This is a genomic window from Moraxella oblonga NBRC 102422, from assembly GCF_001598275.1.
GTDB lineage: Bacteria > Pseudomonadota > Gammaproteobacteria > Pseudomonadales > Moraxellaceae > Moraxella > Moraxella oblonga.
Map to the genome: position 1 here is coordinate 1 of NZ_BCYQ01000008.1, position 96,265 is coordinate 96,265.

Annotated in this window: 100 protein-coding genes and 1 tRNA gene; 59 read left to right on the top strand and 42 right to left on the bottom strand. The window is 41.1% G+C overall.

Features of this window, described 5'->3' with window-relative positions; all coding sequences use genetic code 11:
• Positions 1 to 13: 13 nt before the first annotated feature.
• On the top strand, positions 14 to 1,246 hold the full coding sequence (locus tag MOB01S_RS02450) for a multidrug effflux MFS transporter (protein WP_066801070.1): 1,233 nt from the start codon (positions 14 to 16) through the stop codon (positions 1,244 to 1,246).
• Between the two features lie 228 nt (positions 1,247 to 1,474).
• Here MOB01S_RS02450 and MOB01S_RS02455 read toward each other — a convergent pair whose 3' ends face one another.
• From MOB01S_RS02455 to msrA, 4 genes are all read right to left on the bottom strand, one after another.
• Positions 1,475 to 2,881: a lytic murein transglycosylase gene (locus MOB01S_RS02455; protein WP_084349583.1), complete on the bottom strand. Its 1,407-nt coding sequence runs from the start codon at positions 2,879 to 2,881 to the stop codon at positions 1,475 to 1,477.
• A gap of 188 nt (positions 2,882 to 3,069) precedes the next feature.
• Complete coding sequence (locus MOB01S_RS02460) at positions 3,070 to 4,902, bottom strand: hypothetical protein (protein ID WP_066801073.1); 1,833 nt, start codon at positions 4,900 to 4,902, stop codon at positions 3,070 to 3,072.
• 24 nt (positions 4,903 to 4,926) lie between these two features.
• Positions 4,927 to 6,147 carry a porin family protein gene (locus MOB01S_RS02465; protein ID WP_066801076.1) on the bottom strand — a complete coding sequence of 407 codons (1,221 nt, stop codon included), beginning with the start codon at positions 6,145 to 6,147 and terminating at the stop codon, positions 4,927 to 4,929.
• Between the two features lie 125 nt (positions 6,148 to 6,272).
• A complete protein-coding gene (msrA, locus tag MOB01S_RS02470) occupies positions 6,273 to 6,782 on the bottom strand; it encodes a peptide-methionine (S)-S-oxide reductase MsrA (RefSeq protein ID WP_066801079.1) in 510 nt (169 codons plus the stop codon).
• A 74-nt stretch (positions 6,783 to 6,856) separates the two neighbouring features.
• Here msrA and cmoA point away from each other — a divergent pair, with 74 nt between their 5' ends.
• Positions 6,857 to 7,621: a carboxy-S-adenosyl-L-methionine synthase CmoA gene (cmoA, locus tag MOB01S_RS02475; RefSeq protein WP_066801081.1), complete on the top strand. Its 765-nt coding sequence runs from the start codon at positions 6,857 to 6,859 to the stop codon at positions 7,619 to 7,621.
• Between the two features lie 88 nt (positions 7,622 to 7,709).
• On the opposite strand, the gene MOB01S_RS02480 is transcribed toward cmoA, so the two are convergent.
• From MOB01S_RS02480 to MOB01S_RS02505, 6 genes are all read right to left on the bottom strand, one after another.
• Positions 7,710 to 8,411, bottom strand: coding sequence for an ABC transporter permease (locus tag MOB01S_RS02480; RefSeq protein ID WP_066801084.1), 702 nt, complete (start codon positions 8,409 to 8,411; stop codon positions 7,710 to 7,712).
• Positions 8,408 to 9,121, bottom strand: coding sequence for an ABC transporter permease (locus MOB01S_RS02485; RefSeq protein ID WP_066801087.1), 714 nt, complete (start codon positions 9,119 to 9,121; stop codon positions 8,408 to 8,410). Before MOB01S_RS02485 ends, MOB01S_RS02480 begins: the two co-directional genes overlap by 4 nt.
• 161 nt (positions 9,122 to 9,282) lie before the next feature.
• A complete protein-coding gene (locus tag MOB01S_RS02490; protein ID WP_066801090.1) occupies positions 9,283 to 10,089 on the bottom strand; it encodes a transporter substrate-binding domain-containing protein in 807 nt (268 codons plus the stop codon).
• 80 nt (positions 10,090 to 10,169) lie between these two features.
• Positions 10,170 to 10,982, bottom strand: a complete 813-nt coding sequence (locus tag MOB01S_RS02495; protein WP_066801092.1) for a transporter substrate-binding domain-containing protein — start codon at positions 10,980 to 10,982, stop codon at positions 10,170 to 10,172.
• A gap of 11 nt (positions 10,983 to 10,993) precedes the next feature.
• The gene (locus tag MOB01S_RS02500) at positions 10,994 to 11,791 is read right to left on the bottom strand and encodes a transporter substrate-binding domain-containing protein (RefSeq protein WP_066801094.1); all 798 of its coding nucleotides are present in this window, start codon (positions 11,789 to 11,791) and stop codon (positions 10,994 to 10,996) included.
• Between the two features lie 25 nt (positions 11,792 to 11,816).
• The gene (locus tag MOB01S_RS02505) at positions 11,817 to 12,596 is read right to left on the bottom strand and encodes an ABC transporter ATP-binding protein (protein ID WP_066801096.1); all 780 of its coding nucleotides are present in this window, start codon (positions 12,594 to 12,596) and stop codon (positions 11,817 to 11,819) included.
• A 172-nt stretch (positions 12,597 to 12,768) separates the two neighbouring features.
• Between MOB01S_RS02505 and MOB01S_RS02510 the strand changes: the two genes are divergently transcribed.
• The 3 genes from MOB01S_RS02510 to ccmE are packed head-to-tail and all read left to right on the top strand — an operon-like array spanning position 12,769 to position 14,389.
• On the top strand, positions 12,769 to 13,581 hold the full coding sequence (locus MOB01S_RS02510) for a heme ABC transporter permease (protein WP_066801098.1): 813 nt from the start codon (positions 12,769 to 12,771) through the stop codon (positions 13,579 to 13,581).
• Positions 13,582 to 13,606: 25 nt separating this feature from the next.
• Positions 13,607 to 13,825 (top strand): heme exporter protein CcmD, encoded by a 219-nt coding sequence (gene ccmD, locus MOB01S_RS02515; RefSeq protein ID WP_066801110.1) that lies wholly within the window; start codon positions 13,607 to 13,609, stop codon positions 13,823 to 13,825.
• 15 nt (positions 13,826 to 13,840) lie between these two features.
• Entirely contained in the window at positions 13,841 to 14,389 is a 549-nt protein-coding gene (gene ccmE, locus MOB01S_RS02520) for a cytochrome c maturation protein CcmE (protein WP_066801113.1), read from the top strand.
• 56 nt (positions 14,390 to 14,445) lie between these two features.
• On the opposite strand, the gene MOB01S_RS02525 is transcribed toward ccmE, so the two are convergent.
• The 10 genes from MOB01S_RS02525 to MOB01S_RS02570 all read right to left on the bottom strand — a co-directional run bounded on the left by MOB01S_RS02525 (position 14,446) and on the right by MOB01S_RS02570 (position 24,686).
• Positions 14,446 to 14,730, bottom strand: coding sequence for a hypothetical protein (locus tag MOB01S_RS02525; RefSeq protein WP_066801116.1), 285 nt, complete (start codon positions 14,728 to 14,730; stop codon positions 14,446 to 14,448).
• A gap of 129 nt (positions 14,731 to 14,859) precedes the next feature.
• Positions 14,860 to 15,300 (bottom strand): CopD family protein, encoded by a 441-nt coding sequence (locus MOB01S_RS02530; RefSeq protein ID WP_066801118.1) that lies wholly within the window; start codon positions 15,298 to 15,300, stop codon positions 14,860 to 14,862.
• 8 nt (positions 15,301 to 15,308) lie between these two features.
• Positions 15,309 to 16,157 (bottom strand): DUF3025 domain-containing protein, encoded by an 849-nt coding sequence (locus MOB01S_RS02535; RefSeq protein ID WP_066801120.1) that lies wholly within the window; start codon positions 16,155 to 16,157, stop codon positions 15,309 to 15,311.
• 82 nt (positions 16,158 to 16,239) lie between these two features.
• A complete protein-coding gene (locus MOB01S_RS02540) occupies positions 16,240 to 18,720 on the bottom strand; it encodes a TonB-dependent receptor (protein WP_169798111.1) in 2,481 nt (826 codons plus the stop codon).
• A 106-nt stretch (positions 18,721 to 18,826) separates the two neighbouring features.
• Positions 18,827 to 19,915, bottom strand: coding sequence for a cytochrome-c peroxidase (locus MOB01S_RS02545; protein ID WP_066801124.1), 1,089 nt, complete (start codon positions 19,913 to 19,915; stop codon positions 18,827 to 18,829).
• A 326-nt stretch (positions 19,916 to 20,241) separates the two neighbouring features.
• Entirely contained in the window at positions 20,242 to 21,129 is an 888-nt protein-coding gene (locus MOB01S_RS02550) for a class II glutamine amidotransferase (protein ID WP_066801127.1), read from the bottom strand.
• Positions 21,130 to 21,259: 130 nt separating this feature from the next.
• Complete coding sequence (locus tag MOB01S_RS02555) at positions 21,260 to 22,225, bottom strand: Abi family protein (protein ID WP_066801132.1); 966 nt, start codon at positions 22,223 to 22,225, stop codon at positions 21,260 to 21,262.
• Positions 22,222 to 23,217 (bottom strand): homoserine kinase, encoded by a 996-nt coding sequence (locus MOB01S_RS02560; protein WP_066801135.1) that lies wholly within the window; start codon positions 23,215 to 23,217, stop codon positions 22,222 to 22,224. The genes MOB01S_RS02555 and MOB01S_RS02560 overlap by 4 nt, the downstream gene beginning before the upstream one ends.
• 124 nt (positions 23,218 to 23,341) lie before the next feature.
• A complete protein-coding gene (locus tag MOB01S_RS02565) occupies positions 23,342 to 23,764 on the bottom strand; it encodes a surface-adhesin E family protein (protein WP_066801137.1) in 423 nt (140 codons plus the stop codon).
• Between the two features lie 130 nt (positions 23,765 to 23,894).
• Positions 23,895 to 24,686: a substrate-binding periplasmic protein gene (locus tag MOB01S_RS02570; protein WP_066801140.1), complete on the bottom strand. Its 792-nt coding sequence runs from the start codon at positions 24,684 to 24,686 to the stop codon at positions 23,895 to 23,897.
• 244 nt (positions 24,687 to 24,930) lie between these two features.
• Between MOB01S_RS02570 and hisF the strand changes: the two genes are divergently transcribed.
• Positions 24,931 to 25,701 (top strand): imidazole glycerol phosphate synthase subunit HisF, encoded by a 771-nt coding sequence (hisF, locus tag MOB01S_RS02580; protein WP_066801144.1) that lies wholly within the window; start codon positions 24,931 to 24,933, stop codon positions 25,699 to 25,701.
• A gap of 41 nt (positions 25,702 to 25,742) precedes the next feature.
• Here hisF and MOB01S_RS02585 read toward each other — a convergent pair whose 3' ends face one another.
• Complete coding sequence (locus MOB01S_RS02585) at positions 25,743 to 26,051, bottom strand: PepSY domain-containing protein (protein WP_066801147.1); 309 nt, start codon at positions 26,049 to 26,051, stop codon at positions 25,743 to 25,745.
• A 197-nt stretch (positions 26,052 to 26,248) separates the two neighbouring features.
• Entirely contained in the window at positions 26,249 to 27,976 is a 1,728-nt protein-coding gene (locus tag MOB01S_RS02590; protein ID WP_066801151.1) for a proline--tRNA ligase, read from the bottom strand.
• Between the two features lie 155 nt (positions 27,977 to 28,131).
• Here MOB01S_RS02590 and MOB01S_RS02595 point away from each other — a divergent pair, with 155 nt between their 5' ends.
• From MOB01S_RS02595 to MOB01S_RS02610, 4 genes are all read left to right on the top strand, one after another.
• Positions 28,132 to 28,782 carry a DUF4230 domain-containing protein gene (locus tag MOB01S_RS02595; protein ID WP_066801161.1) on the top strand — a complete coding sequence of 217 codons (651 nt, stop codon included), beginning with the start codon at positions 28,132 to 28,134 and terminating at the stop codon, positions 28,780 to 28,782.
• Positions 28,783 to 29,104: 322 nt separating this feature from the next.
• Positions 29,105 to 30,241 carry a hypothetical protein gene (locus tag MOB01S_RS02600; RefSeq protein ID WP_157073873.1) on the top strand — a complete coding sequence of 379 codons (1,137 nt, stop codon included), beginning with the start codon at positions 29,105 to 29,107 and terminating at the stop codon, positions 30,239 to 30,241.
• A gap of 110 nt (positions 30,242 to 30,351) precedes the next feature.
• The gene (locus MOB01S_RS02605) at positions 30,352 to 30,876 is read left to right on the top strand and encodes a GTP-binding protein (RefSeq protein ID WP_066801167.1); all 525 of its coding nucleotides are present in this window, start codon (positions 30,352 to 30,354) and stop codon (positions 30,874 to 30,876) included.
• Positions 30,877 to 30,964: 88 nt separating this feature from the next.
• Positions 30,965 to 31,399 (top strand): roadblock/LC7 domain-containing protein, encoded by a 435-nt coding sequence (locus MOB01S_RS02610; RefSeq protein WP_066801170.1) that lies wholly within the window; start codon positions 30,965 to 30,967, stop codon positions 31,397 to 31,399.
• Between the two features lie 61 nt (positions 31,400 to 31,460).
• Here the strand turns inward: MOB01S_RS02610 and MOB01S_RS02615 are convergent, their stop codons facing one another.
• Positions 31,461 to 32,639 carry an acyl-CoA desaturase gene (locus tag MOB01S_RS02615; RefSeq protein ID WP_066801173.1) on the bottom strand — a complete coding sequence of 393 codons (1,179 nt, stop codon included), beginning with the start codon at positions 32,637 to 32,639 and terminating at the stop codon, positions 31,461 to 31,463.
• Positions 32,640 to 32,902: 263 nt separating this feature from the next.
• On the opposite strand from MOB01S_RS02615, the gene MOB01S_RS02620 reads away from it, so the two are divergent.
• Positions 32,903 to 33,529 (top strand): TetR/AcrR family transcriptional regulator, encoded by a 627-nt coding sequence (locus MOB01S_RS02620; protein WP_066801177.1) that lies wholly within the window; start codon positions 32,903 to 32,905, stop codon positions 33,527 to 33,529.
• A 111-nt stretch (positions 33,530 to 33,640) separates the two neighbouring features.
• On the opposite strand, the gene MOB01S_RS02625 is transcribed toward MOB01S_RS02620, so the two are convergent.
• Positions 33,641 to 35,308, bottom strand: a complete 1,668-nt coding sequence (locus MOB01S_RS02625; protein WP_066801195.1) for an electron transfer flavoprotein-ubiquinone oxidoreductase — start codon at positions 35,306 to 35,308, stop codon at positions 33,641 to 33,643.
• 252 nt (positions 35,309 to 35,560) lie between these two features.
• On the opposite strand from MOB01S_RS02625, the gene MOB01S_RS02630 reads away from it, so the two are divergent.
• From MOB01S_RS02630 to gloA, 5 genes are all read left to right on the top strand, one after another.
• On the top strand, positions 35,561 to 36,163 hold the full coding sequence (locus MOB01S_RS02630) for a DUF1285 domain-containing protein (RefSeq protein WP_157073874.1): 603 nt from the start codon (positions 35,561 to 35,563) through the stop codon (positions 36,161 to 36,163).
• A 216-nt stretch (positions 36,164 to 36,379) separates the two neighbouring features.
• A complete protein-coding gene (gene fdxA, locus MOB01S_RS02635; protein ID WP_066801197.1) occupies positions 36,380 to 36,703 on the top strand; it encodes a ferredoxin FdxA in 324 nt (107 codons plus the stop codon).
• A gap of 18 nt (positions 36,704 to 36,721) precedes the next feature.
• Positions 36,722 to 37,921, top strand: coding sequence for a lipid-A-disaccharide synthase (lpxB, locus tag MOB01S_RS02640; protein WP_439646414.1), 1,200 nt, complete (start codon positions 36,722 to 36,724; stop codon positions 37,919 to 37,921).
• Positions 37,922 to 38,029: 108 nt separating this feature from the next.
• The gene (locus MOB01S_RS02645) at positions 38,030 to 38,740 is read left to right on the top strand and encodes a TetR family transcriptional regulator (protein ID WP_066801201.1); all 711 of its coding nucleotides are present in this window, start codon (positions 38,030 to 38,032) and stop codon (positions 38,738 to 38,740) included.
• A gap of 69 nt (positions 38,741 to 38,809) precedes the next feature.
• Positions 38,810 to 39,340 (top strand): lactoylglutathione lyase, encoded by a 531-nt coding sequence (gene gloA, locus MOB01S_RS02650; protein ID WP_066801204.1) that lies wholly within the window; start codon positions 38,810 to 38,812, stop codon positions 39,338 to 39,340.
• A 52-nt stretch (positions 39,341 to 39,392) separates the two neighbouring features.
• On the opposite strand, the gene MOB01S_RS02655 is transcribed toward gloA, so the two are convergent.
• Positions 39,393 to 39,469: transfer RNA gene (locus MOB01S_RS02655), tRNA-Arg, on the bottom strand.
• A gap of 231 nt (positions 39,470 to 39,700) precedes the next feature.
• On the opposite strand from MOB01S_RS02655, the gene MOB01S_RS02660 reads away from it, so the two are divergent.
• From MOB01S_RS02660 to queF, 5 genes are all read left to right on the top strand, one after another.
• A complete protein-coding gene (locus MOB01S_RS02660; RefSeq protein WP_439646415.1) occupies positions 39,701 to 40,132 on the top strand; it encodes a c-type cytochrome in 432 nt (143 codons plus the stop codon).
• 93 nt (positions 40,133 to 40,225) lie between these two features.
• Positions 40,226 to 40,915: a metallophosphoesterase family protein gene (locus MOB01S_RS02665; protein WP_066801206.1), complete on the top strand. Its 690-nt coding sequence runs from the start codon at positions 40,226 to 40,228 to the stop codon at positions 40,913 to 40,915.
• Positions 40,916 to 41,004: 89 nt separating this feature from the next.
• Entirely contained in the window at positions 41,005 to 41,997 is a 993-nt protein-coding gene (locus tag MOB01S_RS02670) for an ABC transporter ATP-binding protein (RefSeq protein WP_066801414.1), read from the top strand.
• On the top strand, positions 41,990 to 42,760 hold the full coding sequence (locus tag MOB01S_RS02675) for an ABC transporter permease (RefSeq protein WP_066801209.1): 771 nt from the start codon (positions 41,990 to 41,992) through the stop codon (positions 42,758 to 42,760). The genes MOB01S_RS02670 and MOB01S_RS02675 overlap by 8 nt, the downstream gene beginning before the upstream one ends.
• A 20-nt stretch (positions 42,761 to 42,780) precedes the next feature.
• Positions 42,781 to 43,638: an NADPH-dependent 7-cyano-7-deazaguanine reductase QueF gene (queF, locus tag MOB01S_RS02680; RefSeq protein WP_066801211.1), complete on the top strand. Its 858-nt coding sequence runs from the start codon at positions 42,781 to 42,783 to the stop codon at positions 43,636 to 43,638.
• Positions 43,639 to 43,651: 13 nt separating this feature from the next.
• On the opposite strand, the gene MOB01S_RS02685 is transcribed toward queF, so the two are convergent.
• The 5 genes from MOB01S_RS02685 to rapA are packed head-to-tail and all read right to left on the bottom strand — an operon-like array spanning position 43,652 to position 49,727.
• Entirely contained in the window at positions 43,652 to 44,974 is a 1,323-nt protein-coding gene (locus MOB01S_RS02685; RefSeq protein ID WP_066801213.1) for a sensor histidine kinase, read from the bottom strand.
• Positions 44,967 to 45,626 carry a response regulator transcription factor gene (locus MOB01S_RS02690; RefSeq protein WP_066801215.1) on the bottom strand — a complete coding sequence of 220 codons (660 nt, stop codon included), beginning with the start codon at positions 45,624 to 45,626 and terminating at the stop codon, positions 44,967 to 44,969. Before MOB01S_RS02690 ends, MOB01S_RS02685 begins: the two co-directional genes overlap by 8 nt.
• 5 nt (positions 45,627 to 45,631) lie before the next feature.
• Entirely contained in the window at positions 45,632 to 46,474 is an 843-nt protein-coding gene (murI, locus tag MOB01S_RS02695; RefSeq protein WP_084349587.1) for a glutamate racemase, read from the bottom strand.
• 24 nt (positions 46,475 to 46,498) lie between these two features.
• Positions 46,499 to 46,855 carry a 5-carboxymethyl-2-hydroxymuconate Delta-isomerase gene (locus MOB01S_RS02700; RefSeq protein WP_066801217.1) on the bottom strand — a complete coding sequence of 119 codons (357 nt, stop codon included), beginning with the start codon at positions 46,853 to 46,855 and terminating at the stop codon, positions 46,499 to 46,501.
• 19 nt (positions 46,856 to 46,874) lie between these two features.
• Complete coding sequence (gene rapA, locus MOB01S_RS02705; protein WP_066801224.1) at positions 46,875 to 49,727, bottom strand: RNA polymerase-associated protein RapA; 2,853 nt, start codon at positions 49,725 to 49,727, stop codon at positions 46,875 to 46,877.
• A 120-nt stretch (positions 49,728 to 49,847) separates the two neighbouring features.
• Here rapA and cysM point away from each other — a divergent pair, with 120 nt between their 5' ends.
• Both cysM and MOB01S_RS02715 read left to right on the top strand, forming a co-directional pair.
• On the top strand, positions 49,848 to 50,735 hold the full coding sequence (gene cysM / locus MOB01S_RS02710) for a cysteine synthase CysM (protein ID WP_066801226.1): 888 nt from the start codon (positions 49,848 to 49,850) through the stop codon (positions 50,733 to 50,735).
• A 125-nt stretch (positions 50,736 to 50,860) separates the two neighbouring features.
• A complete protein-coding gene (locus tag MOB01S_RS02715) occupies positions 50,861 to 52,417 on the top strand; it encodes a DMP19 family protein (RefSeq protein WP_066801228.1) in 1,557 nt (518 codons plus the stop codon).
• 219 nt (positions 52,418 to 52,636) lie between these two features.
• Here MOB01S_RS02715 and MOB01S_RS02720 read toward each other — a convergent pair whose 3' ends face one another.
• From MOB01S_RS02720 to MOB01S_RS02730, 3 genes are all read right to left on the bottom strand, one after another.
• Entirely contained in the window at positions 52,637 to 53,566 is a 930-nt protein-coding gene (locus tag MOB01S_RS02720) for a glycosyltransferase (protein WP_066801230.1), read from the bottom strand.
• 188 nt (positions 53,567 to 53,754) lie between these two features.
• Positions 53,755 to 55,158: a C13 family peptidase gene (locus MOB01S_RS02725; RefSeq protein WP_066801233.1), complete on the bottom strand. Its 1,404-nt coding sequence runs from the start codon at positions 55,156 to 55,158 to the stop codon at positions 53,755 to 53,757.
• Between the two features lie 78 nt (positions 55,159 to 55,236).
• Positions 55,237 to 55,752, bottom strand: a complete 516-nt coding sequence (locus tag MOB01S_RS02730; protein WP_066801237.1) for a DUF2726 domain-containing protein — start codon at positions 55,750 to 55,752, stop codon at positions 55,237 to 55,239.
• A gap of 134 nt (positions 55,753 to 55,886) precedes the next feature.
• Between MOB01S_RS02730 and ccoS the strand changes: the two genes are divergently transcribed.
• On the top strand, positions 55,887 to 56,072 hold the full coding sequence (gene ccoS, locus MOB01S_RS02735) for a cbb3-type cytochrome oxidase assembly protein CcoS (RefSeq protein ID WP_066801241.1): 186 nt from the start codon (positions 55,887 to 55,889) through the stop codon (positions 56,070 to 56,072).
• A complete protein-coding gene (locus MOB01S_RS02740) occupies positions 56,069 to 56,887 on the top strand; it encodes a sulfite exporter TauE/SafE family protein (RefSeq protein ID WP_066801244.1) in 819 nt (272 codons plus the stop codon). The genes ccoS and MOB01S_RS02740 overlap by 4 nt, the downstream gene beginning before the upstream one ends.
• Before the next feature lie 45 nt (positions 56,888 to 56,932).
• Here the strand turns inward: MOB01S_RS02740 and MOB01S_RS02745 are convergent, their stop codons facing one another.
• Positions 56,933 to 57,706, bottom strand: coding sequence for a 3'-5' exonuclease (locus tag MOB01S_RS02745; protein WP_066801247.1), 774 nt, complete (start codon positions 57,704 to 57,706; stop codon positions 56,933 to 56,935).
• A 244-nt stretch (positions 57,707 to 57,950) separates the two neighbouring features.
• On the opposite strand from MOB01S_RS02745, the gene MOB01S_RS02750 reads away from it, so the two are divergent.
• From MOB01S_RS02750 to MOB01S_RS02760, 3 genes are all read left to right on the top strand, one after another.
• On the top strand, positions 57,951 to 59,303 hold the full coding sequence (locus tag MOB01S_RS02750; RefSeq protein WP_066801250.1) for a Slam-dependent surface lipoprotein: 1,353 nt from the start codon (positions 57,951 to 57,953) through the stop codon (positions 59,301 to 59,303).
• Positions 59,304 to 59,402: 99 nt separating this feature from the next.
• The gene (locus MOB01S_RS02755; RefSeq protein WP_066801253.1) at positions 59,403 to 61,187 is read left to right on the top strand and encodes a M61 family metallopeptidase; all 1,785 of its coding nucleotides are present in this window, start codon (positions 59,403 to 59,405) and stop codon (positions 61,185 to 61,187) included.
• Complete coding sequence (locus MOB01S_RS02760) at positions 61,184 to 62,635, top strand: NAD(P)H-hydrate dehydratase (protein WP_157073875.1); 1,452 nt, start codon at positions 61,184 to 61,186, stop codon at positions 62,633 to 62,635. Before MOB01S_RS02755 ends, MOB01S_RS02760 begins: the two co-directional genes overlap by 4 nt.
• Positions 62,636 to 62,638: 3 nt before the next feature.
• Here the strand turns inward: MOB01S_RS02760 and thiI are convergent, their stop codons facing one another.
• The 4 genes from thiI to mtgA all read right to left on the bottom strand — a co-directional run bounded on the left by thiI (position 62,639) and on the right by mtgA (position 67,915).
• Positions 62,639 to 64,081 (bottom strand): tRNA uracil 4-sulfurtransferase ThiI, encoded by a 1,443-nt coding sequence (thiI, locus tag MOB01S_RS02765; protein ID WP_066801262.1) that lies wholly within the window; start codon positions 64,079 to 64,081, stop codon positions 62,639 to 62,641.
• Between the two features lie 118 nt (positions 64,082 to 64,199).
• Positions 64,200 to 64,664, bottom strand: a complete 465-nt coding sequence (locus tag MOB01S_RS02770; protein ID WP_066801264.1) for a YchJ family protein — start codon at positions 64,662 to 64,664, stop codon at positions 64,200 to 64,202.
• Positions 64,661 to 66,841 carry a polyphosphate kinase 1 gene (gene ppk1 / locus MOB01S_RS02775; protein ID WP_084349589.1) on the bottom strand — a complete coding sequence of 727 codons (2,181 nt, stop codon included), beginning with the start codon at positions 66,839 to 66,841 and terminating at the stop codon, positions 64,661 to 64,663. Before ppk1 ends, MOB01S_RS02770 begins: the two co-directional genes overlap by 4 nt.
• A 93-nt stretch (positions 66,842 to 66,934) precedes the next feature.
• On the bottom strand, positions 66,935 to 67,915 hold the full coding sequence (gene mtgA / locus MOB01S_RS02780; RefSeq protein ID WP_084349593.1) for a monofunctional biosynthetic peptidoglycan transglycosylase: 981 nt from the start codon (positions 67,913 to 67,915) through the stop codon (positions 66,935 to 66,937).
• Positions 67,916 to 67,988: 73 nt separating this feature from the next.
• On the opposite strand from mtgA, the gene MOB01S_RS02785 reads away from it, so the two are divergent.
• From MOB01S_RS02785 to MOB01S_RS02795, 3 genes are all read left to right on the top strand, one after another.
• Positions 67,989 to 68,360: a thioredoxin domain-containing protein gene (locus MOB01S_RS02785; protein WP_066801266.1), complete on the top strand. Its 372-nt coding sequence runs from the start codon at positions 67,989 to 67,991 to the stop codon at positions 68,358 to 68,360.
• 389 nt (positions 68,361 to 68,749) lie between these two features.
• Entirely contained in the window at positions 68,750 to 70,504 is a 1,755-nt protein-coding gene (locus tag MOB01S_RS02790; RefSeq protein ID WP_066801269.1) for an L-lactate permease, read from the top strand.
• Between the two features lie 104 nt (positions 70,505 to 70,608).
• Positions 70,609 to 72,522 carry a leucine-rich repeat domain-containing protein gene (locus MOB01S_RS02795; RefSeq protein WP_066801272.1) on the top strand — a complete coding sequence of 638 codons (1,914 nt, stop codon included), beginning with the start codon at positions 70,609 to 70,611 and terminating at the stop codon, positions 72,520 to 72,522.
• A 24-nt stretch (positions 72,523 to 72,546) separates the two neighbouring features.
• Here MOB01S_RS02795 and MOB01S_RS12540 read toward each other — a convergent pair whose 3' ends face one another.
• The gene (locus MOB01S_RS12540) at positions 72,547 to 72,693 is read right to left on the bottom strand and encodes a hypothetical protein (RefSeq protein WP_169798112.1); all 147 of its coding nucleotides are present in this window, start codon (positions 72,691 to 72,693) and stop codon (positions 72,547 to 72,549) included.
• A gap of 4 nt (positions 72,694 to 72,697) precedes the next feature.
• Positions 72,698 to 73,861, bottom strand: coding sequence for an FMN-dependent L-lactate dehydrogenase LldD (gene lldD / locus MOB01S_RS02800; protein WP_066801275.1), 1,164 nt, complete (start codon positions 73,859 to 73,861; stop codon positions 72,698 to 72,700).
• A gap of 183 nt (positions 73,862 to 74,044) precedes the next feature.
• On the opposite strand from lldD, the gene MOB01S_RS02810 reads away from it, so the two are divergent.
• The 27 genes from MOB01S_RS02810 (at position 74,045) to MOB01S_RS02940 (ending at position 94,883) form a co-directional block, all read left to right on the top strand.
• Positions 74,045 to 74,317, top strand: a complete 273-nt coding sequence (locus MOB01S_RS02810) for a hypothetical protein (protein ID WP_066801282.1) — start codon at positions 74,045 to 74,047, stop codon at positions 74,315 to 74,317.
• Positions 74,318 to 74,685: 368 nt separating this feature from the next.
• Entirely contained in the window at positions 74,686 to 75,435 is a 750-nt protein-coding gene (gene rpsB, locus MOB01S_RS02815) for a 30S ribosomal protein S2 (protein WP_066801284.1), read from the top strand.
• 113 nt (positions 75,436 to 75,548) lie between these two features.
• Positions 75,549 to 76,427, top strand: coding sequence for a translation elongation factor Ts (gene tsf, locus MOB01S_RS02820; protein ID WP_066801294.1), 879 nt, complete (start codon positions 75,549 to 75,551; stop codon positions 76,425 to 76,427).
• Positions 76,428 to 76,674: 247 nt separating this feature from the next.
• Entirely contained in the window at positions 76,675 to 77,211 is a 537-nt protein-coding gene (locus MOB01S_RS02825) for a hypothetical protein (RefSeq protein ID WP_066801297.1), read from the top strand.
• A 9-nt stretch (positions 77,212 to 77,220) separates the two neighbouring features.
• Positions 77,221 to 77,493 (top strand): DUF7710 domain-containing protein, encoded by a 273-nt coding sequence (locus MOB01S_RS02830; protein WP_066801300.1) that lies wholly within the window; start codon positions 77,221 to 77,223, stop codon positions 77,491 to 77,493.
• Positions 77,494 to 77,536: 43 nt separating this feature from the next.
• Positions 77,537 to 78,184 carry an orotate phosphoribosyltransferase gene (pyrE, locus tag MOB01S_RS02835; RefSeq protein WP_066801303.1) on the top strand — a complete coding sequence of 216 codons (648 nt, stop codon included), beginning with the start codon at positions 77,537 to 77,539 and terminating at the stop codon, positions 78,182 to 78,184.
• A gap of 1 nt (position 78,185) precedes the next feature.
• Entirely contained in the window at positions 78,186 to 78,410 is a 225-nt protein-coding gene (locus MOB01S_RS02840; protein WP_066801306.1) for a hypothetical protein, read from the top strand.
• 90 nt (positions 78,411 to 78,500) lie between these two features.
• Positions 78,501 to 78,908: a hypothetical protein gene (locus MOB01S_RS02845; protein WP_066801309.1), complete on the top strand. Its 408-nt coding sequence runs from the start codon at positions 78,501 to 78,503 to the stop codon at positions 78,906 to 78,908.
• 48 nt (positions 78,909 to 78,956) lie between these two features.
• Entirely contained in the window at positions 78,957 to 79,907 is a 951-nt protein-coding gene (gshB, locus tag MOB01S_RS02850) for a glutathione synthase (protein ID WP_066801311.1), read from the top strand.
• A 2-nt stretch (positions 79,908 to 79,909) separates the two neighbouring features.
• On the top strand, positions 79,910 to 80,713 hold the full coding sequence (locus MOB01S_RS02855) for a glycosyltransferase family 2 protein (protein WP_066801420.1): 804 nt from the start codon (positions 79,910 to 79,912) through the stop codon (positions 80,711 to 80,713).
• Between the two features lie 134 nt (positions 80,714 to 80,847).
• Positions 80,848 to 81,930, top strand: a complete 1,083-nt coding sequence (gene murG, locus MOB01S_RS02860; RefSeq protein ID WP_066801423.1) for an undecaprenyldiphospho-muramoylpentapeptide beta-N-acetylglucosaminyltransferase — start codon at positions 80,848 to 80,850, stop codon at positions 81,928 to 81,930.
• 183 nt (positions 81,931 to 82,113) lie between these two features.
• Positions 82,114 to 82,641 (top strand): SMI1/KNR4 family protein, encoded by a 528-nt coding sequence (locus tag MOB01S_RS02865; protein ID WP_066801314.1) that lies wholly within the window; start codon positions 82,114 to 82,116, stop codon positions 82,639 to 82,641.
• Positions 82,642 to 82,753: 112 nt separating this feature from the next.
• A complete protein-coding gene (locus tag MOB01S_RS02870) occupies positions 82,754 to 83,404 on the top strand; it encodes a DUF2625 domain-containing protein (protein ID WP_066801317.1) in 651 nt (216 codons plus the stop codon).
• A 17-nt stretch (positions 83,405 to 83,421) separates the two neighbouring features.
• Positions 83,422 to 83,745, top strand: a complete 324-nt coding sequence (locus MOB01S_RS02875; RefSeq protein WP_066801320.1) for a hypothetical protein — start codon at positions 83,422 to 83,424, stop codon at positions 83,743 to 83,745.
• A 131-nt stretch (positions 83,746 to 83,876) separates the two neighbouring features.
• Positions 83,877 to 84,326, top strand: coding sequence for a hypothetical protein (locus MOB01S_RS02880; protein WP_066801323.1), 450 nt, complete (start codon positions 83,877 to 83,879; stop codon positions 84,324 to 84,326).
• A 13-nt stretch (positions 84,327 to 84,339) separates the two neighbouring features.
• On the top strand, positions 84,340 to 85,311 hold the full coding sequence (locus tag MOB01S_RS02885; protein ID WP_157073876.1) for a hypothetical protein: 972 nt from the start codon (positions 84,340 to 84,342) through the stop codon (positions 85,309 to 85,311).
• Between the two features lie 26 nt (positions 85,312 to 85,337).
• Complete coding sequence (locus MOB01S_RS02890) at positions 85,338 to 86,270, top strand: hypothetical protein (RefSeq protein ID WP_066801329.1); 933 nt, start codon at positions 85,338 to 85,340, stop codon at positions 86,268 to 86,270.
• 119 nt (positions 86,271 to 86,389) lie between these two features.
• A complete protein-coding gene (gene murC, locus MOB01S_RS02895; RefSeq protein ID WP_066801332.1) occupies positions 86,390 to 87,829 on the top strand; it encodes a UDP-N-acetylmuramate--L-alanine ligase in 1,440 nt (479 codons plus the stop codon).
• Positions 87,830 to 87,838: 9 nt separating this feature from the next.
• A complete protein-coding gene (locus tag MOB01S_RS02900) occupies positions 87,839 to 88,216 on the top strand; it encodes a hypothetical protein (protein WP_066801340.1) in 378 nt (125 codons plus the stop codon).
• Complete coding sequence (locus MOB01S_RS02905; protein WP_066801342.1) at positions 88,207 to 88,620, top strand: PIN domain-containing protein; 414 nt, start codon at positions 88,207 to 88,209, stop codon at positions 88,618 to 88,620. The genes MOB01S_RS02900 and MOB01S_RS02905 overlap by 10 nt, the downstream gene beginning before the upstream one ends.
• A gap of 9 nt (positions 88,621 to 88,629) precedes the next feature.
• Positions 88,630 to 89,007 carry a hypothetical protein gene (locus MOB01S_RS02910; protein ID WP_066801344.1) on the top strand — a complete coding sequence of 126 codons (378 nt, stop codon included), beginning with the start codon at positions 88,630 to 88,632 and terminating at the stop codon, positions 89,005 to 89,007.
• Between the two features lie 36 nt (positions 89,008 to 89,043).
• Entirely contained in the window at positions 89,044 to 89,268 is a 225-nt protein-coding gene (locus MOB01S_RS02915; protein ID WP_066801348.1) for a DUF2281 domain-containing protein, read from the top strand.
• Between the two features lie 58 nt (positions 89,269 to 89,326).
• Positions 89,327 to 90,235 (top strand): D-alanine--D-alanine ligase, encoded by a 909-nt coding sequence (locus MOB01S_RS02920; RefSeq protein ID WP_066801351.1) that lies wholly within the window; start codon positions 89,327 to 89,329, stop codon positions 90,233 to 90,235.
• A 20-nt stretch (positions 90,236 to 90,255) separates the two neighbouring features.
• Positions 90,256 to 90,981: a cell division protein FtsQ/DivIB gene (locus MOB01S_RS02925; RefSeq protein ID WP_169798113.1), complete on the top strand. Its 726-nt coding sequence runs from the start codon at positions 90,256 to 90,258 to the stop codon at positions 90,979 to 90,981.
• Positions 90,982 to 91,350: 369 nt separating this feature from the next.
• A complete protein-coding gene (ftsA, locus tag MOB01S_RS02930) occupies positions 91,351 to 92,667 on the top strand; it encodes a cell division protein FtsA (protein WP_066801371.1) in 1,317 nt (438 codons plus the stop codon).
• A 142-nt stretch (positions 92,668 to 92,809) separates the two neighbouring features.
• On the top strand, positions 92,810 to 93,937 hold the full coding sequence (gene ftsZ / locus MOB01S_RS02935; RefSeq protein WP_066801393.1) for a cell division protein FtsZ: 1,128 nt from the start codon (positions 92,810 to 92,812) through the stop codon (positions 93,935 to 93,937).
• 52 nt (positions 93,938 to 93,989) lie between these two features.
• Positions 93,990 to 94,883: a PHP domain-containing protein gene (locus tag MOB01S_RS02940; protein WP_066801396.1), complete on the top strand. Its 894-nt coding sequence runs from the start codon at positions 93,990 to 93,992 to the stop codon at positions 94,881 to 94,883.
• Positions 94,884 to 94,895: 12 nt separating this feature from the next.
• On the opposite strand, the gene MOB01S_RS02945 is transcribed toward MOB01S_RS02940, so the two are convergent.
• Complete coding sequence (locus MOB01S_RS02945) at positions 94,896 to 95,132, bottom strand: DUF333 domain-containing protein (RefSeq protein ID WP_066801399.1); 237 nt, start codon at positions 95,130 to 95,132, stop codon at positions 94,896 to 94,898.
• 88 nt (positions 95,133 to 95,220) lie between these two features.
• Positions 95,221 to 95,910 (bottom strand): EcsC family protein, encoded by a 690-nt coding sequence (locus tag MOB01S_RS02950; protein WP_084349590.1) that lies wholly within the window; start codon positions 95,908 to 95,910, stop codon positions 95,221 to 95,223.
• A gap of 60 nt (positions 95,911 to 95,970) precedes the next feature.
• Between MOB01S_RS02950 and MOB01S_RS02955 the strand changes: the two genes are divergently transcribed.
• Positions 95,971 to 96,255 carry a helix-turn-helix domain-containing protein gene (locus MOB01S_RS02955; protein WP_066801402.1) on the top strand — a complete coding sequence of 95 codons (285 nt, stop codon included), beginning with the start codon at positions 95,971 to 95,973 and terminating at the stop codon, positions 96,253 to 96,255.
• Positions 96,256 to 96,265 lie beyond the last annotated feature (10 nt).

Sequence of the window (96,265 nt, forward strand, 5' to 3'; positions counted from 1 at the left end):
CACCGAGAAAATAATGACTAAGCCAATACAAAACACCACTCAACTTACCCCTTTTCCCACGCTTTGGGTCATGGTCATGGGACTGATGATTGCCATAGGGCCTCTTGCCATTGATATGTATTTGCCTGCCTTGCCAAGTATGGCGGACGATTTTGGAGTGGCGGTGGCGACTGTGTCAAAATCTGTGCCATTTTATTTTATTGGGTTGGTGTTTGGTCAGCTCATCTATGGACCTCTGTCTGACCGTGTGGGGCGAGTACTGCCGATGTATGTGGGCATGGCGATTTTTATCATGGCATCTATCGTCTGTGCGTTGGCACAAAATGAGCTGATGTTGTTTGTGGCTCGTACAGTGCAGGCATTGGGAGCGTGCGTAACAGCAGTAGTAACACGAGCATCTATTCGTGATACGCTAAGCCCTGTACAAGGAGCAAAGGCATTTAGCCTGATGGTGCTTGTCATGGGTCTGGCACCGATTTTGGCACCAAGTTTGGGGGCGTTGATACTTCAAGTGGCCAACTGGCGTGTGTTATTTTGGTTTTTGGCAGGATATGGCGTACTCAATCTGATTTTGACAAAAATCTTTTTAAAAGAAACGCTCAAACCTGAAAACCGCAATACCAGTCCTATAAGTCAAACTTTTTTAGGTTATTTGGATTTGTTAAAAGACAAAACATTTATCATACCTGCGGTGGCAGGTGGGTTGCTTCAAGGGGCATTTTTTATTTATTTGTCAGTATCAAGCGAACTGTTTATGGTGAATTATGGGTTAAATGAAAGGCAGTTTGCCATTGCTTTTGGAACAAATGCACTTGGTTTTATCGCCATGACACAGGTCAACCAGTACTTGACGGGCAAATTTCGCCTTGTTCAATTGCTCAGATTTGGGGCGTTTATGCAACTTATTTCAGGAGGTTGTTTGTTGTTATTAGGGCTTATTTTTGGGTCAAAGGCGTATTTCGCATTGGTGTTTATGACGGTATTTTGTTGTATTGCAGGGCTTGGGTTCACCCAGCCCAACGCCACCGCCATTGCACTGGCATTCCAAAAAAAGCGAGCTGGCATGGCATCAGCCATGCAAGGGGCATTGCAGTTTAGCGTGGGGATTTTTGGAGGATTGCTTCTAAGTTTGTTTGATGTGAGTGCGGTGCTAAAACTGGGGATTGTCATCACCACATTGGTGGCAGTGGGGGTGGTGCTGATTTATCGGATTGACCCAAAGCTAGATTTGTCCAAGATGGAATGAGTATGGCATGAATTGAGTATAAGTGATTGAGTATCTATACCAAAACAAATTTAAAAAATAATACAAAATGAGCCATTGTCCGTAGGGACGAATTGCAACTTGCCCCTACAAAACCGTATTGGATTTATAGTTTGGTGAGTATACTTAACTGTAATGTGAGTGCGGTTGCTTATAAACAACAATTGTTAAAAAACCCAACAAACAGTTAGGTTTTTTATGTTGATGTTGTTATTCTGGTATATAACTTATCGAGCCGTCCGCATTTTGTACACGGCGTAGCATAACAGGGCGATGATTGCCATTAGTATGAGTGTTATTGTGATGAAGTTGCCCCCTAGATATTTGAATGCTAGGGTTTTGGTAAACAGGTTGTGGTGCTTGGTAGTTTTGTTGCACAGGCTGATAATTGGGCTGATAGCTAGACTGTGCTTGATTGCTCATGATGAGGCGGTGGAATTTTTGTCCTGCACGCCCATCGGCAGGTACGCCCATTTTGCGTTGGTAATCCATAATTGCACGGCGTGTCCCATCACCAATAATGCCGTCTACCGCCCCAATGTCGTAGCCGTGATTGATGAGGGCTTGCTGTATTTGTTTGGCTTCGTATCTGCCAATACCAGCGTCATCGGTGGGCCATGGAGTGGCAAAGCTTGTGTTGGTGTTGCCTGTTTCTAACAAGGTAGATAAATGAGCAATGGCTAGGGCGTAGCTTTCGGACGCATTATAGCTATAAAAAGCATCAAAGTTTTTACCCACCAAAAACGCAGGTCCATGCCGTCCAGCAGGGAGTAGTAGTCCTGCACTTGCCATATCATAGGGTAGGGGACGACCATCAGGAAGTGTCAATCCCATATTTCGCCAGTAATCAATGGATTTTTTGTTGGTGCGTCCGCTTGTTCCAGAGTAGCCGTTTAGTCTGACTTCATAGCCCCATGGCTCACCTTGACGGTAGCCACTTTTTGCCAAAAAGTTGGCAGTACTGGCAAGTGCGTCCGCTTTACTGTTTACCAAATCTTTACGACCATCGCCGTCAAAATCCACCGCCAATCTTAAAAAGGTGCTGGGCATAAACTGTGTTTGTCCAAATGCTCCTGCCCATGAGCCTGTCATATCTTCACGGCGAATGTCGCCATTTTGGACGATTTTTAGGGCGTTGGCATATTCACCACGAAAGTATGACTGACGGCGGTCAAAGCACGATAGGGTAGCAAGACTTGTAAACAAATCTTTTTTGCCCAATGTCTGCCCAAAGTTACTCTCCACACCCCATACGCCAAGCACATGTTCTGCTTTTACGCCATATTGGGCTTCAATGCGTCTTAGGGTGTCTGCCATTTGGGCTTTGGCACGTAAACCATCTGTTACTCGCTCACTGTCCACCAGTGAGGCGTGATAATCCCATGGGTCTTTTTTAAATTCAGGTTGGTAGTTGAGTGAGCGAATCACCGTAGGGTCAGGCTCGGCAGGGCGATACTGTTCTAGGGTATGAGCCACAGAACGAAAAGCAGGCGTGCTTTTTAGGTTGGTCAAACAAGAATGAAAATGACTGCTTGATAGATTGGGTAAATCATTGGCGAAGGCATGAGTAGAAAACAGAGCAAGGGTAGAAATACTAAGTAATTTTAGGGGTTTCATGATATTTTCTCAAATTTTATCAAAAGCAAGCCATACTACAAAATTTTTGCCAAAATAAAAAGCATTATTGCCAAAAACAATGATTTGGCAATAATAGTGTAATATTTGGTTTACGAGTGCTTACTTTCGTAGTGATTGAGATATTTTCATCAAAATAATGGGGCGTAAGCCCCATTATTTTTTTGCCATTACTTAATGATGTTTCTATCGTTACTCATCGTATCTTTAGGGGTGAGTGTATTACGTCTGGTGTCAAGTTCAAAGCTGTGCCAGACTGTACCGACTTTATCCTTAGGTACAGGGATTGGTCGCCCTACTTGTTTGCCTAAGTTGTTGCCTTCTGGTAGATTGCGATTGCCTGCCGAATATAGAGTAACAGTCGCTCCTGATTGGGATAGAGCTTTGCTGTTTTGACTGCCTTTATTACTAAAATCATGTACATAAAAATTATATACACCAGGCTGGGTAACGTTAATGCGTGTCTGTTCTGGACGGTTGGTACTGCCTGCACCATGTGAAGTATCATCACGATATAGCATGGCATTTGGGTTGCCTGTCAGACTACCTTTGTTTTCAAAATGAATATGAAAACGTTCTGATGAGTTAGCACGAACTGGACCTGTCAGATGTGAGTCTAGGTCGGCAGGGTGATTACCCCAACGCAGAACAATATCAGCAGGAGCCTCTAACGTCATACTACCTTTGGCTAGGTAGGGGTTTTCTTGAATTGTTTGGCGTGCGTTTTGATTTTTATCAGCAGGTTTATTAAGCCACCATGTATTATTGGCAACACCAAAGTGGGAAGTACCATTTTGTGTGTATCGCCAAGTATTTGTCAGTATATTGTCGTTATTGATCTTACAAATCATTGGCCTAGGGTTGTCGTTGCAGGTTTGTGATTTAGGTATGCGATCGGGGTGTTTGTCAAGACTCCATCTTGCGTACTCAGCTTGAAAACCATCAGATACATATCCCCAACTCAATGGGTTGTACCACCTTACTTTATCATAATTATCATCATGTTGATTTCTTTGTGGAGTCCAACGCATATCTGGTTGATTGGATAAAGCGGTATTACTCCAATTGAAGTAGTAAAAATCATTGGTGAAATAGTCCCCCTCATAAGGTAAGCTAAAATATAATATTTTTGGTCCAGTAGCAGCTTGTTCCACTAATTCAATAAATTGATCTGCCGTTGTTAGGGCATCTGAAGTCAATTCTAATGGTTTTAGTACATCTGTTACTTTATCCACAAGTTCTGTTTGTAAAGTTGTATCATCCTTGATGTGTCTTTGTATTGCTGTTAGGACAATATTATGTCCATTTAATTTAAGCCAGTTTGTAACAGCCAGCCCAATATCTTTAGAGCGACCATTTTGTATTAAAAAAGAGATCTCATTAATTAAGCTTATATCTGTAACTGCTTCCGACAATATTTCTTGGGCAAGGAATGAGGCAAATGAACTATTATTGTTTGTTTTGATAACTGCACTTGCTAGAGTGGAGTACCCTTTTAAATGTGCGGATAATACAGTTGCCATAATCGTTTGAGGAGTTCCATTTGCAAAACTAATTCCTCCTCCTTTTGGAAAATCAGAGGCTTTTATTTCTGTGGATATTTTAAAATCTGGCGAATCATACCATTGAATTTCACTATATATAGTTTTTCCAGTTGCAAGGCTACCTAGATTGGGTATGGATTTTTTAACTATGGCATCATACATAGATTTGAATTTATCTTGATTTGCTGGAGGAATGATGATTTCTTTGATTACATTGCCCTTCTCGTCATGAATGTATGCCATGACTGCACCATATGTGCCATTTGAAAACGCAATGTTGCCATTTTTGTCAATATTGGCTTGTACACCCGAACCACCTCTAAGGGTGTCATTGCCTATGAATTCGGCAGAGCTTGCAGGATTATATGGTGTGTGGCGAAACCCTGTAATTTTTGCTGAGGCTATGCCTGATATAAGAAAAATAGATATGCACAAAGGCAGGCACTTAAATTTGTTCATGTTGAAAATCCTTATGACTGATAATTAAAACTGATAACCCAAACTACCAAACATATTCCACCCACGATATTCTTGTTTGTCCAAGTAGGGGGTGGGGTCGTCTTTCATATTAAAACGTTTTGCTGAAAGTGATAGTTGAGCTTGTGGGGTGATTTGGTATTGATAATTTGCACCGACACCAACTTTGGTGCGGGCTGGTATATATAGGGCGTTGATTTGGTCGTAGCTGTTGCTTTTGATTTTAAGATAATCCACCGACGTACCAACATTGTGTTTATCTTTAAAATACCAAGAATAACCAACATTCAACCAATGCGAACCGCCATTACTGTTAAACTGCTCCGCCTCTAAATCTCCTGTGAGGTTGTTGATGTATTTATCTTTTTGGCGGTAGGAGTAGCTATATCCACCATACAGTAATTGGTTGGGTGTGAGAGCGTATTGACCATTGGCATCTAGGGTGCGCAGATGCCCTTTTTGGTAGTAGGCTTTGCCTGCACGAGTTGTGATACCCGAGCTTTGGTGTGTAAAGCCAAGTGACATCTGCCCACGCTGACCTGTGCGAGTGTATTGTACAGTGGCAATGGTGTCATCACCAGGGTTGATTTCATCATTTTCAACGTCGGCATTGGGGTCAAACTCGCCACGAAAAATCTTGCTGATGCCAAAGCCAATTGTATCTTTGTCAGTAAATGAATGTGCGATATTGATGCCAGGCGTGATGTTACGACCTTCACCCAAACGAGTTTGCCAAACTAGGTTGCCATCCATGATGGCATTTTTCTCATCGCCTGACAGCGTAGCTTTGCCGTTAGGAAGGTTGGCGGATAGATTTAGGCGAATGGGTAGGTTGGATTCTTGATTGAGTGTATAGGCTAGACTGGCGGAGGTATCACTCCAACCAGACAACTCACCACGTTGGTTGGGTGATTTGTTGGCGGATTGAATGTAAGCACGCCGCAACCCTGCATTAAATGCTCCTTTTTGATAAGTGATATTAACAGGGGTAACATACTGAGAGCCTTTGAGGTTGTTCTCGCCTTTCCAGTCATACAGGTGATTTTCAATGCTTACGCCTAGTTGTCCCTCATTTGAGGTGGCAGCATGAGCAGTTGTATGTAAAAAGCACAATAATACAACTAAGTAGTGGAGTCTTGGCTTAGAAGTTCGGGGGGGGGGGGAGGTTGTATTGTATGAATGATTAATATAATAATCATTCATACAAACATCATTAATCTGTGTCATAAAAAATCCTTCTGAGACTGAGGTTGCAGATTATCTATCCAAGATTGTACATAAATCTAGATATTTTACAAGATTAATTTAAGAATTGTTACAAAAGTTATACAATATTAACTCTAAGTCGTGAGCTATTGGGTAAATTTCTCACGTAACTTTGCTAATTTTGGTGGAATGGCAAAGTTACAATAGCCTTGTGTGGGGTTTTTGGCAAAAAAGTTTTGATGATAACTTTCTGCTACATAAAAGGGTGGGGCTTTTTCTACACGAGTTACGACAGCCATATCGTCCGCTTTTAGTTGATTGATTTTTTGTTGGATAATGGGCAAATCGTCGTCATTGTGATAAAAAATCACAGAGGCGTATTGTGTGCCAATGTCATTGCCTTGACGGTTTAGGGTGGTGGGGTCATGTATGACAAAGAAAATATCTAAAATGGTGGATAAATCAATCACCTTATCATCAAAATCCACCTTGATAACCTCCACATGACCAGTATCACCACCACATACCGCCTCATAATCTGCCGTATGAGCTTGACCACCTGCATAACCAGAAGTTACCGCCTGTACGCCCTTTACTTTTAAAAATACTGCTTCTGTACACCAAAAACAGCCACCACCTAAGATAATTGTTTGCATAAAATAACCACTTTATTGGATTAAAATGTTAAAATAACAAAAATTGGCAAATTTGCAAGCAAAATTATTCAAACATGACTAAAAATTATCACGATACGCTATTTACCACCCCCCTTGATAAGTCAGCTCGCTTTTCCTTTGATGAAACGGTGGTTGCCTGTTTTCCTGACATGATAAGACGTAGCGTACCCGGTTATGGGCAGATGCTTGCCATGCTTCCTATTTTTGCTCGCCGTCATTGTGCCTATCGCCAGACGAACGATAAGGGGCAAAAGGTCAGTCGCATCTATGATTTGGGGTGTTCTTTGGGGGCGGTGAGTTTTGCATTGGCGGACAAATTCAATCCTGATGAATTACAAATCATTGCGGTAGATATTTCTGCCCCAATGATTGATAAAGCCAAAACAGTATTAACCGAGCATTATCCTGCCCATCAGATTGATTTTGTTTTAGCTGATATTTGTGAATTAGATTTACAAGAATGCGACATGATTATTTTAAATCTAACTTTGCAATTTTTATCACCAGAAAAACGCTTGGATTTATTAAAAAAATGTTATAACGCTTTATCAAAGGGGGGTATTTTAATTTTAACCGAAAAAACCCATTTAACCGATGAGCAAAATAATGCGTGGCTAATTGAACGCTATTATGATTTTAAACGAGCTAATGGGTATAGTGAACTTGAAATCAGTGGTAAAAGAAACGCCTTAGAAAATGTACTTATCACCGATGATGAAGCTACACATTTTTATCGGCTAAGTGAAGCAGGGTTTGAACGCAGTTTGACTTGGTTTAGATTTTTGAATTTTATGTCAATGGTAGCATTCAAGGTTTAAATAATGGATGTTATGTTGATGGTGTTTTAAAAGAATAAATTGCCAGTTGCCCTAAATACAAAACAAAAACCGCCCAAAGGCGGTCTTTTTATGTGGCTTTGTAAAATTTGTGTTTATTAAAATATTTCTCCACTTGATGAAATATCCCCAAAAACATCCACGACATGAGTAAATAAATAACCCCTGCGGTAAAATAGATTTCAAGTGTCATGTAGGTTTTGGCGATGATGAGTTTGGCGGTATACATCAAATCTACCACGGTGATGGTTGAAACCAGTGCCGAACCTTTTAGGATAAAAATCACTTCATTACTATATGCTGGGAGCATGACTCCAAAGGCACGAGGTAGGATAATGCGAGTGAGTTTGGTAAAAGGCGATAGCCCCAAAGCGTCAGAGGCTTCAAGCTCGCCATGTGGGATTGATTTGATTGCACCACGCACAATTTCAGCAACGTAGGCACAGGTATTTAGGGTGAGGGCAATGATGGCACACCAATAGGCTTGGCTTAGTACAGGTGTCCATAAAAAGCTGTTTTTGATGAAGTCAAATTGACCAAGCCCATAATAAATCAAAAAGATTTGTACAAGTAGGGGCGTGCCACGAAAAAAATAGATGTATAAAAATGATAAAAACCACATCGCAGGGTTTTTGGAAAGTCGCATGAGTGCCAACATCACGCCCAGTACCAACCCTAAGGCACTAGACAGTAGCACCAGCTCCAAAGTGGTTATGGAGGCTTTTAACAATTCGGGAAAATATGTAAAAATTGCTTGGGTGTTCCAGTTCATGATTTTGCCCCTTGTTGTTTTCTGGCGTAACGTGCAGATGGATTGATGTACCATTCTGCCGTGCCGATGACCGCCGTAACCACCGCTGTCAAAACTAAATACATGACCGCCGCCACCATAGCAAAGGTAAATGGCTCTTGGGTTGTTTGCCCTGCTCGGGACGTTACATAGGTTAGCTCATGCAGTCCGATGAGTGAGATGAGTGCGGTATCTTTGAGTAGAACTAGCATGAGATTACCAAGACCAGGTAGGGCAACCACCCACATCTGGGGAAAAATAATCCGCCAAAACGTCTGCATTCGTGTCATGCCCAGACTTTGACAGCTTTCCCATTGACCGATAGGAATGGCTCCTATTGCCATACGAAACACTTCGGTGGCATACGCCCCAAACATGAATGACAACGCCACCACACCCGGCCAAAAACTACCAATATCAATCCGCCCATGATAACCCATGCTTTTGGCGATGGCGGACACGACAATCCCTCCACCAAAATAAATGGCAAATACCACCAAAAGCTCGGGCAAGCCACGCACAACGGTGGTATATACTTGGGCAATTTTTTGTAAAATCCAAATCCTAGAAAGTTTGGCACTTGCCCCAATCAGCCCAAAGACCAAGCCAAATAGTAAACTTGCCACACCCAATTTTATGGTGAGCCATGTGCCTTGTAGAATGAGATTTTCGTAGCCGTGTAGGTTTATCACAAAAAAGCCTTAAAATAAAAATGGACTTGTGGGGTTGTCAAACCGACTATTTTACCAAAAATTAGGCAAATGCACAAAAGATTATCAGTGTACAGTAGTATAATATTTAAGCAAATTTGTGCATAATAAAAACCACCTTATGAGGTGGTTGTAAAGTTAAGCTATTTGGGCAAGTTGTCCAACATTGCTTCACCAAAATGTTGCACTACCAATTTATCATAAGTGCCATCTGCTTTGATGTCGGCTAGAGCTTGGTTAAATTCACCCAACAGCTTAGTGTCGTTTGGATTGATGGCAATGGCAAAACGGTCATTAATGTCAATGTCACCACTTTTTAGGGCAAAATCTTTACCCAAATCGCTTTTGAGCCACGACACGGCAGGCAGTTTATCACTAATGACGATGTCAGCACGACCACTGCCCAAATCCATGAATGCTCCGTCTAGCGTGGGGTAGAGCTGGATTTTGACATCAGGGTAATTGGCACTAAACCACTGGCTGGCAATGGTGGAGTTTTGGGCGGCGACTTTGAGGGATTTTAGGGTGTCGGTATTTTTGTCATCAAAGGGCTTGTCTTTGTGTCCGATAAAAACGAGCGTGTTGGCAAAATAAGGCTCACTAAATGCAACTTGTTCTGAACGTTCTGGAGTGATGGACATTGCCGAGACGATGGCATCGTATTTACCTGTTTTTAAAGCAGGTATGATGCCGTCCCAATCTTGGGCAACCACCTCACAAGTAACATTCATTTTGGCACACAGAGCATTGGTCAAATCCACATCAAAACCTGCCAATTTACCATCATTGGTGGTGTAGTTAAAGGGGGCGTATGCCCCTTCGGTGGCGATTTGTAGGGTGGTAATTTTGGGCTTGGTGTCGGTGGGGGCGGTGGTTTGTGCGTTGTCGCCACCACAGGCAGTTAATCCAATCATGGATAGAATGGCGATACATAATGTCATGTGTTGCATTTTATATCCTTTAAAATAAATGGGTTAAAACTGATAAAACAAATTGGACAAAAGATAAGTACCTTTTGTCCAATCACCGATTAGTTGGTGGTTTGCTGTGTTGGGGTGGTTTCGGTGCTGGCTGTTTGGCTAAAATATTTTGCCATTAGTTTGTCATATTCGCCATTGGACTTTATGGTAGCAAGTGCGGTATTGAATTTATCTTTTAGGGCATCATTTTTGCGAATGGCGATGGCAACCTTATCATCAATGTCAATAGGACTGCCCTTGATTTCAAAATTTGCACCTGCGTCTGTTTTTAGCCAGTCTGACACAGGGACAAAATCTGACATCATGTAGTCAATCCGTCCTGCACTTAAATCCAAATAGACATTGTCTTGTTTGTCATAAGGTTTGACTGTGGCTTTGGGTTGGTTTTTGGCAAGGTAATCGGCTGATAGAGTGGACTGTTGTACGCCGACAGTTTTGCCAGCCAAACTATCAAGTGTAACTGTTTCACCTTTTTTGCCAATGATAACCAATTTGTTGTCAAAATAACTGTCAGTAAAATCCACCACTGCTTGACGTTCGGGTGTAACTGACATGCCTGCCATGATGGCATCTGATTTTTCGGCGTGTAGGCTTGGGATTAGACTGTCCCATTCTTGGCTTGTGATGTCGCATTTGGCTTTCATTTCGGCACATAAAGCATTGGCAAGATCAATCTCAAAGCCTACTGTATTTCCTTGATTGTCAAGATAGCTAAAAGGTTTGAAACTTGATTCGGTAGCGATGTGAATCACTGTTTCGCCTTGCGTAGCGGTATTATTGGTGGGTGTGTCGGCAGGTTTTTCACCACCGCACGCCACCAAAAGGGCTGTTCCCAAAACCACGCTTAGGTATTTGATGTTCATGATGATGTTCCTTATTTAGGGGCAGATGAAGTACCAAATGAGGCTTCTTCAAGTTTGGCAAGTGTGCCGTTGGCTTTTAGGGTGGCAAGAGCTTTGTCAAATTCGGCTTTCAAAGGATCACCCTTACGCACGGCAATGCCTAAGTTGTCGTTGTTGTCAATCTCATCGCCAATCAGCCCAAATGTGGGGGTGTTGTCTTTGAGCCAGTCGCTTGCTGATACCTTTTCTGCCATGACTGCGTGGTTGCGTCCTGCTTTTAAATCTAGATAGGCATTGGTATAGGTATCATACACTTGTACACGGTTGCCGTCTTTGCCGTCATATTTTTGGCTGATATAATCCAATCCTGTGGTAGCACGTTGTCCGCCTAGGATTTTGTCTTTGACATTGTTTGGGTCAAATGAACCGTCATTTTTGGCAAGCCATACGATGGTGTTGGCAAAATATGGCTCACTAAAATCCACCTGTGCCTGACGCTCTGGGGTGATGGACATACCAGCGATGACGGCATCGTATTTTTGGGTTAAAAGACCAGGAAGTAAGCCGTCCCAATCTTGGGCGATGATTTCGCATTTGGCTTTGATTTCGGTGCATACTGCATTAATCACGTCCACATCAAAACCGACAATTTTACCGTCTGCGGTCATGTTGTTGAAGGGGGGATAGTTGGCTTCGGTGGCGATGATAAGTGTTCTGTCGCCAGCAGGTTTGGCGGTGTCTGTTGGGGCGTTGGTGGATTGTTCACCACCACAGGCAACAAGCATGGTGCTAAGAGCCATGACGCTTAGGGCGGATTTGAAGTGTGTCATAAATGTTCCTTATAAGAATAAAAAATTAACGGTGCGATGCCATAAACTCACGCACTCGCTCTGATTTTGGGTTGTCAAAAACTTCGCTGGGCGTACCCATTTCTTCAATACGTCCTTGATGTAAAAAGACGACTTTGGTTGAGACTTCTTTGGCAAATCTCATGTCGTGCGTTACGATGAGCATCGTGCGACCCTCGCTTGCCAGTTCTCTGATAACCGCCAGCACTTCATTGACAAGCTCTGGGTCTAGGGCGGAAGTTGGTTCGTCAAATAAAATGACTTGTGGGTTCATTGCCAATGCCCGAGCGATGGCGACACGCTGACGCTGACCGCCTGATAGGTTGTCAGGGTAAGCCTCTTTTTTGTCGGATAGACCCACCTTAGCCAGTAGGCGTTCGGCTTCTTGAATGGCTTCGTCTTTTGGGGTTTTTAGGACTTGGGTGGGGGCTTCAATGATGTTTTGTAGGATGGTTTTGTGAGGCCATAGGTTAAAGTTTTGGAAAACAAAGCCGATTTTGGCACGCATTTTTTCAAGTTGTTTGGGGTTTTTGGCGACCAGCTCCCCCTTTTTTTGAGTCAAAATCAACTCATCATTGCCAATAAAAATCCGCCCTTGACTGGGTTTTTCAAGCAGGTTAATACAGCGTAAAAAAGTAGATTTGCCAGAGCCACTTGACCCAAGAATGCTAATGACATCACCGTCATGAGCGGTCAAAGAGATGCCTTTTAAAACTTCAAGTGAGCCAAAATTTTTGTGAATGTCTTGTAAATCAAGGATAATAGGACGTTCGGTGGTGGTGTTCATAATTTTTTTTAAAATTTTTTGGTAATCTTATATTAAAACCCAAACACCCCCAAAAGGCAATAGATTTTTTTTAAAAATCATCAAAAATATTTTATCATTATGCGAATTTGTGAAAATTTAGCAAATCATGGTATAATCATACCAATTTATCAAAAAATAAAATTGGTGTGCCATGTCCGATTTTTCTGAACCTTCTGCCATTCAAAATGCCCCAAAAAACAACCAACTTGGTTTTTTTGGGCGTTTATGGCAGGGGTTTTTGACCACAGTGGGGACGGAGCGTTTTTTCAAGATTTTTTCGTCTTGGGTAAAGTGGCTTTTAGGTATCGCTTTTGTGTTACTGACGACTGGGACGGTGTGGGGTTTGTTGTTTGCACCGCCTGACTATTTGCAAGGCAACAGCTATCGCATTATTTTTATCCATGTGCCGATGGCAAGCCTTGCCATGAGTGTTTATTTGGCAATGGCGGTGCTTGGGGTGATTTTTTTGGTATGGAAAATCAAAACCGCCAACATTGTCGCTCAAGCAGTCGCTCCGATGGGCTTTATAGCGTGTGTACTGTCGCTCATTACAGGCTCTATTTGGGGTAAGCCGACATGGGGGACATACTGGGTGTGGGACGCACGTTTGACTTCTATGCTGATTTTGGCGTTTTTATACGCAGGCGTGATGGCGTTGTTTAGTGCTTTTGAGCATAGCCAAAATCGTGGTAGGGCAGCTGCCATACTCTCTATTGTGGGGGCGGTCAATTTGCCAATCATCAAATATTCAGTAGAATGGTGGAACACCCTACATCAAGGTGCGACTTTTACCGTAACCAACGCCCCAAAAATGCCTGCCAGTATGTGGGTGCCACTACTTATCATGATATTGGGTGTGTATTTTTTGGTGGCAGGTCTTACCATTTATCGCACCAATTCACTCATTTTGCAACGTGAACACAACAAAGCATGGGTAGCCAAATGGCTCAACGGTCAAAAATAGCCAGCAAAGAAAAAGGTAGCAAGCAATGACCCCTTATTTTAATAATTTTCAAGATTTTATCCACATGAACGGACATGGTTCGTTTGTGTGGGTAAGCTATGGCATTACGTTTTTGCTCATGTTTGGGTTGATTTGGTATGTTTTTGATGAACGTAAAAAAGTCATTAAAAATTTACGCCAAAATACCACAAGACTTACCAACAAACAACGCCAACAACTCAACAAATCTACAAAAACTTCCTAAATTTAGGCTACATTTATGAATTCAGCTCGCCAAAAAAAACTCATGTGGGTCGTTGCCATGCTCATTGGTGTGGCAGTTGCTGTGGGGCTTATGTTGTATGCCATTCGTCAGCAGACCGATTATTATTTTGACCCAACTGCCATAACCACTGGCAAAGCCCCAGAAGATAAACGCATTCGTGCAGGGGGTATGGTGGTGGCAGGGTCGGTCAGACGTGATCCTGCTGACCCTTTAAATATTCAATTTGAAGTAACCGATTTTAAGGCAGTTGTGCCTGTTACTTATCGTGGGGTGTTGCCTGATTTGTTTGCCGAAAATTCGGGCGTAGTGGCAACAGGTAAACTCCAAAATGGCACGTTTGTCGCCAGCGAAGTACTCGCCAAACATGACGAAAATTATATGCCTCCAGAGGTTGCCAAGTCATTAAAGACCGAACATGCTAAGCGTGGTACAGATGTCAATAACGGGCAGTTTGTGCCAGCCACCAGTATGGCACAGATTGATGCACGCAATGCCCAAGCCTTAACACAAAGTGAGGGTGTCAAAACAGATGTTAAAGATTAAGCGGTTTACAAGATAACAAAAAACGCCCATAAATACGGGCGTTTTTTATGAGTGGGTTATTGACCGTAGATAACACCATAATTATTGTAGTTGTAGTCGGTAGGTTGTTCGGCAAATTCTTGGGCTTCTTGGGCTTCTGGTTGAGCAGGAGCGATACTGTATTTGGCTTTGCCAAATTCGGCAGGCTCACTGTCTTTTTTACCGTCTACGGTTGGATAAATGGTGTTATCTCTTTGAGAGAATGTGCTTTTTTTGTTGGTGATGTTGTCAGCAATGCTGGTCATGGCGTTACAGCCTGTCAAAGCAGTGGCTAAAATAGCGACAATGGCGATGTGTTTCATGGTGTGTACCTGTGATGAATTGTTGGTGTTGATGTTAATGATTTTAAAAATTAAAATCCAACATACCTAAAATACTGCAAAAATTATACCATATTTTAAAGGCATGGGAAATTTCTATTTGATGAAAAGTCAACGAAACAATGCCCCTGTAATTACGAATGCCACACTCCAAAGGCAAATTAAGCCCACATGAATGTGCATGACGGTCAGAGTTTTGTTGGTGTATGTGCCATTTTCTAAATGTTTAACTACCCTAAACCGTGCATGTAGGGCGGTGATGACAGTCAGGGCAAGCCATGTCAGCTTGCCATGAATGAGTGCGGTCAAAAAACCCATGGGCTCACCCCATAGTCTAAATGGGGCGATGTCATTCATCATATAAAGTCCTGTAATGATTTGTATGGCAAGGGCGGTCATACCAAGCGGTTCATAGCTTTTTTCAAAGGCTAAAAAGCCCTTAATGTCATTTTGGCGGACAAAATTTGGCATAAGCCGAATAAGTAAGTACAAATGACCGCCCACCCAAATACTGGCTCCAAATAAATGTAAAATCAAGGCAACTTGATGCATGGCAATTCCTATTTTTTGCGTCCATTTCTAAAAACAAAAGGGTCATCGTAGAATATGGGGTTGTCATTTTCCCAAAAATAAGGTACGCCCAAAATGGGTAAAGGATTTAGTTGGCGTGGTGTTACATCATCGCTTAATAATTCATTCATGATTTTGGCTAATTCTGTATCCAAAATGACTAATTGTTCTTGTAATGATTGTTTAAAAAATGATGAATTAACTTTAATAATGACTGTATGACTGCATAGGGATTTGTAAGGTTTTATTAATTGCTCCAAGAGGGCATGACCGAATATAAATACTTTGGCTTTTTTATCTTTGTCGTTTTTATAATCCGACCAATACTGTCTGGGTTTTACCAAGCAATGTTGCCAATCAAAAACAGCCAGTGCCTGCCCAATCTGCGTACCAATCTCATCATCACTCACCACTAAAATCGCACCATTTTCATCAAAAACAGTAATGGTATCTCGCACTCGGTTTCTTTTATTGGCGGTGTTATTTTGATTTATATATGCCAAATGTTTGGCATTAAGTAGGGATTTGGTTTTGGGAAAAATTGACCATACACACGCGCCAAACCAGTCGTGTAGATTATCTCTGGTGGGGATTTTGTGAAATTGTCCAATGTGCGTTTCATAAGCTATGCCATGTTCCAAATCATTTTGGTGAGTAAATGACAAAGGAGAATTTTGGTGATTGGTCAGATGAATGTGATGCTTATCAAAATAAGTATTAAGCCATGTATAAAGCGGTATGTCGCCATTATCCATAAATGCCTGATGAATGGGTAAATAGGGAGACAGCCAAAGTTGGTTTGGGTCAATGGTGTAAAAATCATCAATGAAAGTTGTCATAAAGCAATCAATCTAAAAGAGCATGACATATTTTATCAAATTTTTTACCCAAATAAAAACTCCCAAGTTGGGAGTTTCTTGTTTAGAATTTAAAGGTTAGTTCTGCCAAATATTGTCGTCCAATTTCGGATTCTAGTGATGAGCCGTTTAGGTATTTGTTTTGGCGATTTAGGACGTTATTGACCGTTACGCCCAAGATGGTTTGGTAGCGGTTGCCGAACGCATATTGGGCTTTTGCGTCCCATTCTAACGCACCGCCAATGTGTGCGGGGCGATAGGCGGTGCGTACCAGTTCACCGTCATGATAAAACTGTTCGGCGGTAGGCAAACGACTACCAACGGTGGCCTCATAATCGGTGCGATAGCGTAGGGTGTTGGTGAGTGTGAGCGGGATTTTGTGAAATTGGCTATTCACTCCTAGCCGATAGGTTCTAGGTTGGTTGTAGTTGTCAGCAGGTCTGTCTACATTGGCGATGACTTGACCGTTATATAGGACATATTTTTCTTCGTTTAAGGTGCTGTCGTCATAGTCGTTAAAATTACGATAAACATCGCTGACATCTGCCCCAAAATATAACTGATGATTTGCCCCTGCTATGTCAAGCGGTTTTAGGGTGTTTAGGGTTAGGCTGTAATTTTTGGCATGGCTTTGCCCCAAATTGTCATAAGACCACACAAGGGGTGAGAGGCTGGCTCGGTAACGGCGGATTTGGTCTTTGTAGTCTCGCTCTACATATTTAAGTTGCCAAGCGGTGTTGTAGGCTTTACCAAATAACGCCAATACTTTTTCATCAGCATAGGGCGTAGCAAGGGTGTTGCGACTGGTGTTGGAGCTTAGGGCATTTGTGGTTGTTACCCAATCGCTGTTGATGTTGGTGCGAGTTTGTGTCCAGCTAAGTTTATTGATACCGTCTTGGAGGGCGGTGTTAAAGGCGTTGCGTCCATAATAGCGGTTGTAGCCGACATCAATCGCCAGTTTGTCATTGGCAAATGGATAATAAGTGGCACTTAGGCGTGGGGCAAGCGTATCATCACGGCTTAGGTTGTCTTTGTCAAAACGTACGCCAAGATTGACTTTTAGATAGTTACCAAAGCTTAGTTGGTTTTCAAGATAAGCTGACCAACTTGTTTGGTTGATGTCAATTTTACCTGCTTGGTTGTAGGTACGACGAACATGAAACTGCCCAACAGCTCTGCCATTTCGTTCGTACGTGGGGTCGCAATAAGGGTCGGTCGTGCCGTCTGTACGCACGCAGTTTGTGCCGTTGCCTCCTGTGGCATTGGGAGCAAAATATTGATAAAAATCATGGGGACGATGCCAGTCGGCGGTTTGTTTGCTTAGGTCTGCCCCTAGTGTGGCTTGATAACCAAACCAGCCTTTTTGGTAGGGATTGAAGACAGATTTGACATGATATTCTAGGGTTTTGCCACGATGTTCTAGGGGAGACCCTGCTGTTCCTTCCGTTACCACGCCTGCAACTCCCCAGTTTTTGGCAGGTGATGACCGCCAAGGAACAGATTGGTTGGCGTCAGTGGTGCGAGCTTGTTCTTTTTGGCTGTATGTCAGCCCATGTGTCAAAACGGCTTTTTTTAGAGTGTGTTCAAAGGATAAATCAAAAGCATTAACTTGGGTGGTGATGTCCATGCGACTGCCCAAAACGTTATTTTGGTAGTACTCTCCGCCTGTGGTGGCATGGCTTAGGTTTAATTTGACTTGGTTATCATCATTGATGTCGTAGTATAGCCCAAGCATGATATTATCAGCTTGGCGTGTTTGGTTGTAGGGGCGTGCGTCTGCTAGGCGAGATTTTAGGTAAATGTCCGACCAGCGATGAGATGCAGATAGTTGCACGCCAAGATTTTGGGTGGGGTTGCCGTGTAGGTTTAGAGATGTGCCTTGCTTTTTAAAATCCTTTTGGTAATTGACATTGGTGTTGTCTTCAAAATTATCAATTTCAGATTGTGATACAGGGTTGAATTTTGCCCAATCACTACTGGTGTAATCATAGCTTATGCTCCCATGAATTTTGCCAACATCGCTGGTGGGGCGACAAGTGTTTGCTTTAACCACCCCACCAACAAAATTACCATATTTGGCAGAGATGTTGCTGTCTAGGACTTCTAGGTTGCACAACAAGTCCGTGTTGATTGTGATGTCTTGGGAGCTGGCTGGCAAAGAATCGGTGGCAGATGGGTTGCCTCCATTGCCTGCGGGGTTGATGGTGTTGGCAACGTTGATGTTGTTTAGTAGGATTTTGTTATCATAAAACAACGCTCCATTGATACTAAAATCCCCTGCCGATAGCTCGCCTTGCTTACCTGCACGGCGATGAGCTTTGTCAAATTGGACGTTGGGGTGCTGTTTTAGGGTTTCGCTGATGGTTTTGTTGGTGGTGGGAGCGTTGGTGAGTTGTTGTTGGGTTTGGGTGGTTTTGCCTGTCATGTGTCTTAGGGTGATAGACATGGGGTCAAGCTCAACATGGGGCGACTGGTCGTTGGCATAGGCAGACGTACTGATGACTATCATCATAGATATGATAAGGAAAGTGGGTTTTGTCGTCATGGCATCTCTCATCATTAATAATAATCTTAATGATAATTATTATTTATTTATCCAAAAATGTCAATGGGTAACATTTATTTGCAAAAATTTACATTGTAACATAATGTTAAAGAGTCATCAAAAATGCCGTCAGAGCGTCCATTTCGTCAGCACTTAGCCCTAGCGGTTTGATGAGTGGGTCTAAGTGGTCTTCGTGGGCGATGGGTGGGGCATCTTTGGTGGGGGGTAGGGGCATGCCACGATTATAAATCGCCACCACGCCACGCAGATTGACAAATAATCCATGATGAAACCAAGGCTTTGAAACAGATAAGTTGCGTAGTGATGGGGTTTTAAATTTACCAAAATCGCTTGGGTTGTCGGTGTTGGCATATCTGCCAAAATCTTGCCATTTGCGACCTGCTAAGGTTTGGTTGAGATTGTGAAACTGGTTGTCAGTCAAGGCTTGCCCAAAATGACAATTCATACAGCGAGCTTTGGTACGAAACAAGTGCAAACCCAAAATCTCGGTGTCGGTCAAGGCGGTGGGGTCGCCATTTAAAAAATCATCAAAGCGTGTAGGGGTGGGCGTGAGCGTGTGTAGGTAGGTGGTTAGGGCGTGAGCAACTTGGCTGATGTCAATGTCGGCTAGATGTTCACCAAAAACCGCCTGAAATTTTGGCAAATACCCTGCACTCACCAAACGTGTCGGTACGCTATCAAGTGTGATGTCCATTTCGTTGGGGTCGGTCAGAGGTATGAGTACTTGCTCATCTAGTGTGTTTGCTCGTCCGTCCCAAAAAAATCCATGCGATGTGGGTGCGTCAAGCCCTAGATATGACAATGATTGGCTGTTGCGTTTGCCTTGCCTATCAAAAACACCAAGCGATACCGTGCGTGGGTCGGCAAAGGCATGGTCTGGGTCGTGGCAACTGACACAGGCGATTGTTTGGTTTGATGATAGGGCTTTTTCAAAAAATAAGGATTTGCCAAGCTCGGTAAGAGGGGTGGAAGGAGCAGGAGTATGAGTAATGGGGGCAAGCTCCGTCCAATTTACGCCTTCATCAATGGTGGGAGGTTGCCATTGGGCAGTTGGTTTGGCATAATGGGTGCGTAGGCAGGCGATGTCATACGCACGGTTATCCTGACAGATGGCAAATCCCCATTGGCTAACGAATAATAAAAAGCACAACAAATATTTGTGATGATAAAACATAACAAATCCCTGTAATAATAAAGAGTTGCTTAGTATAAAACAAAACCATCAAATAGTAAATGATAATCAATCAATATTTAAATCCATCATAACTCATAATGCCAATGGTGATGGGTATTGCCATGTTTTCTTGTGGTGATGACGTGGTTTTTGATGTTTTCTAACTTTATCGGCCCTTTCCAATTTGGTTTTTAAATTTTAGCCTATGCCAATGCTTTTTTGGATTTTTAAAAGAAGTTTATAAGTTTCTTTTAAAAGCTCTACCTTACCCCTTTTTTTCTCTGACACGTCAATAGCAAATGATGGGCTGTGTGTCATGGTTTTTATTAAACACTTGCTCCAACTGCTCTTGCAATTTTAAGACCCTCCTCAATGGAAAGATAGGTTTTTTTGCTGGGTGTTTCTTTAAAAATCACATCGCCATTTTTAAAGACCACGCATTCATCAACGGCTAATTGTTGCCATTTTTCGTTATCGGTCAAAGGAATGGTAACAATGATGGTGGCTTTGTCTTTGTTGGTGGTTAAATCATTAAAATTCACACTCATTTCGCCATCGGATAATACCGCTTCGCCAAAAGGGGCTTTGCGAGTGAGATAAAACAACAAACTGCCAGCGTAGGCTAATTGCCAATCGCCATTGGAAATTAGGCAATTAAATAGCCCATTGGCGGATAAATAACGGCATTGGGCGGTCAAAAAGGCAAATAAGGCTTCATCAGACGGACGGCTTTTGAAGGTGGCTTTTAGGCGGTTTAGAAGGTAGCAAAAGCTCAGTTCGCTGTCGGTTGCCCCCACAGGTGAATAATGTTCGGCATTGCCATTATTCATCAGTCGCCCTGTGCGAGCGATGAAACTTTGGCTCATTTGACCGTTGTGGGCAAACACCCATTGCTCGCCCCATACTTCTCGTACAAAGGGGTGAATGTTGGCAAGGTTGGATTTTTCGCCTGTGGTGGCTTTTCTGATATGGGCGATGACATTCATAGCTTTGATGGGGTAGTGATTGACCAAATCGGCAACGGGCGATAGATAGCTTGGTTTGTTGTCGTGAAATTGGCGAAGTCCGATGCGTCCTGACTCGCTTTTTTCAAAAAAGGCAATGCCAAAGCCGTCCTCGTGGTGGTCGGTCAAGCCCCCACGCTGGCGAAAGCCTGTAAAGCTAAATCCGATGTCGGTGGGGGTGTTGCAGTTCATTCCAAGTAGTTGGCACATTTTTTTACTCTTTTTGTGTAATATTGCTTGACAAATTATGCAAATTTGCATTAAAATAGCTCTTAATACGCCCCCAGACCCTGCCTCGTCCCTTTGTTTTGGACAACGGTAATCTGGGGCTTTCTTGTTTTCACCAATGGTGATTTTGAATGCTAATTAGATAGCCAAAATCTTGTAAGGTTACTACATTATTTTTGGGTGTCGGAAATTTTTTTAAAAGTTCAATCAATCTTATTTTCCAATCCGATTGTGGACTGATGATTTCAACCAAATGAGCCATTAAATAAAAATAAGCAAATGGTTTTTGGTTGTCTAATTGTTGTGCCAAAGCATTATTGGGAAAGCTGGCGGATAAATTGCTACGGTCAACTATATTAATATTCCACAATCTACCGTGATGAGCAACAACATTTCTAATAAAATTAAGACTTCTTAACCATTGCGATAATAATTCAGGCGTTGTTCTATATTTTTGAGCGATGCTTTGGCGGTCTTGATATTTTAATCCGCTGTATAATCTTGATAATGCTCCAAAATCCAAAATTTCACACGCTACCCAAATGGGCAAACAACCATAAGTTTCAAGGTTGTGTCTAACAAAATCTTGTTTTTTGGCACGATTAACCAAACTGTCATACTTTTCCAACCAAATATGATGATCGGATTTTTGGCTATATAAGTCTTTTTTCCCTTGTTTTTTGCCAAAACGATTACAAAAATTTGCGTCCAAATGTTCGCTTAATTCGTGGGCGTTGGGGTGTCTTTTGCCTAGTGTATAAGCAATATTGGTGCGGATTGACATTTCAATTTGTTCTATGGCTTCAAAAGCAAATAATCTTAATTGTTTATCAAACTGATAGAGATTGATAATGTCTTTTAGGTAACTGTCTTTGACGAAGGTATGACTGCGTTTTACTGGCGTATTGTTGGGAATGATTTGACGAAAGGAATAGGTATAGCCTGCCAGCCTATAATAGCCAATATTTTGTAGATGATGAATGGCGATTTTTTCATCATCAATAATTAAGCCACGACTTTTTAATAAAGCCAGTTGATTTTTAAAATCCAACCAAATTTTACTTGACTGAAAACTCACACTCTCCCCCAATGCAAACTTGCCAGCCGTTTCATCAAATCGGGGTTTTTGACCATAATGTCATCGCCTGTTCGTCCTTGTTCTCTATTATAATAAATCACATTTAATCGCAGTAACCAAAAAATAGTGGCACTATATGCCAGCATTATCGGTAAGGCATTTTTTTCATTATCGGTTAATGGGCGAATGCTGTCATAGCCTTTGATAAAGGCGTGCATTTTTTGAGGATTAAATTCAACACTTTCACCATTTTCGGCATTGCCCCAAGTGGTACAAAAATCATTGATGGTAATGGCAATGTCCATCAAATAATATTCAACCGACACTTCGGTAAAATCAAGCAAGCCTGTTAAAGTTGGTGTATTAGAAAAATCCCATAACGAATTATCAGCAAACATATCCAAATGACAAAGTCCCTTTGGTAAATCTTTGGGCAGATTATCATAGGCTTGCCAAATATCATTCATCAGTTTGGCTTCATCGGTTGGCATATAGGCGGTTTCACGCTGTTTGACTCTTGCCCAGTCATAGAGTGGCACACCATAATCTTCGGCAGGTTGTAGTGTTTGCAAGGTTTGATGTAAGGTGGCAAGGGCTTTGCCCATTTGCTGACACATCATCTCATCGGTGGTGGTTGGGTGCGTGCCCTGTAATTTTGGTACAAGCAAAATCGCCTTATTTTCGTATCGCATTACACAATCTTCACCAATATTTGCCCCTTTGGCGGTAAGTTTGATTTTTGGTACAGCGATGGGTAGTTTGTCTTTTAGGGCGTGCATAATGGTTGCCATTTTGATAATGTCATCAGGCACTCGCTCTTCATAGAGCGTAAAGACATAGGAGTGTTCGCCGTCTTTGTCGCTATCTGTGCTAATAAACCAATTGGAATTTTTAATCCCTTGGGTAATGGGTGTGGCTTTTTTGAATTTAACGCCAAACAAACCGCAAAACGCAAAAAATTCATCATCAGATAAGTGAGTGTAGACGGACATGATTTTTCCTTAAAATGGGTAAAGTAAAAGGGTTATTGTAAAACTTTTTGATGAAATTTACCATAAAAAACCGCCAATAATAAAACCACTGCTCATCAGTGGTTTGTTTTTGGATTGATGATGGTCATTTATTTAATGCCACCAACCGACACGTTATAGTGAACTTGGTTTCGCCTGCTGTATCTGGGGCAACATTTTGCCATGCCCGTGAGCTACGAAAGCTGATGGGATTGGTTTTATTTGTTGCCACATTACCTTGTTGGTCATAATGCATTAAATGACTAAAATCCCATTTTTGATTGGCACAGTCAAAATGAAAAAGAATTTTGTTTTGCCAATAGGTTTTGCCACTTGCTGACTTTTTGGCGGTTTTAAAATCTTCTCGTATCCACGCACTGACATATTGTTCACCATCTGCAAAGCGTTTGATGTGGATGCTATCTTTATCCAAATAATGTTTATAATCCTTGGTTTCGCCCAAATACACCCAGTCGCCAGCCCAAGCAGGGGTGGTGAGCAACAAAGCGATAAAAAGACATTTTTTCATAAAGACCACTTTTAAATGTTATCTATTTTATGGGTAAAAAATCAGGTGTTATTTTAAAACTTTTTGATGAAATTTACCATAAAAAACCGCCCAAATTTGGGCGGTTTGTCAAGATTAGGGAAGAGGCAACTTAGTGTGCTTTGCTCAGATAATTTTGGACAATATCATCAATTTTGCCAGAGGCTTTAAGCTGACGAATGCCTTGATTGAGTTTGTCTAGTAGTTCTTGGTTGTTTTTGCCAACATAAAACACCATGTTGGCAGATGAGCCATCACCAATCTGATATTCAAAACTGTGGAGTGGTTTATGGGGGTGGCGAGCCAGCATGTATTCTAAGATATATTTGTCTCCCAAGATGGCGTCAAAACGGTCTAAAAGTAGACCTTGGTAATTTTGAAAATTGGTGTTAGTTACATAATGCTTGGCAGGTTGTAAGTTTTCAGCGATGTCGGTGTACATTGTGCCTTTTGTGGTTGCCACACGTAGCGGTTTGATTTGGCTAAGTTCGTTTAGCTTTGAGGATTGGTTATGTAGAACGATGGCAGGATTGTGTAGGTAGGTTTCGGTAGGGTTGTATTTGTTGGCGCGCTCTGGGGTCAGTGATAGACTGCCTATGGCAACATGATGTCTGCCACTACTCAACCCTTTAAACATATTATCAAACAGCTCACGGCTGATTTCTACATCAAAACCCTGTTGCTCACCAATGGCACGAATGATGTCAATGTCAATGCCCTGTAAGTCGCCATGTTCATCTACAAAGCTCATGGGTGGAGATTCTCCATCAGTAACGACTCTGATGATGGGTAGTTTCTTGGCAGGCGTGCTTTGTACTGGCTCTTTGTTATTATCACAACCTATCATGCCTAAGGTTAGCGTCATAACACCCAGCCATGTGATGATTTTTAATATGGATTTCACGGATATTCCTCCAATATGTGGATAAAAGTCTGTGGTTAAATGGGCATGCATTATAGCACAAGTTTTATATGAGCGTTGATATTTTTAAGATGTACGGTATTTTTTATAAAAAAGTTTACAAAAGTACCAAATATCTTAAAAATATACCCATATAAATTATAGGTATGAGCATGGGATTTGGGTGGTGGGTTTAATTTTGGGTCAAGATTGTGTAAAATACACTCATTCATCAACGGAGAAAATCATGCTAGCCAAACGCCTAATCCCCTGCCTTGATGTTGAAAATGGACGAGTGGTCAAAGGGGTGAATTTTATAGACATCAAAGATGCAGGGGACCCTGTGGTTGTCGCCAAACGTTATAATGACGATGGGGCAGATGAGATTACTTTTTTGGACATCACCGCCACCTCCGATGGACGAGAAACGACCTATCATATGGTAGAACAAATCGCCAAAAATATTTTTATCCCGCTCACGGTGGGTGGTGGTGTACGCAAAATAGAGGATATCAGAAACCTGCTCAATGCAGGGGCGGATAAAGTGGGGATTAACTCTGCCACACTCACCAATCCTGATTTGGTCAATGAAGCTTCGGCACGTTTTGGTAGTCAGTGTATCGTGGTGTCTATTGATGCAAAACGAGTGCTGAAAGCTGATGGTAGTATTGGTTTTGAGATTTTTACGCATGGCGGACGGCGTGCAACAGGGGTGGATGCAGTGGATTGGGCGGTGCAGATGACAAAACGTGGGGCAGGCGAGCTTTTAGTAACCAGTATGGACGGTGATGGCACCAAACAAGGCTACGATTTGTTATTAACCAAAACCATCAGTGATTTGGTGAATATTCCTGTGATTGCCTCTGGGGGGGTGGGTAATTTGCAACACCTTGCTGATGGTGTATTAAAAGGTGGGGCAGATGCCGTGCTTGCGGCGAGTATTTTTCATTTTGGGGATTATACGGTTCGTCAAGCAAAAGAGTTTATGGCAAATCAAGGTATTCCTGTACGATTATAATGAAAAAACCGCAAAAGTGAATGCTTTTGCGGTTTGATAAATCAGTCATCAGCCCTTTCTTTTAGGATACGCAAATCAGGATAGCTTAGTCTAATGTCATATTCTACATAGCCTTTGCGTGCCTCAATATCTAAAACAGGCTTGCCAAAATGAGTATCCACCTCAACATCTACAACGGTATAGCCTTTTTGTTCTAGCATTTTGACAGCTTTGGCGACATTGGCATCAAAATTCACATCTTGGTAAATTTGTGCCTCAATACGGTCATCATAATCATAATCAGCATGGGCAACACTGACGGTGGTTGTGCCAAGGGCAAGGCTTAGGGTTAGGATTTTGATAAGTTTCATAAAATTCTCTCTATATGGGTTATGTGTCTTTAAACATAAGTGCAAGATTGCTTTTGTTGGGGTCTATTTTAATGAGTAAAAGACAGCAGATACTTAGTAAATGTTAAATATTTTAAATAAAGTAATTAAAAATATCTAAACATAAAAAAACAAACCCTAAGCTAAGGTTTGTTTTTTTTATCATGACAGTTGTTTTTTTAAAACTTTGCCAAAATCTCATCAAGACTTAGCATTTGTTTGTCATCATTGCCTCGTTTGGCGTATTCGTATTTGCCTTCTGCCAAATTGCGTTCAGAGACGACAATACGGTGCGGAATGCCAATTAATTCAAGGTCGGCAAATTTGACCCCTGCTCGTTCATCACGGTCATCAAGCAAAACATTAACGCCTTTGTTTTTTAGCAGTTGGTACAATTCTTCGGCTTTGCTTTCGGCTTGTCCGTCTTTGGATTTCATTGGTACAACAGCAACAAAAAACGGTGCGATGTTGTCATTGGGATTTGGGGTATCTGCCCACAAAATGCCCTTGTCATCGTGATTTTGTTCCAAAGCAGCAGCAATAATACGGCTTACACCAATCCCATAACAGCCCATCATCAGGGTAACAGGTTTGCCCTCTTTGCCAAGTACGGTGCAGTTCATTGCCTTAGAATATTTGTCGCCAAGCTGGAAAATATGCCCAACCTCAATGCCTCGCTTGATTTGCAAAACCCCTTGACCGTCTGGACTTGGGTCGCCGTCCACCACATTGCGAATATCGGCTACGACATCAAACTTGGCATCTTTATCCCAGTTCATACCTGTTGTATGTTTATGGGGGATATTTGCCCCACTGACAAAATCTGACATCACAGCAGCGGTGCGGTCGGCAACGACAAAAATACCATAGCTTGCCAAGTCCACGCTGATATAGCCTTTGATAAGCCCTGCTTCTTTGATTTCATCTTCTGTTGCCATTTCAAGCGGAGCTTTGATTTGGGGGAGTTTTTCGGCTTTGAGTTCGTTTAGGGTGTGGTCGCCACGAAGCACAAGTGCAACCAATTTTGGCATATCAGGATTGTCATCACTGTATGAGCCTTTGACAATCAAGGTTTTGACCGTTTGTTTTAGGTCAATGCCCAAATGAGTTGCCACTTCTTCACAAGTAGGCATATTGGGCGTATCTACATCGGTGCGTTCGGCAGTTGGAGCTTTGCGTACATCGGTGCAAATGGCTTCGGCAAGTTCCACATTGGCAGAATAATCCGACTGGCTACTAAAGGCAATATCATCTTCACCACTATCAGCAAGCACGTGAAATTCGTGGCTGGCAAAACCGCCAATAGAGCCTGTATCGGCTTGTACCGCCCGAAAGTTTAGCCCCAAACGGCTAAAAATACGGCTGTATGCCTCATAAAAGTCGGCATAGGTTTTTGCTAAACTTTCTTTATCAATATGAAAGGAATAAGCATCTTTCATTGTAAATTCACGAGCACGCATTACGCCAAAGCGAGGGCGGATTTCATCACGAAATTTGGTTTGAATTTGGTAATAGGTGGCTGGCAGTTGTTTGTAGCTTTTTAATTCGCCTCTGGCAATATCGGTGATAACTTCTTCGTGTGTTGGACCTAAGACAAAATCTCGCTGGTGGCGGTCTTTAAAACGAAGCAGTTCTGCCCCATAATCTTCCCAACGCCCTGATTCTTGCCAAACTTCGGCAGGCTGAGTAACAGGCATCAAAAGCTCTTGGGCATTGATGCGTTCCATTTCTTCACGCACGATTTTTTCAACTTGTCTTAGCACTCTAAGACCTGTTGGCATCCAGACATACAGTCCTGAAGCAAGTTTGCGAATAAGCCCTGCTTTGAGCATTAATTGGGCGGAAATGATGTCGGCGTCGCTTGGCGTTTGCCGTAGAGTGGCTAGGGTAAATTGACTGGCTTTCATAAAATTTCTCAAAAATTGGGTAATTTGTTCAAAATGTATTATATTAAAGTAAAATTTGGTAACTGTGCAAGCAGTTTTTGTGGAAATTTAAAATTTATACCCCATAAAAGCAAAAATCACCCCCATTGGTTCATTTTTTTGATAGGAAAATAATGATGACAAAAACACCCAAAAGAAAATACAGCAAATTAACACTCATTGCCATCACCATTTTTATGGCGATGACGGTGATTTTGACTGCCATTTTTACGGTCAAACTGACCAAAAAACAAGCTGTTTCTGCCATCAGTCGTGAGGGGGTAGTAACAGATGTTCAAAAAATGGCAAAGCTAACCACTGCAAGTTTTGGGGTGGATACAGTCATTACCGCCCAAAAAGAGGGAACTTGGTACAAACTTTGGCAGGACGAACAAAAGGGGCTTTTTATCGCCAAAGGACGTGTTTTGGCAGGTGTGGATTTATCCAAAGTAACGGCTAATGACGTTGATGTTCATTATCCCAAAGAGCCAAACACGCCTGTTGAAGTGTATATCAAATTGCCCAAGTCAGAGATTTTTGAAGTGTTTTTGGACGACATTCAGGTCTATGACTGGCAGACAGGGCTGTTTGGTGTGGTGGCGGGCGACCCGCAGATTTTGGCACAGGCTCAAATATCTGCCAAAAACGAAGTGCTAAAAAAGGCATGCCAAGGCGACATCATGACTCTTGCCAAAGACAGTGCAACCGAACAAATAAAACATCTATTTGGCTTAACCAAAGGAGTAAATGTAACGGTTGAAATGACAGCGGGAGAATGCCATTTGTAAAATGAATGCCAATATCCATAAAATTATTGTTGGATTTATTGGAGATGGTTTCATCATATTAAATTGCCATATTATTACAAATAATCATGATAAAAGGTATGGTTGTTTTTGTGAATATGGTTTACAATATGGGTTTGGACGTGTTGTTTAAAACAACTGGGCGTAATACTTAGTGGATGAGTGTAAACTCTATCAGTGAGGATAATACGTCATGTCTTTTGTGTTATCTAACCAAATATTGTTGGGTTGGGATTTTATTGATATGTTTGTGGTTTTATCCAGATGATTTTGGATAATGATTAACAAGGGTGGTTAAAAAATCATGAGTATGAATAATGGCAAAAAAATCATGCGAATTGCCATGATTGGGGTTAGTCCTGCCGACCAAGTTACGTTTAAGGGTTATTTGCGAGTATTACTTCGTTTGGATGTTGAGCTTGAATGGGCGAAGTCTGTGAGTGGTACGATTGATTTGTTTGTGATTAATGATGAGTTTCGTAATTCAAGCAGTGTCATCAATGCCATAGAACAGCACAAAGAATCTGCCTTATTATATGTGGCGAAAAATACGACAGGTTTGGAGGGTAAGCTGATTGGCAATCTTCTAACCTTGCCTCTAAAACAGATTCGCTTGCTTCATGATTGGCTTCTTGCCAATGTAGATGTGTTAAAAGAAGGGGTGTTGCCACATACTTCTACCAACGATACGCAACACAAAACCCCAATTAAACAAACCACACTGACACAGCCTCAACCTCGTCCTATATCAGACACTCGTGTTGACCAAACTAAGACGGTGGATAACAGTTTTAATGATGTGATTGATTTGATTACCATGCTTCACAAACGCCATGATTCGTTTTGTGAATTACTCCAAGATGGTGAAGTGATTGCTATTTTAAATCCAAGCACACAACAGCTTTGGCAAAAAAATACCAAACCCAAAGCATCTAATGGTTGGCGACTTCGTTTGGTGCAAGGCTCTATGAACCTTGACCCCAAACACGCAGTGGACATGAATCAATGGATTTGGAACGTAATTTGGGAACACGCAGGCAACCTTGTGCGATTGGTTAATAGCACCAACACCTATCAGCTTCGTGCATGGGTCAAACCCAATGATATGAACCGCCGTGAACTGCTTCGTATCATGACTATTATGGAAAAAGAAGCTGTAACTTTGACACAGATTTCTACCAAAGCCAACGTATCCATGTCCATTGCCCAAAAAGCAGTAGCGGGCTTTTTGGTGGCAGGATTTTTACAAGATACCAACTATCGCAATATCAAGGTGTATACGGTTAATACCACCCCTGATAAAGCACCAGTGGTTACAAACACACAAGAAACTGTCAAACCGCAACCTACCGAACCTGACAAACCCCAGCCTGCACCAAGTGCTGAACAAGAAGAAAAACTGGGATTTTTGGCAAGATTACGGCGTAAGTTGGGTATATGATTGATTGCCAAGAATGATGATTCTTGGCAATGTTACAACAACGAGATAATTTTGGTGGAGTTTGTCAAACACCAAATTTGTGGTATTAATACATAAGGTAACATAATTTTATGCAACGTTTAAAAATTGTATTTAGTGGTCCTATGGGGGCAGGAAAAACACAAGCGATTTCAAGTTTGTCAGACATTCCTGTCGTCTCAACCGAAGTGAAAAACACTGACCTTGACACCAACAGCAAACTGCTAACAACGGTAGGTATGGATTATGGTGAGTTAACTATTGAAGGGGGTGCAAGCATTGGTCTGTATGGCACTCCCGGTCAAGAGCGTTTTAATTTCATCTGGCCTATTTTGTCGCAAGGGGCGTTGGGTGTGGTGATTTTAATAGACCATTCGGCAGCTGACCCTGTTGCGGATTTGAAAAATTATCTACAAAAATTCAATGACATTTATGGTGGTCGTATCGTGGTGGGTGTCAGCCAAGTGGACAAAATGCCAGAACGCCCAATGTCGCTATATCGTGATTATTTGTCAAGCATTAACTCAAACATTCCGTTATTTCCAGTAGACATGCGTAAACGTGAAGACGTGCTACTGTTGGTTGAGAGCATCATCACTTCGCTTGAACAATCATGATAATCTACCCAACAAAACATAAATAACGTGAAAAATATGATGAGTTGGTTTACAATAAACTCATAAACATCAAAAAGTAGAGAGTAGTATGAATAGTCCCTTTAAATTGGATTCAAATCGCATCAAGCCTGCTGAGCAGTTTGTGGCGATTTCTAAGGATGTGTTACATGAATTGGTACATGCTACCGCAGGCGTGGATGGCGTGTTGTTGGCATCGTCAGATGGTTTTGAGGTCAGTTCTATTTTTCAAAAAAACTATGATGGCAACAAATTATCGGCGGTAGGCTCGTCCATTTTGGCACTCGTGCAAGCCTTGACGAGTGAAGCTCAACTAACTGGTTGTCGCTCAGTGATTTTGGACGCCGAAAACGGCAAAATCATGATTAGTGCTGTTCCTAACAAACATCAACCTATGATTATTATTGTTGTAACACGTCAGCAGGTACTTTTGGGTCAAATCATGCACGCCATGAACAAGGGTGTGATGCGACTTATAGAGATGGATGCCCAATATCACGGCTAACATCATCAAACTTCAAACCATAAAAAATCCCCTCATTTGGGGATTTTTTTGTTGGGTGTGATTAGGTGGTTTTGCCTTTGAATTGTAGTAGGGCTTTTTCAATACGCTCGCTGTGGGCTAGGATTTTTTGCTCTACTTGGGCAAATTGCTCTTTGAGTTTTTCGTCTGCTTCGTGCAAACGACTGGCAAACTCGGTGCGTTTTAATTCGATGGATTTGGCTTTTAGGGCGTGCCATTCCTCAACTGTTTTGGTAAACTCATCATATTCGGCACTGATACGTTCTTTAAAAGCAAGCATACGTTCGTCCAGACTCATCGCATTACCATTGGCTAATTTTTGGGCACGTTTAAATTGCATGGTAACTTCGGCATGCTTGATGGTCAAATCGTCTACTGTTTTTAGTTCTTTGGCAAGTCCGATTTTGGATAGCCCTGCGATGAACCATTTGGTAGGGTCATATTGCCACCATTTGACGCCATTGCGATAGTCGTATTGGAAATAGTGGTGGTAGTTGTGATAACCCTCACCCCATGTCAATAGTGCCAAAATGGGGTTATCACGGGCAGTATTATCATCAGTATATGGGCGTGTACCAAACATATGGCACAGTGAATTAATGAAAAATGTGAAATGGTGTGTCAAAACCAGACGTAACAGACCTGCCATTAAAAATGTGCCAAGCATATCACCTGTAATCAAGCCTGCCAAACCGACAAAAATCAGGTTGCTAAGCACCACCCAAAAACCATAATAATCGTGCTGGATTTGGAGGATTTTGTCTTTTTTAAGGTCAGGAATATTTTTGTAATCGTACTGACCGCTTGGATATTTGTGCAACATCCAGTCAATATGACTAAACCAAAAGCCACGTTTTGAAGAGTAGGGGTCATCGTATTCATCGTCTACATGGCGATGATGAACACGGTGTCCAGAACACCAGTCAAATGCCGAGCTTTGCACTGCTAGCGTCGCCCCAATGAGTAAAAAATATTTGACAATTGGGTGAGCTTCATAGGATTTGTGAGCAAACAGACGATGATAGCCTGCGGTGATAGACATGCCTGTCCAAGTCATAAAGAAGGCGAATGCAAGCCAAACCGAAAAACTTAGGTCGTGTGTCCACAGATACCAAGGTACTAAAATTAGAGCAAGTAAAGGCGTGGATAGCAACACAATGGCAGGTATCCAGTTGATGGGCGGGTTTTCAAAATCTTTGGGGTCATGTTTGGTGGCAGTCATGTGAAGGTCCTATGTTGCCAAAAGAAAATAAGTATATTTTAGTATTTTACCCCAAAATGATAAAAATGTGAACGCATATACACGATAAATTATATTAATTTTTTAAATCATAAAATAAAGTTTGGATAAATTATTCAATATATAAGTGCTTATTGTGTTATTTTTTTAATTTTGATAAAATGACTGGTAAGTCATTTGTGCGATTTTTCTTAAAAACAGCCTCTGATGTTCATGCACCCCTATTTTTATGATAAGGAAATGTCATGTCAAACAGCCGTAAAACACAATTTTATCTTAGAGAACAGCAGATTTTACGCACTGCCGAGCAGTTGTTGTTAGAATCTGGTGAGTATGATTTGACCTTAGATGAGTTGGCAAGGCATTTGGATGTGGCAAAAGGTACGCTTTATAAGCATTTTAAAAGCAAAGATGAGCTACTAGTTAGGATTTTGATAGAATACGAAAAACGTATGTACTTAACCAACCAAATAGATGATGGGGCTTCGGCAGGAGTGGTACGCATGGTATTGCAACAACTGCTTAGACCACAGCGTGCCATGATGTTTAATCATTTAGAAGAAAAACTAACTTCCACCAAATCTGGGCTAAATGCCTTGTTTTCCGAACTTTATCGCATTCGCCGTGAACGCATGAAATGCCTGTATGGGATTGCCAAGCGGTATTTGGTTGAACAAAACAGCACCATGCCCACACACGAATATTTGTCTAGCATTTGGGCGGTGGGGCAGGGTGGTTCTGGACTTTTAAATTCAAGTTTTTACCAAAGATATTTGGGTAGTCGAGAAGAGTTGATACGAGCGTGGGTGCATCAAATGCTTCTGTTACCGAAACTTTACTCATCAAAATATACCCATCAAACCCAAATTTAGTACAGATTTGAGTAAATTGCAATTACATTCATAAAAATCAAATACTTACATAAATTTGAGATTGGCATCACCTAAATAAAAACCAAGCCTGATGACTTGGTTTTTTTTGATTTACATATTGGGGTAGTTAGGACCGCCGCCACCTTCGGGCGTAATCCAAGTGATGTTTTGGGCAGGGTCTTTGATGTCGCAAGTTTTGCAATGTAGGCAGTTTTGGCTATTGATGACAAATCTTGCTTTGCCTTTGACTTCTTTGTCTTCAACCACCTCATACACGCCTGCTGGACAGTATAGGCGAGCAGGTTCGGCATATAGTGGTAAATTGGTATTGATTGGGACGTTGGGGTCGGTCAGCACCAGATGGCACGGCTGATCTTCGGCGTGGTTGGTATTAGAGATGAACACGCTAGATAATTTATCAAAGGTGAGTTTTCCATCTGGTTTGGGGTAGTCAGGTTTATAGGCGTGGTCAGCTTTATCAAGCTGTTTATAGTCAGGGACGTTATCGTGAACGGTAAAGGGAATTTTACCCAAAATGTTTTGTTCAACAAAAGTAAATGCACCTCCCATGAGCGTCCCCATACGGTGCATGGCAGGCGAGAAGTTACGAGCTTGATAAGCATCTTCAAAGAGCCATGAATTTTCAAAGGTGGTTTGGTATTCGGTGACTTCATCATGCTGACGACCTGCTTGAATGGCTTTAAAAATACTCTCACCAGCCAGCATACCTGACTTCATGGCGGTATGTGTGCCTTTGATTTTGGCAGGGTTTAAAAAGCCTGCATCATCACCCACCAGTACGCCTCCTGCAAAGGTAAGTTTGGGTAGGGCATTGAGACCACCTTTGACCAAAGCCCTTGCCCCATAAGATAGACGAGTGCCACCTTCTAAGATGGGGCGGATAAGGGGGTGGAGTTTGAGACGTTGAAGTTCATCAAAGGGCGATAGGTGGGGGTTTGAGTAAGACAAATCCACCACTAAGCCAAAGCTTACTTGGTTGTTTTCACCAAAGTAAAGCCACCAACCCCCTGTTGCCCCTGTGTCGTTCAAAGGGTAACCAGAGCCGTGCATGACCACGCCTTCTTCGTGTTGGTTGGCAGGAATTTCCCACAACTCTTTTAAGCCAATGCCATAATGTTGAGGGTCTTTGTCTTTATCAAGGTGAAAACGGCTAATCAGACGTTTGCCCAGATGTCCACGACAACCTTCGGCAAAGACGGTGTATTTGGCAAGCAAATCATAACCTGCCTCAAATGATGGTTTGGCTTCGCCTTTGGCATTGATGCCCATGTCGCCTGTTTGTACGCCACGTACCGAGCCATCGGTATTATATAGAATCTCACTGGCGGTGAAGTTGGGAAATAGCATCACGCCCAAATTTTCGGCTTGTTCGGCAAGCCAGCGCACAACATTACCAAGCGAGACGATGTAATTGCCATCATTGTGCATGGTTTTTGGGACGATGGCATGAGGAAGTTGTACGGTGCGATTGGCACTAGGCAGTACATAGACACGGTCTTCTTTTGCCTTGACTGTGATGGGAGCATTCATGTTTTTCCAGTCGGGGAATAGCTCATCTAACGCCCGAGTCTCAATGACTGCCCCAGAGAGAGTGTGAGCTCCGAACTCCGAGCCTTTTTCAAGGACACAGACCATGAACTCGTCCAGCCCTGCGTCATTGGCAAGTTGTTTTAGGCGAATGGCGGTTGATAAACCTGACACGCCACCACCAACAATGACGACATCAAATTCCATAGATTCTCGTTCTATGTGTTGCATAAATTTTCCTTTGGCTAACAATTAATGTTTGTCAAAAAACATTCATTGAATAATTGGCTGATTTAAAATACCCTATATTTTACCAATATTCCTAAAATTTAGACAAGTAAATTATGATGGATACGTTTGTAAAATCCATGTTGGTACAATCGTACAAATCATTATATTTGGTGTTGCGACATTTTTTATTTGCTTTTTTGGTGAATTTTGGGCAAAATCACATTGATTAATGTACGGATAAATGGGGTAATCATGTGTCATGATATTTTAAAAAATAATTGTAAAAACAATGGTTTAAATGAATTTTTGGTGTCTTTGGTGGGTGAGCGAAAAATCCCACCACTAGACAAATGGTCGCCAACAACAGTTGTGCCATTTGACATCATTATCAAAGATGATGGTGATTGGTATCATGAGGGGGTGAAAATGACTAGGCAGTCATTGGTGGATTTGTTCGCCAGTGTTTTGTGGGCAGAAGGTGAGGGTGAGCAAAAATGCCATTTTTTAAAAACTCCCACTGACAAATACCAAATCACGGTGGTAGACGTGCCACTATTTATCAATCAGGTAGATAAAATCATAGAAAATGGTGATGAGTGGATAGTATTTACCACCACACACGGTGATAAGATAGTGCTTGATGATAACCTCATGTATTTTAAAGAATTTATTCGTGATGATGTCTGTGAAAGGAGACTGTATATTGATACAAGGTTTAATTTAACAGCACGCATTAACCGCAATGTTTTTTATCATTTGGTGGCATTGGGCAAGCTTGATGAGGTTGATAATCAAGTTATTTTGACATTAAGAAGTGGCGGACGTATTCATCATTTGGTGGATAATTTGGAATAAGAATAAATTAAAAAAATAAGTAGGAATTATTATCAATATTTACTCTTTTTTGCTGTTTTTGAATAAATATTTTCTATTTTTCTTTAATAAAACCACTCCTAAGATTTGAGAAAAAATGTCAAACAAGCTACAATATGCACCGTTATTTTTATTTTAAAATCTGTGATTTGAATAAAATCCAGTATTTACTTAACAACCATTTAGCAAGGTGTTTTTATGACATTTGTTGTAACTGATAATTGCATTTTGTGCAAATATACTGATTGCGTTGAAGTTTGTCCTGTAGATTGCTTTTATGAAGGTCCAAACTTTTTGGTTATTAATCCTGATGAGTGTATTGATTGTGCGTTGTGTGAGCCTGAATGTCCTGCCAATGCTATTTTTAGTGAAGATGAAATTCCAGCAGGTCAAGAAGAGTTTATCAAGCTCAACGAGGAGTTGTCGCAGTCTTGGGCGAATATTACCGAGAAAAAAGATGCCATGATAGACCACAAAAAATGGGATGGTGTCGCTGGCAAAATCCAGTACTTAGAACGTTAATTTTATCAGTTTATGATGTTGGATACTACCAAGCCCCTAACCATTGGCATAGTCGCAGGAGAAGTCTCTGGCGATATGTTGGGGGCGGATTTTATGGCAAAAATGAATGCCTTGCACCCAAACATTACATGGGTGGGGGTTGGTGGCGTTGCCATGCAAAAGCAGGGGTTGTCGTCCACTATTGACATGGGTCGCCTGTCGGTCATGGGTTTGGTGGAAGTGTTGAAGCATTTGCCTGATTTGCTTTGTGCCAAGCGTGAGATTTTGGAGGTGTTTTTTGCCCAAAAAATAGACATTTTTGTGGGGATTGATGCTCCTGATTTTAACTTACGATTGGGCAAAGTGTTAAGGCGGACAGGTGTATTTTGTGTGCAGTATGTCAGCCCTAGCGTTTGGGCATGGCGTGAAAACCGCATTCACAACATCAAAGAATCTACTGATTTGGTGCTGTGTCTATTTCCTTTTGAGCTTGATGTTTATGTACGCCATCGCCACCCTGCGGTATGTGTGGGACATCCTTTGCTTGACAAATTGCACGCCGACAAACGTCCACGCCGTGATGTTATCGCAGAGTTTGAAAGGCGGTTTGGTGTATCTTTGACTGATGTGCCTGTGTGTGTCATGGCAGGGTCTCGCCATTCTGAGATTGGTGCGATTTTGCCACTTTTGATTGACAGCATGGCACTGCTTCACAAACAAGGTAAGTTTACATTTGTACTTCCTGTGGTGAGTGCTGACCATGCTATCCTTGTCAAATCCATGATAACAAGCCAAGCACCACATCTACTCAATCATTGCCACGTCATTGATGGTCAAACCTATCCTAGCGATGAATGGACGATAAGTCAGCACGCCATGAATGCTTGTGAGTTGGTGCTGTTGGCGTCTGGGACGGCAACGTTGGAGGCTCTACTATTGCACCGTCCAATGGTCGTGGTTTATAAGGTCAATACCATGACCTATGCCATTGCCAAACGCCTTGTCAAAATTCCCTATGTCAGCTTGCCCAATATTTTATCCAATCATCAAATCCGCCAAGCCATTGTTCCTGAGCTTATCCAAGACAACGCCACACCACAGGCGGTAGTGAGCCATGCCATGAATTTGCTGAATTCACTCAACCAAGAAAAACTCATCTTTACCACACAAAAACTGCGTGAAGATAGCCATACAAATCCCGCCCAAGCGGTTTTGATGGCATATTCTCAAAATAAGTGAACAAATTTTTATAAATAAGAACAATTCGCTTGCTAATTTAGCAATATTTTTGCATAATAAGTAGTTAATCGGCAAATTTGTGCCACATATTTTTTTAAGGTTGTTGTAATGACAGAAAATATAGAAAAACCTCTTACTCGTGAACAAAAAAAACGCCAAACCCGCCAAGCCTTTTATCAAGCGGTGCTTGACTTGTGTATGCTCGGGCAGGGCTTTGGTTCTATTAGCTTACGCCAAGTGACTCGTGAAGTGGGTGTTGTGCCAACGGCATTTTATCGTCATTTTGCTAGCATGGAAGAGTTGGGTCGCTCGCTTGTTGAGGAGTTGCTGGGCGATGCGTTGGCTACCTTGCGTGGGCATATGCAGTTTGGACACAAACGCACACACGAACGACAAATTGCCAAAAGTGTACACTTATTCTTTAAAGCGGTTGATGCTCAGCCCCATTATTGGCAGTTTATCGCCAGTGAGCGTTTTGGGGGTTCAGAGGCTGTGCGTCATGCCATTGGTGAACAAATCAAAACTTTTGCCAATGTCATGAGTGAAGATTTGGCACTACAACCTGCCTTTGCTCATGTGAGTGCCGAAGATCGTTATCTGTTGGCTGAAATGGGTGTAAATTTGAGTTTTTCTTGGATTATTGATTGGCTTGATTTGACTTATACACCTGATTTGGGTGATGAAGAAAACCCAGAGCAGGTCAATCTCAATTTAGAACAAGCCAAACAAGCCATGCTCTACCACTGCACTCGTCAAATGCAAATGCTCCTATATGGTGCATATAACTGGAAATCTACCGAAGAGACAGTGGTTGAATAATCGGTAAATATCCCCATATCACAGACGTGTCAGCGTGCTGACGCGTCTTTTTTGTTTTAAGGAAGTATTATGACTATTGCTCAACCTGCCAATGCACTCACCGCAAATGGCGTCAAAGATATTCCTGCCGTGTCCGAAGGCTTTACCTTTAACCATACCATGCTTCGTATCAAAGACCCTGTCAAATCACTTGAATTTTATACAGGTGTGCTAGGCATGACTTTACTTCGCCACAGCCAGTTTCCTGAGGCGAAGTTTGATTTGTATTTTTTGGCAAAACTCACCGCCGAAGAGCGTGCCAATCTGCCAGCGACCGCTGATTTGAGTGCTTATGTATCTGCCCAGCGTGGTATTTTAGAGTTGACGCATAACTATGGTACAGAGAATGACTCTAATTTTAGCTATCACAATGGTAATAGCGACCCACGTGGCTTTGGGCATATTTGTTTTGCTGTGCCAGACCTTGCTGAAGCGGTAGCTTGGTTTGATAAAAACAATGTGGTTTTTCAAAAGCGTCCAGAAGATGGTAGCATGAAAGACATCGCCTTTATCAAAGACCCTGATGGCTATTGGGTTGAGATTATTGAATTGAAGGCTTAAAGATAAAAAACGCCCATGTAGATTGTGTGGGCGTTTTTTAATCTTTGGAGTGTGGCGCACCTGGCGGGAATTGAACCCACGACCTTTGGCTTCGGAGGCCAACACTCTATCCAACTGAGCTACAGGTGCAGATAATAGATAATCGGCTAATTCTACCAAGTTTTTACAAAAATTACCACCTGTTTATTGCTATTGTAAAAAATTTTTATAAAAATTTGACTGATTGCATAAAAAACATGGCAATTTACCCCATTTTTCCCTTATAATAGTGGGGTAAACTATCCAACCCAGAGCATATGCTCAAGGCTAAAATGAGATGATGACATGAAAAAAATTGCTACGTTGTCTTTTGCCCTATTTATGGCAATGATTGGAACAACCAACGTTCACGCCAAAAGTACCGAAGTCATTCCCGAAGACAGTGCCCAAGTCAAAAAATTGCTCGCAATCCACAAAGATTTGGTAGCTCGTATCACCCCTTATGGCAAAGTTTGCTTTGATGGTGAAGAATGTGACATCAATATCACCGTTCTTGCTCCTGCGGTAGAGGGCGTGGCACGTCCGGGCGATCAGCTTTATAAGGCGATTTGTTCAACTTGTCATGACTCAGGTTTGTTAGGTGCTCCAAAGGTTGGTACGGCTGATTGGACGCCACGTATCGCCAAAGGTAAGGCAACTTTGTATGACCATGCCATCAACGGTTTTAACGCCATGCCAGCTCGTGGTGGTGCAGACATCTCTGATGATGAAGTGAAAAATGCGGTTGATTATATCCTAAGTCAAGCCAAATAAAACACATTCTTATCATAAATGGCTTAGGTGGGAAACCACTTAGGCTATTTGTTGTTTTTTATTTTTAGATATATCTACTTATTAAGAATAATCATGACAAGAGTTTTTGCTATTGGAGACATTCATGGCAGTTATGATGCACTGACTACGCTACTTGATGGCATAAAACCCACCAAAAATGATACCCTGATTTTTTTGGGTGATTATGTCAATCGTGGCAAAAATAGTAAAGGTGTGTTGGATATTTTAATGAACTTGCCCAATATTTGCCAAACGGTATTCATTATGGGAAATCATGAGTTAATCATGCTTAGTGGTTTAAAATATCAAGAGGATTTTAATTTTTGGCTTAGGGTGGGAGGCGATAAAACGTTGCAATCTTTTGGTTTATTGCCTTTGCGTTCTGAATGCTGGCATTTGCCATTTTCTTATGTGTCATTTTTAAAAAATACCAAAGATTATTATGAAATAGATCAATTCATCTTTTGTCATGCTTCTATTTATTCTCATTTACCTTTGGATAAACAAGATGATTATGCTCTAAGGTGGCGTAAATTAGAAAATAACCACACGGGTCATATTTCTGGCAAAACCATTATTTGTGGACATACCGAACAACGAAATGGTCAAGTGTTATTTCAAAATGGCATTATCTGTATTGATACATGGGCATATGGTGATGGTTGTTTGACGGCATTGGAATTAAATGATAAAAAACTCTATCAGGCTGATAATAAAGGGTATTTTTATATGACTGATGTAAGTGATTTTTTTAACCATTAATTTAGGTAAACCAAGCCATTGAAAAAGTGAATTTTTCTTTTGATTATTTACCCCAATTTAATAATAAATACGACATCAAAAAAGCACTCATGACTACACCAGCTTTAAAAATATCCAACCTTAAAAAAACATATCCTAATGGATTTACTGCCCTAAAAGGCGTGGATTTGACCGTACCACAAGGCGAATTTTTTGCTCTTTTGGGAGCAAATGGGGCAGGCAAATCTACAATGATTGGAATTATCAGCTCACTTTTCCCCCAAACAGATGGTAAGGTGGAGATTTTTGGTGTGGATTTGCAACAAAATCCTAGCCTTGCCAAATCACATTTGGGTGTCGTTCCCCAAGAATTTAATTTTAACCAATTTGAAAACTGCTTTGATATTTTAATCACCCAAGCAGGTTATTATGGCATAAAAAAATCAGATGCCATTGGACGAGCTGAATTTTTGTTAAAAGAATTGGGACTTTGGGAGAAGCGTTTTAATAAATCTCGTTCGCTGTCTGGGGGTATGAAAAGACGGCTAATGATTGCTCGTGCTTTAATGCACCGTCCTCGCCTATTGATATTGGACGAACCCACCGCAGGTGTAGATATTGAATTACGCCGTTCTATGTGGGATTTTATGAAAGAGATTAACAAACAAGAAGGCACGACCATTATTTTAACCACCCATTATTTAGAAGAAGCGGAGCAGTTGTGCAAATATATCGCCATATTAAATCATGGTGAGATTTTGATTAATACAGACATGAAATCTCTATTGACTCAACTGTCATTAGAGACTTTTGTTTTTGATTTAAAAGATGAATTAAATACATTGCCGACATTTAAAAATATCGTCCAAGCAAGATTGGCCGATGATAAAACATTGGAAATTACATTAAATAAAGAGCAAAATCTAAATCATGTATTTTGTCAATTCCATGAGTTGAATATTGAAATTGTGAGTATGAGAAATAAAAATAATCGTTTAGAAGAATTATTTATGGGGGTGGTGGATAGTCATTTTTACAATACAAAAATGAATGGTGAGATAAAAAATAACAACAATTCAAGTCATGGGGAAAGTTATGAATAATCAACTAACTGCTTTTAATACTCTATTATTTAAAGAGATTAAACGTATTTTACGTATTTGGCCCCAGACTTTGTTGCCTCCTGTTATTACCATGACGCTGTATTTTGTGATATTTGGTCAAATGATTGGTTCTCGTGTCGGTGAAATGGGTGGGGTGAGCTATATGCAGTTTATTGTGCCGGGTTTGATTATGATGTCGGTGATTACTAACAGTTATTCTAATGTGGTTTCGTCATTTTTTAGCACCAAATTTCATGGCAGTATTGATGAGTTTTTGGTATCGCCCATTTCCAAACATACGATATTACTAGGTTATGTGGCAGGTGGGGTATTTCGTGGGCTTGCGATTGCACTTATTGTGAGTATGGTGGCGTTATTTTTTACCCAATTATCAATCAGCCATTTTGGTATTATGGTATTAACCATTTTTGGTACATCTGTATTATTTTCATTGGGCGGTTTTATCAATGCTATTTTTGCACGTTCATTTGATGATATTTCTATTGTCCCTAGCTTTATTTTAACACCATTGACTTATTTGGGTGGCGTGTTTTATTCTTTGGAAAATTTATCACCTTTTTGGCAAAATCTATCATTACTAAATCCGATTGTTTATATGGTTAATGCCTTTCGTTATGGCATTTTGGGGCATTCTGATGTCAATGTTGGTTATTCATTATTGGCAATTTTAATTTTTTGTGTGATTTTTTATGGCGTTGCTTATCAGTTGTTAAAAGATGGTAGACGCATTCGTATTTCTTAATTGATAAAAGAGTAGATATTATGAGTATTCATGGTGTGCTGGGAGAGAATACAATCTATCCAAAAACTTATGACCCTAGTATTTTATATCCCATTTCACGCATGAAGGGGCGAGATGAGATTTTAAAAGATACGGGATTTGATTTTTGTGCATTTGGCGATGAATTAAAAAACGGTATGGATATGTGGCAAGCCTTTGAGATTTCTTGGTTAAATCCCATTGGTGTTTCACAAGTGGCAATGGGGCGTTTTTATATACCAGCCACTTCACCAAATATCGTAGAATCCAAATCCTTAAAATTGTATCTTAATAGCCTAAATTTTAGTAAATTTAAAAACACCCAAGAAGTGGCATATGTTATTAAAAATGATTTGTCCAAGTGTGTGGGTGCCGATGTGGGCGTGGAAATTATTGGTTTAGATGATACTAAGTTAAATATCGTCAAGCCGATAGGTATTTGTATTGATGGCGTTTTGGATAATTTGGTTGATGAGATTATCTTGACCGATGATATTGATGGTACTTTTTTAAAAAATGCCCGACAAGGAGAATTAAGACAATACCAATTTTACAGTAATTTGTTGCGTTCAAATTGCCCTGTTACCAATCAGCCTGATTGGGGTACAATACAGATTGATATGACTGGTGTATATGAATTAAATTATGGTGATTTTTTAAAATACATTTTATCATTTAGGCAACATAATGGATTTCATGAGCAATGTGTAGAGCGAATATTTGCTGATTTGATGATACATTTTAAACCAACTTCTTTAAAAGTACTTGCTAATTATACCAGACGTGGAGGGATTGATATTAATCCTATACGAGTGTTTTGTGCTAATGTTGATAGAATTGACAGAGTGATAAGACAATAAACTCATTTTCAAATCAAAATACTAAATTCACCGCCAATCCGCCCAGCACCGATTTGGCAAAATACATATCCACATGAGCCTGCTCACAGACTGCTCTGACCATAGCTAGCCCAAGCCCTGTACCGTTGCTGTCGCTTGTGTCGGAGCGGTTGCTGTCGGATAGACGTACAAATGGCTCAAAGACTTTTTGATAATCGCTAGGAGCAATGCCTTGACCACTGTCATGGATTTGTAGGATTTTTTTGGATTTGGGAGAATTGTTGCCCTGACCGATGACGGGTGTTGCTCCTGCTGGGAGTTTTTGCCCAAGAGAAATGCTGATGTTGCCACCTGTTTGGGTGTAGAGCGTGGCATTTTGGAGTAGGTTTTTGATGAGTTGTAGCAGAGGGGTAGGTGCGACATTGACCACAAAATCCGCCTCTATGTCCGTGTCAATCGTGATGTGTTTGTCGTGAATGATGGGTAGTAAAAATCCTACCGCATCTTTGATGGCATTCGCCATGCTTGTGGGTGTATCGCTTATGGTGCTGGCATTTAGACGAGCAAGTGTTAGAAGTTCGTCAATGAGTTTTTGATTCTTGGCGATGGTGTCGGTCAGTTTGGCAAGTCCTGTTTTGATTTTGTCCAAATCGGTTTGATTGTGAAGGCGTTGTACTTGCAAAGAAATGGCAGTCAAAGGCGAACGTAGTTCGTGTGATGCGTCAGCGATAAAGCGTTTTTGGGTATCTATGTCGTGTTTGGCTTTGTCTAAAAGCCCATTCATGGCAATGGCAAAGGGTAGGATTTCTTTGGGGAAATGATTCAAATCAAGAGGGGATAAATCGTGTGGTTGGCGATGACTGATGGCTTTGGTGGTCTGTCTCACAGGGCGAAAACACCACCAAATCATGAGTGGTAGCACCAACATCAACATCACACTCACCACCAATATCGGCAGTAGAGAGTGCATGGCGGAGATGGTTGCCAGTTCGTTTTGTCCGTCTAGGGGTTGGCGAATGATGATGCTTTTGCCATTATCTATAAGATGATAGAGATAAAAATGCTCGCCGTCTATCGTGCGACTGCTAAAACCTGCGGGAATGGCGTTTAGTTCGTGATTGGGTGTGGTAAATACATCAATCCAAAGACCACTTTCATCACTTACTTGATAATAGCTTTGTGGTTTGATGTCCATTTCGGATAAAGCGATTGCCATGTTTTCTAAATATTCATCAAACAGCTCACGGCTTTGGTGATGACTGCCAAAAAACGCCAACACGCCTGAGATGATGGCGGTCATGATGAGTGTGGCGGTGGTGGTGGTAACAATACGAGCAAGTAGAGAGCGGTTATTCATGGCTTAGATACCAACCCAGACCACGCATATTTTTAATGGTGTTTTGTCCGATTTTTTTGCGTAAACCATAAATCAAAAATTCTACCGCATTGCTCTCAACCTCCATGCCAAATCCATATAGGCGGTCTTCAAGGTCGGCTTTGGATAGTACTTTGTCAGGGTGGGTCATAAAAGACAAAAGTAGCGTGTATTCTTTGGCGGTTAGGTTTAGTGGGGCATTGTCCAACAAAGCACGTTTTTTGGTGGTGTCTAGGGAGAGTTTGCCAAATGTCAAAAGATTGTCTGCCTTGCCCTGCCCACGCCTGATGAGTACTCGCATTCGGGCAAATACTTCACCCAAATCAAAAGGTTTGATGACATAATCATCCGCCCCAGCGTCCAATCCTTGTATGCGTGCCGACACTTCATCTCTGGCGGTCAAAATAAGCACAGGTACGTTATTGCCCTCTGTGCGTAATGTACGTAGCACTGTCATGCCATCTACTTTTGGTAAGCCTAAATCTAAAAGCACCATGTCATAAGGCTGGGCATGTAGGGCGGTGAGTGCCTGCGAGCCGTCTTTTACCCAATCTACTGTATAAGCCTCGTCTGTCAAGGCTTCGGCAAAAACCTCACCAATCATTTTATCATCTTCAACCAGTAACACACGCATTAACTTTATTCCGTTTCTTGCCAAAAAATTGGTTCAACCGTCTCATTTATCAAACCATAAATGGTTGCCAGCAGTTCATCGTCAAGACGAGTGGCGTAAAGCTGGGTAGGTATGGTATTTGGGGTGTTGTTTGCGATACCAAATAGAGTAAGGAGGGATTGTACTCGTTTGGCAATGGCAACGCCAGAGTCAATCAAGTGGATATTTAGGTTGTTTTTTTTAATATATTCTTGTAAAAAATTTTTAAAAAATGGATAATGCGTACACCCAAGTACAATCACATCTATGTTGTTATTTGCCCATATTTGGGTTTGTTTGATGAGGAGATTGGCAACTTGGCTATCAATGGGCATACCATTTTCCACCCAAGGAACAAGAGTTGGTTCAAAATGTTTGTGAACGGTGATGTTTTTTGGGGTGGCAACATCATCAATGACTTCATTGAGCAGGCGACCATTTAGAGTGGCACGAGTAGCCAGTACAGCGATTTGGCAAGTTTGTGTCAACTCGCAGGCAGGTTTGACAGCAGGGACTAGTCCGACGATAGGGACGCTACAACGTTCACGCAGGACACTTAGGGCATAGGCAGAAGCACTGTTACAGGCAATGACAATAAGTTTACAACCACGTTTGCACAGGCGTGCGACCGCTTGTAGGGTTAAGAGTAGGATTTCTTCGCCAGATTTGTTGCCGTAGGGGACGTTGGCGGTGTCAGCATAGTAGATAAAACGTTCGTTTGGCAAAGCCTGTTTTAGATGTAAATATACCGACAGTCCGCCCACCCCAGAGTCAAAAACACCAATGGGGGCGGTTTTATCGTTGGCAAAATCAGGATGCTGAGTAATCATCGGACATTCGTATCACACAATTCTTTATATAATCGCTTTTTGGTAATGGGGCGACAGTTCGGTGAGATTGACAGTGTATTGGACGTTTTGGTGGGTTTTGCCAATTGTTTTTTGTAGCACATTCATCACACGCTCCACCAAATCCGCCTTGATGTCATCAGTGCGACCTGCCATGATGGCTAGATGTGCCACCACAAAATGCTCACCATCACCTGCCCCAAGTCCTATCAAACTTCCATTGGCGTGATAAAGGCGAGTTTTGATGTCTTTGCTATGTTTAAACTGACCACTTTCAAATAGGGTGGTATTTAATTGTAGTAGCAAATCACCTTCATTGGCTATCTGTAAATTTTGGGAAAATTCTAAGGTTACATGGGGCATGGGTTGTCCTTTTTTTGGTTTAGTTGGGCTTGACCGCCACCAATACTCGGATACTGTCAGGTACAAGCGATAGATGAGCAAACGCAGAAATGCCTTCTTGTTTCATGTCGTGCAGTGCCTGAATTTCGTCATCACGGACATTGGGATTGATGGCTTGTAGACGAGTAAGGCGACTGATTTCTTTATCCAAATAGTCGCCAAATTGCATACTGGCACTTTGTCCAATGTCGGCAAGCTGTCCACCTGCTAGGGTTTTGGCTTGTTGGGCAAGCTCACTAATGATGGTTTGGCGTGCCTTGATAACTTGACGAGCTTTGGCTTTTTCTAGGCGTTCAATGAGTGGTAGTAGCTTGTCGGTGGTGGCAATGTTTGTCAAATCACTGCCATTTTCGGCAAGTAATACCCTGATGATTTGTTTGGGTAGATAAGCCGATAGGTTAAGATGAGCTGGGGCAACAACCTCCACCCTAAACTGACTTTCTACCATGAGCGTGCCTTGTGGTATGGCAGATGAACGTAATAAGGCAACTTGGGTGTTACCAAACGTGCCTGATTTTATCATCTCAATGATGGCACTGATGAATGGATGTTCTAAGGTCATGTAGGCAATGTCTTCACGCACCAGTGCCTGATGGCGATCAAAAGTGAGTGTCATGCCATTTTCGTCAATAGGCAAGTTCTCAACACCCGTCCCTTCGGTCTGACTGCCATCTATGGGGTGAATGACCCATGTACCATCTCTTTGTACGCTATAATCAAGCCCCACTGCATCTAGGTAGCTTTCCAAAAATCTAGGCAATAGTGGTGTGTCATCAAGCTCACGCATGGCATGACAGATACGTCCTGCCACACTAGGACGGCAAGAGTTGTATTCTAACAGGCGGTCTCGTCCGTTTTGGAGTTCGTTTTCCAAATCAATCCGTAAGGCGGTCGCTTGGGCGACAAGTTTGGCAAATTCATCAACTGTGCCTTGCCCTTCAAGTAGGGGTTTTAATTCACCGATAAAATGTTCTTGGACGGTTTGGGCGGTGGGGCTGATGTGGTTAAAGATGTTGAGAGCGTGGTCATACCAGTGATACAGGCGTTCTTGGGCAGTGCCAACCACAAAGGGGACGTGTAGGGTGATTTGCCCTGTTTGACCGATACGATCAAGCCGTCCGATACGTTGCTCTAAGGTGTCAGGATTGGCAGGCAAATCAAACAAAATAAGGTCTTGGGCAAATTGGAAGTTGCGTCCTTCTGAACCAATCTCTGAGCAAAGTAGGATTTGAGCACCATGTGTGTCAGCAAAGTAGGCGGCAGCTTGGTCTCTTTCTAGCAAATCCATTTGTTCGGTAAAAATGGCGGTTTTAATGCCAGCATGTAGGCGTAGCACAGCCTCTAAACTCTCAATCGTTGCTCCAGAGCGGGCGATGAGTAGGACTTTTTTGTGTTTTAGGTCATTTTTTAGAATGCTGATGAGCCAGTTGACTCGTGGGTCGGCTTCCAACCATGAACCGTCAGGAAAACGTTCCTCGCCCCACAGTTGTTCACGCAACTTACCGTTGGTATAGGGGGTGTTTTGCCATGCACTAGGTAACGGCAACGGATAAGGAATGGGACTTCTGCCAAAAAATCCCTGTACACTATCACGAGTATTTCTAAAAAGTACACGTCCCGTCCCATGACGGTCTAAAATTTCGTTTAATGCCATGTGGCGAGTGCGGTCGTTGTCGTTGATGTCAGAAAGTTTGTCTTCGTCAAGTCCGATAAGTCCTGCTATGGCACGGATTTGTTTTTCGCTTAAAAACTCGTTATCAATCAAGGTGGTGGCGACATTTGCAACATCACCAAAACTGTCTTGGCTTGCCAAAAAATCATCCAAATCATCAAAACGATGTGGGTCAAGCAAACGCAAACGTGCAAAATGACTCTCCATGCCAAGCTGTTCTGGCGTGGCGGTGAGCAATAGCACGCCTTTGATGATGTGAGCCAAACTCTCAATCAACTCATATTTGTCATTGCCACCCACATCGCTATCCCAAGCCAGATGATGAGCTTCGTCCACCACAAGCAGGTCAAAACCTGAGGCGTAGGCTTGTTCGTACAAATCAGCATGGTCAAGCAGTAAGTCAATGCTTGCGATGATGAGATGTTCGGTGTCAAAGACGTTTTGGTTGGGGTTATGCTCTTTGATAGAGGCGGTGCGTACAAGGTCAAAAATGGCAAAATCCAGATTAAAACGGCGTTTAAGTTCAATCATCCATTGGTATTGTAGACTGTCTGGCACTAGGATAAGCACACGTTTTGCCTTGCCTGTAATGAGCTGTTGGTGGACGATAAGTCCTGCTTCGATGGTTTTGCCAAGTCCAACCTCGTCTGCCAGTAGCACACGAGGGTGCATACGCTTGCCAACTTCATGGGCAATGTATAGCTGATGGTTGATGATGTCTACCCTTGCACCAATCAGACCACGCAGAGGCTGACGTGAATGAATGGCAGATAGTTTTAGTACGTCTTGGCGTAGGTTGTACCATTCGCTGTTCTCAATACGTCCAGCCAGTAGGCGTTCTAGGGGTTTGGCAAGCGTGATATTTGCCCCAAGTCGTGTCTCCATGAGGGTTTTGCCACAGGTGAGATGATATTTCATGACACCAGAGATTTCTTCGCAGTGCGAGACGATAAATTCGTTGCCGTCTTGGTCTTTGATGATATCGCCCACCCCAAACACGACCCGAGAGAGTAAGGCAGAGGCTTTGGCGTAGACACGAGTTTCTTGGCTTTGGGGAAATAAAATATGAACAGAGCGTTCATCCATGTCAATGATAACCCCAAGCCCAAGGTTACTTTCGGTGTCGGAGAGATAACGCTGACCGATGGCAAATTGATTCATGATTGACCTATTTTTATATATTTGTAAAAACCCTTTATTTTACTAAAATTTCATCAAATTAACATCTTTTTTTGATAAAATTATGAGTAAATCAACTTTTTAAAATTTAAAGGTATACACATGCAAACACTGGCTCATACGGTAGGTAATACACCCCTTGTTCGTCTTATGCGATTGGCAGATGATGTTAATGCTGATATTTTTGCCAAACTAGAAGGGAATAATCCAGCAGGCTCTGTCAAGGATCGCCCCGCCTTTAACATGATTAACGAAGCCCAAAAACGTGGGCAAATCCGTCAAGGCGACACGCTTATTGAGGCAACCTCTGGCAATACAGGCATCGCTTTGGCTATGGTTTCTGCCATGCTGGGTTATAAAATGACTCTCATCATGCCAAAAAACTCCACCCAAGAACGCAAAGATGCCATGCGTGCTTATGGAGCGACGTTGATAGAAGTGGAAAATATGGAGGTGGCACGAGATTTGGCAAGACAAATGCAATCGGACGGCAAGGGTGTGGTACTAGACCAATTCAACAACGATGATAACTGGAAGGCTCATTATCACGGCACCGCCCCTGAGATTTGGGAACAGACGGATGGCAAAATCACTCATTTTGTCAGCTCTATGGGAACGACAGGGACGATTATGGGGGTTTCTAAATTTTTAAAACAAAAAAATCCCGCCATTCAAATCATCGGTCTGCAACCGTCAGACGGCTCAAACATTGCAGGGATTCGCCGTTGGTCGCCTCAATATCTGCCCAAGATTTTTGATGATAAATACATTGACCAAATCATTGACATCAACCAACAAGATGCCGAAAACTATATGCGACATTTGGCACGCACCGAAGGGATTTTTTGTGGGGTGTCAAGCGGTGGGGCAGGTTTTGCCAGCTATCAAATCGCCAAAACCATCAAAGCAACTAACCCTCGTGCTGTCATCGTCTTTGTCGTCTGTGATAGAGGGGATAGATATTTGTCAACAGGGCTTTTTGGGGTATAATGTCATAAAAGCCCAAAAAGATTTGGTTGGGTTTATTTTTTTGATGAATGATTTTATGAGTAATGTCAATGCTACAAAAGCTGTTTTCTAAAATTTTTAATGCCAAGCCACATAAGGAGAAGCTGATGAGAGAAACAATCAATAAAACAATGAACGAAACCTTTATCAAACCTCGTACTTATAAAATGTCTTATTATCTACAAAATGATTGGTATTTTCACAATGCGGTATTCTTTTTCTTGAATAAAGAAATGGACGAAAAAGAGTATTTACCAAAATTACCCCCTGTGTTAAAAACCCTTTGCCTATTTCCACGAGTAGCAGGGCAAATTAGCAATGGTGGATTTAGCCAATTGTATTTTAATGGCTATGATGATGCAGTTAAAGGGTGCTTAGAAGGGTTATATGAAGTGGGGGCAAATAAAATGGCAGATATTTTACGCTTTACTTATGCCCAATATGTGATTAGTGATAATCGCCGTGAAGAGCTTGATTTTTCTAATTTTGCAGATTTTGATGAAATCAACCGTGTCATGCACCAAACTTATTCTAACTTTGACCAAAAAATGAGCCAAACTTATCAAGATTGGGGCATGGATTTAGAAGAAATGCAAAGATATGTCTGGCATCATGACAAAGCAGTTATGGCTCAAATTGTCGCTTATATTAAAGCCAATCCCAATCTTTATTTGGTTGATGAATATGGCAAGCCTTTTGATGAAAATTTTACAGGCGTTTATGAATATTATGATGACAAACAAGGCTATGTTTTAACCATGCAAAATGGTAAACCACACGGCACATTTAAAATGTTTGATTATACCACAGAGGGTTATTCTACCACCATTGATGACGTCGGTGAATTTGAACAGGGATTTTTGACAAAAAGGCAGTATAAATTGGTTTGGAATAAAGATGAAAACAAACCTTATACCCAATATTTTTATGAATATCATCGACAAGGCGATGATGTGATTACCACAGAGATAGAGTGTTTTAAAAATTCACAACAACCCAAAGAATTAAGTCATTATCTTAATGGTGATATTTGTGCGTGGGTTGGTGAGAGAAAGCATTGGCATGAAAATGGTCAGCTCAAAGAAGTTAGGATATATGAAAGACATAATAATAGTAGCAAAACACTCAACGTAAAAACTTATTATGAGAATGGGCAATTGGAGAGAGAATGGCGTGAAGATGATACTTGGGTGAGTTTTTATGATAATGGACAAAAAAAGCGTGAGCTTTTTGGTGTTGATGATGAAAAACACGACATTGCCAGATGGTGGCACGCAGATGGTTCATTGGCGGGTGAGACGGTATTGGACGAAAATGGAAAATTTGTCAAATATCATTGTTTTTATCCAAATGGTGTTAAAAGTATAGAATTTACTTTTGTCAAAGAAGGCTATAATGAGGATATTATTCCGCAGAATGCGTGGGACGAACAAGGCAATCAAATCATTAAAAACGGTACAGGGGTGATTGACCATTTGCCAATTACTGACTGTAAATGGGTGCATTTTTATGATAAAACAGTAGCATATCAAGACGGCTTAATGCACGGTAGATGTGTGCAGGGTCGTTTTGATGGTGGAAAAGAAGTGGTAGAATATGAGCATGGCAAGAAAATAAAAACACAGATTTTTGATAAAGAGGGCAATCTGACAGACAGTTGGTGATGTTTGTTGGACTTTCCACAAAACTTTGAATTTATAGTCAATTAAACCCAAAATGCACCACATTAGGTTTTTTCGTTCGTGGTGAGCTTGTTGAACCATAACGAAAACTCACCCACAGGCAAGCTGGGGGCGAACGGTTTTGCTGTATAGTTTTGATATGAATTAAGTATAAAATTAGTATTGTGGGAAGTCTATTATTTTTTAATTCATCACGCTTATTTATTCTAATCTGAATAATTTGGGTTCTGCATCTTGTTCATCGTGTTTGAACATGGTTTTATATTGCCAAGGCGTTTTGCCAAATTCGTCTTGATTTTCTAATTTGAAGATGTTGTTTTTGACTTTGAAGGACTCCAATTGTATTAAATACTCTCTGTGTGGTTTGTTGGTTAAGTCCAATGACTGGGCAATTGAGTCGTCAAATGCCACTTGGTTATATTTTGTGATATCTATATAATAATATACTGTATATCGTCCAGAACAGATGCCAATAAGCTGTGGGTGGCTAAATAAATGTTTTGTGATGTTACGATCATTGCCACACCCAGTCATCACCCAGATTGTGCTTAGGCTCTGTGCCAATGCACGCCTCATGGCAAAGCAATTGACGTCTATTAAATATGGCCAATCAAAAGACAGTGTTGAATATACTCCAGTTTGTATGGCAATGTCGTCAATCTGAATAGATAGTGGATAGAACCGTGTTTTTGGTGCGGACCAAAAGCCTAAACTTTCGGTATCATCTGGGCAAATGATTTGTTGTTTCTCATCAACACAATAACGTAACGCATAAGCATAATCAGCATGGTGTGTCTGCATATCTGTTACCAATGTCTTTACATGGTCGTCATCATACCAATTATCATCGTCCAAATAAAAAATAATCTCTTCTTCTACCAAATAAGGTGCAATGGCATTGATGGTGGAATTCATCAATTCGTTTGCACCACCTCCTGTATTCATGGGTAGATAAACGACTTCAACATCAGGGTAGGCTTTGACCATGTTTTTGACGGTTTTGTGATATTGTTTTCCGTCCACAAAAATATAGTGTTTACAAGGATAGCTTTGGTTTTGAACGCTTTTTATGGTGCGTAGCAGGCTTTTACGTCCTACGGTTGAGGTGATGATGGCAACGGTTGGGTTCATTTTAGTATTCCTTAAAAGCAAGCTATTTTTATTGAAAAATGTATTCTATAAAGTGAAAAAATGCTATGGCTTTTGTTCATGGTGGAAAAGTTGCACTAACAAAAACCAACCCAAAGACTGGCGTAGGGTGGATGGTTTTTGTGATGAGATTTTAGTTTATTGATGGTGGTGTGATTATAGTGTCAAGGCTATTCTTTTCCTTTATGTTCAAATAACATTTTTTCAAATTCAGGCAGGGCAGTTTTCATGAGACTGCCAACCACCATTTGGGGTTCAGATGGCTCAAAACCTTTTAGGGCTTCACGCTCACTCACTCGGCGGACAGTTTGTGCAAAAGCACGCTCAAAACTGGTGTTATCTCGCAAAGCTTCGGCAAAAAAAGCCCGCCCAAAATAAGTCAAATCAGCATCTGCCGTACAGCCAAAAGAGGCTCTATCAGCACGTGAGGCGGTGATGATGGCGGTGGTGGGCGAAGATAATTCTTTGATGAATGTTCCAGAATAACACGCCGAAATCACAATCACACGCCAACGTATGCCTGAAGCATCTAGGGTTTGGCGTAGCCATTTGGGGTCAATGTCGTCCAAATCTAGGGGGGTGTTATCCATAACCAAATCCCCCAAAATATTGCCATATTGATCCACAGCTCCATGTGTGCTGATGGTCAAAAATAACACATCTTCGTCAGCATTCATCTGTTTGGCGACATATTTTAGGGTGGTGTCTAGACTGCTTTTGCTCGCTATGGGGTCAGTTTGCCATGTGGTGGGATTGTTGATGAGGGCGACTGATTTGCCTTTCGTGCCAAAACGCACGTCAAAGAGTTTTTTGGCTTCTTCTATTTCAGTTTTAAAGACATTTAAATCACCATAACCTGCCACACCCACAAAATACCAATCACTGACTCCTGTGGTGTTTTTTTGGATATTGGTTAATGTGTCATGCAAAATCATCGGTTGGGCATAAAAGGCGGTTTCGCTGATGGTGATGGGGGTTTCTGGAATTTTAAAAATAGGCTGATTTAGGACGTTTTTTTGCCACATGACCAAAAGAGCAATCGCCCCAAATAGGGTGAGTGTTTGTTCCCACCATGCCCAGTGCAACTGTTTGGCAAAAATCCACAAAAGTGAAGTGGTTTGCCACACAAACAATGCCATAAACAAGATGGATAGCCAGTAGTGTGTTTGGTTGGGTAGCCATTGTTTGAGATATAAAAACTGTACACCACTTTGAAGTAATGCCAACAAAACGTCCGCCACCAACCACAAAATCGCAGGGACAAATGTAAGAGCGTGGTTTTGGGTGCGTCTGGCAAGTACAATGCCAGCAAGGAGCATGATGGTGGGCCAGATTAGGTAGCTGATGAGTCCTTGTTCGTTAAACTCACTACCAAAATCAGACGCAAGCCACGCAAAAAGAATGTTTGCTCCCAATGCAAGGATTGCAAACAGCAAAAATTGCGTCATCGTTGGCTTGACCCAATGAAAAGCTCGCACCGAACCAATAAGCATCCATAAACTTGCACTGATGTTGGCAGCGAAGTTTAGAGAAAATCTGGGCAGAGTTTGTAATTTTAATGATGATAATGACAATGTACGCTCTTTACCAAAATCAAGGTTGTTTTAAAAATGAGCTATTTTCTCAAACTTGGGGCATTATAGCAACTTTTTTTATAAATCTTGTAACACCATAAGCACATCATGGCGTATCATTTGTATGCTTGGCATACGTTCGGCATGAAATCTCACCACGGCAATACCTGCACTGGCAAGGGCTTTGTCTTTTTTGTCATCTTGTTTTTGGCGAGTTTTGCTCTCATGTGTCCAGTCGTCCAATTCTATGGCAAGTAGTACAGTTTGGCAGTCTTTGGCAACCACGACATAATCCACGCTTTGACGACAAATGCGGTTAAACCAAAATGCCCTGTCATTGCCCGCATCCTCGCTTGGCTCGATGATACGAGAGAGTTGAACTTGGCTAAAAATTAGGTATTCGGGCAAAGCTTCTACCAATTTTTTAAAAAAAATCACTTCGCTATCAGTCATGATTGGCATGACGGTAAAGGGCCAAATAGCAAGCTCATCACCTTTGACAGGCGGTGGAGTGGAATCAACGGCTTCTTGACGTGTTTTTGTTAAAATCACCCCAACCACGATAATCACCACAACACCAACAAACCACCACATAAAATCCCCCAAAATCAACTATTCTAATCAATTTGTGGTGTGATGGCAAGTTGAAAAGCAAAGAAAGGGCAGATAAATTTCACCATGATTTTTTGGCGGTTGTGTGATAAAATAACAAAAATTTTGGGGGTGTTATGAATATTATTTATCTATTGATTCCGCTTAGTCTTATGCTATTTGTGGTGGCGATTTGGGCGGTGGTGTATGCGGTGCGGTCAAATCAGTTTGAGGATTTAGATAACGCACCAGACCAGATTATCCTTGATGACCGCCAAGCTCGCCGTGATGTCCAAGCCAAGATAAATGAGGATAAACGATGAGTGTGTTGGTTGTGCCTGCCCTGCTCATGGGGCTACTTGGCTCACCGCATTGTATGGGTATGTGTGGTGGTATTGTTACAGCGTTTGGCATTTCTATCCAAAACCTAAACCCCAAAAAACGCATGGCACTTATCATGACCTATCAAGTGGGTCGACTCATGAGTTATATGGGGCTTGGTCTTGTTGCGACATTGTTTGGTGAGCATATTTTGGCAGGATTTTTGACAGGTAATGCACTACCTAGAATCGTGCTTGGACTTGCGGTGGTGTTTGCGTCTTTGCTCATGCTGGGTGTGCCATTTCTAAATCGCCTTGAAAAAATGGGTTTGGGTATGTGGAATGCCCTTGCGCCCCTTCGCAAAAAGGTATTGCCAATGGATAGTCTACCAAAAGCACTAACAGCAGGACTTTTGTGGGGGCTTTTGCCTTGTGGGCTTGTGTATGGGGCATTAGTCATGGCGGTGAGTTTATCAGCTACGACACACATGAGTGGGGCAGGCGTGTTGTTTATGTTGATGTTTGGTTTTGGCACACTGCCTGCACTTGTGCTGACGGGTGGGGCATTGTCGTGGCTACAAAGCCATATCAAGGCATTTAACGTGCGTAAAATCAGTGGTGCGATGATGTTTGTTTCTGGGTTGTTTATCATGCTCTCACCAACCGCCATGCACCATTTGCACGGTCATCATCACGACCACGCCAGTCATGCTCATGGTACTCATCAAATGATAGAACATAACGAACATCATAATCATACCGACCACACCAATCATAATCACAGTCAGCATCAACACGACAACCATGTACATCACTAAACTAAAAAAACCGTTATCCAAGATAACGGTTTTTTTAATATACACTCACCCTGCACACCCTTCTAAAAATGCCTGATGACGCAATGAACCATCGTGATTGTGTAGGGTGTGTAGATAGTCTTTTGTGCCGTTTGTGGCGATTTCTAGGTTGTCTAAATCCAGCTTGCCTGTCAAATGTAAATATCTAAGATACACAAACCATGTGTTTAGCACGTCAGATTCACAGTAGGTGGTCAGCTTATCCCATTGACCTGCTTGCACCATAGGCACAACTTGTGAGCCATCAATATCGCCTTTGCCTGCAAATCCACACAGACTGGCTATGGTGTCAAGTTTTTGTTTGGCACCATATGAACCAAAGCTAAATTTATCCATAAGGTCAATGTGTTTTTCACTATAACGATATAGGTAGTCATTTTTTTGAAAACCAGCATTCATCAAAGCACTTGCATCTATTTTGTGGTGTGCCATGCGATAGAGTAGGACGGGCAAGTCAAAATTCGCCCCATTCCATGAGATGAGTGTGGCTTTTTTGGTGCAAGCTCGCAAAAAGGTGGCTAAAATCTCCGATTCACTTTTGTCTTGTAATGACAATGAACGTAGGTTGAATGTGTTATTTTCCACCCATAAAAAAGACAGGCAAGCGACTTGATGTAGTGGCAATCTCATAAAATCATTGCCTGCTTCGGCTTGTCGTAATGCAATCAAAGCGGTAAGTGCATCGTCATCACTTAAACCGTCCAAATCGTACAAACGTCTACCAGTTTGTAGGTCTGGTATGGTCTCGATGTCAAATACTAATAAAGGGGTGGAGGTCATCATCAAATCCTAATGGGCAAGGGTTGGAATGTTAGTATAACAACAGTATAACAATAAGGCAAATTGTTATTTTGGCGATGTTTTGAAGGGGGAGGGGTTGTGATGTTGGTGTGGTTGGCATATTTGTTTGCTTTTTGTATCTTTTTATGATATGGGAGATATTTTTATATCATTTTGGTTACTTTTAAGGTAGAATAATAAATGGGTTTGATTTGTCCATTTTTCTTCATTAGTAGGTAGCCCTATGAAAACAAAATCCTTATTTTTCGCCTTATCAGTTCTTTCTACAGCATTGGTGGCTTGTGGCGGTGGTGGTGCAGTGGCACCAAATACAAGTCCTGTCATCATTGGTGGCAATAATGCCAGTAAAAATACTAATGCAAATACTGGTACAAATACCAACACCAATGCGAATGCTAACAAGAATACTGGTACAAGTACCAATAAAAATACCAACACAAACCCAAATACAAGCACCAATAATACCAACACTGGTACAAATACCAATGCCAACAAAAATAATGGCACTACAACAACCCCAACCAAACCAATTACTACGCCAATTACCACACCGTCTGCTGGCAAGACTCTTCCAAGTGCATTTATCGCAGGTGGCAAAGCAACCCAAGCAACTTCTCCTGCCAATCGGTTTGCTACAGAGATTCAAAATGTCATCAAAGAAACCAACAAACTGCGTGCTGAAAAAGGCTTGGCACCGCTTGTTTATGACGAAAGATTATCTGCTCACGCACAGCTTCGTGCAATTGAGTCGGTTCAAAAGTTTTCTCATACACGCCCCAACAATGAAGATTGGTATGTAGGTATTGTTGGTCGTGGCACTTCCAATGAAAACTTGGCAGGTGGCGGTAAAACAGCCGCAGAGGCAGTAAAACAATGGAGAGAGAGTCCAAGTCATTATGCAGCCATTATGACTGACACACATACCAAAATTGGTGTGGGTGTGGTTTATGTGCCAAACAGTGAATATGGTTATTATTGGGTGCAAATCTTTGGTGATGAGAATGTCAGTTCCCAATACCAATTTAACGACATTACTGCCAACGTGGGTGTCGGTGAGTACAACAGCAAACCTTTAACCACGCTAGTCATCAATAACACCGCCATTCCGTTAAATAGCAACTCAAATGGCGATTGGAAGAATTTTTCGGCCAGCAATTATAGCGGTGTGGTCAATGGTTATGATAACAGCCGTTTTGGTACAGTAAAAGTGGGTAGTCAAAATCCACGCCTTTTCTATCAAGGCAACCAGACCACTAACGAGTCCGTGCCAACATCGGGTAAAGCCATCTATAACGGCAAGGCGGTCGTTGTCAATGGTGCTCAGGTGGATACCAGTGCCACTGCCAAGTTTAACGTAGACTTTGCCAAGAAGAACTTAACAGGGGCGGTTACTCGCACTGGTAAATCTGACATCAATATCAATGCCAACATCACAGGCAGTGCATTTAGCAGTGCGACAGGAGCAACTGTTAAAACACAAGGGGCATTTTTTGGCAACCAAGCCCAAGAGCTGGCAGGCGTGTTTGAGGATGCTAAAACCAATACCACAGGTGCGTTTGGTGCCAAAAAACAATAAATTTTGTTTTAAAAACACCGTCTTAGGGCGGTGTTTTTTTTTGTGGATTATTTGGAGGTTTTATAATAAAATCGTGGTATTTATCAGACTGGAAAAAATATGGCAATCATCAATCATCATTTAGATTTTGGGCGGTATTATGCACATCTGGTGGACGTGCGTATGACTTTCGTTGCTCCGTGTGATGCACCAACATTGTGGCTACCGACTTGGATAGCAGGCAGTTATCTGATTCGTGAATTTAGTAAGCACATCACCACCGTTTATTATGACAAAGATGGTACACAAAGAGCGATTAAAACCGATAAAAATCACTATGTCTTGGAAAATGTCAAGTCAGGTGATGAGGTGGTGGTGCATTATGAGGTGTATTGTCATGATTTGTCGGTGCGGACGGCTTTTGTTGATGATGGACGAATTTTTGGGAATTTTACCTCACTACTGCTTATGGTGCAAGGCTTGGAGCAAGCACCTTGTCAGATTGACATGACCATACCCAAACGTTTTTTGGCAAAAAATCCCAACACCATACTTGCCTCAGGATTAAAACATACACAGCACCGTGATGATGAGGGGTTGCGTATTGAGTTTGAGTCGTTGCCTGCTTTTGAGTGTTATGATTATCCTTTTGAGATTGGTCGTCAAGCCTTTTTTAAATTTGGCGTTAAATGTGGCGATACATTCATCAATCATCGTTTTTTCATCGCAGGTTTGCACAGTACAGCATTGACACGTTTGTCACAAGATGTTCAAAAGATTTGTCAGGCTTATGTGGATTGGCTGGGTGATACGCCGTTTGATGAATATACGTTTATGACTATGGTGACGGGCAGTGAGTATGGTGGGTTGGAGCACATTAACTCTACTGCACTTATCACGCCACGCAGTGATTTACCAACGGCACTAGATGAACATACAGAAGTACCAAATGAGCATTATCAACGGTTTTTGGGGTTGTGTAGTCATGAGTATTTTCATGCATGGTGGGTCAAGTCGGTACGACCTGATGTGATGATAACATCAGATTTGCAACACGAAGCCTACACACCGCTTTTGTGGGTGTTTGAGGGTTTTACAAGTTATATTGATGATTTGATGTTGCTAAAATCAGGTGTGATTGATAATAGCAGCTATTTTAAACTGTTGCAAAATCAAATCAACCGCTATCTACAAACTGATGGCAAAAAACATCAAAGTGTTGCTGAATCTAGTTTTGATACATGGATTAAGTTATATCGCCCTGATGAAAATACTACCAACCAAAGTGTGAGTTATTATAACAAAGGGGCGTTGGTGGCGTTGTGTCTGGATTTGACTTTGCTTAAACATTCAGACGGTCGTCATCGTTTGTTTGATGTGGTTTTGGCGTTTTATCAAAAATCACAGCAAGCTGACAATCGGCGTTTTGGTATAACAACTCAAACGTTGGGCGAGGTCATTGCTGGCATGGTGGGCGATGAAGTGTGGCAAGATTTTTATGAAAAATATGTCATCGGTGTACATCCATTGCCAGTTTTGGAGATGTTGGCTGAATTTGGCTTGGTATTTGTCAAAAAATCCCAACAAAAAATCTGGGGTATGGACACCAAAGAGGGTGAGGGTGGTCTTACCATCACACATTTGCACCGAGAGGGCATGGCAAGTCGTGCAGGGTTATCAGTGGGCGATGTGCTGGTGGCAGTCAATGGCATTAAAGCAAGCAAAGATGTTATTGTGCAAGCACATCAGTTACAAGGCTTTGATCATTATGCAGTCATCGTGCATGCTTTTCGCCGTGATGAGCTTAGGGTGTTTGAGGTGATTGATGAGAATGTGGTTTGTCATGAGCAACTGACAGGTTGGTTATACGACACCACCAACAAACAACAAGGTTGGTTGTTTTGAAAACGCCCATTTATAGTGCTTTATCCATAAAGTGTTGGGAGAAACGCTGGTTTGACGAGGGTAACAGCTCATTTGGGCTGATGAAACAAGCAAGTTTGGCAATCTGCTTTCAAGTTATTGATTTTATTAAAAATAATAACATCTGCCAAGCAGACATCATCATCTGGTGTGGTGTGGGCAATAATGGTGGTGATGGTTATTTGACCGCCAAATACCTGTCAGATTATCTGTGTGGGCATGATTTTACTGTACAAATTTTTGCCCCAAATACCCCCAAAAGTGCAGATGCTATTCGTGCAAAATCTGCTTCGTTGGGGGTGGCGATGTATGGTGATTGGGCAAATATTTGTCGTCAGTTTGAAAAAGCCATACACATTGACGCATTGTTTGGTAATGGGTTGGATAGATTGCTTGATGATGATAATGTATCTTTGATTGAGTTATTCAATCATCAAAACGGCACAAAAATCGCCCTTGATGTCCCAAGTGGTCTGCACCCTGATACAGGTGTGCCCATGCCAGTATGTACGCAGGTAGATGTCACGCTGTGTGTTTTGGGATTAAAAATAGGGTTGTTTGTTGGTATGGCAAAGGATTTTGTTGGTCAAATCATCAATCTACCCATCATACCCCCTGACGCATCACTGTCTGTATTGGCATACTTGTCTGATAAACCAACACCACGAGCAAGGCAAAAAACCGCCCACAAAGGTCATTTTGGTACGGTGGCAATCATCGGCGGTCATGAGCGTATGGGCGGAGCAGTCATTATGGCAAGTCAGATGGCGATGAGTGTGGGGGCAGGGCGAGTTACTGCCATTTGTCATGCCAGACACCATGGTGCCATATTGACGCGTTCACCCAATGTGATGGTGATGGATATTGAGCATGATGTAGATTGGGCGAGCTTTGACCGCGTAGCTTTTGGTATGGGGCTTGGGCGTGATGATTGGGCAAGGGTAATTTATGATAAAGTGATGACGATTCTTTTGCAACACCCTTTTGATAAAGTGGTGCTTGATGCTGATGCGTTGTACTTTTTGGCAAAAAATCCTGTTAAATTACCAAATCATGTCATTTGTACGCCTCATTCGGCAGAGTCGGCACGGCTTTTGGGGGTGAGTGTGGCAGATGTGGATGGTGATAAATGGACAGCTTTACAAAATCTACACGCCAAATACGGTGGTCAGTGGGTGATTAAGGGGGCAAATACGTTGTCATTTGATGGTTGTGATGTCTATGTATGCCCATTTGGCAACCCCTACATGGCGACAGCGGGTATGGGCGACATATTGGCAGGCATGATGGCAGGTTTGGATGCTGATATTCATGAGGTTGTGGCATGGCATGGCATAATGGGTGATGAGCTGGCAAAACATCGCCCATTTGGGATACATGCACACGAGATGGTGGACATGGTAAAGGCGGTGGGTCTTTACCATGTGTGAGGTTTAGGCGGTGGGTTTAAAAATCTTTATGTTCCCAAACCCTTTATCTTTAAGATAAACCGCTTGTAAGCCACTCATCACCCCTTTTTTACAGTAGAGTAGGTAGGTTTTGGTTTGGTCTAATTTTTCAAATTCACCACCCAATTTATAAAAAGCAATGTGTAAATCCGCCTTGTCAAATGGGTCGTTTTCCACTTCATCAGGCGAGCGAATATCAATCACCACATCATCATCACCCACCATACTTACTGTTTCTATGGCGTGCGTGTCTGTGCTTTGGTGTTTGATGTCTCTGATGTCAATGGTGATGGCGGTGTCAATGGCGTGTTTTAACACCTCAAAATTAAACTTGCTTTCGGTAGCAATCAGTTTGTGCTCAACTGCTTTGACGGTGGGGGATTTTGAAATCACGCCACAAAATTCTGGCATGGATTTGGCGATGTCTGCTGTGCCGATACGCTCTGCGGTGGCGATGATGTCGGCTTTGTCTTTGGTGATGAGTGGACGAAGCACCAAAACATCACTGGCTTTATCTATCATGGCAAGGTTGGTGAGGGTTTGGCTGGCGACTTGTCCCAATGCCTCACCTGTGACAATGGCCTGAATGCGATTTTTTGTGGCAATGGCACTAGCAACACGCACCATCATGCGTTTTAGCACCACGCCCATTTGCCCATCATCAATATTAGTCAAAATCTGTGCAACCACAGGCTCAAAATCAACAGTAGTAAAGCGAACTTTATGTGATGAGCTATAACGCTCCCACAGTTGATGTGCCATCTGTTTTGTGCCAATTTCGTGCGTTTTGCCACCCATATTAAAAAATAAATAATGTACACGGCTACCACGTCTGATAAATTCATAGCTTGCCACACCAGAATCAAACCCACCTGAGATGAGTGATAACACATCTTCTTGGGTACTCATGGGAAAACCGCCCATGCCATCAAAGCGAGCTTTGACAAAGAGCATTTTGTCGTTCTCAATTTCTATTTTGACGGTAATGTCGGGGTTTTTGAGCTTGACTTTGGCACTGGGTACTGCTTGGTTTAATCCACCACCGACATATTGGGCGATTTGTACAGAAGTAAAAGGGTGTATGCCACGCCGTTTGACACGCACGCAAAAAGTTTTATTTTCAAGACTGTCTTTGACTTTGGATAGGGTTTGCATAAAAATATCATGCAAATCAGTAAAGGGCGATTCTTCTACTTCTAAAAAATGATGAATGCCAGAGGTGCATTGCATTTTGTCAATGATGAGCGGACGAAGAGAGAGGTCTTTATGACGAACTTCTAGATAATCCCAGTGTGACACCACAACGGCTGTCTCATCAATGGGTTTTAAGATTTGGCGTAAATTGCCTGCCAATACCTTTGCAAAGCGTTTACGCACGGTATCGCTTTTCATCATGATTTCAGGGTGGAGTTTGACGATGTATTTCATGGATTGTTCTGTACTTAAAAATTACCAACCGATTTATCCAACGTCAAATTGGTTGGTATAGATATAAAAGTTGGCAAAATAAAAGGGCGTATTATACACCCTTTTTTATAAAAAACCACTAACCCAAAAACCGACCACAACAGGTTTTAAATTTATCACCACTGCCACACAGACAAGGTTGTTTGCCTGTCAAATTTGTGGGTAAAGTTGGGTCTAAAAAATACCACCGCTCACCCACTTTGACAAAGGCGGAGCGTTCGTCATGCACGCCTTGTTGCCCATCATTGTCAAAATATGCCCTAAAATGCACTTGGGCATGGCGTTTGCCAACTTTGTTATGGCTGATGACGGTCAAATGCGTCCAATTCATCGTATCTGCCCACGCTTGTAGGGTAGGTTTATCCAACAAATTCTGCTGGGCGGGGGCAGTGGTTGCGATGATATAATCTACATTTTTAAGATAAAATGACGAAAACCGTGAACGCATGAGTTGTTCGGCACTCTCTGGTAGTTTGGCAAAAGTATGAAAAGGCTGACAACACTCGCCATAATCATGTGCCATACCACATGGGCAAACACTCATCGTATGTCTCCACAGATTTTATCAAGCAGTACCGCCTGTGCATCATGGACAGGCTCGCTGTGTGCAACTTGGTGCCATTCGCCACGACCGTCTAGCTCCCACGCCTGCATGTTGTCATTGAGGTAATTTATCAAGCCGTCTTCATAGATTTGGGTAAATAAGGTTTTATCCAAAATCGGATAAGCCACCTCCACACGGTGTAAAAGATTTCTATCCATCAGGTCAGCACTAGAACAATAGAGTTTTTCATCGCCATTGTTGTAAAAATAATAAACCCGTGTATGCTCCAAAAACCGCCCTACGATGGAGCGTACTTTGATGTTTTCGGACAAACCCTTGACCTGCGGACGCAGACAGCAAATAGAGCGTACAATCAAATCAATCTGCACCCCTGCACAGCTTGCCTCGTAAAGTTTGTTGATGATGCCTTGCTCGGTAACGGCATTGCATTTTAGGATAATGCGTGCTTTTTTGCCAGCTTTGGCATGATTGATTTCTTGGTCAATGAGTTGACTTAGTCCACCATGCAGGGTAAATGGAGCGTGCATGATTTGGCGAGATGGCAGTGGTCTGCCCATGCCTGTTAATTGTCCAAACACACCTGCCACATCTGCACACATTTCTTCGTGAGCGGTAAATAATCCATAGTCGGTGTAGGCCTTGGCGTTACCAGCGTGGTAATTGCCTGTGCCTAGATGAGCATAACGGCGGATTTTACCATTTTCACGGCGGACGATGAGCATGAGTTTGGCGTGGGTTTTATAGCCGACCACACCATACACCACGATAGCCCCAGCGTCTTGAAGCATATTGGCGACAGCGATGTTGGAGGCTTCGTCAAATCTGGCTCTTAACTCAATGACGGCGGTTACTTCTTTGCCATTACGAGCAGCTTGGGCGAGTGCTTTGACAACATCAGAGTTCACCCCAGAGCGGTAAATGGTCTGTTTAATGGCAAGTACATCAGGGTCAGCCCCTGCTTGCCACAACATGTTCACCACAGGGTTAAAGGCAGAAAAAGGGTGATGAACCAGCACATCAGAGCGACCAATCACATCAAACATACTCTCTTTGCCCAAAAATACCTTTGGCGTGGCGTGGTTGAATGGAGCAAATTTAAGTTCAGGTTTATCAAAACTTGTCAGCATGCGTGTGAGATTGACAGGTCCATTGACACGATAAAGCTGGGATTCATCAAGTTCAAATTCACGAAGTAATAGCTGGTACAGCTCTTTTGGGCAGTTGGTGGTTACTTCTAGGCGAACTTTATGCCCAAAACGGCGATTGCCAAGCTCACCCTCCAACGCTTTGGCGATATCGTCCACATCATCAGACAAATCAAGGTCAGCATTGCGAGTTAGGCGAAACTGATGACAACCCTTGACTTTCATGCCCAAAAACAGCTCGCCCACGTGTTCGTGAATGACGGCAGAGAGCATGATGTGGTGTTCTTTGCCGTCTGTGAGTTCATCAGGTAGGCGTATCACACGAGGCAATGAGCGAGGGGCAGGAACGATGGCAAGCGACAAATCTCGCCCAAAAGCGTCCTTGCCCTCCAAACTGACGATGAAGTTGAGCGATTTATTGACAAGTCTTGGGAAGGGGTGGGCAGGGTCAATGCTGATGGGTGTCAAAACAGGCATGACTTGTTCAAAAAAGTAGGTCTTCATCCATGCTTTTTGGGCAGGGGTGAGTTCGTGCCGTTTTAGGTAACGTATGTCATGCTGGGCAAGTTCTGGCAAAATATTGTCATTTAAAATTCGGTATTGTTCCTCAACTGCACGATGAGCTACTTGGCTGATTTCGGCGAGCAGTTCGGAGGGTTTTCGTCCGTCCAAACTACTAGAAACATCGCCATTTTTCATTTTTTGAATCAGCCCTGCCACTCTAATTTCAAAAAACTCATCCATGTTTGATGAAAAAATCGTTAAAAAAAACATACGTTCAAGCAGTGGGTAGCGAGGATTGGTTGCTTGTGCCAACACCCTTAGCTGAAAGCGAAGTGTGGATAAATCACGGTTGATGTAGCAATCGGCCGTAGGTTCGCCCGTATCACCAAATAGAGGGCTAATCTTGTGAAAAGACGTGGGTAGGGGGGTTTGTCCCAGTACGCTTTTGACGGCTTGGTCATCAATGCTAAGGGTTTGGCAAGTGGAGGCTTTGCTAGGTTGGTTCATGGGCTTTTCCTAAATTTAAATGTTTTAAACTCACCTCTGTTTTTGCTATCATAGCATAAATTAAACCACATCACCACATTACTGTATGGGGATTTATGGGGGTAGGGGAGATGAGCCAAGTCGTTTTAAAATCACCTTTTGTTTCTTCTTTAAATGGGGATTGTTTAGGTTTTTTTGGTAGTATTTGGGGTTGGTGAGCATACTGGCAAGTAGGGCGGATTGGGCATTGGTGAGTTCACGAGCAGGTTTACCAAAATAATGCCACGATGCCGACTCTATGCCATAGATGCCATGACCAAATTCTACAACATTTAGATAAACCTCCAAAATGCGTTTTTTATCCCACATTTTTTCTATCATCAGCGTGATGATGACCTCTTCGGCTTTACGAATGTATGAGCGGTGCGAGCTTAAAAATAGGTTTTTGGCAAGCTGTTGGGTGATGGTTGAGCCACCTGCTTGGATTTTGCCAAGTTTTTCATTTTTTTTGAGGGCTTTTTCAATGCTGTCAAAATCAAACCCGTTATGATAAATAAACTGCCCGTCTTCGCTGGCAATGACCGCCTGTTTGGCACTTTTGGCGATATTTTCATAATCTACCCATTTTTGATTGACTGTGCCACCACCGATGCGGTGTGTTACCATAAACATGGAATTGCTGACAGGATAATTTTTCCAAATGCCCAAAAGTCCCGCCACAAGCAAATGAAAGACGATGACAATGACCAATAGGGGGGCGATAATCCAACGCCATAAAAACCCTTTTAGATTAAAACGAAACAGTTTTTTGGGTTTGTCATTCACAACCGCCACAATGCCTGTGCGTGTCGGTGTCGGTTTGGGGGGTGGCGGTGGCTTTGGTTTGGATTTGGGTGGATTGTTGTTGTTTAATCGTTGCCCAAAATCCAAACTCAACTGCTTAAATTTGGGTAAATTTTTAATTTTGGACAATTTGGAGGTTTTTTTGTTGGTGGTGGCATTGGTTTTTGGTTTTTTTTGGCTTAGTTTTTTGATATTGGCTGGGCTTTTGGGGTCAAGCGTGGGGTTAAGTTTGGTTTTTTTTGGTGGTTTCATGATTGTATTTTTGGTTGTTAAATTTGGATAAACATGAAATAATTGTACCTTATTTTTAAGATTTGGCAACGCCATGCAAACAACTTTTACAAATTGGCTTTATGCCCTACAACATAATCGTTTCGCTCTACAAGCCCTTAGCCAATCCGACTTTTACCAATTTTATGCCACATTATTGGCAGGTTTTGCCAAAACCCCTGATGATAAAACATGGTATTTGATTGGTACGGAGGGTTGTCATTTGTGCGAAAAAAGTATGGCAATGATAAATACATTAAATTTACAAAATAATGACATTAATATCGTGGAGTTGGATATTATGGAGGGCGGTGATGAAATCATCAATGCGTTGGGGGCGAGCATTCCAATCCTTTTAACGCCAAAAACGTTGCTTTGTTATCCATTTGGTATCATGGACGTGCTGATGTTGTTGCAATCACAATAAATTAACGAATGTTTACAAAAATCGTAAAACATTAGTCTGTGTGGGTATTTTAACTTATTGATTTTATTTTAAAAATTTAAAACTATACCAAAAATAACATAATTGCTATTTTTTTAAAAAATACCTTATATCAAATTTCGGATATTGGCTATCTATTTATTTTTATTGATAAAAGCAGTAGAATGGTGCTACAAAGATTATTCCCAAAATTTTATGACAAACAGGTATGTCTGTACAGTTTATAATTATTAATATAAAGTTCTTTTCTTGTTTTTTTTAATTATTATAAATATGTGGTACGCCAATAAAATGGTAGGGATTGGTCTTTTGTTGGGCAAATTTGCCCGTTTCTTTTTTATGTTGCCTTTTGGCATACAAGGAGTTGTTTTATGCTAACCTTTTTGGCATTATTGCCGATTTTAGTTGTTTTTATCTTATTGGTTGTAATGCGTCTGCCTGCCAAGATTGCAATGCCTGTTGCCTATGTCGCAACAGCCCTGCTTTCATTATTTGTCTGGCAAACGGCAGGCAATCAAGTAGCCGCCGCTACCATCAATGGTGTTTTGACGGCGGTCAATGTGCTATTTATCGTTTTTGCGGCGGTTTTGCTACTAAACACCATCAAAGAAAGCGGTGCGATTGTCGCCATTCGTCAAGGCTTTATGGGGATTTCACCTGACCGCCGTGTGCAGATGATTATCGTAGCGTGGCTGTTTGGCTCGCTGATTGAAGGCTCAACAGGCTGGGGAACGCCTTCTGCGGTCGGAGCGCCTCTTTTGTTGGCACTTGGCTTTCCTGCGATGGCGTGTGTGATGGCGATTTTGATTATTCAGTCCACCCCTGTATCCTATGGTGCGGTAGGGACACCCATTTTGATTGGGGTCAAATCAGGGCTTGACAACAAAGATGATGTTGCCAGTGCCATTGGCTCACAAGGCATTGATTTTATGCAGTATATTATACAAATCGGTGCCAATGTGGGCTTTATTCATGCTGTGGTTGGTACACTTGTTCCGCTACTTTTGTGCTGTTTCTTGACCAAATTTTTTGGCGAAAAACGCTCATTCCGTCAAGGTTTTGAAGCCCTGCCCTTTGCCATCTTTGCAGGACTTGCCTTTACCATACCTTATTATTTAACCGCCAAATTTGTCGGCCCTGAATTGCCATCGTTGGTTGGCTCAATCATCGGTCTTGGCATTGTTATTACCGCCGCCAAAAAGGGCTTTTTAACTCCCAAAACCACCTTTGACTTTGCTCATCGTGATAACTGGGAAGAAGAATGGAAAGGCACTCTACCAGCAACAACAGTTGACGCCAATGAAGTTTCCAAATTCTCAACACTAAAAGCATTTTCACCCTATTTGATTGTGATTGGGATTTTGATTGCCACTCGTACCATCGCTCCCTTAAAGGCATTTTTAACCAGCCATGGGGTGATTTCATTTAAAGAAATCTTGGGTACAAGTATTAAAAACGACACACAGCTACTATATTCGCCAGCTACTGTACTCCTTTTGGTATCTATTATTAGTATCTTTATTTTTGGTATGAAAGGCGATGCCATCAAAAAAAGCTGGAGTGCCTCTGGCAAAACCATGATTGCGGCTGCTCCTGCCTTGCTGTTCTCCATTCCAATGGTACAAGTGTTCATCAACTCTGGCACACCGCCTGATGTTGCCGAGCCGATTTTGGCAATGCCAAAAGTTTTGGCGGCTGGGGCGGCTGACCTATTTGAAGGGGCTTGGCCACTGTTTGCACCTTGGATTGGGGCATTGGGGGCGTTTATCGCAGGTTCTAACACCGTATCTAATATGATGTTTAGCCATTTTCAATGGAGTACAGCAAGCCAAATCGGTCTTGATGTTAATGATGCCAGCAATGTTGTGGCATTACAAGCTGTCGGCGGTGCGGCTGGTAATATGATTAGCGTGCACAATGTCGTGGCAGCCTGTGCGGTGGTTGGTATGGTAAACCGTGAAGGGCTTATTATTAGAAAAACGCTGATTGCAATGACTTATTATGCCATTCAAGCAGGACTGGTTGGTCTGGCATTAATCTTTAACCCTATATGGTGGATTGGTGCGGTGATTTGGCCTTTGGCATTCTTTGGCTTTATGGCAAGTCTTGATAAGAAAACCGCTTAATCATTCAATAAAAAACAGCTCTCAACATGGGGGCTGTTTTTTATTGTATGGTTGGTTGTTTTGTGGTAGATTAACCAAAATTACTTTTATTTAAGGGGGTGATTATGTATGCTTTTTCTGGTGTTTCTGAGCGTTTGCACGCAAAAAGTGTCTATCATCATTTTGATACCCAATTTGCAAAAATTAACCTATCTATCCTTACTGCCTACGACCAAAATGGTGTACGACAATTTGAGATGGAAGACTTTGTTAATAAAAATGACCCAGAGTTTTCAGAATGGTCAAAACAACTGATTGATGATATTAAAAATGACAAAATAGATTATACTTGCCCATATTTTTGGGATAGGTGGGAACTTTTAAAATTTTCCATATTAAACAATAATCCAAGAAGTCAAGAGATTGCTGGCATTGTTGAGAGATGTCGTCAAAAGAAACATTCCGCCAATGGCAAAAAGAGTTGGATAAAACGCAAAAAACTTCCCAAGTATTGTAAACTCATAGATGAATTATTGCCCCTAAATCCTAATTGCCATCTTAATGATGAAAGTTGGGCAGACATTTTTTATAATGCGTTTTTGTTAGAAAGTTCAACTGGGCGAGTATTAAATCGGGTAAATGACTCGTTGGGTTATGGAGACGCTTATGAGTTTTTGACGGATAAGACAGAAGGGATTGTTAGTGTTGGTGAAGATTTGAATGAATTTCTAAAATTTGCCAAATTTTTTCAAAAAATCAAAGCACAACCAAAAGAAACATTAACTGCTCAATCCATGATTGAAATGTATCAGTTATTAGTGCCTAATGGCAATGTACGAACTGATGAAAACTATCTGTGGCGTGGCAAAATTCACCAACAAATCGTTCTAGATGATTTTTTGGAAAAGGCAAGTCGTGATTACCAAATTTTGTTGAGAGATAAGCACCCACTGATTGCGATTGCAACTTTGTTTTTTATGTTTATTGTATTAAAACCATTTTATCAATACAACGAAATATTTGCGATTGCCATTTTGAACTTAGAATTAAGAAATCATGGTTATCCCACGGTCAGTATTCGCCGTAGGGATATGTTTTTTATAGAAAATTGCCATCATAGATATACTGCATATCACGTACATGAAGAACGACCACAAACTTATCAAGAATTGGTTTTGTATTATGTTTTTACTGAAATGAATTATTTGCAAGATAATGTTATTGTGCCAAGCAAAAATAATAAATACCTAAACACCAATTATCGTGTTGATATTTGTCAAGAACACTTTGATTGGTGGAATGCATTACCAACGCTATGGCAACGCATTTTTTTGGTTTGTGCCAATCATCAAGATAAACTAGAAGTGCAAGTTGATAAAGCTTTTCTTGATAGCACTGATGTGAGCTTTTATTTAAGTTATCCCATTCCAAATACCATTTCGGATGAATTGTTGCAAAAGATATTCCAATTAACTCATATTGCTTATGACCGTAATGATGTTAATCCGAGCTTACATACGGTTGTGCATTCTATTCCGCCATTGCATTATTTTAAACACCTACAATATCTATCATTACAAGAAAATTATGTGGAAGATTTAAGTGGTTTAGCTCATGTTGAAACCTTAAAATATTTGGATTTGTACGAAAATTGCAATGATGATAATGAGCAATTAAAGTATGTTGGCACATTAAAAAATTTGGAATATTTGGAATTATCGGTCAATTTTTTTACTGATGTTTCGCCATTAACCCAATTGACCAATTTAACTTATTTATCAATGTGGGGCGGTGCAAGACAACCCATTGACATTAGTGGATTTGAAAATCTGCAAAAATTAATAACGCTGGATATGGATGCACCGATAGATATGAGTCCATTGGCATCATTAAAACAATTAAAAGACTTGTCTTTTGGGTCAGATGAATATGAATTTGACGATACTAAGATTGATTGGTTGTTAGAACAATTACCAGATTGTGATGTTTGGTTTGATTCTCCCACCACTGATTTTAGGCGTAAGCCAAAACATCCATAATAGACTTCCTGCAAAATCCCACAGTTAAGGAAAACCGTTCGTGGTGAGCTTGTCGAACCATAACGGTTTTCCGCCACCCTTCGACAAGCTCAGGGCGAACGGAAAACCTAGTTTTGCAGGAAGTCTAATAAAAAAGCCAAATCCCTGCGATTTGGCTTTTTTATCATTCATCGGTTTATTTACTCATCTTTGCCAATTCATTTTCAGCTTTTACCAAGCAATCTGCCGTAATATCGCTAATCTTGGCACAACTTGTCAAGGTCATTGCCACACGCATTTCTTTTTCAAATAAATTTAGCAAATTGGCAACCCCAGCCTCACCGTGTGTTGCCAAAGCATAAACAAAGGCTCGCCCAATCATCGTGCAATCAGCACCCATTGCCAGCATTCGCACGACATCAAGCCCATTTCTAATACCAGAATCCACCAAAATCTTAATATCGCCCTTAACAGCGTCCGCAATCGCTGGCAAGGCTTTGGCAGATGATAGCACCCCATCAAGCTGGCGACCACCGTGGTTGGACACCACAATGCCGTCCGCCCCAAAACGCACGGCATCTTTGGCGTCTTCTGGGTCTAAGATACCCTTAATGACCATTGGACCGTCCCAAAACTCACGAATCCATTCCAAATCTTTCCAAGAAATAGATGGGTCAAAATTTGCTCCCAAATAGCCAATATAATCTTCAAGCCCAATCGCCTTGCCCATATATTTGGAAATATTACCCAAATCGTGCGGACGACCAAACAGCCCAACATTAAACGCCCAATGCGGATAAAATACCGATTGCATATAGCGTCTCATTGCTGCATTAGGACCACTCATACCAGAATGGTTGTCTCGATATCTTGCCCCTGGCACAGGCATATCCACTGTAAAGACAAGGGTAGAACAGCCAGCCGCTTTGGCTCGTTCTAGTACATTGGTCATAAATTGACGGTCTTTTAGTACATAAAGCTGAAACCACATTGGGCGGTTAATGGCTGGCACCACTTCTTCAATGGGGCAAACTGATACAGTAGAAAGCGTAAAAGGAATGCCGTGCTTGTCGGCGGCACGGGCAGCTTGCACCTCGCCTCGCTTGGCATACATACCTGTCAAGCCAACAGGCGATAATGCCACAGGCATAGAAAATTTCTCGCCAAACAGCTCCATAGAAGTGTCAAGGCTTGACATATCCTTTAACACCCGTTGGCGTAAGGCAATGTCTGCCAAATCCGATACATTGCGTTCCAAAGTTTTCTCAGAATACGCCCCACCGTCAATATAATGAAACAAAAATGGAGGTAGTCTTCTTCTTGCTCCTTCTCTATAATCAGATGCTGATGAGATAATCATGGTTTACCCTCCCACAAAATTTATTGGTTTGTTATTTTGCCATATTCTAACAAATTTTTATAAAAAATCCAATTTAAAAGCGTTGGTATTGACTGGGATTTTGGTTTATTTTTTGGTAAAATATCCAAGGTGTCCCCTAATACAGTACAAAAGTACTGATGATAAAAACATAGGAATATTCCAATGACGAAGCCACACAACGAACAACGCAACCAAAAAGAGTTTATGATTGTTAGCGTTATTGATACACTCTCTTCAATCGTATTGGCGTTGGCTCTTTGTTCTTATTTTGCTTTTGAAAAACCCAAAACTTTTGCCATAAATTTAATTGTACTATCCATCATTATTTCTCTATGTACACGATTTTTTGCCAAACAGGACAAAAGAGCAAAAATGATTGCTAAACTTTTGGGTTTGCCAAGTGTGGTGGTATTGGTTATTTTGTATTTTATTTAAAATACACCATCTGTTTGACTTAATTTTTAAGATATGATTTTAAATATTTACAACACATATTTAGAATTAATCATTTATTAACATATTCTTGTTTTTTTTTACCAAATTCAATTCATAACAATCAATCTTAAACATACCCTAAGATATCCAAACCAAACATTTTTATACTTAAACATGCCCACAACCACACAAAAATACTAGCCAGCGTGTATTTTTGTGTTGCATTTTTGGCAAAACGTGCTATAATTGGCGACTTCGCCACTTAAGCGAAAGACTACCACACATTGATAGAAGTTTTTGGGGTGTTTATGTTTATAAATTCAAATGCTTGTCAATGTGGAAGTTTTAACCCATTTTAAGGACTTTTTATGTCAAATACTACTCAAATTTCTATGCGTGATTTGCTAGAAGCTGGTGCTCATTTTGGTCACCAAACTCGCTTTTGGAACCCAAAAATGAATCAATACATTTTTGGTGCTCGTAACGGCATTCACATCATCAACCTAGAACACACCGTTGCTCAATTCAACGAAGCATTGAATTTTGCCAACAAAGAAGCTGCCAACCGCAACAAAATCCTATTTGTGGGTACTAAGCGTGCAGCAAGCCAAGCAGTTCGCGAGCAAGCGACCCGTGCTGGCATGCCTTATATTGACCATCGTTGGTTGGGTGGTACTTTGACCAACTGGAAAACCATTCGCCAATCTATCACTCGCCTAAAAGAGCTAGAAAAGCAAGCTGAAGACGGTACTTTTGCCAAGCTAACCAAACGTGAAGCATTGGAACGTACTCGTGATATGGAAAAATTGGAACGTGCGTTGGGCGGTATCAAAGATATGAATGGTTTGCCTGATGTGTTGTTTGTGATTGACGTAGATCACGAATCTATTGCTATCCAAGAAGCCAAAAACTTGGGCATTCCTGTCATCGGTATCGTAGATACCAACTCAAATCCTGACAACGTAGACTATGTTATTGCTGCCAATGATGATGCTATCCGTGCGGTAAATCTATATGCTACTGCTATGGCTGATGCCATCATTGCAGGTAAAGAATATGCCAAGACTCAAGGCAAAGGTGGCGAGCAAGCTCAAGAAAACGCCGAAAAAGCTGAATAATCATTAGATTGTTTATAAAAGGCGTGAATGTCTGTCTAAACGTTCATGCCTTTTTTGATAAAAATCATCAATCATGATGATGTGTTAGATTAATTTTTTAAAAGGTAATTACCATGACTCAAATTTCTGCATCTTTGGTTAAAGAACTTCGTGAACGTACTGGACTTGGCATGATGGAATGCAAAAAAGCCCTAGAAGAAGCGAGTGGCGATATTGAGCTTGCTATTGACAACCTACGTAAATCAGGTCAAGCCAAAGCTGCCAAAAAAGCAGGTAACATCGCAGCTGATGGTGCAATCATCATCGCTCAAAATGGCGGTAAGGCACTACTATTGGAAGTCAACTGCCAAACTGACTTTGTTGCCAAAGACGAAAACTTTACTGTATTTGCCAACAAAGTCGCTGAATTGGCACTTGCCAACAACACCACAGATGTTGCCCAAATCTCTGCCTTGCCTTATGGTGATGGTGCAAGCGTAGAAGAAGCTCGTGTGGCATTAGTTCAAAAAATTGGTGAAAATATCCAAGTTCGCCGTGCCGAAATCATCGAGGGTGCCAACCTTGCTTCATATCGCCATGGTCTACGCATTGGCGTGGTAGTGTCTTATGAAGGTGGTAATGATGAGCTTGGCAAATCAGTTGCCATGCAAGTTGCTGCTTTCAACCCAATTGCGGTAGATGCAGAGGGCGTGCCTGCTGATATCTTGGCTCGTGAGACAGACATCATTACTGCAAAAGCCAAAGAATCAGGCAAACCTGACAACGTGGTAGAAAAAATGATTACTGGCGGTATCCAAAAATACCTAAACGAAGTTACTTTGGTTAATCAGCCATACGTCATTGACAATGAGAAAAAAGTTGGTGATGTGCTAAAAGCTCAAAATGCCAAAGTAATCAGCTTCAAACGCCTAGAAGTGGGCGAAGGTATCGAGAAAAAACAAGAAGATTTTGCTGCCGAAGTTGCTGCTGCCCAAGCTGCCGCCAAAGCTTAATATTGCTTTGCTTAAAATACGCCAAATGTTTGTTTGGCGTATTTTTTTATTTTGAGGTATAATGGCGACAATGGTCTTTTAAGGAAGTTGCCGTGTCTTTGAACTGCCAAAACTGTATCTAAATCGCTCTAAATGATGGTGTATTTAAAGTTGGGCAAGTTACTTTAAAATTAGGTTGTGTGAGTCTTTATTTTGATGTAGGGCTATTGGCGATGTGGTGTCGTTTTTGGTAGATAGGGTATGATTGATGACAAAACCTCAACTGGTTACCATTGAAAGACAAAAGGTAGGTTTGTGTGACCTTTATGGTTTTATTTTAAAAGAAAGTAAAAATTTATTGATGATAAGACAAGTATCCAATTTGCGTTTAGATGGTATTTTGATTATCAATAAAAAAGAGATATCAGATTATTATACCAATCTGAGTAATGAATACCAAACACAAATGTTAAAAGAATTTGGTATTTATCAAACCATTGATTTTAAGGTGGATTACGATATAAAAAATTGGAAACAATTTTTTAAAAGTAGTATCAAAGAAGTATCCTATTTTGATATTGATGAAAATGCCTTTGGAATTTATCTTTATTATTTGGGTAAATTGGTAAAAATCAAAAAACATTCTATTTTATTACATCAATTCTCTGGTGCAGGAAATTGGGATAAAAAGCCCACCAAAATTTATTATGACCATATTAGTACTTGCGGTATTGGTACAACTTATTTGCAAACTTATGTGGATTATTTTAAGTTAACCCATAATGAATTAAAAATTGATAAATGATAAATTAGAATGAATGTTATTTTTGTTTTTCAAGGTAATAATGCCAATTTTGCTTCTGCGGTATTTTCAAATAAAGAAAATGCTGTTAAATGGATAAGGGATTATCGGTTAAGTGGTATATTAACCCAATATCCCATTGATAATCCAATATATGATTGGGCGATTGATAATGGCTATTTTTCTCCCAATCAAGATATACATAAAATGCCAGAATTTATAGAAAAGTTTTCCAGTGCTTATTTAGAGCATTGGCACTTTAAGAATGGCAATATAATTACTTAATTTTTTTATTAACTATTTTGTGAGTGTAATTAAGGAAGTCAAAATGTCTTTTAACCCCCAAACCTTTATTCAAGTTGCCCTAAACAATGGCGTACTCAAATTTGGCGAATTTACCCTAAAATCAGGACGCATTAGCCCTTATTTTTTTAATGCAGGGCTACTGGCGACTGGCGAACTTTTGTCTGTGTTGGCAGATGGCTATGCCGATACTTTGGCAAAGCACGCGGGCACCGACGATTTGACCATTTTTGGGGCGGCATATAAGGGCATTCCCTTTGTTGCCAGTACCGCCCAATCGCTTTATAATAATCACCAAATCAATGCCCACTGGGGCTATAATCGCAAAGAAGCCAAAACGCACGGCGAGGGCGGAATGCTGGTTGGGGCGGATTTGACTGGCAAAAGCGTGTGGGTGATTGATGATGTGATGACCGCAGGCACGGCAATGCGTGAAGTGGTGGGGATTTTGGATGGTGTGGGGGCAAAGGTGGCTGGTATCATCGTTGCACTTGACCGCAAAGAAAAAGGGCAGGGCGAAAAGTCGGCTATCCAAGAGCTTGGCGATGAGCTGGGGGTTCCTGTGTTGGCATTGGTAAGTTTTGATGATATTATTGAGTATGTGGCAAAAAATGGCACGGACGATGAATATCAATCAATGGTTCAATATCGTCAAGAATATGGCGTAGAATAAAATGGTAAAATTACAAGAATATTATGATGTAGATGATGATATTTTTGCTGATATTGAAAAATTTGTGCCTGCTATGGAGCGACACGACCTAATTAATCATTGGCTGGCTGATGGTTTACGGCGGTATAAGAAAGATGTTTTGGGTATGGATGTTAAATTGACGGGTACCAAAATGCTTAGAATGTTGCGTGATGACTATATTTCAAGTGAATATGAAGATATTTAAAAATACGAAATCATCTAAGTCAATTTAATATTAACCCTAAAACGGTGCGTAATACGCACCTTGATTTGATGAATGGAGGAATAAAAGATTGTGAATGATTTTAAAAAACTAGATGAAACCAAACATATGTTAGAGTGGTTGTATGGTGATGCCCCTTATATAGAGATTTTTAATTCTGTACAAGATATTTTAAAAGAACAAAAAGCAAATTCCATTTTGCAAGAATTTTGTGTAACCAGTAATCCTGATTGGCTAACAAGAGCAATTAAACAAGATGATGACTCAAATTTTGTCATTTTGAAAGGGGCGGGTATTGCATTTGAATTTTTATTAACTGTTGAACTTGATAATGAGCCATATCAATTGTCTGGTGTATGGACTTCTGTGGGTTATAATTTAAATGATAACCCAACTCAAAAAGTTTGGCTTGATATTGATGGTACATTGGCAGAATTTGGCAAAGATGGTGCTTTATATGAACGAGTTTATTTAAAGTAGCAATATCTATAATGATTGTTTCAACTCAAATTAATTAAAAGGTAACTTATGAAATCTCTAAACTTTCTTATCGTAATGGACGATATTAAAACCATTAACTATAAAAAAGACACAAGCCTTGCAATGGCGTGGGCAATTAAAGACAAAAATCATTCTTTACATTATTGTCAAATCAATGATTTGTGGCTAAAAAATGGCGAGCTTATCATTGATAGCCAGCCATTGATGGTATTTAAAGACCCCAAGCATTTTTATGAATTGGGTGAAAAACAAAGCATTAAAGCCACCGATTTTGATGTAATTTTAATGCGAAAAGACCCACCCTTTGATATGAAGTTTTTGTATGCTTTGTATTTATTGGACTTTGCCAAACGAGCAGGGGTGTTGGTGGTCAATGACCCAATGAGTGTCAAAGAGTGCAATGAAAAGCTGTTTGCCACCCAATTTCCTCATCTGATGACGCCAACGACTGTGAGCCAAAAACAAAGCCATATTCGTGAATTTATCAAAACGCACGGCGATGTGATTGTCAAGCCACTTGATGGAATGGGCGGAATGGGGATTTTTCGTTTGACCTTTGATAGTCCAAACATTGGGGCGACTTTGGAAGTTTTGACCCAAAATGAAACACTACCCATTATGGCACAAAAGTTTATTCCAGAGATTAAAGATGGCGATAAGCGGATTTTGATTGTTGGTGGTAAGGTGGTGGATTATTGTTTGGCAAGGATTCCAGCGACAGGCGAAACACGGGGCAATTTGGCAGCAGGCGGTACAGGCGTGGCAATGGCACTCTCTGATAGGGAGCGAGCGTTGGCAAATGAAGTTGCCCCCAAACTTGTAGAGAAAGGTTTGTATTTTGTGGGGCTTGATGTGATTGGTGGCTACATCACCGAAATCAATGTAACCTCCCCCACCTGCGTGCGAGAGATTGATGAGCAATGTGGCACAAGCATTGCGGTGGAATTTATTGAATTTATTGAAACCAAGTTTGATTGATTGTGTCAAATTTAAAAATAGATGTCATCATTCCTTGCCATAATACCGCCCATACTTTGGTGCGTGCGGTGGAGAGTGTTTTGATTCAGAGAAATTTGGGTAAGATTTATTTGATTGATGATGGTTCATGCGATGATACTTGGCAAGTGATGACATTTTTACAAAACCAGTATCCACAACAAATTTGTACTGAAAAATTTACTCAAAACAAAGGCGTGGCAATGACTCGTAACTTTGGGGCGATGCTTGCCAAGTCGGACTACGTTGCCTTTTTGGATGCAGACGACAGTTATCAACCCCAAGCATTAGAGGCGTGTGCTATGGTGTTTGGGCATTTTGATGTGGGCTTGGTTCGTTTGCCAATGACACCTATTGATTTGTCAGAGCATTTTGCCAATCATCCCAATTTTGCGACCGCATGGAGGGTTTTTGAAATGAGTGGGGCGGGCAATACAGCATTTTATCGCCCTTATTTTTTGGCATTGGGTGGATTTGATGATGATGAGTTATTTAAAAAATTTGGTGGTGAAGATGGTGCATTGGGACTGGCTACCATTGATACGACAAGCGTAGCAACTTTGTTTGAGAATTATGGTTTTGCCATTGGCGTCAATTATTATTGTCATGATAATATGCATACTAGACATTTATTTGATGCCATATTGTTTGGTAAGAATACTCGTCATGTCCTGCCAGACGACATGGCAAAAGCCAATCAATCCACTCAAAATGCCATTGATAGAATACAAAAATTACAACAAATTTTATCAGCGAAAAAAGGTAAAATGCCAATTGTGTTAAGCTAAGTTATCAATTTTGTAATGAAATGTATATAAAGTTTGCCACAGTAATATTTTTCCAATCTATGTCAATTTCCCCTTGTAATTTCCTTTTTTTTGTTACAAAATAAGCAGTTTTATTGAAAATAATGAGCATGAAAATGACCAAACAGCCCACAATCCTTATCATGGCAGCAGGCACAGGCGGACATATTTTTCCAGCATTAGCAGTGGCTGACGAACTTAAAAAACAAGGGGCTAGGGTGCTTTGGCTTGGTACGCCTATGGGTATGGAAAACGCTCTGGTGGGCGATAAATACCCAATGAACACAATTGATATGCAAGGACTTCGTGGCAAGGGCTTGGCACGAATGATAAAAATGCCCATTATGCTCTTTCGTGCAGTAATGGAAAGCAAAAACATCATCAAAAACAATGGGGTAGATGTCGTGGTCGGCTTTGGTGGCTATGTCAGTTCGGCAGGGGGGCTGGCGGGTAAATGGTGCAAAAAACCGCTCATCATTCACGAACAAAACGCCATTGCTGGAATGAGTAACAAAACTTTGGCAAATTATGCCGACAAAGTCTTACAAGCCTTTGACAGTGCGTTTGGTGATAAGGCGATGACGGTAGGCAACCCTGTGCGTGCCGATATTGAGACACTTGCCCCACCTGATGAACGGTACAAAAAGGACGACCAAACGCCTTTAAAGGTTTTGGTGGTGGGTGGCTCATTGGGGGCGTCTGCGATTAACAAAGCCATTGTGGAGCTGTTGAAGGTTAGCGATAAGCCTTTGTCTATCAAACACCAATGCGGTAAGGAAAATTTTGATGAAATGCTGGTGGCGTACTCACAGGCGGGCATTGACACGCACAAGCACACTTTTGTGCCAATGGCGTTTATTGATGATATGGCAAGTGCTTATGCGTGGGCGGATGTGGTGATTTGCCGAGCGGGGGCTTTGACGGTCAGTGAGATTGCCAGTGTTGGTGTGGCGGCGATTTTTATTCCACTACCGCACGCTGTTGATGACCATCAAACCTTTAATGCCAAGAGCTTGACCGACAAGGGGGCAGGGATTTTATTACCGCAAGGGCAGTTGTCTGGGACAAAATTGAGTGAGATTTTAGGCACACTTGACCGCCAAAAATGCCTACAAATGGCACAAATCGCCAAAAAAAACGCCAAAAAAGAAGTGGCAAAAACGGTAGCGGAGGTGGTTTTGGGGTGTGTGGAGAAATGATTGTCAATAATCCACACAATCAAAGTTAATTAAATGCCATTCCTGCTTTTGGATTATTTGCCAATGAAAATCAAAATAAAGACATTGATTTTGATGATATTGACAATGAGTTAAAATTATTATCAAAAGAATGTGAACAGCATATTTTGGATGAATGTGGTTTGGGTGATATTAGAGAAAATTATGAATAATTACCATACTTTTAATCATTTGACTTTAAATATTACCAATCCGTCAGAATTAAATCCTGTAACGACTGATGAACTTAGAGCGTGTGAACAAAAAATTGGACATAAATTTGAACAAGGTTATGTAGATTTTATCACACGATTTGGTGGTGGTATTTTTGGTGGGTGTTATGTGCGTTTATATTTGCCAACTACTATTGTTCAGAATCATTTTGAAACAATCAAGCGTTATCAAGAATATTATTTTTGGGATAATGGTTCTGATGTGCTGAATAAAGAACAAGTATTGCAATCGGTATGTGTTGGCGATACTTTTTCGGGCGATGAATTGATTTATGTTAATGGTGGTTATTATATTTTGCCAAGGGAAGAAGATATTATTTATGCCGTTGGCGAAAAATGCTCCCAAGCGATAGAATGGCAATTGGTTCATAATATTTCCAATGACCCAGATGAAAAAACGGGCAATTATGGACATTGCGATGAAAAGGGAGCTTATTATTTTGAATGTTGTGATTTTTAATGCGTTGAATAAATGGCAAAAAATTACATACAAAATCTAATTTTTGATTTTTTTCTTAATTTTGTTAATAAGCCAAATCTTATAATGTTTAATCATTTTGGTAATTTAAATAATGAAAACCTTACAAGAGTTAATAAACTTAGATGAACCTGCTTGGGAATTGATACAAGAATGGTTAAATAACGCCAATAAACCTTATGAAATCATTCCAAAAAATCAAGAGCAGGCAGAACAAGAATTGCTTGCCAATCAAGTAACGACCCGTTCGCCTATGGGAGCGATTATTTATGAAACAGGTGGAATGTTAATAGATAATGGTTGGCTTAGAATTTTGGGTTCGGGTGGCAAAAAATTAAACCGCACCATTAGTGGCTGGAATAAAGGAAAATCTTTTGAAAATATTGGCGATGTGCCATCATTTTTGTTGATTGCTGATGATGTACTTGGCGGTTATTTTGCCATTAACGGTGGTGGATTGGGCGATAATTTGGGAATGATTTATTATTTTGCTCCCGATTTATTGGCTTGGGAAGATTTAAATATCACTTATTCGCATTTTATTGAGTGGGCTTTGACTGGCGATTTGGAGCAATTTTATCAAGGGTTTCGTTGGCAAAATTGGCAAGATGAAGTTAAGCAATTAGACGGCAATCAAGTATTTTCATTTTTTCCTTTTTTATCTACCCAAGAAGGAAAAGAAATTGATAAAGTCAGCAGAAAAGTTATTTCAATCCAAGAGCATTATTCGGCTTTTTGTGAATAGAGTTAAAACAATCAACAATGACTTGGTATATTGATATTTTTGGTAAAGAACCAACCACTTGGCAAAATTATGATGAGTTAAAAGATTGGTTATTGGAAAATCAATTTTATCAAAATGATGTTTATGAATTTTCGCATAAGTTGATAAAATTATCCGTTGTATTGGCATTGACTGATAATCCTAATTCGTATTGTGTGAATGATGATAATTTGCCAAAAAAGATTAACTTTGTTAGTATGATTTGTTATGATGATGGCGATGTTGAAAAATGGTATTGGCAATGGGCAATAAACTTTTGTCAAACTTTTGATTGGAAAATTCAAGATGACCAATTTAACTAAATGCCAAATGATTTTGATGTAATTGATGACAATCAAAAATTTATTTTTTTAATTTGATAGGAACAACAAAATGACCTACACCCAAACCCAAAACTGGTTTTTATGGTGTTTTTTATAATAGGAAAATTACAATGGTATATTTATTTTTTTATGATGAAAATGTAGATATTGTAGAAAAAGGCGAATTTTCTTTGGATAAATTAGATACATTGTTAAGCGAACGCTTAGCAAACAGCAAATTACCTTTTGAAAGTGCTGAAAAAACCATTAGTTTGACCCATTTTAGTTTATATCGCAATGAAAAAGACGGCGGTCAAGTCAAAGATTGCATTGAGGTTGATGCTTTGCACAATGGTTTATTTAAAATTGAAAGTGAAAAATTATATCCATTTTTGCAAAATCATAAATCAAAATCAGGATTGTTTGGTAAATTGACAAATTTATTTTCATCGTCCAATCATTATAATGGTTGTGAAGTGGACTTATTAACCGCCAAAACCATTTTAACAGATTATGTGTTATTGGACAGACAATCTTTTGAAAATAAAAATGAGCAAATATTGTGGAAAAAGGTAAAATAATGGGTGAATGATTATGCTAACTCGCAGAGAATTATTATTTGGTACGCTTGGGTTTGGAACGCTTGGATTATCGGGCTGCTCTGTGCTAGCAGGGTTTGGGCCAGTAGGAGAATTGCCAGAAAGCAAAATAGATGAGAAAATTAACCGAAATTGCGATAATTTTTATAGCAATCATACACGAATTTTATGGGGTTTTAATCATTCGGCAATGGTCATTTTAAGTTATGGCAATTATCGGTTGGGTAATAATGACATAAAAGATGGCAATTATGCTTTTGTTTATGAAAATAATACCAAAAACGAATTGGGATTTGATTTTGTCAAATTGCCAATCGGCTTATTAAATAAGGGTTATTTAGCTGATATAGAATTGCCAAGAGTTACGGGCAAACTCTGCAATCCTTTGGCAAGTGCCGAATTGTGGCTTGACAATAAAGGAACGATACAATTTTCTATTTTATTTGCTGAAAAAGATTTGACAAAACAAGAAATTACGGTGTTAAAAAAGACGATTGGCGATGAATTGTGGTATGCAGATTTTTCAACTCTTGACGGTTCAATAGCGACTTGGCAAAAACCAAATTCAACCGATTATCAATACAGTGCTAGCAAACATCATTTGGCAGGGCAAAAAGTATATCGGATTCAGGTGCGTTTGGAAAATGGCAAATTATATGGGCATTCTTTTACGCATCTGTTTGCCGATAATAATGAAGGTATGTATGCCATTACCAAACAAGAAGGGTTAATGCTTGATAAAAAAGCACATTGGGCAAATAAAAACCAAATCCCTACGGCATTATTAACCGTTGCCAATGGGCAGATATTATATCGGGGTCAAGTATTAAATCGCCTTGATAAACTTTCGGTAATTGGGATTGTGAATCAAATGCCCAATCAATTACAAAAACGCTTTGGCAAAATGGACCGAAAGTTATTTAACCCGAACATTAGCATTACTGGCAGTGGATTTTCGGTGGGTTAATTTTTGGTGTCAATTAGGGAATTAAAATGAATCGCAGAGAACTATTATTGGGAACGCTTGGATTTGGGGCATTGCATTTGTCTGGATGTGTGTGTTTGGGGCCGTGTAATACAAGTGGGCGTAGGCATCAAAGCTTGTGGCAACAAGCTCGTAGCGAACGATGCGAAAATGTTACACCCCGTAACATTTATTTAAAATGGTATGTTGAGAAAGATTTGTCCATAATGTTAATTGACGGTGAAAAGATTGATGATGGGGACAATAAATGGGTTGAAACGGGTAATTTTGTGTTTATTAGCGATAATTTTCCCCAACCAAATTTTACTCAGTTGCCAATATCTTTGCTTAACAAAGGTTATTTAAATTATTTTATATTGCCCGACCTTGTGAATGACAAATCTTTTGTTGATGATAATGTGTGCAAAAAACCAATCAATTTGGCTGTTTATCGTGATGTTTATGTGTCATTGCTTTTTTCTCATCAGGATTTAACCAAACAAGAGATTGAGTTATTAAAACGAACTTTTGGCAATAACTTGTCGTGTGCGGATTATGGGGCATTAAAAAACCCAAATAAATTTGGAGAATATGAGTATTATTGGCGAAAAGGTGATTTTACAGGCGAACCATTTAACCTTAGTCGGTATATTACTGAAAAACACCATTTATTTGGGCAAAAGGTTTATCGTATTGAAACCAGTTTTAAGATTTCAAAACTTTATACCCATTCTTTTGAATCATTCTTTGATGTGGATAAAGGTATGGCTTATGAACTTTCTCAAACAGGTAAAAAGTTTGATAAAAAAGCTGTTTGGGCAAAGAAAAATCTCGTGCCAAGCAGCCTATTAACCGTAGAAAATGGACAATTATTGTATCAAGGCAGAATATTAAATAATCGCCTTGATAAATTGCCAAGATTGAATAGAGAAGGCAGATTGATAAAATCTGTTGGTGGTTGATATAATTATTTAAAACTGTGCAATATGAACCATTAAAATTTTAATGGTTTTAAATAGTAAATTTTATTGGTGCATATAATGCACTTTTAACCCAAATTTAATTTTTAAAGGAACAATAAATGAACCACACCCAACTTTCCAAACAACTCATTGAAATTCCAGAAATGAGACGGATTAAAAACATTCATTTTGTTGGTATTGGCGGTGCTGGAATGTGCGGTATTGCCGAAGTGCTTGCCAATCAAGGCTACACCGTGTCAGGCTCGGACATCAAAGAAAGTGCCATTACCAGACGCCTAACCAGTCTTGGCATTATGGTCTTTATTGGACACGACAGCAAAAATATCCAAAACGCCGATGTGGTGGTGGTGTCTTCTGCCATTGACCGCACCAACCCTGAAATTACAACCGCCTTGCAAGCTCGTATTCCTGTGGTACGCCGTGCTGATATGTTAGGGGAGCTTATGCGATACCGACACGGCATTGCGGTGGCGGGGGCACACGGCAAGACCACCACCACCAGTCTTTTGACAATGATGCTGACAGAAGAAGGGCTTGACCCCACTTATGTGATTGGCGGAAAATTAAACGCCTCTGGCAAAAACGCCTCTTTGGGCAAAAACCGCTATTTGGTTGCCGAAGCGGATGAATCAGACGCCTCGTTTTTGTCTTTACGCCCAATGGCGTGCATTGTTACCAACATTGATGCCGACCATATGGAAACTTATGAGAACAGTTTTGATAAATTAAAACAAGCCTACATTCAATTTTTGCACAATATGCCGTTTTATGGTTTGGCGGTGTTGTGTGGCGATGACAAAGAACTTCTGTCAATGATTGATGACATTGCAAGACCTGTGATTACTTATGGGCTAGAAAAGCACAACGATGTGCAGGCGGTGGATTTGGTGGCGGACGGCACCAAAACCCATTTTACTGTACTTAGAAAAGATAAAGAGCCTTTAAAGATTACCTTAAATATCCCAGGTAAACACAATGTCCTAAATGCACTTGGGGCGATTGCAATGGCAACGGACGAGGGCGTGTCTGATGAGGCGATAAAACGGGCGGTTGAGAAATTTGCAGGCGTGGGTCGGCGTTTTGAAAACAATGGCGTGTACCATAAGGACGATGGCGACATTGTGCTGATTGATGATTATGGTCATCACCCCACCGAAGTGTCGGCAACCATTGCCACCGCTCGCCAAAGCTACCCTGACCGCCGTTTGGTGATGATTTTTCAGCCCCACCGTTTTAGCCGTACCAGAGATTGCTTTAATGACTTTGTGGCGTGTTTGTCAAAAGTGGATAAGCTGATTTTGCTTGATGTGTATGGGGCAGGCGAGGAGGCGATTAAGGGGGCAACCAGCGATGATTTGGCACGGTCTTTGCGTGAGCGTGGGCAAGTTGAACCAATTGTCTTAAATGTCGCCGACAAAGAGGGCATTGCAGGCGTGCTAAAAGCAGGCTTAAAGGCAAATGATTTGGTCATCACCCAAGGGGCGGGCAATGTTGGTCAGCTATGCCAAGAATTAAGGGAAAATTCGCTTTATTTGTAGGAGGCTCGTATGCATAGACAAAATAGACAATTACAAACCGCCATTCATCATTTGCAACATTTGCCAGAAAAACAGCAACAAGTCGTCTTTGATGTGATTGAAGGGTTTTTTGAGACCACAAATGCCAAACAATCGCCAACAATTGATGAGCAAACTTGGCAAGAATGGTTAATTAACAATCAAGCCTTTATTGATAAATTGGGTTTTGAGATTGGCGATGAACCGTCCGATCATCAAAAAAGGTTTTTGATGTGGCGTGCTGATTATGAAAAAGTGCTTGCTGAGGAAGATGATTGGACAAATGAAAAGCACGATGAGTTTTGGGCAAATTTGCGTGATAGAAATGATATTGATATTGGGCAAGAAGTGAGTTTTAAATGCAATTAATCTTGCCTGATAATAATGTTTTTTCGGAAATGACCAGACCAGAAGCCAATAAGAAAGTGGAAGCCAAGTTTTGGCAAAACTTTCATTATTTTGGTATGGCGATTACCGTTTGGCACGAACTTTTATACGGTTTGTATAATATGGAAAGCGGTAAAAGACAACAAGGGTTTGCTCATTTTATTTATGGCGATTTGGAGCAATTGCCCAAGTATTATTATGAATTAGAATGTGCTAACATTCACGCCAAAATCCGTGCCGACTGTCGCAAAATCGGTAAATCCCTATCCTTTTCCGACAGTCAAATTGCGTCCATTGCCCTGTTTAATAACGCCATTTTGGTAACTCGCAATGTAGACGATTTTAGGTATATTGACGGACTTGTGATTGAAAATTGGTTTGAGTAGGGAATTTAAATGGCTTATGATGTTTTTGTGTATCCTGTGGAAGGCGACAGAAATCAAAGATTGGATATCAAATGTTGGTTTTTGACTCACCCTTGTAATTATGATATTGCATTTCCTAATAAATTTGTGGCAAAAGAATTTGCTGGCGAGTTAGATTATTATGCTGTTTTTAATAAATTAGAACTGTTGAAAATCGGTAAAGATTATCAAAAATTAGCCGAATTACCCAGCACCTTAGATGAGTATGTTCATCAGGTAAAAATTGGGCAAATTTATGAAAGTGATATGGACAAACACCATTATAAATTGCTTGATTATTTTGCAACTTTTCAAGATAAAGATACATTTAATATTGAAGCCATTTATTGGGAAAGTGGTATGTTTTAATATCATTCTAAAATATTGACTTAACAAGGGGTTATAATGCAAACACCAACCATTCAAACTTTGGGGCAGGCGGTAGATTATATTCAGTCTTTACCAATGTTTGAGCAAAAACAGATTTTTGGTTTGATTGATAATTTTGTGTTGGAAAAAAATAAATCCAAACAAAAAAGCACTAGCCAAAAAAAACGCACCGCAGGGACATTAAAGGGTAAAGTGGTTTTTGCCCCAGATTTTGATGAACCCTTAAAAGAGTTTGATTAACATTGTATGGTGTTTTAATTAAATAATGATTGTAAATTAATTTAAAAAGAGAAAACTTATGAACGATGTAACAAAATTTGGTAAAGTCGCTGTTGTCTGCGGTGGGTTTAGTGCCGAGCGAGAAGTATCTTTAAAAAGCGGTAAGGCGGTGCTTGACGCTCTATTGTCAAAAGGTGTGGACGCTCATCATTTTGACCCACAAGAGACGGACATTTCAAAGTTGCGTGAATATGACCGTGTCTTTAATGTTTTGCACGGCACTTTTGGTGAGGACGGTGGCTTACAAGGCGTGTTGGACGGCTTGGGTGTGCCTTATACAGGCTGTGGTGTGCTGGCATCAGCGATTGCGATGGATAAATTTCGCTGTCGTCTGCTGTGGCAAGCCCTTGATTTGCCCAATGTACCCTATGTGGTGTTAAAGGATGATAGTGATTTTGAAGCGGTGGAGGCAGATTTTGGCTTGCCTTTGTTTGTCAAGCCCGCTAGCGAGGGGTCAAGTGTGGGTGTGGTGATGATTGAAAATAAGGGCGATTTGGCAAAAGTGTATCCCACCTTAAAGCAATATCACGGCGAGATTTTGGCGGAAAAAGCCATCACAGGCGGAGAATATGCCTTGTCGCTACTGGGCGATAGAGCCTTGCCAAGCATTCGTATCATTCCCAAAAATAAATTTTATGATTATGAGGCCAAATATTTAAGAGACGACACCACCTATCAATGCCCCTCTGATTTGACGGCTGATGAAGAAGTGCAAATGGGCAATCTTGCCAAACAAGCCTTTAATGCTATTGGCGGTCGTGGCTGGGGGCGTGTGGACTTTTTAAAGGGCGATGATGGCAAACTTTACCTTTTGGAGCTAAACACCGTCCCTGGTATGACCGACCACAGTCTTGTGCCGATGGCAAGTCGTCAGGTGGGGATTGAATTTGCTGATTTGTGTTTAGAAATTTTAACACAAACCTTGTAATGATAAACGGGTGGGGCAAAATGACTGATGATAATGATGTAAAACGTCCATTTTTTAGTGTGTGGCAGACAACACTGATTAGTATATTATTACTGTTAGTGGTTGGGCATTTTTTCATTAAACTCATGGGTCAGGTACCTGCTCAATCCTTGATGATTGATGATAAAAACATCACTCCCATTGAGCTAACCTCGCTCCAAGACACCTTAGAGCCACTCAAACAAGTACAATTTTTTAGTGCTGATTTGAATCGTATTCACGATGTGGTGGCAAGGCTGTCTTGGGTGGAGAGTGTGCGTATTCAGCGTGATTGGTATCAAGGAGTGGTTGTTTCTGTAACACCAAGACGGGCAGTTGCCAATTTTGGCAGTCAGCAAATGCTTGATGCCAATGGGGTGGTATTTATTCCTGCCAACGCCAAACAGTTGATGGATAAAAAATTGGTAACGCTCTATGGCGACCAAGAAAAATCCAAAGACATCATGCGTCAAATGCAACATATTAACACATGGTTTACACCGCTTGGGCTTCATGTGCAGGATTTGGTGTTAACTTCACGCCAAACGTGGGTGGTAAAGTTTAGTAATGGCATGCGTGTGGTGGTGGATCACGAAAATACCGAACAAAAATTATACAGTTTGTCTAAAATCCTAAAAGGGCAATTTGAAAAGCAACTCCCTCAAATACAATCGGTAGATTTGCGATATAAAAATGGCTTTGCGATTACTTGGCGAACCAAGCGATGAGCGATAAATAACCACCAAACAACCATACGTCCTGTTTGGTGGGTGCTTATGCTATTTTTTTGTAAAATCCACAAAATAGCTTTTTTATTTTTTTATTTTTATGATAAAATAATTCGGTTATTTTTGTATCAAATAAACAAAAAATAATAAAACAACACCAAACTTGTTGGTGATTGTTGATTTTGCCCACCTAGTGTGGGCGTTTTGGCATTGATGGCTTTGGCGTTTTGTTTGTCTTTTTTTGGAAAACCTCCTACCAACTTGTTAAACTTTATATGACCAGACCACAGTTGCCTTTTTGTGTGGATAACACTTTTTTATAACATATTCTAAATTTCTAAGCGTTGAAGTATTTATTTTGGTTAATTAATGAAACAACATTCACAAATTCGTGCGGTCATACATCTTAGTTCCACAGCGGTCTATACGGCAGTGGGTTATTTTGACGACCATCATAAAAAAACCAAAATCATGGCAATTGGCATTGCCAATACAGACGCTTTTTTTGGTGGGCAAATCATCAATCGTCAGCATTTACTTAGTGCCATTCACCGCTCAGTCAGAGATGCGATGGATATGGCAGGGCTTGAATTGTTTGATGTGGGTTTGTCCTTTGCCAATGCTGGTATGAAAAGCTTTAATGCGGTTGAAGATGCTTATGTGATGGGTGATGGCACGCATCATGCATCAGGTCAGCTCATCAGTAACGAAGACATACGTGTCACCCTTGAACGTGCCAAATTTGCTTTGGTTGGTAAACAACAATCTGCCCTACAACTTTGTGTGCAATTTGTCTCCTTAGATGGCAAGCAATTGGTAGAAGATGCGATAGGCATGCGTGCCAACCAAATTTCTATCGGCTATCACATGATGGGTATACCAACATCCTATTATGAGCAAATGTCTGATTTGTTGCGTTCTAATAACTTAGAAATGTATCCATCGCTGTTTGATGGGGTGGTGAGTGCCGAATACGTCTTGACTGACGAAGAAAAAGAGCGGGGCGTGTGTTTTATTGATATTGGAGCAGGAACAACAAGCGTATGCCTTTATAATAAAGGTATTTTATTACACAGTCAATGTATAGACATTGGCGGACAGCTGGTGGACATGGATATTGCCAGCGAATTACGCATTTCTTTGTTGGAAGCTGAAACACTAAAAAAACAACACGGCTCTGCCTATGCCCAAAACCGCCCCAAAGGAGAATTCATCACTCTCAAAAAACGTAGCGGTGGTGAGCTGACGGTGAATGTGTATGAGCTTGCCAGCATCATTGAGGCTCGTTATCAAGAGTTGTTCACTCGGATATTTCAAGAAGTGATTGATGCAGGTTTGATTGATTTTATGGAAGCTGGGGTGGTATTGGCAGGCGGGGCAACACAGATGAACGATTTGCCAACGTTGATTAAGCATACCTTTAATGTCCCTGTTCGTGCCATGACGATTAACAAACAAATTGAAGTCTGTGCCAAGCACCTAAGTGATGATAACATCAAATTGCTAAGAAATCATCTAAAAGATGCCAAACTGCATAGTGTCATTGGTGCGTTGATGTATCAATTTAGTGAACGCTACCGCCAAGATGAACGCCATTTGTATGGCGAAACACAAGCGACAGGGTTTTTTGGGCGATTTTTGCAACAATTACAATATTGGTTTGATAAACTGCGTGCGATGCTATAACCATTAAAGTGTAAAGTTGGCGACTTTTGATAAATTTGGTTGATGTTCGTGGGCGTGTTTAGTATAATCATATAAATATTTACCCTAATGATTTTTATGTGTCTGATTTACATTTGATAAATCAGAATAATTGGAGAATAGTATGTCAAAATACAGCATTTCAGAGGATATGCAATCTGAACACGATGGACAACCACGCTTCATCGTTTTTGGTGTTGGTGGTGGTGGTGGCAACGCTGTTGAGCATATGGTTCAACAAGGCATTCGTGGCGTTACCTTTGTAGTTGCCAATACAGACCGCCAAGCCTTGAATTTACTTACAGTTCCTAATAAAATCCAACTAGGCAACCAAACTACTCGTGGTTTGGGTGCAGGTGCCGATCCAGAAGTAGGTCGTGAAGCAGCGGAGAGTGATGAAGACGAAATTCGCTCACTGCTTGATGGTTATGATATGGTATTCATCACTGCTGGTATGGGTGGCGGTACTGGTACAGGTGCTGCTCCTGTTGTGGCTCGTATCGCCAAAGAGATGGGTATTTTGACTGTTGCGGTTGTAACTACACCATTTGATTTTGAAGGTAAAAAGCGTGCCAAAGCTGCCAAAGAAGGCATTGAGCAACTTGCTGTCCATGTGGACTCAATCATCACCATTCCCAACCAAAAACTCCAACAAGTTTACCGCCAAATGTCACTCAAAGATGCCTTTAAAAAGGCAGATGATGTGCTACTTCATGCGGTCAATGGTCTGGCACAGACCATCGCTACTGCGGGTGTGATGAATATTGACTTTAACGACATTCGTACTGCCATGACTGCCAAAGGTCATGCGATGATGGGTGTAGGTCGTGCCAGTGGTGAAGACCGTGCTAGACAGGCAACCGAAAAAGCGATTCGTTCACCATTGCTTGATGATTTACGTCTTGAAAATGCCAAAGGTCTACTCATTAACATCACCGCTGCTGAGCTGATGATGGGTGAACCAGAAGAGATTGCTTCTGTGGTGGACAGCATTACTGACCTTGAAGAGGGTAATATTTTCTACGGATTTGTAGAAGACGACAGTATGGGTGATGATATTCATGTAACGGTGATTGCCACAGGTTTGACCATTGATGACAGACCAAAATATGTCCCACCTGTACACGCCATGCCAACTGATCATACCAGTGCATTGTCTCACCAACAACATCAAAGCCAACCACAAATTCGCCAATCGGTCAAACGTGGTAGCGTGATTGATTATCTACAAACTCAGCAATCTAAAAACTAATGGTGATAAAATAAGCCCTGCCCATGCGGGGTTTATTTTTTTGGGAAATTTTATGAAAATTGATTTGCATAGTCATAGCACTTGCTCCGACGGGACGTTGTCGCCACAGGATTTGGTGTCGCTTGCCAAAGATGTGGGCGTTGAGATGTTTGCTCTGACCGACCATGATACAGTGGCAGGCATTAAATTGGCTCATCAAAGAGCAAAGGAATTGGGCGTGCGTTTAATTAATGGCGTAGAGATTAGCTGTGAGCATACATTGTCTGGCGGTTATGGTAAAAATCAGCACACGCATAAAATCATTCATGTGGTGGCACTTGATTTTAACGATGTATCAAAAATGAGCCAAGTGCTTGGGTCGGTGCAGGACAGTAGAGAAAGGCGTGGTCAAGCGATTGTAGAAAAACTAAGTGAGCTTTTGACGAAGTTGCTAGACATGGACAAGCAAAGGTTGTGCGATGATGTTTGGCAAGCGGTGCTTGTCAAAGCAGGAGGAAATCCTAAGGCGGTGGGTCGGGCTCACATTGCTCAGGTCATGTATGAACGTGGCTGGGTGCGTACGGTACAAGAGGCATTTGACAAATATTTGGCTGATAATAAACCTGCGTATGTTGCCATTGATACTCCAAGCATGGCACAGACCATACAGACGATACATGAATGTGGCGGTATGGCGGTGCTAGCTCACCCTACTCGCTATGGGCTATCAGCAACTCGGGTACGTAAACTCATTGCTGATTTTGCCATGCTTGGCGGTCAGGCGGTGGAACTACCTAATGGAGAGCCTATCAGTACCAGAGCCATGATTGATAGATGTGTGGCACAACATGGACTCATGGTGTCGGTAGGAAGTGATTTTCATGGGGCGAACATGCCATGGCGCAAATTAGGGCAAGTAACTACCCCCAAAGCTGAACAGGTGGGCGTTTGGGAGCGATTTGCTTAGTTAAGCAAGCAATTAACGTCCACCATTAACTTTATAAAACGTATCCACCTCCACCTTTTGACCATTTGGCAATTCACATACATTGACCTGCTTGCCATTGATGATGGTTGGATTAACAAAGCCTTTTTGTTTTAAACAAAATTCGGTAGCAGGGGTGGAAATGCCCGCCATTTGCACACTTTGCGGTTCAAAGTGAACGGAGCAGGCGGATAAAGTGAATAGGGTAAATACAAAGAGTGATTTTTTCATAAAATTACCATATTATCATAATAATAAAAGTTGATATACCATTATATCAACTTTTAGGACAATTGCATAATTGCAAGAAATAATACAACTATCGTACCTTTGTACCGTCTTGATTATAGACATTGCCACGAAAGCCATCAAATTGTTGATTGTTTTTGTCCAAAAACATATCACGAGCAGTATTGCCAACGATGTTGGTAGTAACCGCATCAAAAGTGCCACTTACCACACCGCCCAGTATTGGCACAAGTTTGGTTAGATTGATAAGACCTGTTGAGCCTGACTTTGTTACCAGGCGAAAGCCGACCGCTTTGTTAATCTTGGCAAGCATTGCCCCTGTAACATTTTTCATAATAAATTGCTCAGCAAATTTTGTGCTGGCTGTAACGCCAAAATCCTTTAATACTTCACCCACACCATTACCAAGTAAACACATATACACCATTGTTTTGACTTTGTCATTTTTGATGTCGTAGCCTGCCATGTGGGCAATGGCGGAAATCATACGAATTTGTACATATAAAGTAGATGCGATATTAGCAGGTAGGGTGGCAGGAAGTGTAACCAATCCGCCCAAACCTGTGGCAAACCCCGCCGACCCTGCTTTGGCATTCTGCCAACGAATGAGTGAGTTGATTTTATCCTCCAAAGTACCACTTTCGGACAAATAGTCTTCTGCCATTTCAGTGGCGGAGCCAAAACCAATGCCATTAGTCGCTTTCTCATACGCCCACTCCATCACTTCATGCATTGCCTCACTACTGATTAAATTACTCATAAGATTTCCTATTTTGCACCTAAAACAGGTGCATTATACAAAAAACCTAAAATAGGTGCAATGACTAATTTAAGAAAATCCATTTACAGCCCAGAACACGAATATCTACGCAAAACTTTTGTGGCACGCCGACAAGAGTTGGGGCTAACTCAACGCCAGCTTGCTGATAGGCTTGGCGTAATTTACTCATTGATTGGAAAAATTGAAACAGGGGATAGAAGACTTGATGTGGTGGAATTTATTGAATTTTGTCAAGGTTTAGAGATTGACCCTAACGAACTCATTAACTTATTGATTTTATTAAAAAATAAAGAAGATACCACACAAACAAATTTGAAAATTTAAGGGACTGTAT

What these genes read in the sequence shown, in the direction of transcription:
- lldD (WP_066801275.1), bottom strand. Translation starts at nt 73,861, where the DNA reads ATGATTATCTCATCAGCATCTGATTATAGAGAAGGAGCAAGAAGAAGA.
- MOB01S_RS02460 (WP_066801073.1), bottom strand. Translation starts at nt 4,902, where the DNA reads ATGAACAAATTTAAGTGCCTGCCTTTGTGCATATCTATTTTTCTTATA.
- ftsZ (WP_066801393.1), top strand. Translation starts at nt 92,810, where the DNA reads ATGTCAAAATACAGCATTTCAGAGGATATGCAATCTGAACACGATGGA.
- MOB01S_RS02885 (WP_157073876.1), top strand. Translation starts at nt 84,340, where the DNA reads ATGCTAACTCGCAGAGAATTATTATTTGGTACGCTTGGGTTTGGAACG.
- MOB01S_RS02955 (WP_066801402.1), top strand. Translation starts at nt 95,971, where the DNA reads ATGACTAATTTAAGAAAATCCATTTACAGCCCAGAACACGAATATCTA.
- MOB01S_RS02790 (WP_066801269.1), top strand. Translation starts at nt 68,750, where the DNA reads ATGCTAACCTTTTTGGCATTATTGCCGATTTTAGTTGTTTTTATCTTA.
- MOB01S_RS02660 (WP_439646415.1), top strand. Translation starts at nt 39,701, where the DNA reads ATGGCAATGATTGGAACAACCAACGTTCACGCCAAAAGTACCGAAGTC.
- msrA (WP_066801079.1), bottom strand. Translation starts at nt 6,782, where the DNA reads ATGCAAACAATTATCTTAGGTGGTGGCTGTTTTTGGTGTACAGAAGCA.
- murI (WP_084349587.1), bottom strand. Translation starts at nt 46,474, where the DNA reads ATGATTACTCAGCATCCTGATTTTGCCAACGATAAAACCGCCCCCATT.
- MOB01S_RS02785 (WP_066801266.1), top strand. Translation starts at nt 67,989, where the DNA reads ATGCAAACAACTTTTACAAATTGGCTTTATGCCCTACAACATAATCGT.
- MOB01S_RS02590 (WP_066801151.1), bottom strand. Translation starts at nt 27,976, where the DNA reads ATGAAAGCCAGTCAATTTACCCTAGCCACTCTACGGCAAACGCCAAGC.
- MOB01S_RS02595 (WP_066801161.1), top strand. Translation starts at nt 28,132, where the DNA reads ATGACAAAAACACCCAAAAGAAAATACAGCAAATTAACACTCATTGCC.
- MOB01S_RS02645 (WP_066801201.1), top strand. Translation starts at nt 38,030, where the DNA reads ATGACAGAAAATATAGAAAAACCTCTTACTCGTGAACAAAAAAAACGC.
- MOB01S_RS02455 (WP_084349583.1), bottom strand. Translation starts at nt 2,881, where the DNA reads ATGAAACCCCTAAAATTACTTAGTATTTCTACCCTTGCTCTGTTTTCT.
- MOB01S_RS02795 (WP_066801272.1), top strand. Translation starts at nt 70,609, where the DNA reads ATGTATGCTTTTTCTGGTGTTTCTGAGCGTTTGCACGCAAAAAGTGTC.
- pyrE (WP_066801303.1), top strand. Translation starts at nt 77,537, where the DNA reads ATGTCTTTTAACCCCCAAACCTTTATTCAAGTTGCCCTAAACAATGGC.
- MOB01S_RS02565 (WP_066801137.1), bottom strand. Translation starts at nt 23,764, where the DNA reads ATGAAAAAATGTCTTTTTATCGCTTTGTTGCTCACCACCCCTGCTTGG.
- MOB01S_RS02825 (WP_066801297.1), top strand. Translation starts at nt 76,675, where the DNA reads ATGACAAAACCTCAACTGGTTACCATTGAAAGACAAAAGGTAGGTTTG.
- MOB01S_RS02620 (WP_066801177.1), top strand. Translation starts at nt 32,903, where the DNA reads ATGTCAAACAGCCGTAAAACACAATTTTATCTTAGAGAACAGCAGATT.
- MOB01S_RS02750 (WP_066801250.1), top strand. Translation starts at nt 57,951, where the DNA reads ATGAAAACAAAATCCTTATTTTTCGCCTTATCAGTTCTTTCTACAGCA.
- MOB01S_RS02690 (WP_066801215.1), bottom strand. Translation starts at nt 45,626, where the DNA reads ATGCGTGTGTTACTGGTTGAAGATGATAAAATGATTGGTGAGGTTTTT.
- MOB01S_RS02720 (WP_066801230.1), bottom strand. Translation starts at nt 53,566, where the DNA reads ATGAACCCAACCGTTGCCATCATCACCTCAACCGTAGGACGTAAAAGC.
- MOB01S_RS02530 (WP_066801118.1), bottom strand. Translation starts at nt 15,300, where the DNA reads ATGCATCAAGTTGCCTTGATTTTACATTTATTTGGAGCCAGTATTTGG.
- mtgA (WP_084349593.1), bottom strand. Translation starts at nt 67,915, where the DNA reads ATGAAACCACCAAAAAAAACCAAACTTAACCCCACGCTTGACCCCAAA.
- MOB01S_RS02915 (WP_066801348.1), top strand. Translation starts at nt 89,044, where the DNA reads ATGCAAACACCAACCATTCAAACTTTGGGGCAGGCGGTAGATTATATT.
- MOB01S_RS02870 (WP_066801317.1), top strand. Translation starts at nt 82,754, where the DNA reads ATGAAAACCTTACAAGAGTTAATAAACTTAGATGAACCTGCTTGGGAA.
- MOB01S_RS02730 (WP_066801237.1), bottom strand. Translation starts at nt 55,752, where the DNA reads ATGTGGTGGTTTGTTGGTGTTGTGGTGATTATCGTGGTTGGGGTGATT.
- MOB01S_RS02605 (WP_066801167.1), top strand. Translation starts at nt 30,352, where the DNA reads ATGCAACGTTTAAAAATTGTATTTAGTGGTCCTATGGGGGCAGGAAAA.
- ccoS (WP_066801241.1), top strand. Translation starts at nt 55,887, where the DNA reads ATGAATATTATTTATCTATTGATTCCGCTTAGTCTTATGCTATTTGTG.
- rpsB (WP_066801284.1), top strand. Translation starts at nt 74,686, where the DNA reads ATGTCAAATACTACTCAAATTTCTATGCGTGATTTGCTAGAAGCTGGT.
- ccmE (WP_066801113.1), top strand. Translation starts at nt 13,841, where the DNA reads ATGAATTCAGCTCGCCAAAAAAAACTCATGTGGGTCGTTGCCATGCTC.
- MOB01S_RS02905 (WP_066801342.1), top strand. Translation starts at nt 88,207, where the DNA reads ATGCAATTAATCTTGCCTGATAATAATGTTTTTTCGGAAATGACCAGA.
- ppk1 (WP_084349589.1), bottom strand. Translation starts at nt 66,841, where the DNA reads ATGAACCAACCTAGCAAAGCCTCCACTTGCCAAACCCTTAGCATTGAT.
- MOB01S_RS02940 (WP_066801396.1), top strand. Translation starts at nt 93,990, where the DNA reads ATGAAAATTGATTTGCATAGTCATAGCACTTGCTCCGACGGGACGTTG.
- MOB01S_RS02740 (WP_066801244.1), top strand. Translation starts at nt 56,069, where the DNA reads ATGAGTGTGTTGGTTGTGCCTGCCCTGCTCATGGGGCTACTTGGCTCA.
- MOB01S_RS02770 (WP_066801264.1), bottom strand. Translation starts at nt 64,664, where the DNA reads ATGAGTGTTTGCCCATGTGGTATGGCACATGATTATGGCGAGTGTTGT.
- MOB01S_RS02700 (WP_066801217.1), bottom strand. Translation starts at nt 46,855, where the DNA reads ATGCCCCATGTAACCTTAGAATTTTCCCAAAATTTACAGATAGCCAAT.
- MOB01S_RS02510 (WP_066801098.1), top strand. Translation starts at nt 12,769, where the DNA reads ATGTCCGATTTTTCTGAACCTTCTGCCATTCAAAATGCCCCAAAAAAC.
- MOB01S_RS02505 (WP_066801096.1), bottom strand. Translation starts at nt 12,596, where the DNA reads ATGAACACCACCACCGAACGTCCTATTATCCTTGATTTACAAGACATT.
- gshB (WP_066801311.1), top strand. Translation starts at nt 78,957, where the DNA reads ATGAAATCTCTAAACTTTCTTATCGTAATGGACGATATTAAAACCATT.
- MOB01S_RS02830 (WP_066801300.1), top strand. Translation starts at nt 77,221, where the DNA reads ATGAATGTTATTTTTGTTTTTCAAGGTAATAATGCCAATTTTGCTTCT.
- murG (WP_066801423.1), top strand. Translation starts at nt 80,848, where the DNA reads ATGACCAAACAGCCCACAATCCTTATCATGGCAGCAGGCACAGGCGGA.
- hisF (WP_066801144.1), top strand. Translation starts at nt 24,931, where the DNA reads ATGCTAGCCAAACGCCTAATCCCCTGCCTTGATGTTGAAAATGGACGA.
- MOB01S_RS02685 (WP_066801213.1), bottom strand. Translation starts at nt 44,974, where the DNA reads ATGAATAACCGCTCTCTACTTGCTCGTATTGTTACCACCACCACCGCC.
- MOB01S_RS02610 (WP_066801170.1), top strand. Translation starts at nt 30,965, where the DNA reads ATGAATAGTCCCTTTAAATTGGATTCAAATCGCATCAAGCCTGCTGAG.
- MOB01S_RS12540 (WP_169798112.1), bottom strand. Translation starts at nt 72,693, where the DNA reads ATGAATGATAAAAAAGCCAAATCGCAGGGATTTGGCTTTTTTATTAGA.
- MOB01S_RS02875 (WP_066801320.1), top strand. Translation starts at nt 83,422, where the DNA reads ATGACTTGGTATATTGATATTTTTGGTAAAGAACCAACCACTTGGCAA.
- MOB01S_RS02910 (WP_066801344.1), top strand. Translation starts at nt 88,630, where the DNA reads ATGGCTTATGATGTTTTTGTGTATCCTGTGGAAGGCGACAGAAATCAA.
- MOB01S_RS02560 (WP_066801135.1), bottom strand. Translation starts at nt 23,217, where the DNA reads ATGTCCGTCTACACTCACTTATCTGATGATGAATTTTTTGCGTTTTGC.
- thiI (WP_066801262.1), bottom strand. Translation starts at nt 64,081, where the DNA reads ATGAAATACATCGTCAAACTCCACCCTGAAATCATGATGAAAAGCGAT.
- MOB01S_RS02715 (WP_066801228.1), top strand. Translation starts at nt 50,861, where the DNA reads ATGAGAGAAACAATCAATAAAACAATGAACGAAACCTTTATCAAACCT.
- MOB01S_RS02550 (WP_066801127.1), bottom strand. Translation starts at nt 21,129, where the DNA reads ATGTGCCAACTACTTGGAATGAACTGCAACACCCCCACCGACATCGGA.
- MOB01S_RS02525 (WP_066801116.1), bottom strand. Translation starts at nt 14,730, where the DNA reads ATGAAACACATCGCCATTGTCGCTATTTTAGCCACTGCTTTGACAGGC.
- MOB01S_RS02630 (WP_157073874.1), top strand. Translation starts at nt 35,561, where the DNA reads ATGTGTCATGATATTTTAAAAAATAATTGTAAAAACAATGGTTTAAAT.
- MOB01S_RS02945 (WP_066801399.1), bottom strand. Translation starts at nt 95,132, where the DNA reads ATGAAAAAATCACTCTTTGTATTTACCCTATTCACTTTATCCGCCTGC.
- MOB01S_RS02890 (WP_066801329.1), top strand. Translation starts at nt 85,338, where the DNA reads ATGAATCGCAGAGAACTATTATTGGGAACGCTTGGATTTGGGGCATTG.
- MOB01S_RS02670 (WP_066801414.1), top strand. Translation starts at nt 41,005, where the DNA reads ATGACTACACCAGCTTTAAAAATATCCAACCTTAAAAAAACATATCCT.
- MOB01S_RS02745 (WP_066801247.1), bottom strand. Translation starts at nt 57,706, where the DNA reads ATGACCTCCACCCCTTTATTAGTATTTGACATCGAGACCATACCAGAC.
- MOB01S_RS02810 (WP_066801282.1), top strand. Translation starts at nt 74,045, where the DNA reads ATGACGAAGCCACACAACGAACAACGCAACCAAAAAGAGTTTATGATT.
- MOB01S_RS02880 (WP_066801323.1), top strand. Translation starts at nt 83,877, where the DNA reads ATGGTATATTTATTTTTTTATGATGAAAATGTAGATATTGTAGAAAAA.
- MOB01S_RS02495 (WP_066801092.1), bottom strand. Translation starts at nt 10,982, where the DNA reads ATGAACATCAAATACCTAAGCGTGGTTTTGGGAACAGCCCTTTTGGTG.
- MOB01S_RS02900 (WP_066801340.1), top strand. Translation starts at nt 87,839, where the DNA reads ATGCATAGACAAAATAGACAATTACAAACCGCCATTCATCATTTGCAA.
- MOB01S_RS02625 (WP_066801195.1), bottom strand. Translation starts at nt 35,308, where the DNA reads ATGCAACACATAGAACGAGAATCTATGGAATTTGATGTCGTCATTGTT.
- MOB01S_RS02585 (WP_066801147.1), bottom strand. Translation starts at nt 26,051, where the DNA reads ATGAAACTTATCAAAATCCTAACCCTAAGCCTTGCCCTTGGCACAACC.
- MOB01S_RS02615 (WP_066801173.1), bottom strand. Translation starts at nt 32,639, where the DNA reads ATGACTGCCACCAAACATGACCCCAAAGATTTTGAAAACCCGCCCATC.
- ccmD (WP_066801110.1), top strand. Translation starts at nt 13,607, where the DNA reads ATGACCCCTTATTTTAATAATTTTCAAGATTTTATCCACATGAACGGA.
- MOB01S_RS02535 (WP_066801120.1), bottom strand. Translation starts at nt 16,157, where the DNA reads ATGACAACTTTCATTGATGATTTTTACACCATTGACCCAAACCAACTT.
- MOB01S_RS02490 (WP_066801090.1), bottom strand. Translation starts at nt 10,089, where the DNA reads ATGCAACACATGACATTATGTATCGCCATTCTATCCATGATTGGATTA.
- MOB01S_RS02675 (WP_066801209.1), top strand. Translation starts at nt 41,990, where the DNA reads ATGAATAATCAACTAACTGCTTTTAATACTCTATTATTTAAAGAGATT.
- MOB01S_RS02950 (WP_084349590.1), bottom strand. Translation starts at nt 95,910, where the DNA reads ATGAGTAATTTAATCAGTAGTGAGGCAATGCATGAAGTGATGGAGTGG.
- MOB01S_RS02450 (WP_066801070.1), top strand. Translation starts at nt 14, where the DNA reads ATGACTAAGCCAATACAAAACACCACTCAACTTACCCCTTTTCCCACG.
- MOB01S_RS02755 (WP_066801253.1), top strand. Translation starts at nt 59,403, where the DNA reads ATGGCAATCATCAATCATCATTTAGATTTTGGGCGGTATTATGCACAT.
- tsf (WP_066801294.1), top strand. Translation starts at nt 75,549, where the DNA reads ATGACTCAAATTTCTGCATCTTTGGTTAAAGAACTTCGTGAACGTACT.
- MOB01S_RS02925 (WP_169798113.1), top strand. Translation starts at nt 90,256, where the DNA reads ATGACTGATGATAATGATGTAAAACGTCCATTTTTTAGTGTGTGGCAG.
- ftsA (WP_066801371.1), top strand. Translation starts at nt 91,351, where the DNA reads ATGAAACAACATTCACAAATTCGTGCGGTCATACATCTTAGTTCCACA.
- MOB01S_RS02865 (WP_066801314.1), top strand. Translation starts at nt 82,114, where the DNA reads ATGAATAATTACCATACTTTTAATCATTTGACTTTAAATATTACCAAT.
- MOB01S_RS02545 (WP_066801124.1), bottom strand. Translation starts at nt 19,915, where the DNA reads ATGTTTTATCATCACAAATATTTGTTGTGCTTTTTATTATTCGTTAGC.
- cmoA (WP_066801081.1), top strand. Translation starts at nt 6,857, where the DNA reads ATGACTAAAAATTATCACGATACGCTATTTACCACCCCCCTTGATAAG.
- MOB01S_RS02600 (WP_157073873.1), top strand. Translation starts at nt 29,105, where the DNA reads ATGAGTATGAATAATGGCAAAAAAATCATGCGAATTGCCATGATTGGG.
- MOB01S_RS02665 (WP_066801206.1), top strand. Translation starts at nt 40,226, where the DNA reads ATGACAAGAGTTTTTGCTATTGGAGACATTCATGGCAGTTATGATGCA.
- cysM (WP_066801226.1), top strand. Translation starts at nt 49,848, where the DNA reads ATGCAAACACTGGCTCATACGGTAGGTAATACACCCCTTGTTCGTCTT.
- fdxA (WP_066801197.1), top strand. Translation starts at nt 36,380, where the DNA reads ATGACATTTGTTGTAACTGATAATTGCATTTTGTGCAAATATACTGAT.
- rapA (WP_066801224.1), bottom strand. Translation starts at nt 49,727, where the DNA reads ATGAATCAATTTGCCATCGGTCAGCGTTATCTCTCCGACACCGAAAGT.
- gloA (WP_066801204.1), top strand. Translation starts at nt 38,810, where the DNA reads ATGACTATTGCTCAACCTGCCAATGCACTCACCGCAAATGGCGTCAAA.
- MOB01S_RS02465 (WP_066801076.1), bottom strand. Translation starts at nt 6,147, where the DNA reads ATGACACAGATTAATGATGTTTGTATGAATGATTATTATATTAATCAT.
- MOB01S_RS02920 (WP_066801351.1), top strand. Translation starts at nt 89,327, where the DNA reads ATGAACGATGTAACAAAATTTGGTAAAGTCGCTGTTGTCTGCGGTGGG.
- murC (WP_066801332.1), top strand. Translation starts at nt 86,390, where the DNA reads ATGAACCACACCCAACTTTCCAAACAACTCATTGAAATTCCAGAAATG.
- queF (WP_066801211.1), top strand. Translation starts at nt 42,781, where the DNA reads ATGAGTATTCATGGTGTGCTGGGAGAGAATACAATCTATCCAAAAACT.
- MOB01S_RS02480 (WP_066801084.1), bottom strand. Translation starts at nt 8,411, where the DNA reads ATGAACTGGAACACCCAAGCAATTTTTACATATTTTCCCGAATTGTTA.
- MOB01S_RS02840 (WP_066801306.1), top strand. Translation starts at nt 78,186, where the DNA reads ATGGTAAAATTACAAGAATATTATGATGTAGATGATGATATTTTTGCT.
- MOB01S_RS02540 (WP_169798111.1), bottom strand. Translation starts at nt 18,720, where the DNA reads ATGACGACAAAACCCACTTTCCTTATCATATCTATGATGATAGTCATC.
- MOB01S_RS02500 (WP_066801094.1), bottom strand. Translation starts at nt 11,791, where the DNA reads ATGACACACTTCAAATCCGCCCTAAGCGTCATGGCTCTTAGCACCATG.